This window comes from Camelimonas sp. ID_303_24, from assembly GCF_053543495.1.
In genome coordinates, this window is sequence record NZ_JBLLJM010000009.1 from 1 (window position 1) to 114,056 (window position 114,056).

103 protein-coding genes, 1 tRNA gene and 3 pseudogenes (1 of these 107 running past the window's edge) are annotated in these 114,056 nt (G+C 66.7%); 44 read left to right on the forward strand and 63 right to left on the reverse strand.

The annotated features are described in order from the left end of the window. Positions 1-14: 14 nt before the first annotated feature. Positions 15-935, reverse strand: a complete 921-nt coding sequence (locus tag ACERNI_RS10045) for an extensin-like domain-containing protein (RefSeq protein WP_448833159.1) — start codon at positions 933-935, stop codon at positions 15-17. A gap of 720 nt (positions 936-1,655) precedes the next feature. On the opposite strand from ACERNI_RS10045, the gene rpmH reads away from it, so the two are divergent. The 6 genes from rpmH (at position 1,656) to argB (ending at position 6,483) form a co-directional block, all read left to right on the forward strand. After that, complete coding sequence (gene rpmH, locus ACERNI_RS10050; protein WP_132008764.1) at positions 1,656-1,790, forward strand: 50S ribosomal protein L34; 135 nt, start codon at positions 1,656-1,658, stop codon at positions 1,788-1,790. Between the two features lie 25 nt (positions 1,791-1,815). Beyond that, positions 1,816-2,301, forward strand: coding sequence for a ribonuclease P protein component (gene rnpA, locus ACERNI_RS10055; protein WP_448833160.1), 486 nt, complete (start codon positions 1,816-1,818; stop codon positions 2,299-2,301). Next, a complete protein-coding gene (gene yidC / locus ACERNI_RS10060) occupies positions 2,298-4,121 on the forward strand; it encodes a membrane protein insertase YidC (protein WP_448833161.1) in 1,824 nt (607 codons plus the stop codon). The genes rnpA and yidC overlap by 4 nt, the downstream gene beginning before the upstream one ends. A gap of 216 nt (positions 4,122-4,337) precedes the next feature. Further along, positions 4,338-5,066: a ribosome biogenesis GTP-binding protein YihA/YsxC gene (yihA, locus tag ACERNI_RS10065; protein WP_448833162.1), complete on the forward strand. Its 729-nt coding sequence runs from the start codon at positions 4,338-4,340 to the stop codon at positions 5,064-5,066. A 31-nt stretch (positions 5,067-5,097) separates the two neighbouring features. Further along, entirely contained in the window at positions 5,098-5,481 is a 384-nt protein-coding gene (locus ACERNI_RS10070; protein ID WP_448833163.1) for a DUF423 domain-containing protein, read from the forward strand. A 114-nt stretch (positions 5,482-5,595) separates the two neighbouring features. Further along, positions 5,596-6,483 carry an acetylglutamate kinase gene (gene argB / locus ACERNI_RS10075; protein WP_191319782.1) on the forward strand — a complete coding sequence of 296 codons (888 nt, stop codon included), beginning with the start codon at positions 5,596-5,598 and terminating at the stop codon, positions 6,481-6,483. A 128-nt stretch (positions 6,484-6,611) separates the two neighbouring features. On the opposite strand, the gene ACERNI_RS10080 is transcribed toward argB, so the two are convergent. Continuing rightward, positions 6,612-10,388 carry a hydantoinase B/oxoprolinase family protein gene (locus tag ACERNI_RS10080; RefSeq protein ID WP_448833164.1) on the reverse strand — a complete coding sequence of 1,259 codons (3,777 nt, stop codon included), beginning with the start codon at positions 10,386-10,388 and terminating at the stop codon, positions 6,612-6,614. A gap of 253 nt (positions 10,389-10,641) precedes the next feature. On the opposite strand from ACERNI_RS10080, the gene ACERNI_RS10085 reads away from it, so the two are divergent. The 4 genes from ACERNI_RS10085 to ACERNI_RS10100 all read left to right on the forward strand — a co-directional run bounded on the left by ACERNI_RS10085 (position 10,642) and on the right by ACERNI_RS10100 (position 13,827). After that, the gene (locus ACERNI_RS10085; RefSeq protein ID WP_448833165.1) at positions 10,642-11,121 is read left to right on the forward strand and encodes a hypothetical protein; all 480 of its coding nucleotides are present in this window, start codon (positions 10,642-10,644) and stop codon (positions 11,119-11,121) included. A gap of 129 nt (positions 11,122-11,250) precedes the next feature. Then, positions 11,251-11,892 carry a ribonuclease T2 family protein gene (locus ACERNI_RS10090; RefSeq protein WP_448833166.1) on the forward strand — a complete coding sequence of 214 codons (642 nt, stop codon included), beginning with the start codon at positions 11,251-11,253 and terminating at the stop codon, positions 11,890-11,892. A 255-nt stretch (positions 11,893-12,147) separates the two neighbouring features. Beyond that, positions 12,148-12,999 carry a 23S rRNA (adenine(2030)-N(6))-methyltransferase RlmJ gene (locus ACERNI_RS10095; protein WP_448833167.1) on the forward strand — a complete coding sequence of 284 codons (852 nt, stop codon included), beginning with the start codon at positions 12,148-12,150 and terminating at the stop codon, positions 12,997-12,999. A 210-nt stretch (positions 13,000-13,209) separates the two neighbouring features. After that, positions 13,210-13,827: a glutathione S-transferase family protein gene (locus ACERNI_RS10100; RefSeq protein WP_448833168.1), complete on the forward strand. Its 618-nt coding sequence runs from the start codon at positions 13,210-13,212 to the stop codon at positions 13,825-13,827. A 354-nt stretch (positions 13,828-14,181) separates the two neighbouring features. Here ACERNI_RS10100 and ACERNI_RS10105 read toward each other — a convergent pair whose 3' ends face one another. Beyond that, positions 14,182-14,952 (reverse strand): porin family protein, encoded by a 771-nt coding sequence (locus tag ACERNI_RS10105; protein WP_448833169.1) that lies wholly within the window; start codon positions 14,950-14,952, stop codon positions 14,182-14,184. 604 nt (positions 14,953-15,556) lie between these two features. Between ACERNI_RS10105 and ACERNI_RS10110 the strand changes: the two genes are divergently transcribed. Together ACERNI_RS10110 and ACERNI_RS10115 are read left to right on the forward strand one after the other, a co-directional pair. Beyond that, positions 15,557-16,357 carry a glycosyltransferase family 2 protein gene (locus ACERNI_RS10110; RefSeq protein WP_448833170.1) on the forward strand — a complete coding sequence of 267 codons (801 nt, stop codon included), beginning with the start codon at positions 15,557-15,559 and terminating at the stop codon, positions 16,355-16,357. Positions 16,358-16,383: 26 nt separating this feature from the next. Beyond that, positions 16,384-17,178, forward strand: a complete 795-nt coding sequence (locus tag ACERNI_RS10115; protein WP_448833265.1) for an SDR family oxidoreductase — start codon at positions 16,384-16,386, stop codon at positions 17,176-17,178. A gap of 11 nt (positions 17,179-17,189) precedes the next feature. Here ACERNI_RS10115 and pgeF read toward each other — a convergent pair whose 3' ends face one another. From pgeF to lgt, 3 genes are read right to left on the reverse strand one after another with little or no spacing between them, the layout of a single operon-like run. Continuing rightward, complete coding sequence (pgeF, locus tag ACERNI_RS10120; protein WP_448833171.1) at positions 17,190-17,990, reverse strand: peptidoglycan editing factor PgeF; 801 nt, start codon at positions 17,988-17,990, stop codon at positions 17,190-17,192. Further along, the gene (locus ACERNI_RS10125) at positions 17,987-19,162 is read right to left on the reverse strand and encodes a class I SAM-dependent methyltransferase (protein WP_448833172.1); all 1,176 of its coding nucleotides are present in this window, start codon (positions 19,160-19,162) and stop codon (positions 17,987-17,989) included. Before ACERNI_RS10125 ends, pgeF begins: the two co-directional genes overlap by 4 nt. After that, on the reverse strand, positions 19,159-20,061 hold the full coding sequence (gene lgt / locus ACERNI_RS10130; RefSeq protein WP_448833173.1) for a prolipoprotein diacylglyceryl transferase: 903 nt from the start codon (positions 20,059-20,061) through the stop codon (positions 19,159-19,161). The genes ACERNI_RS10125 and lgt overlap by 4 nt, the downstream gene beginning before the upstream one ends. 354 nt (positions 20,062-20,415) lie before the next feature. Between lgt and ACERNI_RS10135 the strand changes: the two genes are divergently transcribed. The 5 genes from ACERNI_RS10135 (at position 20,416) to ACERNI_RS10155 (ending at position 24,423) form a co-directional block, all read left to right on the forward strand. Further along, positions 20,416-20,715: an accessory factor UbiK family protein gene (locus ACERNI_RS10135; RefSeq protein WP_448833174.1), complete on the forward strand. Its 300-nt coding sequence runs from the start codon at positions 20,416-20,418 to the stop codon at positions 20,713-20,715. A gap of 520 nt (positions 20,716-21,235) precedes the next feature. Then, positions 21,236-21,739: a YbjN domain-containing protein gene (locus tag ACERNI_RS10140; protein WP_448833175.1), complete on the forward strand. Its 504-nt coding sequence runs from the start codon at positions 21,236-21,238 to the stop codon at positions 21,737-21,739. A gap of 465 nt (positions 21,740-22,204) precedes the next feature. Beyond that, positions 22,205-23,026, forward strand: coding sequence for a pyrroline-5-carboxylate reductase (gene proC, locus ACERNI_RS10145; RefSeq protein ID WP_448833176.1), 822 nt, complete (start codon positions 22,205-22,207; stop codon positions 23,024-23,026). A gap of 171 nt (positions 23,027-23,197) precedes the next feature. Further along, entirely contained in the window at positions 23,198-23,962 is a 765-nt protein-coding gene (locus ACERNI_RS10150; RefSeq protein WP_448833177.1) for a TetR/AcrR family transcriptional regulator, read from the forward strand. Between the two features lie 95 nt (positions 23,963-24,057). Next, positions 24,058-24,423 carry a tRNA-binding protein gene (locus ACERNI_RS10155; RefSeq protein WP_448833178.1) on the forward strand — a complete coding sequence of 122 codons (366 nt, stop codon included), beginning with the start codon at positions 24,058-24,060 and terminating at the stop codon, positions 24,421-24,423. 359 nt (positions 24,424-24,782) lie between these two features. Here ACERNI_RS10155 and ACERNI_RS10160 read toward each other — a convergent pair whose 3' ends face one another. The 3 genes from ACERNI_RS10160 to ACERNI_RS10170 form a co-directional block, all read right to left on the reverse strand. Next, positions 24,783-26,198: an ATP-binding protein gene (locus ACERNI_RS10160; protein ID WP_448833266.1), complete on the reverse strand. Its 1,416-nt coding sequence runs from the start codon at positions 26,196-26,198 to the stop codon at positions 24,783-24,785. 235 nt (positions 26,199-26,433) lie between these two features. Beyond that, positions 26,434-27,159: a response regulator gene (locus ACERNI_RS10165; RefSeq protein WP_448833179.1), complete on the reverse strand. Its 726-nt coding sequence runs from the start codon at positions 27,157-27,159 to the stop codon at positions 26,434-26,436. Then, complete coding sequence (locus ACERNI_RS10170) at positions 27,159-27,680, reverse strand: MarR family winged helix-turn-helix transcriptional regulator (RefSeq protein WP_448833180.1); 522 nt, start codon at positions 27,678-27,680, stop codon at positions 27,159-27,161. The genes ACERNI_RS10165 and ACERNI_RS10170 overlap by 1 nt, the downstream gene beginning before the upstream one ends. Before the next feature lie 278 nt (positions 27,681-27,958). On the opposite strand from ACERNI_RS10170, the gene ACERNI_RS10175 reads away from it, so the two are divergent. After that, complete coding sequence (locus ACERNI_RS10175) at positions 27,959-28,846, forward strand: branched-chain amino acid aminotransferase (RefSeq protein WP_448833181.1); 888 nt, start codon at positions 27,959-27,961, stop codon at positions 28,844-28,846. A gap of 158 nt (positions 28,847-29,004) precedes the next feature. Here the strand turns inward: ACERNI_RS10175 and pgsA are convergent, their stop codons facing one another. Both pgsA and uvrC read right to left on the reverse strand, forming a co-directional pair. Beyond that, positions 29,005-29,628 carry a CDP-diacylglycerol--glycerol-3-phosphate 3-phosphatidyltransferase gene (gene pgsA, locus ACERNI_RS10180; RefSeq protein ID WP_448833182.1) on the reverse strand — a complete coding sequence of 208 codons (624 nt, stop codon included), beginning with the start codon at positions 29,626-29,628 and terminating at the stop codon, positions 29,005-29,007. A 230-nt stretch (positions 29,629-29,858) separates the two neighbouring features. After that, entirely contained in the window at positions 29,859-32,105 is a 2,247-nt protein-coding gene (uvrC, locus tag ACERNI_RS10185) for an excinuclease ABC subunit UvrC (protein ID WP_448833183.1), read from the reverse strand. A 510-nt stretch (positions 32,106-32,615) separates the two neighbouring features. Between uvrC and ACERNI_RS10190 the strand changes: the two genes are divergently transcribed. From ACERNI_RS10190 to pth, 6 genes are all read left to right on the forward strand, one after another. Next, positions 32,616-33,560 (forward strand): ribose-phosphate pyrophosphokinase, encoded by a 945-nt coding sequence (locus ACERNI_RS10190; protein ID WP_448833184.1) that lies wholly within the window; start codon positions 32,616-32,618, stop codon positions 33,558-33,560. A 97-nt stretch (positions 33,561-33,657) separates the two neighbouring features. Further along, complete coding sequence (queC, locus tag ACERNI_RS10195) at positions 33,658-34,368, forward strand: 7-cyano-7-deazaguanine synthase QueC (protein WP_448833185.1); 711 nt, start codon at positions 33,658-33,660, stop codon at positions 34,366-34,368. A 200-nt stretch (positions 34,369-34,568) separates the two neighbouring features. Beyond that, the gene (locus ACERNI_RS10200) at positions 34,569-35,147 is read left to right on the forward strand and encodes a superoxide dismutase family protein (protein ID WP_448833186.1); all 579 of its coding nucleotides are present in this window, start codon (positions 34,569-34,571) and stop codon (positions 35,145-35,147) included. Between the two features lie 274 nt (positions 35,148-35,421). Then, positions 35,422-36,297, forward strand: a complete 876-nt coding sequence (locus ACERNI_RS10205) for an enoyl-CoA hydratase-related protein (RefSeq protein WP_448833187.1) — start codon at positions 35,422-35,424, stop codon at positions 36,295-36,297. A gap of 249 nt (positions 36,298-36,546) precedes the next feature. Further along, a complete protein-coding gene (locus ACERNI_RS10210) occupies positions 36,547-37,155 on the forward strand; it encodes a 50S ribosomal protein L25/general stress protein Ctc (RefSeq protein ID WP_448833188.1) in 609 nt (202 codons plus the stop codon). Between the two features lie 192 nt (positions 37,156-37,347). Next, the gene (gene pth, locus ACERNI_RS10215) at positions 37,348-37,923 is read left to right on the forward strand and encodes an aminoacyl-tRNA hydrolase (protein WP_448833189.1); all 576 of its coding nucleotides are present in this window, start codon (positions 37,348-37,350) and stop codon (positions 37,921-37,923) included. 150 nt (positions 37,924-38,073) lie between these two features. Here pth and ACERNI_RS10220 read toward each other — a convergent pair whose 3' ends face one another. The 9 genes from ACERNI_RS10220 to ACERNI_RS10260 form a co-directional block, all read right to left on the reverse strand. Further along, positions 38,074-39,315 carry an ABC transporter substrate-binding protein gene (locus ACERNI_RS10220; RefSeq protein WP_448833190.1) on the reverse strand — a complete coding sequence of 414 codons (1,242 nt, stop codon included), beginning with the start codon at positions 39,313-39,315 and terminating at the stop codon, positions 38,074-38,076. 166 nt (positions 39,316-39,481) lie between these two features. Next, on the reverse strand, positions 39,482-40,729 hold the full coding sequence (locus tag ACERNI_RS10225; protein ID WP_448833191.1) for an ABC transporter substrate-binding protein: 1,248 nt from the start codon (positions 40,727-40,729) through the stop codon (positions 39,482-39,484). A 625-nt stretch (positions 40,730-41,354) separates the two neighbouring features. Next, positions 41,355-42,617 carry an ABC transporter substrate-binding protein gene (locus tag ACERNI_RS10230; RefSeq protein ID WP_448833192.1) on the reverse strand — a complete coding sequence of 421 codons (1,263 nt, stop codon included), beginning with the start codon at positions 42,615-42,617 and terminating at the stop codon, positions 41,355-41,357. A gap of 325 nt (positions 42,618-42,942) precedes the next feature. After that, complete coding sequence (locus ACERNI_RS10235; protein WP_448833193.1) at positions 42,943-43,971, reverse strand: branched-chain amino acid ABC transporter permease; 1,029 nt, start codon at positions 43,969-43,971, stop codon at positions 42,943-42,945. Between the two features lie 2 nt (positions 43,972-43,973). Beyond that, entirely contained in the window at positions 43,974-44,852 is an 879-nt protein-coding gene (locus ACERNI_RS10240) for a branched-chain amino acid ABC transporter permease (RefSeq protein ID WP_448833194.1), read from the reverse strand. 11 nt (positions 44,853-44,863) lie between these two features. Further along, a complete protein-coding gene (locus ACERNI_RS10245) occupies positions 44,864-45,577 on the reverse strand; it encodes an ABC transporter ATP-binding protein (RefSeq protein ID WP_448833195.1) in 714 nt (237 codons plus the stop codon). Next, positions 45,574-46,344, reverse strand: a complete 771-nt coding sequence (locus ACERNI_RS10250; RefSeq protein WP_448833196.1) for an ABC transporter ATP-binding protein — start codon at positions 46,342-46,344, stop codon at positions 45,574-45,576. The genes ACERNI_RS10245 and ACERNI_RS10250 overlap by 4 nt, the downstream gene beginning before the upstream one ends. A gap of 450 nt (positions 46,345-46,794) precedes the next feature. Further along, complete coding sequence (locus ACERNI_RS10255; protein WP_448833197.1) at positions 46,795-47,196, reverse strand: response regulator; 402 nt, start codon at positions 47,194-47,196, stop codon at positions 46,795-46,797. A gap of 326 nt (positions 47,197-47,522) precedes the next feature. Further along, entirely contained in the window at positions 47,523-49,592 is a 2,070-nt protein-coding gene (locus ACERNI_RS10260) for a 3-hydroxyacyl-CoA dehydrogenase NAD-binding domain-containing protein (RefSeq protein ID WP_448833267.1), read from the reverse strand. A 555-nt stretch (positions 49,593-50,147) separates the two neighbouring features. Between ACERNI_RS10260 and ACERNI_RS10265 the strand changes: the two genes are divergently transcribed. Further along, a complete protein-coding gene (locus ACERNI_RS10265) occupies positions 50,148-50,873 on the forward strand; it encodes a cold-shock protein (protein WP_448833198.1) in 726 nt (241 codons plus the stop codon). Positions 50,874-51,021: 148 nt separating this feature from the next. Here the strand turns inward: ACERNI_RS10265 and ACERNI_RS10270 are convergent, their stop codons facing one another. The 5 genes from ACERNI_RS10270 to ACERNI_RS10290 form a co-directional block, all read right to left on the reverse strand. Continuing rightward, a complete protein-coding gene (locus tag ACERNI_RS10270) occupies positions 51,022-51,855 on the reverse strand; it encodes a hypothetical protein (RefSeq protein ID WP_448833199.1) in 834 nt (277 codons plus the stop codon). Positions 51,856-52,230: 375 nt separating this feature from the next. After that, complete coding sequence (locus ACERNI_RS10275) at positions 52,231-54,333, reverse strand: hypothetical protein (RefSeq protein WP_448833268.1); 2,103 nt, start codon at positions 54,331-54,333, stop codon at positions 52,231-52,233. Between the two features lie 2 nt (positions 54,334-54,335). After that, positions 54,336-57,380 carry a DUF4159 domain-containing protein gene (locus ACERNI_RS10280; protein WP_448833200.1) on the reverse strand — a complete coding sequence of 1,015 codons (3,045 nt, stop codon included), beginning with the start codon at positions 57,378-57,380 and terminating at the stop codon, positions 54,336-54,338. Continuing rightward, entirely contained in the window at positions 57,377-58,363 is a 987-nt protein-coding gene (locus tag ACERNI_RS10285) for a DUF58 domain-containing protein (RefSeq protein WP_448833201.1), read from the reverse strand. The genes ACERNI_RS10280 and ACERNI_RS10285 overlap by 4 nt, the downstream gene beginning before the upstream one ends. A 4-nt stretch (positions 58,364-58,367) precedes the next feature. Beyond that, positions 58,368-59,423, reverse strand: coding sequence for an AAA family ATPase (locus ACERNI_RS10290; protein WP_448833202.1), 1,056 nt, complete (start codon positions 59,421-59,423; stop codon positions 58,368-58,370). 318 nt (positions 59,424-59,741) lie between these two features. On the opposite strand from ACERNI_RS10290, the gene ACERNI_RS10295 reads away from it, so the two are divergent. From ACERNI_RS10295 to ACERNI_RS10310, 4 genes are read left to right on the forward strand one after another with little or no spacing between them, the layout of a single operon-like run. Continuing rightward, on the forward strand, positions 59,742-60,407 hold the full coding sequence (locus tag ACERNI_RS10295; protein ID WP_448833203.1) for a DUF1285 domain-containing protein: 666 nt from the start codon (positions 59,742-59,744) through the stop codon (positions 60,405-60,407). A 19-nt stretch (positions 60,408-60,426) separates the two neighbouring features. Then, positions 60,427-61,119 carry a CoA pyrophosphatase gene (locus tag ACERNI_RS10300; protein ID WP_448833204.1) on the forward strand — a complete coding sequence of 231 codons (693 nt, stop codon included), beginning with the start codon at positions 60,427-60,429 and terminating at the stop codon, positions 61,117-61,119. After that, a complete protein-coding gene (locus tag ACERNI_RS10305) occupies positions 61,116-61,373 on the forward strand; it encodes a DUF6111 family protein (protein ID WP_448833205.1) in 258 nt (85 codons plus the stop codon). The genes ACERNI_RS10300 and ACERNI_RS10305 overlap by 4 nt, the downstream gene beginning before the upstream one ends. Further along, a complete protein-coding gene (locus ACERNI_RS10310) occupies positions 61,370-62,659 on the forward strand; it encodes a CCA tRNA nucleotidyltransferase (protein WP_448833206.1) in 1,290 nt (429 codons plus the stop codon). Before ACERNI_RS10305 ends, ACERNI_RS10310 begins: the two co-directional genes overlap by 4 nt. A gap of 26 nt (positions 62,660-62,685) precedes the next feature. Here the strand turns inward: ACERNI_RS10310 and bioB are convergent, their stop codons facing one another. Continuing rightward, positions 62,686-63,831: a biotin synthase BioB gene (bioB, locus tag ACERNI_RS10315; protein WP_448833269.1), complete on the reverse strand. Its 1,146-nt coding sequence runs from the start codon at positions 63,829-63,831 to the stop codon at positions 62,686-62,688. Positions 63,832-64,550: 719 nt separating this feature from the next. Here bioB and ACERNI_RS10320 point away from each other — a divergent pair. Then, the gene (locus tag ACERNI_RS10320) at positions 64,551-64,883 is read left to right on the forward strand and encodes a hypothetical protein (protein ID WP_448833207.1); all 333 of its coding nucleotides are present in this window, start codon (positions 64,551-64,553) and stop codon (positions 64,881-64,883) included. Between the two features lie 72 nt (positions 64,884-64,955). On the opposite strand, the gene ACERNI_RS10325 is transcribed toward ACERNI_RS10320, so the two are convergent. Together ACERNI_RS10325 and ychF are read right to left on the reverse strand one after the other, a co-directional pair. After that, on the reverse strand, positions 64,956-65,672 hold the full coding sequence (locus tag ACERNI_RS10325) for an endonuclease V (RefSeq protein ID WP_448833208.1): 717 nt from the start codon (positions 65,670-65,672) through the stop codon (positions 64,956-64,958). A gap of 408 nt (positions 65,673-66,080) precedes the next feature. After that, entirely contained in the window at positions 66,081-67,178 is a 1,098-nt protein-coding gene (gene ychF / locus ACERNI_RS10330; protein WP_448833209.1) for a redox-regulated ATPase YchF, read from the reverse strand. A 306-nt stretch (positions 67,179-67,484) separates the two neighbouring features. Here ychF and ACERNI_RS10335 point away from each other — a divergent pair, with 306 nt between their 5' ends. The 3 genes from ACERNI_RS10335 (at position 67,485) to ACERNI_RS10345 (ending at position 70,071) form a co-directional block, all read left to right on the forward strand. Further along, on the forward strand, positions 67,485-68,147 hold the full coding sequence (locus tag ACERNI_RS10335; RefSeq protein ID WP_448833210.1) for an MBL fold metallo-hydrolase: 663 nt from the start codon (positions 67,485-67,487) through the stop codon (positions 68,145-68,147). Positions 68,148-68,364: 217 nt separating this feature from the next. Beyond that, a complete protein-coding gene (locus ACERNI_RS10340; RefSeq protein ID WP_448833211.1) occupies positions 68,365-68,622 on the forward strand; it encodes a DUF3297 family protein in 258 nt (85 codons plus the stop codon). 201 nt (positions 68,623-68,823) lie between these two features. Further along, positions 68,824-70,071: a YbfB/YjiJ family MFS transporter gene (locus ACERNI_RS10345; RefSeq protein ID WP_448833212.1), complete on the forward strand. Its 1,248-nt coding sequence runs from the start codon at positions 68,824-68,826 to the stop codon at positions 70,069-70,071. Between the two features lie 7 nt (positions 70,072-70,078). On the opposite strand, the gene mutS is transcribed toward ACERNI_RS10345, so the two are convergent. Beyond that, positions 70,079-72,799, reverse strand: a complete 2,721-nt coding sequence (gene mutS, locus ACERNI_RS10350) for a DNA mismatch repair protein MutS (RefSeq protein WP_448833213.1) — start codon at positions 72,797-72,799, stop codon at positions 70,079-70,081. 421 nt (positions 72,800-73,220) lie between these two features. Between mutS and ACERNI_RS10355 the strand changes: the two genes are divergently transcribed. Further along, on the forward strand, positions 73,221-75,509 hold the full coding sequence (locus ACERNI_RS10355) for an NADP-dependent malic enzyme (protein ID WP_448833214.1): 2,289 nt from the start codon (positions 73,221-73,223) through the stop codon (positions 75,507-75,509). Between the two features lie 82 nt (positions 75,510-75,591). Here ACERNI_RS10355 and ACERNI_RS10360 read toward each other — a convergent pair whose 3' ends face one another. Continuing rightward, entirely contained in the window at positions 75,592-76,908 is a 1,317-nt protein-coding gene (locus ACERNI_RS10360) for an MFS transporter (protein ID WP_448833215.1), read from the reverse strand. A gap of 294 nt (positions 76,909-77,202) precedes the next feature. Here ACERNI_RS10360 and ACERNI_RS10365 point away from each other — a divergent pair, with 294 nt between their 5' ends. Beyond that, positions 77,203-77,841: a TetR/AcrR family transcriptional regulator gene (locus ACERNI_RS10365; protein WP_448833216.1), complete on the forward strand. Its 639-nt coding sequence runs from the start codon at positions 77,203-77,205 to the stop codon at positions 77,839-77,841. Between the two features lie 65 nt (positions 77,842-77,906). Beyond that, positions 77,907-78,464, forward strand: coding sequence for a hypothetical protein (locus tag ACERNI_RS10370; RefSeq protein ID WP_448833217.1), 558 nt, complete (start codon positions 77,907-77,909; stop codon positions 78,462-78,464). A gap of 49 nt (positions 78,465-78,513) precedes the next feature. Here the strand turns inward: ACERNI_RS10370 and ACERNI_RS10375 are convergent, their stop codons facing one another. Then, on the reverse strand, positions 78,514-79,605 hold the full coding sequence (locus tag ACERNI_RS10375) for an ATP-dependent DNA helicase (protein ID WP_448833218.1): 1,092 nt from the start codon (positions 79,603-79,605) through the stop codon (positions 78,514-78,516). 242 nt (positions 79,606-79,847) lie between these two features. Between ACERNI_RS10375 and ACERNI_RS10380 the strand changes: the two genes are divergently transcribed. Then, a complete protein-coding gene (locus tag ACERNI_RS10380) occupies positions 79,848-80,159 on the forward strand; it encodes a hypothetical protein (RefSeq protein ID WP_448833219.1) in 312 nt (103 codons plus the stop codon). Between the two features lie 60 nt (positions 80,160-80,219). On the opposite strand, the gene ACERNI_RS10385 is transcribed toward ACERNI_RS10380, so the two are convergent. Then, complete coding sequence (locus ACERNI_RS10385; protein WP_448833220.1) at positions 80,220-81,518, reverse strand: mechanosensitive ion channel family protein; 1,299 nt, start codon at positions 81,516-81,518, stop codon at positions 80,220-80,222. 469 nt (positions 81,519-81,987) lie between these two features. Between ACERNI_RS10385 and ACERNI_RS10390 the strand changes: the two genes are divergently transcribed. From ACERNI_RS10390 to ACERNI_RS10400, 3 genes are all read left to right on the forward strand, one after another. Beyond that, complete coding sequence (locus ACERNI_RS10390) at positions 81,988-83,961, forward strand: mechanosensitive ion channel family protein (RefSeq protein WP_448833221.1); 1,974 nt, start codon at positions 81,988-81,990, stop codon at positions 83,959-83,961. A gap of 809 nt (positions 83,962-84,770) precedes the next feature. Then, positions 84,771-84,860, forward strand: a tRNA-Ser gene (locus tag ACERNI_RS10395). A gap of 141 nt (positions 84,861-85,001) precedes the next feature. Then, positions 85,002-85,154 carry a hypothetical protein gene (locus ACERNI_RS10400; protein WP_448833222.1) on the forward strand — a complete coding sequence of 51 codons (153 nt, stop codon included), beginning with the start codon at positions 85,002-85,004 and terminating at the stop codon, positions 85,152-85,154. 282 nt (positions 85,155-85,436) lie between these two features. Here the strand turns inward: ACERNI_RS10400 and ACERNI_RS10405 are convergent. From ACERNI_RS10405 to ACERNI_RS10495, 19 genes and pseudogenes are all read right to left on the reverse strand, one after another. Next, positions 85,437-86,477: pseudogene (locus ACERNI_RS10405) on the reverse strand (recombinase family protein); the annotation flags it as partial. Continuing rightward, positions 86,474-86,863, reverse strand: a complete 390-nt coding sequence (locus ACERNI_RS10410) for an HVO_A0114 family putative DNA-binding protein (RefSeq protein WP_448833223.1) — start codon at positions 86,861-86,863, stop codon at positions 86,474-86,476. The pseudogene ACERNI_RS10405 and the gene ACERNI_RS10410, both read right to left, overlap by 4 nt. Next, positions 86,860-87,213 (reverse strand): toxin-antitoxin system TumE family protein, encoded by a 354-nt coding sequence (locus tag ACERNI_RS10415; protein WP_448833224.1) that lies wholly within the window; start codon positions 87,211-87,213, stop codon positions 86,860-86,862. Before ACERNI_RS10415 ends, ACERNI_RS10410 begins: the two co-directional genes overlap by 4 nt. Then, positions 87,210-87,521 carry a hypothetical protein gene (locus tag ACERNI_RS10420; protein WP_448833225.1) on the reverse strand — a complete coding sequence of 104 codons (312 nt, stop codon included), beginning with the start codon at positions 87,519-87,521 and terminating at the stop codon, positions 87,210-87,212. The genes ACERNI_RS10415 and ACERNI_RS10420 overlap by 4 nt, the downstream gene beginning before the upstream one ends. 136 nt (positions 87,522-87,657) lie before the next feature. Then, complete coding sequence (locus tag ACERNI_RS10425) at positions 87,658-87,879, reverse strand: DUF2274 domain-containing protein (protein ID WP_448833226.1); 222 nt, start codon at positions 87,877-87,879, stop codon at positions 87,658-87,660. A gap of 2 nt (positions 87,880-87,881) precedes the next feature. Next, positions 87,882-89,018, reverse strand: a complete 1,137-nt coding sequence (locus tag ACERNI_RS10430; protein WP_448833227.1) for a TrbI/VirB10 family protein — start codon at positions 89,016-89,018, stop codon at positions 87,882-87,884. Next, positions 89,015-90,013: a P-type conjugative transfer protein TrbG gene (gene trbG / locus ACERNI_RS10435; RefSeq protein WP_448833228.1), complete on the reverse strand. Its 999-nt coding sequence runs from the start codon at positions 90,011-90,013 to the stop codon at positions 89,015-89,017. Before trbG ends, ACERNI_RS10430 begins: the two co-directional genes overlap by 4 nt. Then, the gene (gene trbF, locus ACERNI_RS10440; RefSeq protein WP_448833229.1) at positions 90,010-90,699 is read right to left on the reverse strand and encodes a conjugal transfer protein TrbF; all 690 of its coding nucleotides are present in this window, start codon (positions 90,697-90,699) and stop codon (positions 90,010-90,012) included. Before trbF ends, trbG begins: the two co-directional genes overlap by 4 nt. Then, a pseudogene (trbL, locus tag ACERNI_RS10445) lies at positions 90,696-92,067 on the reverse strand (P-type conjugative transfer protein TrbL). Before trbL ends, trbF begins: the two are co-directional and overlap by 4 nt. Before the next feature lie 2 nt (positions 92,068-92,069). After that, a complete protein-coding gene (trbK-alt, locus tag ACERNI_RS10450; protein WP_448833230.1) occupies positions 92,070-92,357 on the reverse strand; it encodes a putative entry exclusion protein TrbK-alt in 288 nt (95 codons plus the stop codon). A 14-nt stretch (positions 92,358-92,371) separates the two neighbouring features. Next, positions 92,372-93,145: a P-type conjugative transfer protein TrbJ gene (gene trbJ / locus ACERNI_RS10455; protein ID WP_448833231.1), complete on the reverse strand. Its 774-nt coding sequence runs from the start codon at positions 93,143-93,145 to the stop codon at positions 92,372-92,374. After that, positions 93,142-95,634: a conjugal transfer protein TrbE gene (gene trbE, locus ACERNI_RS10460; RefSeq protein WP_448833232.1), complete on the reverse strand. Its 2,493-nt coding sequence runs from the start codon at positions 95,632-95,634 to the stop codon at positions 93,142-93,144. The genes trbJ and trbE overlap by 4 nt, the downstream gene beginning before the upstream one ends. 10 nt (positions 95,635-95,644) lie before the next feature. Beyond that, the gene (locus ACERNI_RS10465) at positions 95,645-95,926 is read right to left on the reverse strand and encodes a VirB3 family type IV secretion system protein (RefSeq protein ID WP_448833233.1); all 282 of its coding nucleotides are present in this window, start codon (positions 95,924-95,926) and stop codon (positions 95,645-95,647) included. Next, complete coding sequence (locus tag ACERNI_RS10470) at positions 95,926-96,258, reverse strand: TrbC/VirB2 family protein (RefSeq protein ID WP_448833234.1); 333 nt, start codon at positions 96,256-96,258, stop codon at positions 95,926-95,928. Before ACERNI_RS10470 ends, ACERNI_RS10465 begins: the two co-directional genes overlap by 1 nt. Next, the gene (trbB, locus tag ACERNI_RS10475; protein WP_448833235.1) at positions 96,255-97,250 is read right to left on the reverse strand and encodes a P-type conjugative transfer ATPase TrbB; all 996 of its coding nucleotides are present in this window, start codon (positions 97,248-97,250) and stop codon (positions 96,255-96,257) included. The genes ACERNI_RS10470 and trbB overlap by 4 nt, the downstream gene beginning before the upstream one ends. A 147-nt stretch (positions 97,251-97,397) precedes the next feature. Further along, positions 97,398-97,859, reverse strand: a complete 462-nt coding sequence (locus tag ACERNI_RS10480; protein ID WP_448833236.1) for a ribbon-helix-helix domain-containing protein — start codon at positions 97,857-97,859, stop codon at positions 97,398-97,400. Positions 97,860-97,869: 10 nt separating this feature from the next. Then, a complete protein-coding gene (locus tag ACERNI_RS10485) occupies positions 97,870-99,855 on the reverse strand; it encodes a conjugal transfer protein TraG (RefSeq protein WP_448833237.1) in 1,986 nt (661 codons plus the stop codon). A 147-nt stretch (positions 99,856-100,002) separates the two neighbouring features. After that, on the reverse strand, positions 100,003-100,929 hold the full coding sequence (locus tag ACERNI_RS10490; RefSeq protein ID WP_448833238.1) for a LysR family transcriptional regulator: 927 nt from the start codon (positions 100,927-100,929) through the stop codon (positions 100,003-100,005). 75 nt (positions 100,930-101,004) lie between these two features. After that, a complete protein-coding gene (locus tag ACERNI_RS10495; protein ID WP_448833239.1) occupies positions 101,005-101,595 on the reverse strand; it encodes an N-acetyltransferase family protein in 591 nt (196 codons plus the stop codon). Between the two features lie 105 nt (positions 101,596-101,700). Between ACERNI_RS10495 and ACERNI_RS10500 the strand changes: the two genes are divergently transcribed. Further along, positions 101,701-102,219: a MarR family winged helix-turn-helix transcriptional regulator gene (locus ACERNI_RS10500; RefSeq protein ID WP_448833240.1), complete on the forward strand. Its 519-nt coding sequence runs from the start codon at positions 101,701-101,703 to the stop codon at positions 102,217-102,219. After that, complete coding sequence (locus tag ACERNI_RS10505) at positions 102,216-103,139, forward strand: DMT family transporter (RefSeq protein WP_448833241.1); 924 nt, start codon at positions 102,216-102,218, stop codon at positions 103,137-103,139. The genes ACERNI_RS10500 and ACERNI_RS10505 overlap by 4 nt, the downstream gene beginning before the upstream one ends. 68 nt (positions 103,140-103,207) lie before the next feature. Here the strand turns inward: ACERNI_RS10505 and ACERNI_RS10510 are convergent, their stop codons facing one another. The 9 genes and pseudogenes from ACERNI_RS10510 to ACERNI_RS10550 all read right to left on the reverse strand — a co-directional run bounded on the left by ACERNI_RS10510 (position 103,208) and on the right by ACERNI_RS10550 (position 110,689). Beyond that, positions 103,208-104,605: a DUF3363 domain-containing protein gene (locus ACERNI_RS10510; RefSeq protein WP_448833270.1), complete on the reverse strand. Its 1,398-nt coding sequence runs from the start codon at positions 104,603-104,605 to the stop codon at positions 103,208-103,210. Positions 104,606-104,614: 9 nt separating this feature from the next. After that, positions 104,615-105,070, reverse strand: a pseudogene (locus tag ACERNI_RS10515) (relaxase/mobilization nuclease domain-containing protein); the annotation flags it as partial. 505 nt (positions 105,071-105,575) lie between these two features. Then, on the reverse strand, positions 105,576-106,457 hold the full coding sequence (locus ACERNI_RS10520; RefSeq protein WP_448833271.1) for a lytic transglycosylase domain-containing protein: 882 nt from the start codon (positions 106,455-106,457) through the stop codon (positions 105,576-105,578). Positions 106,458-106,481: 24 nt separating this feature from the next. Beyond that, a complete protein-coding gene (locus ACERNI_RS10525) occupies positions 106,482-106,814 on the reverse strand; it encodes a DUF736 domain-containing protein (protein WP_448833242.1) in 333 nt (110 codons plus the stop codon). 2 nt (positions 106,815-106,816) lie between these two features. Next, positions 106,817-107,386, reverse strand: a complete 570-nt coding sequence (locus ACERNI_RS10530; RefSeq protein WP_448833272.1) for a S26 family signal peptidase — start codon at positions 107,384-107,386, stop codon at positions 106,817-106,819. Beyond that, positions 107,383-107,901: a DUF2840 domain-containing protein gene (locus ACERNI_RS10535; RefSeq protein WP_448833243.1), complete on the reverse strand. Its 519-nt coding sequence runs from the start codon at positions 107,899-107,901 to the stop codon at positions 107,383-107,385. The genes ACERNI_RS10530 and ACERNI_RS10535 overlap by 4 nt, the downstream gene beginning before the upstream one ends. Then, positions 107,898-109,346 carry a DNA cytosine methyltransferase gene (locus ACERNI_RS10540; RefSeq protein ID WP_448833244.1) on the reverse strand — a complete coding sequence of 483 codons (1,449 nt, stop codon included), beginning with the start codon at positions 109,344-109,346 and terminating at the stop codon, positions 107,898-107,900. The genes ACERNI_RS10535 and ACERNI_RS10540 overlap by 4 nt, the downstream gene beginning before the upstream one ends. Beyond that, entirely contained in the window at positions 109,343-110,419 is a 1,077-nt protein-coding gene (locus ACERNI_RS10545) for a replication initiator protein A (protein ID WP_448833245.1), read from the reverse strand. The genes ACERNI_RS10540 and ACERNI_RS10545 overlap by 4 nt, the downstream gene beginning before the upstream one ends. Next, a complete protein-coding gene (locus tag ACERNI_RS10550; protein WP_448833246.1) occupies positions 110,420-110,689 on the reverse strand; it encodes a helix-turn-helix transcriptional regulator in 270 nt (89 codons plus the stop codon). 469 nt (positions 110,690-111,158) lie between these two features. Between ACERNI_RS10550 and ACERNI_RS10555 the strand changes: the two genes are divergently transcribed. After that, the gene (locus ACERNI_RS10555; protein WP_448833273.1) at positions 111,159-111,446 is read left to right on the forward strand and encodes a DNA -binding domain-containing protein; all 288 of its coding nucleotides are present in this window, start codon (positions 111,159-111,161) and stop codon (positions 111,444-111,446) included. A gap of 18 nt (positions 111,447-111,464) precedes the next feature. Here ACERNI_RS10555 and ACERNI_RS10560 read toward each other — a convergent pair whose 3' ends face one another. The 3 genes from ACERNI_RS10560 to ACERNI_RS10570 form a co-directional block, all read right to left on the reverse strand. Beyond that, positions 111,465-111,986 carry a DUF2285 domain-containing protein gene (locus ACERNI_RS10560; RefSeq protein WP_448833247.1) on the reverse strand — a complete coding sequence of 174 codons (522 nt, stop codon included), beginning with the start codon at positions 111,984-111,986 and terminating at the stop codon, positions 111,465-111,467. A 46-nt stretch (positions 111,987-112,032) separates the two neighbouring features. Continuing rightward, entirely contained in the window at positions 112,033-112,251 is a 219-nt protein-coding gene (locus ACERNI_RS10565) for a transcriptional regulator domain-containing protein (protein WP_448833248.1), read from the reverse strand. 201 nt (positions 112,252-112,452) lie between these two features. Beyond that, on the reverse strand, positions 112,453-112,983 hold the full coding sequence (locus ACERNI_RS10570) for an antirestriction protein ArdA (RefSeq protein ID WP_448833249.1): 531 nt from the start codon (positions 112,981-112,983) through the stop codon (positions 112,453-112,455). 308 nt (positions 112,984-113,291) lie between these two features. Here ACERNI_RS10570 and ACERNI_RS10575 point away from each other — a divergent pair, with 308 nt between their 5' ends. Next, positions 113,292-114,056, forward strand: the 5' portion of a protein-coding gene (locus tag ACERNI_RS10575) for a HamA C-terminal domain-containing protein (RefSeq protein WP_448833250.1). It continues 177 nt past the right edge of the window; the window shows 765 of its 942 coding nt (coding positions 1-765); the start codon lies at positions 113,292-113,294; its stop codon lies beyond the right edge, outside the window.

Sequence of the window (114,056 nt, forward strand, 5' to 3'; positions counted from 1 at the left end):
AATGTCGATCAGTCCTAGCGCAGCAGGTCGTTGATCGAGGCGGCCTGACCGCTTTGGCCGCTCGCCCCCTGATTGATGCCCTGGCGCGCGCCGTCATAATCGCTCGCGTCGTTCTCGCCGGCCGCGCCCTGCCCGGCCGCCTCATGATCGTGCGCGGCCTCCACGTCAGTCTCCGGCGCCGACGGCGCGCTCCGGTCATAGGGCGTGATGTTGTCCGCGCCGGACTGGGCGACCATGCCCGGCCCCGGCTCGAACGGCGGCGGCGACATGGGCGTCCATTTCAGCACCGGCTTGCAGATGGTGCGGCCGCGCCCGTGGCGGGCCAGATCCATGTGCAGGTGATTGTAATGATAGACGTCTGATCCAGGCGCCAGCACGGTGCTGAACTGGCCGCAGGCGCCGACGAAAATGGTGCGCAAGAACTCCTGATCGGCCAGCGAGCCGCGCCAGCCCTTGACCACCGACAGCTTGCGGCCGTCGGCCAGGGTCATGCCCATGAAGTCGGCGGCATTGCCGAAGGAATGCTCGGAGCGGCGCCCGCCAGCCCGGTTGTTCATGCCCCGGCAGGAATAGGAGCCGAAATGGATTTCGGCGACGGCGACTCCATAATACTGGCGCGCCGCCGGCTGGACGCTTTCCGCCACCCATTGCTCCAGCGCCGCGATCATCGGGCAGGCCAGCACCGCGCGGGACTTCAGCATCACGGTTCCATTGAGAATCGCCGTTACGCGGAAGGGCGAATCCATGCCGCAGGCGCCCGGCCCGTTGATCGCCTTCATCGGCTGCATGAATTCGGAGGGCTTCACCTGTTTGCGGGCAAGACACTGCGCCTCGGCCTCGCCGCGCCAGGGCGCGCGCTTTTCTCCTGGAAACATGCCGCAACCAGCCAGCAGTACAATCAGTGCCGCGGCCGCCAGGCCACCGAAACGGCGCATGCGCTGTCTCCCACCCGGCGGCGCCATGCGCCCCGGAACCCCTGAAACCAGTTGCCGCAGCCCGTGTCCGGCGCGGACCTGGCTCGCGGCTAACCTGCTGCGATACCGCGAGACGGCGACCGCAGAATCCGGGCGCCCGGCTGTCAGGAATGGCGCCGTATCCCCTAATGGCTGCTGAATCGGCGCGAAGGTCGCCGGGCGGCCCCCACGCGCCAGGCGTCAGATGACGTTACGTCAATCAATTGAATTTTCCGGCTTTCCGGGGGAAACGCCGCCCTCTGGCGGCATTTGTCGCCGTCGTCGGCGCCGGGGTGCGATTCGCATATGGTTAACCAGTGGTTGCCGCCGCCAGGAGGCGTCGCAGACGCGCCACAGGCGCGCCCATGGATGCCGGTCCCGCCGGAAAGCGCGGGCGCCGCAGATGCGCACCATGAATTTCCGGGCGCCGGGGCGGCGCGCGACCGGGAAAACGCCACAATGGGCTGCGCATCAAGGCCGCGTCCCGCTTACCCTTTCGCCGGCGTTGCGACCGCGGGAGTGCGTTGACTTTCAAAACGGCTTCATCCATAAGCCCGCCATGGGTTGGCGGGCGCCCCGCGTGGGCGCCGTTTGCTTTTTTAACCACTGATTTTAATCGGCGCCGCAGGCGGGCTCGCGTTGCTCACCGTGTGGCTGAGGGCGCGGAGCGAAACCGCAGCCGCTTACGACCGGAGATGAGCCGTGAAGAGGACCTATCAACCGAGCAAACTCGTGCGCAAGCGCCGTCACGGCTTCCGTGCGCGCATGGCGACTGTCGGCGGCCGCAAGGTCATCGCCGCCCGCCGCGCCCGTGGCCGCCAGCGCCTTTCGGCCTGATCCGCAGCCTGTGGAGGCTGTGCCCGTGACGAGCGTCCCGGTCCCAGCCCGCAGACTGACCAGGCGGTCCGAGTTTCTCGCGGCGGCGGCGGGACGCCGTTTTCACACGCCGCGAATGACGGTTCAGGGCATCATGCGCACTTCGGCTGCAGACAGCGGCGCAGGCATGCGCGTTGGCTTCACCGTTACGAAGCGCGTCGGCAACGCGCCTGAACGCAACAGAATTCGCCGTCGCCTCCGGGCGGCGGTTGATCTTGCCAGCGCATCCTGGCCTTCCGCTTCGCTTGACCTCGTGCTGATCGCGCGTCGCGAAGCCATCTCCGCCCCCTTTGAGCAGCTTGTCGACGATTTGCGCAACGCCGCGCCGGCCCTGGCCAGCGGCAAGGGCGCATCCGCGCCAAAATCTCCGCGCAACGGCGCTCGCCGCCGGGGCAAAAGCAGCGCGCCTCCGGACACCGCCTCGCGCGGCCCCGGAAACGACGTTCACGAAAAGACGGACAAAAGCCCATGAGCGATGACAATCGCAATCTGATCCTGGCGATCGGCCTGTCGATCGCCGTGCTGATTGGATGGACTTACTTCTTCGGTCAGCCGGGCCAGTCCGCCAAACCGCCGGCAACGCAGACCGCGCAGCAGGTTGCCGGCCAGCCCCAGACCGGCGCCGCGATCCAGCCTGGCGCGCCGGGCCAGGCGCCGCAGCCGCTGGACGCCGGCCTGACCGGGCAGACGCCCCCCCCCCTGACGCGCGAAGCCGCCCTGAAGGCGTCGCCGCGCGTGGTGATCGACACCCCCGCCATCGCCGGCTCCGTCAATCTGATGGGCGGCCGCATCGACGACGTGTCGCTGAAGCAGCACCGTGAAACCGTTAACCCCAACAGCCCGATCATCGTGCTGTTCGAGCCGGTTGGCGCGCCAGACCCGTATTTCGCTGACTTCGGCTGGATCGGCGAGGCCGGGGCCAAGGTCGCCCTGCCCCAGGCCAATACCCTGTGGACCGCCGACAGCGACCGCCTGACGCCTGGCAAGCCGCTGACGCTGACCTGGGACAATGGCCAGGGCCTCGTGTTCACGCGCCAGATCTCGGTGGACGACAACGCCATGTTCTCCGTCCGCCAGGGCGTGAAGAACACCGGCGCCGCGCCGGTAACGCTGTATCCGTTCTCGCTGATCTCACGCTGGGGCAAGCCGCACACCCAGGGCTATTTCGTGCTGCACGAAGGCCCGGTTGGCGTGCTCGGCAAGGCTGGCCTGCAGGAGCCGACCTACGACAACCTGGCCAAGAACGACGTCCTTTACGGCAATGTGCGCGGCCAGGTCTTCAAGGACACGGTTGGCGGCTGGATTGGCGTCACCGACAAATACTGGGCCTCGGCCCTGGCGCCCAACCAGAACAAGCCCTTCGAGGGCCGCTTCACCGTCACCGAAGCGCACAAGCCGATCTACCAGACCGACGTGCGCGGCGCGGCCATCACCATCGCCCCTGGCGCCTCGGCTGACGATACCGTGCAGCTGTTCGCCGGCGCCAAGGAAGTGGCCGCCATCGACGGCTATGAGCGCAAATACGGCATCAAGAGCTTTGACCTGCTGATCGACTGGGGCTGGTTCTATTTCATCACGAAGCCGATGTTCTTCGTGCTGGACTTCATCTTCAGGCTGGTCGGCAATTTCGGCATCGCCATCCTGCTGGTGACGGTGCTGGTGAAGCTGGTGTTCTTCCCGCTGGCCAACCGCTCCTACGCCTCCATGGCCAAGATGAAGGCCGTGCAGCCGGAAATGATGGCCATCCGCGAGCGCTACGCCGACGACAAGGTGAAGCAGCAGCAGGAGACGATGGAGCTTTACAAGCGGGAGAAGATCAACCCGATCTCGGGCTGCCTTCCGATGCTGATCCAGATCCCGGTGTTCTTTGCGCTGTACAAGGTGCTGCTGGTCACCATCGAGATGCGGCACGCGCCGTTCTTCGGCTGGATCCGCGACCTGGCCGCGCCGGACCCGACCAACCTGTTCACCCTGTTCGGCCTCATTCCGTGGAACCCGCCGACCCTGCTGCATCTTGGCATCTGGCCGATCATCATGGGCGTGACGATGTTCCTGCAGATGAAGATGAACCCGGAGCCGCCGGACCCGGTGCAGAAGGCGATGTTCAGCTGGATGCCGGTGATCTTCACCTTCACGCTCGGCTCGTTCCCGGCCGGCCTGGTGATCTACTGGAGCTGGAACAACCTCCTCTCCGTGCTGCAGCAGGGCTTCATCATGAGAAAGAACGGCGTGAAGATCGAGCTGTTCGACAATCTGAAGAAGATGTTCGACCGCAAGGCGAAAAACGCCTGAGGCCGCGCCAGCGCAATGACGGTCAGAACTCCCGGCGGCCCTGGTCGCCGGGAGTTTTTGTTGCCGTGGGGCTGGCCCGCGGCGCCCCGGGGCACAACGGTTTCCACTGAAGCAGCGTTGCGTCCTATCCCTTTGGTTTGACGCGTTTTCTCCAGGCAGGGAGTATCCTCCTGGCCGGAAAACGCTCTATAAGGACCCCGCAACGGGAGAACCAGCATGAGCGACGAACAGCCGGCCACGCCTGACACAGCTCCCGCCGGCGCGCCCGGAGGGGAAGAAGCCTTTGACGCCGACACCCTGGAGATCGGCCGGCGGCTGTTCGCCGGGCCGGCCGAGTTTTACTGGGCGACAGCCAAAATCGACGGCCTGCCGCCGATGCAGGGCATGGAAGTCGCCTTCGCCGGGCGCTCCAATGTGGGCAAGTCCAGCCTGGTGAACGCCCTCACCGGCCGCAACACCCTGGCCCGCACCTCCAACACGCCGGGACGCACCCAGCAGCTGAACTTCTTCCGGATTGGCCCGGAATGGGGCCAGTTCTCGCTGGTCGACATGCCCGGCTATGGCTTCGCCGCCGTGGGCAAGGACAAGGTCGCGGCGTGGACGCGGCTGATCCAGGATTATCTGCGCGGCCGCGCCAGCCTTGCCCGCGTCTACGTGCTGATCGATTCGCGTCACGGCGTGAAGCAGATCGACACCAACGTGCTTGATGGCCTGGATCGGGCCGCCGTGTCGTATCAGGTGATTCTGACCAAGGCCGACGCCCTGAAAAAATCGGAACTGGAGGCGCGCATCGCCACGATCCGCCAGAGCCTGCTCCGCCGCCCGGCCGCCTTTCCCCAGGTGCTGGCCACCTCCAGCCGCTCCGGCGCGGGCGTGGAGGAGGTGCGCGCCGCCGTGGTGCAACTGATGCGCGAGCGTGGTTTCGACCCGGTTCCGCCAACCTGATCCTTCAGCAACGCCAGATCTGGAGCCTGCGATGCCCGAGCGTTTCCTGCTGTTACTTGGCGCCCTTTGCGGCCTTGCCGGCGTGATGACAGCGGCGGCCGCCGCCCACGTCAGCGGCGACGACAACCTGAAGACCGCCGCGCAGTTCCTGCTGTTCCATGCGCCTTTGCTGGCGGCGGCGCCGGCGATCGTGCGCAGCGGCGCGGTGCATCGTCACATCGCCCTGCTGGCGCTGATGCTGGTGTTTGTGGGCGTGGCGCTGTTCAGCGGCCAACTGGCGATGCGGGCGTTGAAAAATGCGTCGCTGTTCAGCATGGCGGCTCCCACCGGCGGCACGCTGCTGATGCTCGGCTGGGCGTTGCTCGGCGTCTCTGCGCTGGTCCCGGCGCGCAAGCCCGCCGCGCCATCAGCCTGACGCATGCACGCCATAAGCACTGACATCGCGGCGCGCGTTGACCGCGCGCGCCAGAACGTGCTGAAAACGGCGCGACATTCGCTGTGTTTTGTATCCGGCTGACGGCAGGCGCATATGACCGAACTTCCCGACGTATTCACCCAGGCTGAAATTCTGGTTCAGGCGCTGCCGCACATGCAGCGCTACGACCAGGAAATCATTGTCATCAAATATGGCGGACACGCCATGGGCGATCCCGAAGCCGCCCAGGACTTCGCCCAGGACGTGGTGCTGCTGGAGCAGGCCGGCGTGAAGCCGATCGTCGTGCACGGCGGCGGACCGCAGATCGGCCGCATGCTCGACAAGCTGGGCATCAAGTCTGAGTTCGCCAACGGCCTGCGCATCACCGACAAGGCCACCGTCGAGGTGGTGGAGATGGTTCTGGCCGGCTCGATCAACAAACAGATCGTCGGCACCATCTCGGCCGAAGGCGGCAAGGCCATTGGCCTGTGCGGCAAGGACGCCAACATGGTGATCGCCCGCAAGGTCGGGCGCACCACGGCCACCGATTCCAACATCGAGAAGCACGTTGACCTCGGTTTCGTTGGCGAGCCGGAGCGCGTCAACCGCGCCGTGCTCGACGCGGTGCTGGCGGCGGAGCTGACGCCGGTGCTGGCGCCGGTGGCCAACGGCGCCGACGGCGCCACCTACAACGTCAACGCCGACACCTTCGCCGGCGCCATCGCCGGCGCCATGCGCGCCAAGCGTCTGCTGCTGCTCACCGACGTCCCCGGCGTGCTCGACAAGGACAAGAAGCTGATGCCGGAGCTGACGGTGGACCAGTGCCGGGCGCTGATCGCCGACGGCACCATCACCGGCGGCATGATCCCGAAGGTGGAGACCTGCATCTACGCCCTGGAGCAGGGGGTGGAGGGCGTCGTCATCCTCGACGGCAAGCAGCCGCACGCCTGCCTGCTGGAACTGCTGACCGACCACGGCGCCGGTACGCTGATCCGCAAGTAAGACGTCCCGAAGCAAGGCGACGTTATGTAAAGCGACATGACGTAGAGCGTCTTGCACATTACGACATGGGATGGCCGGCGTTTTGCCGGCCATTATTTTTGATCTGACGCCCCGCCGGCCGCGCCCCGTTATTTGCCCCGCAACGCCGGATCGCCGAAGCCGCCGCCGGTGGGGGTGATGATGGTGATGGCTTCCCCGGCCGCCAGCGCCACAGCGGCGCAACCGGGCAACTGCTCCACCTGACCATCGAGACGACGCACCAGGTTGCCACCAGTCTCTCCTGGCAGGCCGCCGGCCAGGCCGTGCGGCGGCAACCGGCGGTGGCCCGACAGCACCGCGCATTCCATGGCCTCGCGAAAACGGATGGTGCGGCTGACGCCATCGCCCGCATGCCAGCGTCCGCGCCCGCCTGAGCCGGCGCGGATATGGAAATCCTCCAGCACCACCGGGAAGCGGCTTTCCAGCACCTCCGGATCGGTGAGGCGCGAATTGGTCATGTGGGTGTGCACGGCGTCAGCCCCATCGAAGCCATCGGCGATGGTTGCTGTCGCCGGATCATAAGCCTGGCCGCGAATGCCGGCGGGCGCGCCGGAGCAGATGGTTTCGTAATATTGGTAGCGGTCGTTGCCGAAGGTGAGATTGTTCATGGTGCCCTGGGCCGCGGCCAGCACGCCCAGCGCGCCAAACAGGCAATCGGTCACCGCCTGGCTCACCTCGACATTGCCCGCCACCACCGCCGCCGGCCAGCGCGGCGCCAGCATGGAGCCAGGCGGCACGATGAGGCGCAGCGGGCGCAGGCAGCCGGCGTTCATGGGAATGTCGTCCGCCGCCATCACCCGGAAGGCATAGAGCACGGCGGCCCGGGTCACCGGCTCCGGCGCGTTGAAATTGTCTGGCTGCTGCGGCGAGGAGCCGGTGAAGTCCACCTCCGCCCCCTGGCGGTCTGCGTCGACGCGGATGCGGACGCGGATAACGCAGCCCTGGTCCATTTCGACGGCGAATTCGCTGTCCGCCAGCCGCGCCAGCACCCGCCGCACGCTGGCGGCGGCGTTGTCCTGCACATGGCCCATGTAGGCCTGCACCGCCGCCAGGCCGAAATGGGCCAGCATCTTGCGCAACTCCGCCACGCCCTTTTCGTTGGCGGCGATCTGCGCCTTCAGGTCATTGATGTTCTGGTCGAGGTTGCGCACCGGCCAGCGGGCCCCGGCGAGCAACGCCCGCAACTCCGCCTCGCGCAAATTGCCCTGATCGACCAGCAGGAAATTGTCGATATAGACGCCCTCCTCCTCGATCGTGACGGCGCGCGGCGACATGGAGCCAGGGGCGATGCCGCCGATGTCGGCGTGATGGCCGCGTGAGGCGACCCAGAACAGGATGACCTGCTGGCTGTCGTCGAAAACCGGGGTGCAAACGGTGATGTCGGGCAGATGGGTGCCGCCGTTATAGGGAGCGTTGAGGCAGAATACGTCGCCGGGGCGGATGCGCGGATTGCCGGCGATGACAGTGGCGACGGACGCGTCCATGGAGCCCAGATGCACCGGCATGTGCGGGGCGTTGGCCACCAGATTGCCGCCAGCGTCGAACACGGCGCAGGAGAAATCCAGCCGCTCCTTGATGTTCACCGAGCTGGCGGTGTTCTGCAGCGTCACGCCCATCTGTTCAGCGATCGACATGTAGAGATTGTTGAAGATCTCCAGCATCACCGGATCAACCGCCGATCCGGGGAGGTTGCGGCCAGGCAGCGGCCGCACGCGCGCCAGCACCAGATCGCCATTGGCCCTCATGTCGGCCCGCCAGCCGTCCTCGACGATCACCGTCTGGTTCGGCTCGACGATGACGGCGGGGCCGTCGGCGAAGGCCCCTGGAGCCATCGCCTCGCGCCGCGCCACGATGGCGTCGCGCCAGGCGCCCTGGCTGAAGAAGCGCGCGCGACGCAGCACGGGCGCGGCGTGGGCGAGCGCCTCCCCAATGACTTCCCCACTTGTCGCCAGCGCATCAGCCGCCACGCCGCCGCCAGCGCATTCCACCTCCACCGCCTCCACCGCCAGAGCGCGCGACGGCTCGATGAAGCCGTAGCGTTGACGGTGGGCGATGTTGAAGCGGGCGGCCACGACGGCGGCGTCATCGCCGGGGCGGAACGGAAGATGCAGGGCCGAATCCGAACCGGCGTAACGCACATGCACGCGGATGGCGGCGCGCAGGTGGCTGTGAATGCCCTGGGCCTCCAGTTCGGCCCGGCATTCCGCTTCGAGACGGTCCGCCAGCCCGGCGATGACGGCCGGCGCCGCATCGTCCAGGGCGATATCGAGGCCGGCGTTGCGGGAAGCGGCGATGTCGGCAAGGCCCATGCCATAGGCCGACAGCAGGCCGGAAAACGGATGAACCAGCACCCGCTCCATGCCCAGCGCGTCGGCCACCAGGCAGGCGTGCTGGCCGCCGGCGCCGCCGAAGCAGTTGAGGGCGTAAGCGGTAATGTCATGGCCGCGCTGCACGGAAATGCGCTTGATCGCCTCCGCCATATTGGCGACGGCGATGGCGATGAAGCCATCGGCCACCTCTTCAGGCGAACGGCCATCGCCAACCTCGCCAGCCATATTGGCGAAGGCGGCGCGCACCATGGCCACGTCCAGCGGCTGGTCGCGATCCGGGCCGAAAATCGCCGGGAACAGCTCCGGATCAAGCTTGCCGAGCATGACATTGGCGTCCGTCACCGCCAGCGGCCCGCCGTTGCGGTAGCACATGGGGCCAGGATCAGCGCCGGCCGACTCCGGGCCGACGCGAAACCGCGCGCCGTCGAAGCGCAGCAGCGAGCCGCCGCCGGCCGCCACGGTGTGGATCATCATCATCGGCGCGCGCATGCGCACGCCCGCCACCTCGGTTTCAAAGGCGCGCTCGAAATCGGCGACGCCTGCTTCCCCGGCTGAGGCCCCATCGAAATGCGCCACGTCGGTGGAGGTGCCGCCCATGTCAAAACCGATGACCCGGTCGAAACCGGCGGCAAGCCCGGTGCGGGCCATGCCAACGACGCCGCCGGCGGGGCCGGACAAAATGGCGTCGCGGCCCTGGAACAGGCTGGCGGCGGTGAGGCCGCCGGACGAGGTCATGAACATCAGCCGCACGCCATCAACGGAAGCGCCGTTCAGGACGTCGACGCCCAGTTCTGCCGCCACCTGGGCGACGTAGCGGTTGAGCACCGGCGACAGATAAGCGTCGACCACCGTGGTGTCGCCGCGCCCGACGAATTTGATCATCGGCGAGGCCTCGTGCGAGGCGGTGACCTGGTCGAAACCCATCTCGCGCGCCAGCCGCGCCGCAAGCTGCTCATGCGCCTGCCAGCGCCAGCCGTGCATGAAGACGATGGCCAGAGCCCGCCAGCCAGCGTCCAGCAACGCCTGCAAGGCGCGCCGCACCCCGGCTTCGTCCAGCGGCTGCTCAACGGTTCCGTCGGCCAGCACGCGCTCATCAACCTCCGTCACCACGCCATACAGCGCCTCCGGCTTGATGATCTGGCGGGCGAAAATCTCGCGCCGCGCCTGGTAGCCGATGCGCAGGGCGTCGCGAAAGCCGCGCGTGGTCAGCAGCGCCGTCGGCTCGCCCTTGCGCTCCAGCAGCGCATTGGTGGCGACGGTGGTGCCCATGCGGACATCGCCGATCAGCCCGGGCGGAATCGCCGCGCCAGCGGCCAGCCCCAGGTGCTCGCGCATGCCCTGCACCGCCGAATCGCGCCAGGCGGAACTTTGTGACAGCACCTTGCGGGCGTGCAGGCGCCCCGCCGGATCGCGGGCGATGACATCGGTGAAGGTGCCGCCGCGATCGATCCAGAAATCCCACCGGCCGGCGCGCGACGGTGCGGGGATTTCAGGAAGCTCCCGGGCAGGAAGCTCCCAGGGAAGGGTGGCCGACATCGCTGGTCTCCTGCGTGGCGCCAAAGCGACGCGCCGCAAAGCATGGCGCGCAAGGCATGGTCATGGCTGACAGCCCATGGCATAACCGATTCACGGGCGGGCGCGACCGGAACCTTGTGGTTTGGGGCGCGGCCTGCCTCTCCCATGGGTCGCGGCGTTTTGCGCGGGCCTTGTGCGGAAAGCCAATGTCGCCGGTTCCCCGCCAGCCTGGGTCCGGGGCGGTAATATTGACTGATTGCGACGGGTAACGACCATGTTCAAGCGGCTTTCGCCCCTGTTTTTCATGTGCGCCTCCGCTGTGGCGGCGGCCGCGTTCGCCGGTCCCGCCCTGGCGCGCGACCAGGTTCCGGCAGAAACCCGCACCCGACCGTGGAGCGCGGTGCTGCCGGGCTGCACCGACAACATGGTGCTGTACAAGGTTTCCGACAAATTCGCCCGCACCGAGTCGAATTTCTGGAATTCCAGCCTGACCATCACCGGCTATGACCGCATCACCACCCTGGCCGACCGGCCGGCGGGGCTTGACTACATTCCGCGCCGCTATTGCAGCGCCCGCGCCTGGATGTCGGATGGCTATCACCGCACGGTGTATTATTCGGTGGCCGAAGCGCTGGGAATGCCCGGACCGGGCATTTTCAATGTTGGCTATGAGCCCTATGGCGTGAACTATTGCGTCGTCGGCCTTGATCGCGGCTGGGCCTATCCGCCGGGCTGCCGCTCGGCCCGTCCCTGATCCGGCGGACCCGGTATCTTGACCCTGTCGCGATCCGTGGCCGCCAGGACCTTGTCTCGCCTGGTCTTGCCTCGGCTGGTCTTGCCTTGGCTGGCGCGTTGTGGCGCGGCCCTGGCTGGCGCCGTCGCATTGCTGGCCGCCAGCGCGCCCGCTGGCGCGCAATGGGGCGGCGGGCCGCGCGCCGATCGCGGCGCGGCGCCTGGCAATTTCGATCATTACGTGCTGGCCCTGTCGTGGTCGCCGTCCTTCTGCATCCGCGAGGGCCTGCGCAAGCAGCGCAGCCAGTGCGATGTGGGCCAGAAGCTTGGCTTCGTCGTGCACGGGCTGTGGCCGCAATACGCCAGCAATGGCTATCCATCCGAGTGCGCGCCCTCGCCGCGGTTTCCGTCGCGCATGGCGCTGCGCGCCGCCGAAGGGGTTTTCCCCGATGAGGGACTGGCGCGTCATGAGTGGCGGGTGCATGGCACGTGCTCCGGCAACACCGCCGCTGATTATTTTCGCGATGTGCGCCGCGCCCGCGACGCCGTGACCATTCCTGACGATTACCGGCAGGCCAATGGGCCGTTCCGGGGCAATGTGATGGAGCTGAAGCGGGCGCTTGTCGCCGCCAATCCGCGACTGCGCGCCGACATGATCGACGTTTCCTGCGCGCGCGGCGCGTTGCAGGAGATCTACATCTGCTTCAGCAAGGATCTGCGGAATTTCGTACCCTGTGGCGACATGGGGCCGCCGCGCTGTCGCGCCGGTTTCGAGGTGCCGCCGCCGCGCTAGAGCGCTTTTCGGTGATCCAAAAGCGGCTGATCGATCACAGGCCGTTCAAAACCGGGAAAGCTGGAGTATTTTCGGGAGAGGTGGAATCCACTTTTCGTGAGAACCGCAGCGCCCCCCCGACCCGCATTGCCGCGACAATGCGTCAGTCCTCCTGGTCCGGCGCGCGCGCCGCCCCGGTCGGCAAGACAAAGTCCGCTTTTTGTCTGAACAGGTTCGCCGCCGGTCAGGCGCCAACCAGCACTTACGGAACGCTGCGTGAACTACCGCCATGTCTATCACGCCGGCAATTTCGCCGACGTCATGAAGCACGCCCTGCTGACGCGCATCCTGACCCATCTGGGCCGCAAGGATGCGCCATTCTTCGTGCTGGACACCCATGGCGGCATCGGCCGCTATGACCTCAGCGCCGATGAAGCGACCCGCACTGGCGAATGGCTGCGCGGCGTCGGGCTGATGCAGACCCCGTTCAGCGATGATGTCGAGGCGCTGCTGGCGCCATGGCGCGCCGCGCTTGCCCAGACCCGGCGGCGGCATGGGGCGGACGCCCTTCCCGGCTCGCCGCTGATCGTCGGCGAGATGCTGCGCCCTGGCGACCGCGCCCTGGCGATTGAGCTGCACCCGGCGGATTACGAGCTGCTGAAGGAGGCGCTGGAGCCCGTTCCAGGCATCCGCGCCCTTCACCTCGACGGCTGGACCGCCCTCAACGCCAATATTCCCCCGAAGGAGCGGCGCGGTCTGGTTCTGATTGACCCGCCTTACGAGAAGCCTGGCGAACTGCTGTTCGCCGTGGACCAGCTGTCGCGCGCGCTGCGCAAATGGTCCACGGGAATCATGGCGCTATGGTATCCGGTCAAGGACCGCGCGGCGGTCGATGCGGCCGCCGCCCGCCTGCGGGCAAGCGGGCTGCGCAAACTGTTGCGGCTTGAACTGTATATTGACCGGCGCGGGCCGCCTGACCGGCTGAATGGCAGCGGCCTGATTATCGCCAACCCCCCCTGGCTGCTGCATGAAGAAGCCCAGGTTCTGCTGCCGGCGCTGGCCGCGCGTCTTGCGCCGGAGGGACGCGGAGGCGCCGTCTGCGCGTGGATCGCCGGCGAAGACGGCTGAACCTCAGCTCTTGCGGGCCTGCTTGCCGGGAGGTTCTTTCCACGAACATTCTGGCCAGCGTTCTCTGGCCAGCCCTTTTCTCGCGTGATCCCCGCCCTTTTTGCGCCAGGCGGGACCATTGTCCCATCGCGCGGCGGCGCGCCGCAACGTACGCTCATCCTGAACCTTGTGTCGCGATCATCGAATCGCCGTCTGTTCAGGACTGTTCCCATGCTGCTGCGCACATCGCCGTTTTCGCCCTTTGTCCGGATGACGCTGATCGCCATCGACGCGCTCGGCCTGACCGACCGCGTGCGCACGCAACCCGCCACGGTCATGCCGCCGGACCCGGAGCTGGCGCGGCAAAATCCACTCGGCAAGATCCCGGTGCTGGCGCTTGATGATGGGCGCACGCTCTACGATTCGCGGGTGATCATAGATTATCTCGATCATGTCGCGGGCGGCGGCCTGATTATTCCCGCCGGCGCCGAACGGTATGAGGCGCTGCGCGTGCAGGCGCTGGCCATCGGCATTCTCGAGGCCGCCGTGCTTCAGGTGTACGAGGCGCGTTACCGGCCGGAGGAGCGGCGCCACCAGGCCTGGGTCGACGCCCAGGCGGCCAAGGTAGCCGCCGGCCTGGCCGCGTTTGAGGCCTCGCCGCCGTCGCAACCTGGCGCCTCATGCCATGGCCGGCCAGATGTGGGGCAGATCGCCCTCGCCTGTGCGCTCGGCTATCTGGACCTGCGTTTTGACGGAGCCTGGCGCCAGTCCCATCCCCGGCTGGTGAACTGGCTCGACGCCTTTGGCAAAGCTGTCCCGGCTTTCGAAGCAACGCGCCCGACGGTCTGACCGCCCATCGTCATTGATGCTCCGGGGCCGTGCGCGCACATCCCGCCGGCTGCGCTCTGGAGCGCCTCCCAAAAGAACATGTCGCTGCGGCAGATTCACCGGCAACTTTTTGCCATGGCAGAGCTGCGCCTTTGCGCGGTCAAATCCATTGGCCCGGGCGGGAGTTCGCCAGGAGGAACCGGAAACAGGGGAGAAACCGGAAACAGGGCCTGCCCGTCCTGCACATGCTGGCTTGCGCGCAGAGGGCGCGGCGTATCTCACGCGCGGGCCGCCCCGTCCGGCCGCCAGACAAAAAAAAAAAGCCCGGCAGCAAAGCTGCCGGGCTCCAGATAAAGCGGGGAAATCCCCGGATTATCAGAACTTGTAGTTCAGGCCGACGCGAACAACGCCGAACTCGTTGTTCTTCTGACCGTCGGAGTAGTACATGCTGGCAAGAGCGGCGCCCGGCACGTAAACATTGCTGTTGCCGCGGTCGAGGCTGACATACAGGCCTTCGATCTTGGCAGTGATGTTGTCGGTGAAGGCGTACTCAAGACCACCGCCGACGACCCAACCGGTAGCGGTGCTGTCACCGTTGCCGGCGTAGTAGCCGTAGTTCACAGCGGTGTTGGCGAAGCCGTAGCTGTAGTAGTTGTTGTTGTTGCCGCCGCCGCCGTAGGCGAAACCACCGGTCACGTAGATCAGGGCGCGGTCGATAGCGACACCAGCGCGAGCGCGGACGGTGCCGAACCAGTCCATGCCCTGGTTGCCGTAACCGAAGTGGTTCTTGCCGCCCATGTCGGCGTACTGGATGTCGGCTTCAGCGCCGATCACGAACTGGCCGATCTGGTAGTTGTAGCCGATCTGGCCGCCGCCGACGAAACCGCCGTCGTTGTTCGAGCCGCCGCCGGTCCACAGGTACTGCGAAGCGACCGGAGCGTAGTAGTTCCAGGCGTTGTTGTTATTGTTGGTGTTCCAGCCGTAGCCAGCGTTCACGCCGACGTAGAAGCCGGTCCAGGTGAACACGGGAGCAACAACCACCGGAGCAACCGGAGCGTACTTACGCGAAGGCAGGTCAGCAGCGAAAGCGGAACCAGCGGCCAGCATGGTAGCGGCGGCAACGCCCGCGAGAAGAATCTTTTTCATCACTCACTCCGTTTTTTTGCTTGCGATGGAGGGCTTGCGCCGCTCACCGCGAGTTATAGGCTCCTACACCGAGCTGCGCCCCGCTGTCTGTAGCACTCCAGCAACAGCGCCATCCGGTATTGAGGCAAGATCGTGACGCAAGGATCTCCAGGGAGATTGGCGTTGCGCCCCAAATGCTCAAGGCAACGCGCCTTTGCCTGGTTGCCGACGCCCTCATATCGCCATCAGCGTGGAGATATGAGGACGTCGTTGACGTCAACCAGAAGCAAATGCGCCGTAGCCCGTCGCCTGTGGCAACAGTCATACCCAAAATGCGGCCAAAGTGGAGCGAAACGTGACGCCTTGGCTAAGGAGGCGTTAATCTGATACATTTTGATTGAAAATCAATATCTTATACTTGATTTTCAGCCACGGCTCCGCACGAACTCATCGCCCCGCCCGCCATAATCCAGGCAGGCGCCACAGACTGGCGACATTCTTGCAACACCAGGCGCGCCCGAAGAACGATCCAGCGCGGGGGCCAACGCAACCTGCGGATGTGGAGCCGGTGCTTGCGGGGGTCGCCACCCCCGTGGCACTAGCAGCGCGACCGCCAGGCAGGACAATGATGACGCCGGAACAAAATCACATTTCCGTGTTTGTGATAGCGCTGAACGAAGCCGATCGCATCGGCCCGACGCTGGACGCCGCCCGCAAGGTGACGAACGACCTGATCGTCATTGATTCGGGATCAACCGACGGCACCCAGGACGTGGCCCGCCGCCATGGCGCGCGCGTGATTCACCACGACTGGCCCGGCTATGGCGCGCAAAAACGCTTTGGCGAGGATCAGTGCCGGCATGACTGGGTGCTGAACCTCGACGCCGACGAAGTTATGCCAGAAGCGCTCGTTGATGAAATCAACGCCCTCTTTGCGCGCGGCGCGCCGCGGTTTGACGCCTGGCGCATCCCCATCGCCGAAATGTTTCCGGGCGAGAAGGCGCCGCATCCGCTGGGCTTCTCGCTGGCGCCGGTGCGGTTGTACCGGCGCAGCGTTGGCCGCTATTCCCCCTCTCCGGTTCACGACCGGGTCGATTTGCCCGAAGGAACGCGCACCGGAAAGCTGCGCGGGGTGATTCACCATTATTCCGTGCGCTCGATCGGCGACCAGATTGCCAAGCTCAACCGCTACACCGACATGCAGGCGGCGGATCTGGACGCGCGGGGCGCCCATGTGTCGACATGGCGGCTGCTGGCGGAGTTTCCCGCGAACTTTCTCAAGGCATACATTGGCAGGCGGCACGCCTTGCGCGGGGTATATGGCTTCATGACCGCCATGAACTTCGCGTTTTACCGTTATCTGCGGGTGGCGAAGCACGTTGAGCGGCGCATGGCGGACAAGGCGCGCAGGGAGGGCAGACTTTGACAGGGCAGGCTTTCGCAAAACAGGCTTTGGCAAAACAGGCCTGGACAGAAAAGGCCAGGCCCCGTGAACCCGCCAGGGCGGCGCTGGTAACCGGCGGAGCCAAGCGCATCGGCGCGGCGATTTCCATGGCCCTGGCCAGCCAGGGCTATGCCGTCGCCATTCACTGCAACCGCTCCGAGCAGGAGGCCGCCGATCTGGCGGCCCATATCCGCGCGGGGGGCGGCAAGGCGGCGGTGGTGCGGGCTGATCTGGAAAGCGCCGTGGACACCGGGCGGCTCATCCGGGAGGCCGTGGCGGCGATCGGTCCGCTGACGCTGCTGGTCAACAGCGCCTCGCTGTTCGAGGCCGACGATGTGCGCGATCTCGACATCGCCCTGTGGGAGCGGCAGTTCGCCGTCAATTTGCGGGCGCCGGCGATTCTGGCCAGCGCCTTCGCCCAGGCCCTGCCGCCGGACAGCCAGGGCGCGATCGTCAACATTCTCGACCAGCGCGTATGGAAGCCGACTCCGCGTAATTTCTCTTACACGCTAACCAAATCGGCGCTTTATACGGCGACGCGCACCATGGCGCAGGCGCTGGCGCCGGCAATCCGCGTCAATGCGGTGGGCCCTGGCCCCATCCTCGCCAGCGAGCGGCAGTCGCAGGAGGATTTCGCCAGCCAGATCGCCGCTTTGCCGCTGGCGCGCCAGATCAGTCCGGATGAAATCGCCGACGCCGTATTGTGGCTGGCGCAGGCGCGCAGCGTCACCGGCCAGATGATCGCGGTGGACGGCGGCCAGCATCTGGCCTGGCGCACGCCCGACGCGCTGGTGAGCGAATAGGGGCCGCAGCCTCAGGCAAGGACGATGGCCGAAATCAGCCGGCCATAGTCGGCTTCGCCCCGGTGGGTGGCGCGGCGATAGCTGAAGAAGCGCGCCTCGTCGCCATAGGTGCACAGGGCCAGATCATGAAACGCGCCGACGCCGGCCCGCGCCAGCCGCGCGCCAATATAGGCCGGCAGGTCGAACATGGCGTGGCCCTCGCGGGCGGACGGCCGGAAGAAACGGGCGTTGTCGGCGTCGCCCGCAGTGAAATTGCCAATGAATTCCGGCCCCACCTCATAGGCCGACTGGCTGATTGTCGGCCCCAGCACGGCGGTGACGCGGGCGCGTTCGGCGCCCAGCGCCTCCATGGCGGCGAGCGTCGCCTCGAGCACGCCGGAAAATGCGCCCTTCCAGCCGGCGTGGGCGGCGCCGACGACGCGGTTGTGGGCGTCAGCGAACAGCACCGGGCCGCAATCGGCGGTGGCGATGGCCAGCCCCAGGCCTGGGGTGGCGGTCACCATGGCGTCGGCGCGCGGCCGCAGCTCCGGCGTAGCCGGCCATGGCGCCGTCGCCGTCACCACATCGGCGGAGTGGATCTGGTAGAGACTTAGCAGGTTATCCGGCGCGACGCCCAGCTCCCCCGCCATGCGGCCGCGATTTTCCGTAACGGAGCGCGGATCATCGGCGGAGCCGAGGCCGCCATTGAGCGACGCATAAAGCCCCTGCGACAGGCCGCCCTCGCGGGTGAAGAAGCCGTGGCGGACGCCCGAGGCGGCCGTGAGCTCCTGCGCCGTGATTTTTTCCGCAAGTTGCCGCGCTGTATTGTTCATGGTCGCCTCAGGGTTCGCACGAGGGATGGCTGCGGCATATGGGGCGCCTCGCGGCGCGGCGCCAGCCCTGGCAACGGGCCAAGCTGCGAGGCGGCCACCGCCATGACCTTGAACAGCGCGCCCATGCCGCCGGCGTCGCTGGAGGTCAGGCGGCGCAGGCCATCGTCGATGGCGCGGCGCTGCGGCTCGCGGGCGTTGCGCTTCAGATGCTCGGCGCGGGAATTGGCGCCCAGCGCCCGCAGGAACGAGCCCTGCTCCACCGGCCCGTCCACCACGACGCCGCGCGACAGCGCCGTGCGCGCCAGCGCGGCGAAATCCACGTGGGTGGTCAGGTCAGCCTCGCCCGGGGTGGCGAACGGGTGCACGTACTGGTGCCGGCGCACCGCCTGCAGGGTGTCGCCCACGGCGCTGGCCACATGGCCATAGTCGATGATGAGGGCGGCACCGCCAAAGCGGCGCAGCCGGTCGGCCAGGCCGGTGAGCAGATTGAGGCCGGCGACGGCCAACTCCATCACCGCGCCCTCCTCGCCGGCCAGGCTCTCCAGCGACGGCTCGGTTTCAGGCGACAGGCCAAAGGTCAGGCCGCCATCCGCCGCCAGCCCCACCATGCGCTCGCGCCAGCCGTCCGGCGCGCGCACGTACTGGCGCACCGGCAACGCGTCGAAGAACTCATTGGCGATGAGGATCATCGGCCCCTCCGGCACGTCCTCGACGCGGTCGCGCCAGGCCACCGGGATCGACGACAGCTCGCCTTCGGCCGACAGCGCCTGACGCTGCAACTGGCGCAGCACCGGGCTGGTCTCGATGAGGTTCAGGCGCACGGCGTTGCGGAACGACGGGGCCACGCGGGCGGCGCGCAGGGCGTCGGCCATCAACGCGCCGCGCCCCGGCCCCAGCTCGACGAAATTGATCTCGCGCGGGCTGCCCATCATCCGCCAGACCTCGGCAGACCACAGGCCGATCAGTTCGCCGAAAATCTGCGAGATGTCCGGGGCGGTGATAAAGTCGCCATCCGCCCCGAAGGGATTGCGGGTGATGTAATAGCCCTGCGTGGGGTGGCCGAGGCAAAGACCCATATAGCGCTCGACAGGCATCGGCCCCTCGGCGGCGATGGCGCGGGCGATCTCGCGCCCCAGCGCGGTGGCGGGCGGCCCCCCAGGCCGGGAGGTCACGTCGCGCCTCCGGCTTTTTGCCGCGCCGCTTCATCAGTCGCCCGCGCCAGGCCCGTGGGGCGGGTGCGCCCGGAGAGCGCCAGCCAGAGCAGCAGGATGCCGGCGAGGAGCACGGGAATGCACAGCAGCATGCCCATGGTCAGCCCGCCTTCGAGAAAGCTGACGCTGCGGCCAAGCAGGAAGCCCAGTTGCGGATCGGGCTCGCGAAAGAACTCGCAGACCGTGCGGGCGATGGCGTAGCCGATGGCGAAGACGCCGCTGACCACGCCGGGACGGCGGAAACCGGCGAGGCGCACGGCGATCGACACGACAATGAACAGCAGCAGCCCTTCGCCAATCGCCTCATAAAGCTGGCTGGGGTGGCGCGGCAGCGGGCCGCCATAGGGGAACACCATGGCCCACGGCACATCCGGCGCTGGCCGCCCCCACAGCTCGCCGTTGATGAAATTGGCGATGCGGCCAAGAAACAGGCCGATGGGCGCGACGGCGCTGGCGACATCGCACATGGCCAGAGCGGAGAGCTTGCGCTGGCGCGCCAGCAGGCACACGCCCAGCAGCGCGCCGGCAAGGCCGCCGTGAAACGACATGCCGCCTTTCCACACGGCGAGGATCGACAGCGGATCGGCCAGGTATTCGTGAAAATTGTAGAACAGCACGTAGCCAATGCGGCCGCCCAGCACCACGCCCAGTGCGACATAGACGAGCATGTCATCGAGATCGGCGCGGGTTGGCCGGCGCACCTCGCCCCACAGGCCTGGCGCGGCGATCAGCCGGCGGGCGTAAAGCCAGCCGCCGACCAGCCCGACAATATAAGCCAGCGCATACCAGCGCACCGACAGCGGGCCGATGGAAAAGATGACCGGATCGATCACCGGAAACGGTATGGCCAGGACAGGCATGGGCGGACCAGCACTCTCGGATCAGGAAGGGCGCAAAACACGCGCGAAAACAGCCCGGTTTACGGAAGACCGGCGCGCGCCGCCACTGTGCCCGTGCGCGCCGTCAGGTCAAGCGTTGCGGACGCGGATTGCAAGGCGGCGGCCGCGCGGATTGCCAGGCGGCGGCGACGAAGAGTGCAAGGAGCCGCCGCGAACCGGCCAGGGCGGCGCATCGGCCTGGCGCATGGCCCCAGGCTCGCGACGCTTTGTTGGCGGGCGACGCTTTGTTGCCTGGTTGCCGGCGGCCGGTTGATGTGACCGCCGGCGCCGACTATCTAGTCAGCACACGCAAGCCCCCGCGCCGGAGGAACGACCATGTCGATTGGTTCGAACAGGCTGTTTGATGAATTGTCCCGTCTGGCGACCGACGCCATTGGCGCGGCGGAGGGCGTGCGTCGCGAGGCCGGCGCCGTGGCCCGCGGCCAGATTGACCGCCTGACCCAGACGCTTGACCTGGTTTCGCGCGAGGAATTCGAGGCCGTGCGCGACATGGCGATCGCCGCCCGTGAGGAGAATGACCGGCTCGCCGCCCGCCTCGCGGCGCTGGAGGCGCAACTGGGCGAAGCGCGCCCGGCAACGGCCACAACCGGCGCAACCGACGCGCCAACCGACTGAAGCGCCGCCAGGCGCTTCGCTGGCCTCCAGCGCAGGCTGCCGGCGCCAATGGTTCTCCGCTGATTCCATTCGGAAACTGTCCGCGCATTGCCGGGGCGGCCCGGAATGACGCGCGCGAAGGCAGCGTGATCGCGGCGGCGCATGCGTTCATGTGGACAACTGACCGCCCTGGCGTCCGCCTTGCGGCAAACACGGCCTGGTTTGTGGACAGTCCGGGCCGGGCGGTTGTGGGGGCAGCGGGAATCCCGGACTGTTTGCGCGATGTTCGCAGGAACAGCCCTGCGCGATATAGTGAAAATACAGGTGATTCGTCCGCTCCAGTCCTGTGGGCGGGGCAATTCCGGATGCGGGCAATGGCCGCCTCCGCCGGAACTGCTGCGCGGACGGCGCCTGTCCTGGCGAATACTCCGGCTCACCCGGCGTTTCACCGGTTGCCGGACGGTTTTTTGTGCGTCGCTGTGTTTGCGCGGGCGGTCGCCTGCGCGGGACACTCCCTGACCTCCAGGCCGAGGGCCCCGGCATGACCTACACCGATTTCGACGTTATCAGCCGCACCGAGCATCCGCTCGACGTGCTGGAGCGGCTCGCCGCCAGTCAGGACTGGGCATTCGACCGTGATGACGATGACGAACTGTCCGTCACCGTGGGCGGCAGCTGGGCCGAATACCATGTCGCCTTCACCTGGGTGCCGGAGGTCGAGGCGCTGCATATTGCCTGCGGCTTCGATCTGAAAGTTCCCGAACGGCGTCGCAATGAGATCATGACCCTGATCTCGCTGATCAACGAACAGCTCTGGCTGGGACATTTCGACCTGTGGGCGTCGGAAAGCGTGGTGATGTACCGGCACGGGCTGCTGCTGGCTGGCGGGGCCGAGCCAACCCAGGGCCAGTGCGAAGTGCTGATGACCACCGCGCTGGAGGCCTGCGAGCGCTACTATCAGGCCTTCCAGTTCGTGCTGTGGGCCGGGAAGCCGGCGCGCGAGGCGCTCGACGCGGTGCTGTTCGAAACCCAGGGCGAGGCCTGAGCTTCAGCGACCGGGGGACGCGCGATCCGCGAGGTCGCCCCGGCGCGGCGACGGCTTTCTACGCGCTCCTTCACGCCGCCCGCCGCGCTCCCCTGCCATGCGCCACCCGTCATGGCCGGACCTGTTCCGGCTATCCACGTCATGACGCGTCCGTGACGCGCCCGCGCCCGCGCCCGGCGACCGCTGCCGGTTTTGCGCCGCGCGCCGACTTTTCCCACCGCACAACGACATGGCTGCCCGCAACGGGCGCGCACATGGCGCGCAGGGATGGCTGGCGGGCATGGCTGGACGGGCATGACTGGACAGGCATGGCCGTGCATGAATGGCCAAACATGAACAGCATGGCATGGCGTTCGCGACCGGCCCGCTCCGTCAGGATTCACCATTCAGCCCGCGACGGTTTTGCTCTAGATGGAGACTGATCCGTTTTCGCACCGGACATCCGGAGCAGCAGCGAGGCATATCATGGAGCAGTTTCCCGCATCCCTCATTCTCGCCGGCGCCGGCCGCATGGGCGGCGCCATGCTGGAGGGCTGGCTTGAGGGCGGGCTTGCTCCGGCCAGCATCCAGGTGATCGAGCCGCACCCCTCCGGGGCGCTGACCGCCCTGGCGCAGCGGACCGGCTTGCAGCTCAATCCGCCGGCAGGCAACCTGCGCCCGGCGCGCGCCCTTGTGCTCGGCATCAAGCCACAGATGCTGGCCGAGGCGGCCCCGGCCCTCGCCCCGCTGGCGGGACCGGACAGCCTTGTGCTGTCAATCCTCGCCGGCAAGACCCTGGCCAATCTGGCGGCGGCGTTTCCGCAGGCCGGCGCCATTGTGCGGGTGATGCCCAACCTGCCCGCCTCCATCCGGCGCGGCGTCAGCGTCGCCGTGGCCGGCGACGGCATTGATGCGCCCCGCCAGGCGGAGGCCAATGCGTTGCTGCGCGCGGCCGGCGACGTGGAATGGGTCGCTGATGAGGCGCTCATTGACGCGGTGACGGCCGTCTCGGGCTCCGGCCCCGCTTACGTGTTCCACCTGGTCGAGGCCATGGCGCAGGCTGGCGTCGCCGCCGGCCTGCCGCGTGATCTGGCCGAGCGGCTGGCGCGCAAGACGGTGATCGGCTCCGGCGACCTGATGCGGGCTTCCGATGCCTCGGCGTCGGCGCTGCGCGAAGCCGTCACCTCTCCCGGCGGCACCACCTTCGCCGCCCTGCAGGTGCTGATGCGCGACGGCGACGGCATGCCGGCGCTGCTGACGGAAGCCATCGCCGCCGCCGCCGACCGCTCCCGCGAACTCTCCGGCTGAGGCCCCGCCATATTGCCGGCGCCGGCATGAGGTTGACTGGCCGCTTGCCCACGCCGGCTTGTGGGCGTTTACTTGCAGGCGGCGGCGCTCAGGCATTTGTTTGCCTCGCAAGGTTCGCCGGCCCGCGTCGCTTCGCTGACGCCCATCCGTGTTCTGAAAGGAGCCCGCGCCATGTCCGCCACCGACGCCAGAGCCGACGCCAAAAGCGGTCGCCCGGAGCAGCCGGCGCGCGAGCGCATCATCGAGGCCCTGCTGGCCATTGCCGGGGAGCGCGAGGCTGAGGGCGCCAGCGCCTGGTCGCGCATCAGCATCAACGATATCGCGGAGCGGGCTGGCGTCAGCCTCGCCGAATTCCTCGCGGCATTCCCCTCGAAGGGCGCGGTGCTGGGCGGCTTTGCCCGCATGATCGACATGAAGGTGCTGGCCAGCCACGCTGCCCGTGATGACGACATGGGCGGCGAACCGGCGCGCGAGCGGCTGTTCGACATCATCATGATGCGGCTCGATCACATGGCGGCGCATCGCGCCGGGCTGCGCGTCATCCACGCCGGCGTGCGGCGCGAACCGCTGACCATCGCCGCGCTCAACAAGGCGGCGCAAAACTCCTGGCGCTTCATGCTCTCCGCCGCCGGCATCGACACGGAAGGTCCGCTGGGCGCGCTCCGGGTTCAGGGCGCCGCCCTGCTGTTCGCCCACACGGTGGAAACCTGGCTGTATGACGATGATCCCGGCCAGGCGAAAACCCTGGCGCGCCTCGACCGTGAGCTGGATCGCGGCGGCCGGGCGCTGGCCCTCGCCAACGACGCCTGGCGGCTAACCTCGCCGCTGCGCCGGCTGGCCTGCGCCGTGCTGGACCGCGGCGGCCACAAGCCGCGACGGCCCGAGCCCGCCGCCCCGGCCGCGGATGCCGGCGAGGCCGCGCCTGAGGCGCGCTGACCCGCCAGGAGGAACCTCAAGGGGGACCTCGGATTTTGATATGAACAGCCCGAAAATACTCTATAGTCCGCGCCTTTGCAGCGGACTGACGTGAGATGAGCGACAAGCAACCGGGCCTGACGGGCGATCTGATTTCAATTGATGACTTTCTGAAGGTCGACGTGCGCGTCGGCACGGTGGTGGAGGCCGCGCCGTTTCCCGAGGCGCGCAAGCCGGCGATCCGGCTGGTGATCGACTTCGGCGGCGAGATCGGGCGCAAGAAATCTTCGGCGCAGATCACCGCCAACTACCAGCCGGAGGAACTGATCGGCCGTCAGGTGCTGGCGGTGGTCAACTTCCCGCCGCGCCAGATCGGCCCGATGATGAGCGAAGTGCTGACCCTGGGCGTGCCCGACGCCAACGGCCAGGTGATGCTGATCGGCCCCGACCGCGTCGTTCCCAACGGCGGAGCGCTGTACTGAGCTGCAGGGCGCGCGCCCGTTGCGATGATCGGCTGCGTGACCGGACAGGAACGGCCCACAAGGGCAACGCTGGCAGGGGCATGGAAGCCCGTCCTTCCAGGCCGTCGTGCCCAGACTGCTCCAGGCATCCACGCCTTTGCTGTCCGGCTGCAGTAAACCCACCTGCGGCAGCCGTATTCCGTGGATGGCCGGAACAGGTCCGGCCCTGACGACTGTGGACCGGATCATGACGGGCTGCGGACCTTGATGGACCATGGGCCGGCACCAGCGCGGGCAAAAGACCGGCGCAGGCAAAAGCAGGCAGCAGATCAGGCAAGGACGGCCCCGGCAGGAGGGCGATAACGCCGCCCTGCCAAAGCCTACACCGGCACGCGCACCAGGGCGCGCAGGCCGCCAAGGGGGCTGTCCTGCAGCACGACGTCGCCGCCGTGCGAGCGGGCGATGTCGCGGGCGATGGCGAGGCCGAGGCCGGAGCCGCCTTCGTCCTGGTTGCGGGCCTCGTCAAGGCGCACGAACGGCTTGAATACGTCCTCGCGCTGCTCGGACGGCACGCCAGGGCCATCGTCGTCCACCGTCACCACCAGCCAGCGCGCGTCGCGCGTCGCGCCGAGGGCGACATTGTCGCCGTGGCGGGCGGCGTTGGACGCCAGATTGACCACCAGGCGGCGGAAGGCGTCCTCCCGCACCTTGACGCGCAGGTCGCCGGAAGCGGCCAGCGTGACGTTGTGGCCGACGCGCTCCAGATCGAGCTGCACGTCCTCCAGAAGATCGCCAATATCGGTTTCGTCGGCCGTTTCCTCGGCGTCGCCGCGCGCAAAGGCCAGATAGGCCTCCAGCATGCGCGACATCTCATCGACATCGCGGTGCAGGTCCGCCACCTCCGGATCATCCTCCGGCATCATCGCCAGCGACAGCTTGAAGCGGGTCAGAATAGTGCGCAGGTCGTGGCTGACGCCATTGAGCATGGTGGTGCGCTGCTCCATGGCGCGCTCGATCCGGCGCTTCATCTCCAGGAATGCGACGCCGGCGCGGCGCACCTCCGCCGCCCCGCGCGGCCGGAAATTGGGCTCGCGGCCCTTGCCGAAATCCTCGGCGGCGTCGGCAAGGCGCAGCACCGGGCGGATCTGGTTGCGCAGGAACAGGATGGCGACGACCATCAGCACCAGCGCCGTGCCGAACATCCACATCAGGAAGATGTGCGAATTCGAAGCATAGGCGAGGCTGCGCCGCGCCAGGATGCGCATGACGGCGCGATCGAGCTGGACGCGGATCTCGATCAGGTTCGACTTGCCGACGGTGTCGATCCAGAACGGTCGCGCCACCTGCTTGCGGATTTCCTCCGACAATACCCCGTCGAGAATCGAGAAGAACGGCTTGGGTTGCGGTGGCGGCAGGCGTTCGTCGGGCAGGAAATCAATGTCCATGCCAAGCCGGTCAGCGGCAATGCGCGACAGGGTGGTGGCGTCGGCGTCCTGGGGATAGCTCTCGTAGACGTCGATCAGCGCCGAGATATCAGCCGAAACGGCGGCCGACATGCGCCGGGTCACGGTCTGGTAGTGCCGCTCCAGAAAGACGTAGGCGATAACCGACTGCAACAGCAGCATGGGGGCGATGATAATGATGAGCGAGCGGGCATAGAGCCCCTTCGGCATCACCGAGCCAAGCCAGCGCGCCGCGCGCCGCCAGATGCGCGCCGGGGTCGCCAGGGCGTCCGCAGCGCGCGCCAGCCCGGCGCTGAAGCCAGGCGGCGTCTGGCGCAAGGCGCGCGCGCCCATGGCGGCTGCGGCGCGCCACAGCGCCGCCGCCCCCTGCCCCGCCATGCGCCCGGCGCCCAGGGCTGCCCTGCCCAGGATGACGCCGGCGTCGCGCAGGCCCACATCCAGGCGCCGCAAGGCCGCGCCAGGCTTTGGCGTAACCGGATGGCCTGCGCCAGATCCCCCTGCGGCAGATCCCCCTGCGGCAGATCTACCTGTGGCAGGCCCCCCTGCGTCAGGTCCGCCCGCCTTCATGTCAGCCATCCACGAGCAGCCGGTAGCCAATGCCGCGCACGGTCTGCAGCCAGGCCGGATTGGCCGGGTCGTTCTCGATCTTGCGGCGCAGGCGATTGATCTGCACGTCCACCGTCCGCTCGTTGGCGACGCCCCCTGGCCCGCCCTGACCTGAAATGGTTTCGCGCGGAACATTGTCGCCGTTATGGCTGGCGAGAATGGTGAGGATTTCCCGCTCGCGGTCGGTGAGCCGCACCAGTTCCTCGCCGCGACGCAATTCGCCGCGATCCAGCCGGTAGGTGAAGGGGCCGAAGCTGACCTGTTCCGGCGCGCCGGCGTGGCCGTTGCTGGCCGTGCGACGCAGGATGGCGCCGATGCGCAGCAGCAGCTCGCGCGGCTCAAACGGCTTGCCGAGGTAGTCGTCGACGCCGATCTCGAGGCCGCGAATCCGGTCCTGCGGGTCGCCGCGCGCCGTCAGCATCAAGATCGGGGTGTTGAGGCTGCGGCGCAGGCGGGCGGCGAAATCGAAGCCGTTTTCACCCGGCATCATCACATCGAGCACCATGACGTCGAACTGGATCTGCGTCAGCCTGGCGCTGGCCTCGGCGGCGTCCGCGGCGGCGGTGACGCGATAGCCATTGTCGCCGAGAAACCGCGCCAGCAGAGCGCGCAGGCGGCGGTCGTCATCGACCACCAGAACATGGGGGGCATCGTCCCCCAGCGGCGCACGCGGTCTTGCCGCAGCCATCAGCCCTTCTCCCGCGTCACGGTCCGCCGCCCCTCCGGCGCCGGCCAGTCCACCATCGCCTCCAGGAAATCCACCACGTGGATGCGGGCGCCCGGGGCGCATCCGGCAAGGGCGCGGCTGATGCGCGCGCTTTGCAGCACCGCCAGCTCATGCACCAGCGCTGCTCCCGCATCGGTAACGTACAGCAGACGCTGGCGGCGGTCAGCCTCCCCCTCGCGCTGGGCGACGTAGTCCTTCTCCAGCAGCTCCTTGAGGACGCGGTTGAGGGATTGCTTGGTGATGCGCAGCAGGTCGAGCAGGCCGGCCACGGTCATGCCCGGATTGCGGCTGACGAAATGCAGCACCCGGTGGTGGGCCCGGCCAAAGCCGTCGGCGGCCAGGCGACGGTCGGCGTCGCCGACGAAATCGCGATAGGCGAAAAACAGCAGTTCAATCAGATCCAGCGCCGGCCGCTGGCCCTGGGCGTCAACCGCCCCGGCCCGATGATCGTCAGCGCGGCAGTCGGTCACATGAACCTCCATTACGTCAGTTCTATTGACATATCCCAATTTGGCGACGCACCGTCAAGCGCCAGAAACCGGAGGCGGGCGCGGGCGGCTTTCCCGCAAAGTCGGCTTGCGCCGGTTTTTGCCGGCCGCCGCCAGTTGCAAGCAACCGGGAACGGGACTACGGCCTCTGTGCGCAAACCGCCCGGATCGCGCCGCTGGCTGGCGAGGGCTTGCCAGCATCGCGCCTGGTGGATGACATTAATTCTGAATGCGGCGACACAGCCGCCCGATCAAGACTGGAGGAAATTGTCATGTCCGCGATTCCCATGGACAGCCGTGAAGGCGTCATCTGGTTTGACGGGCAGCTGGTCCCCTGGGCCGACGCCAGGATTCACGTGCTGACCCACGGCCTGCACTACGCCTCCTGCGTGTTCGAGGGCGAGCGGGCCTATGGCGGACAGATCTTCAAGTCGAAGCAGCATTCGGAGCGGCTGAAACAGTCCGGAGAACTGCTCGACTTCACCATTCCTTACGCGGTGGACGACATTTGCGCCGCCAAGAAGCTGGTGATCGAGAAGAACAACCTGCCCGACTCCTACGTGCGGGCCTTTGCCTGGCGCGGCTCCGAAGCCCTGGGCGTCTCCGGTCTCGCCAACAAGATTCACATGGCGATCGCCGCCTGGGAGTGGCCGAGCTATTTCGCGCCGGAAGAGCGGCTGAAGGGCATCCGCATCACCATGGCGGACTTCCACCGCCCGGACCCGATGACGATCCCGTCGCGCGCCAAGGCCTCGGGCCTGTACATGATCTGCACCATCTCCAAGCACAAGGCCGAGCGCGCCGGCTATGCCGACGCCCTGATGCTGGACTGGCGCGGCCGCGTCGCCGAATGCACCGGCGCCAACATCTTCTTCACGAAGAACGGCGTGCTGCACACGCCGCTGGCCGACGCTTTCCTCAACGGCATTACCCGGCAGACGGTGATCGAACTGGCGAAGCGCCGGGGCATTGAGGTGCAGGAACGGATCATCATGCCGGAGGAGCTGGGCAGCTTCGAGGAATGCTTCATCACCGGCACGGCCGCTGAAGTGACGCCGGTGGCCGAGATCGCCGACTGGCGCTTCACGCCTGGCGCGATCACCAAGGCGCTGATGGACGACTACACCGCCGAGGTGCAGCCGAAGGCCGCCGCCGCCTGAGCGGATGACGATGTCCCGACATGGCAATGCCCGCGCAAGTCGCGGGCATTTCTGTTTTGGCGGATGCGGCCGAAGGGGGCCCAACTTGAGACGGCCGGCGGGCGGCGCGGCCGTGATTTACCGGCGCCAGCTTGATGCCAGGCGTCCGGCCCCGCGACTTATGGCTTCTCGCCAGACACGGCCTTCCGGTCCGCCTCGATCAGATGCCGCACGCCGGCGCGCATGTAGTCCCACCCGGTATAGAGGGTGAGCAGCGCCGCCGCCCACAGCAGCACAATGCCGATGCGGCTTGCGTAGGGCAGCACCGCATCGCCGGCCGGGCCGACGATCAGGAACCCCAGCGCCAGCAATTGCGCGGCGGTCTTCCATTTGGCCACGGTGGAAACCGGCACGCTGACGCGCAGGCTGGCGAGAAACTCGCGCAGGCCCGAGACAAGGATTTCACGCGACAGGATGGTGATCGCCGCCCACAGCGACCAGCTGCGGATATCACCGCTGGCGGCCAGCATCAGCAGGCTTGCCGACACCAGCACCTTGTCGGCGATGGGGTCCAGCATGCGGCCGATGGCCGACTGCTGGGACCAGGCGCGCGCCAGATAGCCATCGAGATAGTCGGTGATCGCCGCCAGGGCGTAGATGCCCAGCGCCAGCCAGCGCATGGTGAATTCATGCGGCCAGAACAGACAGGCGGCGACGGCCGGCGCAGCCAGCAACCGGGCATAGGTCAGGATGTTCGGCAGGCTCAGGGCAGTGGAGCGTCTGGTCACGGATATCTGGCTCATATTCTGACATTTCATGGGCCAGGAAAGTCGGCCCCGTCTGGCGATGGCGCCGTCGCGCCAGGCGACGGCGTCATGTTCACGTGCAGCGCCTGCGCCCGAAACCGAACGCGGAGGCGCCGCAGCCTGCGCTGACGTGAAACGGCGTCAGGCGAAATCATCTGCGTCAACGCCATTGGTCCCGTCAACCGTCAGCGCCCCGCCATGCCGCGCAGGGCCCGACGATACCCCCATCAACCGGCGCCATCATGAAAAAAAGCGTAAACCGTCCGCGCCGTGGCGGCGTTGACGCCAGGCGTGCGCGCCAGATCGTCCAGCGAGGCCGCCGCCACTGCCTTCGCCGTGCCAAAATGCAGCAACAGGGCGCGCTTGCGGGCCGGGCCGACGCCTGGAATTTCATCAAGCGGGCTGCGCACCAGGTCCTTCTTGCGCCGCGCCCTGTGTGCGCCGATGGCGAAACGGTGCGCCTCGTCGCGCATGCGCTGGACGAAATACAGCGCCGGATCGCGCGGCGGCAGGCGGAAGGGCGCCCGGCCTTCCATGAAGAACGTCTCGCGACCAGCCTCCCGGTCCATGCCCTTGGCGATGGCCGCCAGCGCCACGTCGGTCACGCCCAGCTCGGCGAACACCGCCTTCGCCGCCTCGTGCTGGCCGCGTCCACCGTCGACCAGCACCAGATCGGGCCAGGCCGGCATGACGGCGGCGTCCGCGTCCTCTGTCGCCCCATCCTCCGCCGCCCCGTCCGCCATCGCATCCAGCGAATCAGGCGGCGGGCTGTCGGCCGGCCCGGCGGCGGGAGCTGCCTCGTGACGCGGCTCATCCTTCAGCAGGCGGGCGAAGCGGCGGCGCAGCATCTCCTTCATCATGCCGTAGTCGTCGCCCGGCTTCAGATCTTCCGAGCGCATGTTGAAGGTGCGGTAATGGGTTTTGGCAAAGCCGCCGACGCCCGCGACGATCATGCCGCCAACGGCGTTGGTCCCCATGATGTGCGAATTGTCATAGACCTCGATGCGGCGCGGCGGGCGCGACAGGCCGAAGGCCGCGGCCAGCGCTTCCATCAGCTTCTGCTGCGAGGCGGTTTCGGCAAGTCGCCGTGACAGCGCCTCATGGGCGTTGCGGGCGGCGTGCTCGGCCAGATCGCGCTTTTCGCCGCGCCGGGGCGTCGCCAGCTCCACCGCCCGGCCGGTTTTGGCGCCGAGCGCCTCGGCCAGCAGGGCGCGCTCGTCGGGCTCGACCGAGGTCAGGATCAGCCGGGGGCACGGGCGGTCATCGTAGAACTGGGCGATGAACGCCTCCAGCACCTCGCCGGGGCTGGTGGAGCGGTCGGCGCGGGGAAAATAGGCGACGTTGCCCCAGTTCTGGCCATTGCGGAAAAAGAACGCCTGGATGCAGAACTGCCCGGCCTGCTCGGCAAAGCCAAAGACGTCGGCCTCCTCCACCGAACGCGGATTGACCTCCTGGGATGACTGGATCGCCGACAGGGCGGCGAGGCGGTCGCGGTAGCGCGCAGCCTTCTCGAATTCCAGATTGTCGGACGCCGCCTGCATGTCGCTGGCCATGCGCGCGCGCACCATGGTGCTACGGCCTGAGAGAAAGGCCCGCGCCTCCTCCACCAGGGCGTCATAGTCCTGCTGCGGAATTTCGTTGGTGCACGGGCCGGAGCAGCGCTTGATCTGGAACAGCAGGCAGGGCCGCGTGCGGTTCTCGAAATAGCTGTCCGAGCACGAGCGCAGCAAAAAGGCGCGCTCCAGCGCATCGAGGGTGCGGGTGACGGCGCCGGCGTTGGCGAACGGCCCGTAATAGTCGCCGGGCCGGTTGCGGGCGCCGCGATGCTTGAGAATCTGCGGGGCCCGGTGGTCGCGGGTCACCAGGATATAGGGAAAAGATTTGTCGTCCCGCAGCAGCACATTGTAGCGCGGGCGCAACTGCTTGATGAGGTTGGCCTCCAGCAGCAGCGCCTCGGTCTCGGTGCGGGTGGTGACGAACTCCATGGTCGCGGTGGCGGCGATCATCCGCGCCGTGCGGGCGCCGCCATGGCCGACGCCGCGGGTATAATTGGCCACGCGGTTCTTCAGGTTGCGGGCCTTGCCGACGTAGAGCACCTCGCCATTGGCGTCGATCATCCGGTAGACGCCCGGGGAGCCTGGCAGGGTCCGCCAGAACTTGCGGATGACTTCCGCGCCCGCCGCAAGATTGCCGCCATGGCCGGCGCTGGACGCCAGGTCGGCGGCGTCGGCGGCAAAATCCAGCTCAACGCCAGAACCGCCCTCGGCGAAACCCGCCGCTTCATCAGTGGGGACGGAATCATCCGGCGCGCCAGAAAGAGATGGATAGCCGTCATCCGGCAACCCATCTCTTTCTGACGCATCCCCTGCTGACGCATCCCCGGCAACGGCCCGCCCGTCCGCCGGCTCCCCGGCGGCTGGCGGCTGGCCAGCGCTGACAGGCGTGACACGGGGGGTTTTGGGGCGCGAAATCATGCTCCATGATCTAATCGCCCGGCGGCGATTTCGCAAAGGTTGCAAAGCGTGGCGCCCGTGTGACAGCAGCCGGACATGGCGGACGCGGCCTGCGCCCGCCGGCCAAAGCGCCATGAAACAGGACGCCCGATCAATCATTTTATTTTCAATCAGTTAGCAGGAAATTTCGCGCGTTTTTCCGATGCAGACGCCTTGCCGCGCGGCGCGGTGGCGGCGGCCGGATACGCCGCCAGACGCCGGTTGCAGGGCGTTCCGGAGCCAGTCAGCCCCCTTTTCGGGGGCGTTCTGCGCCTCACGCAGCCCGGCGCGGCGAAAATCACAACAGGAATCGTATTGTTCCCACGCGGCAGCGCTGCTAATAGCCCGGCCATCAAGAACAGCGTCCGTTTCCGTCACGGCTGCGCGCAACCGCGCGGGGCTGGCGCCGTTCATATCCGGCCTGCCATGGGCCTTCCGGTCGCCCGCCGCCGCCAGCGCAGGCCCGATCACACGAACAGAATGGCCGTCAGGATGAAATCCTCCATCAAGCTCGTCTCCGGCAACTCCAACCGTCAGCTCGCCGAAGCCATCGCCAGCTATCTGGAGACGCCGCTGGCGGTTTGCCAGGTCAAGCGCTTCGCCGACATGGAAGTGTTCGTGGAAATCCAGGAGAACGTGCGCGGCGAGGACGTGTTCGTCATCCAGTCCACCTCCTATCCGGCCAACGACCACCTGATGGAGCTGCTGATCATCATTGACGCCCTGCGCCGCTCCTCGGCGCGCCGCGTCACGGCGGTTCTCCCCTACTTCGGCTACGCCCGCCAGGATCGCAAACCCGGTCCGCGCACGCCGATTTCCTCCAAGCTGGTGGCCAACCTCATCACCCGCGCCGGCGCCGACCGCGTGCTGACGCTGGACCTGCACGCCGGCCAGATCCAGGGCTTCTTCGACATTCCCACCGACAACCTCTACGCCGCCCCGGTGATGGTGCGCGACATCAAGGAGCGGTTCGCCGGCGAGGAAGTCATGGTGGTGTCGCCGGACGTCGGCGGCGTGGTGCGCGCCCGCGCCCTGGCCAAGCGCATCGACGCCCAGCTCGCCATCGTCGACAAGCGCCGCGAGCGTCCCGGCGAGAGCGAGGTGATGAACATCATCGGCGACGTCAAGGGCCGCTCCTGCATCCTGATCGACGACATCGTCGATTCGGGCGGCACCCTGTGCAACGCCGCCGAGGCGCTGCTGAAGCAGGGCGCCAAGGAAGTCACCGCCTATTGCACCCACGGCGTGCTCTCCGGCGGCGCTGTCGCCCGCATCGCCTCGTCGCGCCTGAAGGAAATGGTCATCACCGATTCCATCCAGCCGACGGAAGCCGTGCGCGTGGCCCAGAATTTCCGCGTGCTGTCGATCGCGCCGCTGATCGGCGAGGCCATCGGCCGCACCGCTTCCGAGTCGAGCGTTTCCAGCCTGTTCGACTGAGCAGCCGCATTTTCATCGTCAAAGGCCCGGAACTGGCGCGCCAGCTCCGGGCCTTTGACGTTATAAGGGCGCCATCCGGTTTTTCGGGAGAAACAGCATGCTGAACAATGACCGCGCGCTGGTGCTGCTGTCCGGCGGCCAGGACTCCTCCACCTGCCTCGCCTGGGCGCTGGCGCGCTTCGCTGAAGTGGAGACCATCGGTTTCGACTACGGCCAGCGCCATGCGGTGGAGCTGACCTGCCGCGACGCCATCCGCGCCGGCATGGCCGCGCCCTCCGGCGCGCTGACCGGACGCCTCGGCGACGACCACATGCTGAAACTGGAGGCGCTGGGCGCGATTTCGGACACGGCGATGACCCGCGACATCGCCATCGTCGCCAGCGAAAACGGCCTGCCCAACACCTTCGTGCCTGGCCGCAACCTGCTGTTCGTCACCTTCGCCGCCGCGCTCGCCTACCGGCGCGGCTGCCGCCACATCGTGCTGGGCGTCTGCGAAACCGATTATTCCGGCTATCCGGACTGCCGCGATGACGCCATCAAGGCCATGCAGGTGGCGCTGAACATCGGCATGGAGGCGCGCTTCGTGCTGCACACGCCGCTGATGTGGCGCGACAAGGCCGCCACCTTCGCCCTGGCGGAGGATTTGGGCGGCCCGGCGCTCCGCGACCTGATCGTTGAGCACAGCCACACCTGCTATGTGGGCGACCGCAGCCAGCGCCACGACTGGGGCTATGGCTGCGGCGAATGCCCGGCCTGCCAGCTGCGGGCCGATGGCTGGCGCCGGTTCATGAGCGCCCGCCAGGCCTGAGACGGCGCGCCCCCGTCCCGCCCTGCCCGCTCCCGGACTTGTGACCCGCGGCGGCGCCGCATCACCGGGTCGTGTCGCCGCCACAGGCGTTGTTCCCCCATGCGGCATGGACGCAGGAACGCCGGCGATCCATGCTGGAGTTCATTCCGCTGGCCGGCGCGGTCTGGCCCGGAACATCAACCGATCATGGGAGAAGACGCATGCACGGCCTGACATTCTTCGCCACCGCGATGGGCGCGACCCTGGTCGCGGCCGCGCTTCCAGCCATGGCGCTGGCGGCAGGGACGACCGACCGCAAGCCGGAGGCCACGGCTGCCTTCGTGAACGGCAAGGGCGCCGCGACTGGCGAGGCGCAATTGTTCGAAACCCCGGCCGGCGTATTGATCCGCGTGGAGATCAGGGACCTGCCGCCAGGCCAATGGGTGGCGTTCCACGCCCATGAGCACGGCGGCTGCAGCCCCGCCGACGGCCACAAGGCCGCTGGCGGACACTTCAATCCGACCGGGGCCAAACATGGCTATTTCGCAGAGGGCGGGCCGCACGCCGGCGACATGCCGAACCAGCGCGTCGGCGCCGATGGCGTGCTGCGGGCCGAGGTCTTCGCTCCCATGCTCTCGCTGGGCGGCGCGGGCCGGGCGTCGTCCGACGTGAGCGGCCGCACCCTGATGATTCACGCCAAACCGGATGACTACGCCAGCCAGCCGGCAGGCGACGCCGGCGAACGTCTCGCCTGCGCCCCGGTTGCGCGCGCCGGGGCCGCTGGCAAAAGCAGCCACTGACAGGCCGCGCCGGCAGCCGCCGGACGTCGCGTGGCGGCGGTTGTCGCCGCCACCGCCCTGCCTTTCCCCTAACCCTTTATCCCCTGCCCCCTGCCGCCTTGCTCCCTGGCCGCCTTGCTCCCTGGCCGCCTGGCCGCCCTGGTGTCCTGTCTCCCTGGTGTCTTGCCGCCCTCTTGTCTTGCCGCCCGGCCAGACAAGACTGGCCGTTTGCCTTGTCGCGCCCGCCAATGGGACCGATAGTGTGCGCAAACAAATACAGGCAGGAGGAAGCCCGATGACCGACGCCGCGCGTCCGGACGAGATTTTGCTGATCGATACGCCGGCGCCGAAGGTGCGGCGCCTGACCCTGAACCGTCCCCACAAACGCAACGCCCTGAGCAATCCGTTGCGCGCCGCCATACTCGCTGCGCTGGAGGCGGCGGATCACGACCCGGACGTGCACGTCTCCATCGTGCGCGGCGCCGGACCATGCTTCAGTTCAGGCTACGATCTCTCCGCTGAAAATGCGGCCGGTCAACCGTTCCACACCGCCGGGGGGCCCGGCCAGTGGCCGCGCCATGTGGTTGAGGGCTGGACGCGCATCTGGGATCTGCAAAAGCCGGTGATCGCCCAGGTGCACGGCTATTGCCTGGCGGGCGGCAGCGAACTCGCCGCCTGCTGCGACCTGGTTTACGTGGCGGAAGACGCCCAGATCGGCTACCCGCCGACGCGGCTGATGAGCCCGCCCGACAACCAGTTCCATCCCTGGCTGGTCGGCATGCGCCGCGCTATGGAAATGTACCTCACCGGCGATTCCATTTCCGGCGTCGAAGCGGCGCGCGAAGGCCTCGCCAACCGGGCCTGGCCGGCGGCGGAACTGGACGCGCGCGTGCTGGAGATGGCGCAGCGGGTGGCCCTGACGCCGCCGGAGTTGCAACAGATCAACAAGCGGGCGGTGCACCGCGCCATGGAACACATGGGGTTGCGCGCCGGCATTCGCGCCGGGACCGAGCTGCAGGCGCTGGCCATGACCACCGAAGCCAGCCGCGCCTATTTCAGCCGCTTCCGCCGCGACGGCTCCAGCGTGGCGCAACTGCTGAGCGAACGCGACGCCGCCTTTGGCGACTACCGCACGAAGGCGGATGGGGAAGCGCCCGAACAGTCGTCGTAATGCCATAGCTGGCCGGCCGCGCCTGCCTGGAGAAGGGCATGCCATCGATATGTCCGGGCCTGGCGACCTGAGCAAAATGAAGGCCATGGCGTTGCCTGGCCCAATGCAGGCGGCGGCGAACGCCCGCCCCATTCTTGCCAGAGCGCCGGTCCGCCGCTATAAGGCCCCTGCCCGTCAGACACCCTTGGAGGCGCGGGCAAGCGCAAGCCGCCGCGAGGCGGCTATTTGCATTACTGTAAGGATACCACAATGACCGCCGTCAAGCAGATCAATGCCGAGGCGCGGACCCGGGTCGGCAAGGGGGCCGCTCGTGAACTGCGTCGTCAGGGCCGTTCGCCCGCCGTCATCTATGGCGCTGGCCAGGAGCCGCTGCCGATCTCCATCGAATACGCGCCGCTGCGCCTGGCGATCTTCGCCGGCGGCTTCATGACCACCATCTTCGAGATCACCGTTGGCTCGAAGACGGAACGCGTGATTCCGCGCGACTACCAGCTCGACCCGGTGCGCGACACCCCGCTGCACGTCGACTTCCTGCGCGTGACCCGCGACGCCACCATTGACGTCGAAGTTCCCGTCCACTTCATCAACCAGGAAGCTTCGCCTGGCCTGAAGGCCGGCGGCACGCTGAACATCGTGCGCCACCACGTCAGCCTGACCGTCCGCGCTGACGCCATTCCGGACGCCATCGAGATCGACGTGGCTGGCCTGAATGTCGGCGACACGGTGCATATCTCCGCCGTCAAGCTGCCGGCCGGCGCCGAGCCCAGCATCCATGATCGCGATTTCACCATCGCCAGCATCGTGGCTCCGACCGTGAGCCAGGAGCCGGCCGCTGGAGAAGCTGCTCCGGAAGCCTGATCGGGCAACGCGCCCGCAGCGGCGGGCGACATGGAAGCATCCGGCGGGAGCGGCGACGCCCCCGCCTTTTTCATGACCGGAGCCAGCCAGGCGCAGGCGGCAGCATGGGGCCGCCCCATGCCCCGTTCCCTGGCCGGGCGGCGGCGCGCTCCGCCACATCCGGTCCAGTCCGGACAATGAAAGGCGCCGCGCATGCTGTTGTTCGTCGGTCTTGGCAACCCCGGCCCGAAATACGCCGGCAACCGCCACAACATTGGCTTCATGGCCGTGGACGCCATCGCCCGCCGGCATCGGGCCGCGCCGTGGCGCAGCAAGTTCCAGGCCCAGGCCTCGGAGGCGACCATCGGCGGCGAGCGGGTCGTGCTGCTGAAGCCGCAGACCTACATGAACGAATCCGGCCGCTCCGTGGCCGAGGCGGCGCGATTCTACAAGATCGCCATTGGCGATATCGTGGTGTTCCATGACGAACTGGATCTGGCGCCTGGCAAGCTGCGGGTGAAGACCGGCGGCGGCAACGCCGGGCACAACGGCCTGCGCTCGATCACCGCGCTGGCCGGCAATGACTACCGCCGCGTGCGCCTCGGCATCGGTCATCCGGGCCACAAGGACGCGGTGCATGCCTTCGTGCTCAACGATTTTGCCAAATCCGAGCACGAATGGGTGTCGCAACTGTGCGACGCGGTCGCCGACGCCGCGCCGCTGCTGGCCAGCGGCGAGGACGCCACCTTCGCCAGCAAGGTGCATCTGGCCTGCCAGACGTCTGCCTGACAGGCCTTCGCCCGCGCGGGGCTCAATGCCGGCATCGCGCCGCCGGAGCATTCCCGGAAAAGTGGGGCCCACTTTTCCTGAAGAAAATGCCCGAACTCAGAACCGGCAAAGCATTTCCGGCGAGCCTGATGTCACCGTGAATGCCCTGGCTTACTTCATGGCGCCGCTCAGCACGGGACCAAAATTCTCCCAGCGGTCGCCAGTGAATTTCATCATCCGCTCCTGCTCGATCGGGTAGAAGTCCGTCGGGCTGGTATTGATGGTGATGCCGTCCTGCAGCATGCCGGGATCGAAGTTCTTCAGATTGGCGGCCTGCTTCATGATGTTTTCACGCGTCAGGTCGTCGCCAGCCTGTTTCAGCGTCTGCACCAAGGTGCGGGCAACATTGTAGCCATAGACGTAGTTGGACTGGGTCTTGTCGACGCCCGGCAGGTATTTGTCGATGAAGGCGTTCCATTCCTTCACGCCCGGGTCGTCCTTCAGGCCGGGATCTGTCGGATCCTTGACGTAGTTGACGCTCATGATGCCCTGGGCGTTCTGGAAACCGGCCGGCTTGATAACCGCGCCCACGGAGCTGGATACGTTCACCAGCAGGTGCGCCGGCTTCCAGCCGATCTCGCTCACCTTGCGGATCGCCTGGGCGGCGAATTTCGGCGTGGTGATATTGACGAGCAGGTCGGCGCCGCTGGAGCGCAGCTTCAGGATCTCCGCGTCCACGGTCGGCGCCGCCAGTTCGTAGGAGACCTCCGAGACGATCATCGACTTCGCCTTGTCGCCAAGGCCATCCTTGAGACCCTGCAGATAGTCGCGGCCAAAGTCATCGTGCTGGTACAGCACGCCGATTTTCGCGTTGGGATATTTGTCGAGGATATAGCGGGCGTAGATGCGCCCCTCGCCCTGGTAGGTGGGCTGCCAGCCGATGGTCCAGGGATTGTTCTGGTAGTCGCCCCATTTGGTGGCGCCCGTGGCCAGGAACAGGTGCGGCACGCCCTTCTGGTTCAGGTATTTCTGGACCGCCGTATTCGACGGGGTGCCGAGCGGGTTGAACACCAGCAGCACGTTGTCCTGCTCCACCAGCTTGCGCACCTGCTCCACCGCCTTCGGCGGGCTGTAGGCGTCGTCATAGGAGATGAAGGTGATCTTGCGGCCGTTAATGCCGCCCTCGTCATTGATCTTGCGGAAATACGCCGCCTCTGTTGTCCCGATACTGCCGTAGGCCGAGGCAGGCCCACTATAAGGCATGATGTTGCCGATCCTGATTTCGGTATCAGTCACGCCGGGCCCATATTTCTTTTGCGCGGCGGCCGGCGACGCCTGCAACGCAAATCCCGACAGCCCCGTCGCAGCCGCGAGAACGGCTACGCCAGCGCCCCTCAAGGTCGCTCTGATCATCACGTGCTCCACATCCGGAAAGAAAAATGCGCGCTCTCATTGGTTCCGGCGCGTCCTGTTTCATTCTGTTGCAGATGTGACTATTTGCAATACCTTCACCTGGGCGGGGCGATTATCACAATGGTGATAATACTTTCGTCGGATCGCCCGCCGCGCCCGGGCTGCTTCACAGGCGCGCCTCGCCAGTGATCACCGCGCCGAGCGGACGCCAGCGGGCTCCATCGAACTGCAGTGGCTGCAACTGCCGGAAGGGGAAGTAATTGTCTGGCGCCGTATTGATGGCAACGCCTGGCAGCAGCATGTCCAGCCGCAGATCGCTGATGCTGGTCGCCTGGCGCAGCAGGTTCTCGCGCGTCAGATCATCGCCGCAGCGTTCCAGCACGCGCGTCAGCAACTGCGCCAGCACATAGCCGTAGACGTTGAGAATATTGTTGCGATCCACGTCCGGCAGATACTGGTCAAGGAAAGCATTCATCGCCTTCATGCCGGCGTCGTCGCTCCAGGCCGGGTCGGCGGGGTCCTTGAGGTAATAGCTGCTGATGACGCCCTTGCCGTTCTCCAGGCCAGCGGGGCGCATGGTTCCGGCCACGGTCTGCGAGACGCTGACCAGATACTGCTCCGGCTTCCAGCCCATCTCCGCGATGCGGCGGATGGCCTGGGCGGCGAACTTCGAGGTGGCGACATTGACGAACACCGTGGCCCCGGCGGCGCGCAGTTTCACCAACTGGGCGTCGACAGTCGCATCCGTCAGTTCATAGGGCGCCGTGGCGACGATCATGGCGTCGGCGCGGGCGCCAAGGCCGTCGCGCAGCCCCGCCAGATAGTCCTTGCCAAAATCATCGTTCTGGAAAAGCACGCCGATGCGGGCCTCCGGCGTGCGCTCCAGGATCATGCGGGCATAGACCATGGCTTCGGCCTGGTACGGCGGCTGGCCGCTGATGGTCCAGGGGAAATGGCGGTGGTCGCCCCATTTGGTCGTGCCGGTGGCGACGAAAAGCTGCGGGATGCGCCGGTCGTTGAGATATTTCTGGATGGCGGTGTTGGACGGATTGCCGAGCGGATTGAAGATGGCCAGCACGTCATCGCTCTCGACCAGCCGCCGCACCTGCTCAACCGCCTTTGCCGGATTGTAGGCATCGTCGTAGGAGATGAAGCTGACCTTGCGGCCATTGATGCCGCCAGCGTCATTGACCTTGCGGAACCAGGCCGCCTCCACCTTGCCGATCACGCCATAGGCCGATGCGGGGCCGCTATATGGAAAGATCGAGCCGATGCGGATTTCCGTATCGGAAGCGCCCGCATCGTAACGCCCTTTGCCCGCCCGCGCCGGCCAGGAGCCCAACATGGCGCCCGACATACCGCCCGCCGCGCCAGCGCCAGCGGCCACTAGCAGGCCGCGCCGTGTCCACTCCATCCCGAAACCCCGTTTATCTATTAAGCCGCCGCATACGCACTTTCTTGGTAGCGAGCGCATCGCGGCTTGCCAAGCGGGGAACCAAGATTAATATATATTATTATATTTCAATAAGTTAATTCTATTCCGTCCGGCTGCGGAGCAACCAGATCTGGCCTCATCCCGCTGTCGCCCTACAATGATCGACATGGATGCCATCAAAATAATAGATAAATCATCGGTGCGACCGACGCGACGGCCTCCGCGCGGGAGTATACCCTTCCGCCTCGTTCGGCCGTCCGCTTCCCCACCATGGCTGGACCTGTTCCGGCCATCGGCGAACAATCAGGACGCCTGATTGCCGGCGGGAAGAACGGGAAGCATTTTGTAGCTGATCGCGCGCTGCTTCCGGCGCAAAGCCAGGCCCCTTGTCGGGAAGGCGCGCCCCGGTGAAAGGGGGCGTTTCCCTGGCGCGACGCGGTGATCGCAACGCGGGACAACGCGCCAACGCCGGGCAACGCGCCATGAGTGCATGATGCTGCAAGCGGGCGCCTCTTGGGTGCGAATAACCGGCAAAGCAAACAGTCAGACCGTGATGCGGCCATTCCGGACGCATCACGATCCAATGGGTCAGTGGTTCGTGGTGTCAGTGGTTCGTGGATGCGTCGATCAGGTCGCCGAACGGAACCCAGCGTTCGCCGTCAAAGCGCGCCATGCGCATCTGCTCGATCACCAGATAGTCGGTCGGGCTGGTGTTGACCGACATGCCGGGCAGGAACAGGTCCAGCGTCACGTTCTTCATGGACGCGGCCTGTTTCATGATGTTCTCGCGCGTCAGGTCGTCGCCCGCGGCCTTCAGCACCTGCTCCAGCAACTGGGCGGCCGTGTAGGCGTAGAGGTAAACGGCGTTGTCCTTGTCCGCCCCGGGCATGTACTTGTCCATGAAGTCCGACCATTTGTTCAGGCCGGCGTCGCCTTTCCAGGCCGGATCGGTCCAGTCCTTCAGATAGCCGATGCTGAGAAGTCCCTTGGCGTTCTCAAGACCGGCAGGCTTGAGCACCTGGGTGATGGAAACCGAATTGACCGTCAGAACGTGCATGGGCTTCCACTGCAGTTCCGCCGCCTTGCGAATGGCCTGGGCGGCGAACTTCGGCGTCGTCAGGTTGACAAAAATATCCGCGCCGGTGTTCTTCAGACGGACCATCTGGGAATCGACCGTGGGATCCGTCACCTCGTAGGAAACCTCGGCGACGATCATTTTGTCAGCGCCAGCGCCAAGACCCTGGCGCAGGCCGGTGATCACCTCACGGCCAAAATCGTCGTTCTGATAGAGAATCGCAATTTTGCCATCGGGCTTGTTGGCGCGGATATAGCGCCCGTAGATCCGCCCTTCCGTGAGATAGGTCGGGTTGAAACCCATCGTCCACGGATACTCCTTCGGCTCCGAGAACCGGCTGGCCCCGGTGGAGACGAACAGTTGCGGAACCTTCTTCTGGTTCATGTATTTCTGGATCGCCGCGTTGGGGGGCGTCCCCAGCGTCTGGAAGGTGAACAGCACGTTGTCCTGTTCCACCAGCTTGCGAATCTGCTCAACCGTCTTGGGCGGGCTGTAGCCATCGTCATAGCTGAGCATGCGCAGCTTGCGGCCATTGATGCCGCCCTGCTCGTTCAGCATGCGGAAGTAGGCTTCCTGCGCCTTGCCGATCACGCCGTAGGACGACGCCGGTCCGCTATAGGGCATGGTCTGCCCGAACAGGATTTCCGTATCGGAAGCGCCCGGACCGTACTTCTTTTGGGCCGCCGCGCCCGACGCGGACAGGGCGAGCATGGTCGCCGCGGCCGTCGCCGCCACGGCGAACCCGGCCGCCGTGCGCGCAGCCCGCGCAACGTGTTTTGCCAAAACCTGCATGGTCTTCCTTCCCCAGTTCTGGCGCACCGTGACCTGGAGCGCCGTTTTTTCGGACCCACCCCCCTTGGGCCGGTCTCGACCCGGGCCTGCGCCCGGGCTCAGGGAGACAACGCACAAGCGTTACCAGGCGGCCGAACCGGCGGCGCCGGCCGCGCCAGCGCAACATGTCCAGCCTTCCCGGCATTTCCCGCCGACGCTCCCTCCCTGGGTCACAAAAGAAAACGCGGCGGCCCCTGGGGGACCGCCGCGCTCTATTTCCATGCGCCGAAGCGCGAACCGCAGGCTCCTGACCGACCATCCGGCATCAGGAGCACCGCCATCGGCCTCAGGCCCCCCGCCGCAAGACTTTGTGGCGGATGAGGGCGATGAAGCCCGCGACGCCCGTCGGCATGATGAACACCAGGAACATCAGGATCAGGCCGTAGAAGGCGCCCGACAGGCCCTTGGAGATGCTCTCGGCAATGTTCGGCACGAACAGGACGAACAGACCGCCGAAGAAGGCGCCCGGGATCCAGCCCACCCCGCCAACGACCAGGCCAACCAGCAGCGCGATCGACAGGACGACCGTGAAGCTGTCCGGCGCCACGAACTGGACAACGATGGCGCCGAGGGCGCCGGCGATGCCGGTGTAGGTGGCGCTGATGCCGAAGGTGGTCGCCTTGTAGAGCGAGTTGTTGACGCCCATCGAACGCGAGGCGATCGGGTTGTCGCGGATAGCCATCATGGCGCGGCCGGTGCGGCTGCGGAGCATGTTGCTCGCCATCCAGAACATGATGGCCGTCACGATCAGCGTGAAGAAATACAGCCACTGGTCCTGGTTGAGCGGCAGGCCAAACGGGGCGTCCGGCTTCATGATGACAATGCCCTGCACGCCGCCAGTCCAGTGCTCAAGCGGCGACAGCTTGAGAATCTGTGGCGTCGCGACCGACAGGGCGAACGTGGCGAGGGCAAGGTAGATGCCTTCGAGACGCAGCGCTGGCAGACCGAACAGGAAGCCAAACACGAAGCAGACGATGCCGGCGACGGGCAGCGTCCAGACGTAGGAGATCCCCGCCTTGTCCATCAGGATCGCCGCCGTGTAGGCGCCGATGGCGTAGAAGGCGGCGTGGCCCAGCGAGAACTGGCCGTTGAAGCCCGTGAGCAGGTTCAGGCCGAGAATGGCGATGGCGTAGATCATCACCATCGTCATCTGGAACACGAAGAAGCTCTTCGTGACGAATGGCAGGGCGATCGCCACGACGAAAATGAGGATGCCAAAGAGGACCTTCAGCGTCCGGTCCCGACCCAGAGGCCGGGTTTCGATGTCGACGGCGACGGCGGGATGCTCGGCCGCTTCCTCAAGATTGACAGACATGATTACACCCGCTGGACGGTTGCGCGGCCAAACAGACCACCAGGCTTCAGGACGAGCACCAGGACGATGATGCACAGGGCGATGGTGAGCTTCAGCTCGCCGCCGATGACGGGAATGAAGGTGCCGGCCAGGTTCTCAACCACGCCCACCATGAAGCCGCCAAGCACGGCGCCGCCCGGGCTGCTGAGACCGCCGAGAACGGCGCCAGCGAAGCCATAGGTCAGGATGCCGAGCATCATGTTCGGCTCAAGGAACACCACCGGAGCCACCATCATGCCGGCGACGGCGCCGATGGCGGTGGCGAGGCCCCAGCCGAGTGCGATCATCCAGGAGACGCGGATGCCAACGAGCCGCGCCGAAACCGGATTGTCAGCGGAAGCGCGCAGCGCCAGACCGACGCGCGTGTAACGAAAGAAGAAGAACAGCGCCAGAAGCAGGATCAGCGTAACGACCATCATGCCGGCCTGGTGGGCGCTGATCAGGCTGGAGCCAAACAGCGGAGCCGAACCGAACGGCGACGGGAACGTCTTGATCGAGAAGTCCCAGATGAAGCCGGCGGCGCTGGTGATGATGGTCAGCAGGGCGATGAACATCACCACGTGGCTGAGGATCGGCGCATTGTCGAGCGGCTTGAAAATAACGCGCTCGATGACCACGCCACCCACGAACGATATGGCGATGGTGAGGAAGAACGCAGCCCAGTAGGGCACGCCCCAGGTGATCAGCTGCCAGGCGATGAAGGTGGAGAACATCGCCATTTCGCCCTGGGCGAAGTTCAGGTGGCCGATGGCGACATAAATCATGACGACGGCGAGCGCGACGCAGGCATAGATAGAGCCGGTCGATATGCCCGCAATGACTTGCTGAACAAAGAGTTCCATCAGTCGGCTCCTCAGTAGCCCAGATAGGCTTTACGAAGGTTCTCGTCGTCACGGATGTCATCCGCGCGCCCCGAGAACACAATACGGCCGGTTTCGAGCAGGTAAGCCTGTTCGGCGAGATCAAGAGCGATCTGGGCGTTCTGCTCGACGACGAGCATGCTGACCTTTTCCTTGCGGTTCAGCTCGCGGAAGATCTCAAAAATCTCGCGGGTGATCATCGGAGCAAGGCCGAAGGACGGCTCGTCCAGCAGCATCAGCTTGGGACGCAGCATGAGCGCGCGGCCCACCGCCAGCATCTGCTGCTCGCCGCCCGACAGAAGGCCCGCCTGCTGGGTGCGGCGCTCCTTCAGGATCGGGAAATAGCTGAACACCAGCTCGAGATCCTGGGCGATGCCCGCCTTGTCCGAGCGGGCCATGGCGCCCAACTGCAGGTTTTCCTCGACCGTCTGGCGGGTAAAGGTGCCGCGACCGTCAGGAACGTGGGCGACGCCAACGCGAACGATGTCCTCGGTTTGCTTGCGATTGATCTGCTCGCCATTGAGCAGGATGTCGCCAGAGCGCCGGATCATGCCGCACAGGGCGCGCAGCGTGGTGGTCTTGCCGGCGCCGTTGGCGCCCAGCAGCGTGGTGACGCTGCCCTGCTCGATGGAAAAGTCGATGCCGTGCAGCACCTTGGTCTGCCCATAGCTGGCGTGCAGACCCTTGACTTCAAGAAGTTTCGTCATTGGTCCGTCCCGAGATAAGCAGCGATGACGTCAGGGTTGTTTTGCACTTCCGCAGGCGTGCCCTCAGCGATCTTGCGACCGAAGTTGAGCGCAACCACCGTATCGGAGATCGACATGACCAGGCTCATGTGATGCTCAACGAGCAACACCGTGAGCTTGCGGTCGTCGCGCACGTGCTTGATCAGGTCGCCAAGCTCTTCCACTTCGCCGTGGTTCAGACCGGCTGCGGGCTCGTCGAGCAGCAACAGCTTGGGGTCGGCGGCAAGGGCGCGGGCCATTTCGACGCGCTTCTGGGTGCCGAACGGCAGATCGCCGACGCGCCGGTGCATGACCGACTGCAGGTCCAGATAACGAATGATCTGCCGGGCCTTGTGGTCGATTTCCTTCTCGGTGGAGCGGCTCCACGGCAACGCCAGAGCGTCGCTGATGTAGTCGCCGCGCGTCCGGCAATGGCTGCCGATGCGGACGTTGTCCAACACCGACAGATTCTGGAACAGCGCCAGATTCTGGAAGGTGCGGCCAATGCCGATCTCGGCGATGCGGTGCGCCGGACGCGAGAGAATGGATTGCCCTTCAAACAGGATGTCGCCGCTGGTGGGCGTGTAAAGCCTGCTGAGGCAGTTGAAGAGCGTGGTCTTGCCGGCGCCGTTCGGCCCGATCAGCGCATTGATCTGCTGGGACGGAAGATCGAACGAGACGCCGCTCAGCGCGACGATGCCGCCAAAACGGACGGCGACATCACGCACGGACAGTATGGGTCCTGACATGCTGGACTACCCGGCGCTATGAAATGTGGAAATGATGGCCGGAATAATCCGGACCGGATGAATTACGGCGCAGTGCGACCGTCCATTGCGTCTTGTCACGCACAATCCCCTCCCTGAGCCGAGCTGATCTTGTTATTTCGGCTAGCTATTCTCACCACAACCGCAGACGTTTGCAACCTGCCGGCCCGACAAACGCCCCTCACTTCCCCCAATCTTCTACAGGGCGACGCGCCATGGCAACCCTTGAACAAGCGCTCGTTCGGTAAATTCGTTGACAAATCCACACCGACATCACGGTTTTGTATCGGCCAGCGGGAGACGCCGGGGACAGCACAATCTTTCGCGCCCGTAAACCATGACGGCACAAAATTTCCGAATACTGGACAGAAATGACAATTCCTGTGGGCGACGGCTCCAGGGCGGGGGCCGGCGCCACAACCATGCCGCCTGTCAGAGGCGCGTGAGGAGACCCACCGGGCGCGGCGCCGGCGTCGCCCCGATGATGTGACTGCGCGCCCAGTCAATGGCGGCGGCGAACCCCGCGCTGGTGAAGGGCTTGGGCAAGGCCCCCAGCACGCGCTCCGCGCCGAGGTCGACGTGGTTGGCCTCGCTGGTCACGAACAGCACCGGAACGCCAGGGTCCGCGGCGATGGCCACGCCGAGGTCGGCGCCGGTCATGCCGTCCTGCAGGTTGACGTCGACGACGGCGAGATCCGGAGCCAGCTCCCGCGCCATGGCCAGGGCCGAGACCGAATCTCCGGCCACGCCGACCGGATCGCAGCCAAGCTCTTCCAGCAGCAGCTCGTATTCCAGCGCCAGCAGCGCCTCATCCTCGATGATCAGGACACGCAAGCGGGCCTCATTGCATGGGGCATGTCCAGGCGCGGCGCGGGGCCGCCTGGAACAGATGCATCTAATCGGGACCGGGAGCACAACCGGCCCCACCCATCCAGTTCACGCCAGGTTTCACGCTCCGGTCAAGTGAGCGTCGCGGCTATCCAACGGCGAAATCCGGAAGCGATATCTACTGGCGAAACTCACCAGCCCCTGGGCGCCGCCGGCCTGGCCGGTCCGCAACGTCGCTCCAGCTCCCGCCACAAAAAAGCCCGGCGCGGACGCCGGGCTGGTGGCTGGCGCGACGGCCGGCGCATGGCCGGTTCGCCGCGCGAATGCGCAGATCAGAGCTGGTGCAGCTTCTTGCCGTCCGCCGCGACCTTCTCCAGCAGGGCGGCGGGCCTGAAGTCATCGCCATGCTTCTGCTGGAATTCCTTCATCTTGGCCAGCACCTTGTCGGCGCCGATCAGATCGCCGTAGAACATCGGGCCGCCGCGGTAGACCGGCCAGCCGTAGCCGTTGATCCAGACGATATCGACGTCCGAACCGCGGATGGCCTTGCCTTCCTCGAGAATCTTCGCGCCTTCGTTGATCATCGGGTAGATGCAGCGCTCCAGAATCTCCTCATCGGAGATCTTGCGGCGCTCGATGCCCTGCTTTTTGGAGAAGTCGAGAATGATCTTCTCAACCTCTGCCGACGGCGTCGCGTTGCGCTTCTCGTCGTAGTCGTAAAAGCCCCGGCCGTTCTTCTGGCCGCGACGGTCCATCTCGCACAGCACTTCGCGCAGGGTGGACGAGGACGACTTGTCCTTCGACCAGCCAATGTCGAGGCCGGCCAGATCGGACATGGCGAACGGGCCCATGGGGAAGCCGAAGTCGTACAGCACGCGGTCGACGTCCCACGGCATGGCGCCTTCCAGCACCAGCTTGTTGGCCTCGCGCTGGCGCTGGGCCAGCATGCGGTTGCCGACGAAGCCGTGGCAGACGCCAACGAGCACCGGAACCTTGCCGATCTTCTTCGACAGCTTCATCACCGTGGCGATAACGTCCTTCGCCGTCTTGTCGCCGCGAACGATCTCCAGCAGCTTCATGACGTTGGCCGGTGAGAAGAAATGGGTGCCGATGACCCATTCCGGACGCTTCGTGGCCGAAGCGATCTCGTTGACGTCAAGATAAGACGTGTTGGAAGCGAGAATGGCGCCCTGCTTGACGATGGCGTCGAGCTTGGCGAACACCTCTTTCTTGATGTCCATGTTCTCGTAGACGGCCTCGATGACCATGTCGCAATCGGCGAGGTCATTGAGATCGAGGCTGGGGGTGAGCAGCCCCATGCGCTTTTCGACGTCCGCCTGGGTCAGGCGACCCTTCTTCGCGGTGTTTTCGTAGTTCTTGCGCATGATGCCGACGCCGCGATCAAGCGCGTCTTTCTGCATCTCGACGATGGTCACCGGAATGCCGGCGCTGAGGAAGTTCATCGAGATGCCGCCGCCCATGGTGCCGGCGCCGATGACGCCCACCTTGCGGACCGGCAGAACCGGGGTGTCTTCCGGCACATCCGGAATCTTCGCGGCCTGGCGCTCGGCGAAGAAAATGTAGCGCTGGGCGGCCGACTGGGAGCCGGTCATCAGGCCTTCGAACAGGCGGCGCTCTTCCTTCATGCCCTCGTCGAACGGCAGGTTCACAGCCGCCTCAACGCACTTGATATTGGCTTCCGGCGCATCGAAACCACGGAAGCGGCGGGCGTTGGCCTTGCGGAAAGCGGCGAAGATTTCCGGCTTGCCGCGGGCGGCCTCGACCTTGTCCTGCAGATCGCGGACCTTCTTCAGCGGGCGGTTCTCGGCGACCAGCTTGCGGGCGAACGCGATGGCGCCGTCACGCAGCTTGCCTTCCTCGACCAGCTCGTCGACCAGGCCGCTCTTCAGGGCCACGTCGGAATTGATGAAATCGCCGCTGGTCAGGTACTCCAGGGCGACTTCCGGGCCAACGAGGCGCGGCAGGCGCTGGGTGCCGCCGGCGCCAGGCAGCAGGCCGAGCTTGACCTCCGGCAGACCCACCTTGGCGGACGGAACCGCGACGCGGTAGTGCGCGGTGAGCGCAACCTCAAAGCCGCCGCCCAGCGCCGTGCCGTGGATGGCCGCGACCACCGGCTTCGGCGAATTTTCCATCAGCGCCTGGACGTCGAGCAGCGATGCGCCGCTCGGACCCTTGCCGAACTCGCTGATGTCGGCGCCGGCGATGAAGGTGCGGCCGTCACACAGCAGCACGATGGCCTTCGCGGCCGGATCGTTGACGGCGGCGGTGAAGGCATCGAACAGGCCGTCGCGCACCGGCGCGGACAGGGCGTTCACCGGCGGGGAATTCAGGGTGATGACGGCGACGTCGCCATCCAGGGTCAGGTCGGTAACTTTGTTGATGGCTGCCATCGCCATTGTCTCCCTTGCAGCTCCGGTTCGGTTGCCGCGAACAGGTCTCGCGGCGGCCGGAGCCAGTTGGTTGGATGCGCGCGATCAGAGCGGACACAATCGCTTTAGGCAACGACGTCGCAGAAGTCGAGATGACGCAGCAGGACAGCATGGAGAACGGGCGGAGAACTGACTGCAGACCTGGGGCGCCGGCAACGCGGGCCATGCAAACGGCGCGCATTGCATCCCAGTCTCGCGAAATCGGGTGATCTGCGGTGAAATGGCCCGCTACAGCGCGAAAGCCTCATCAGCAGCCATCGCTCAACCAGACAAAACCAGGGATCTTCTGCTGACGGTGACCGGAACAACGCAACTATACGCGCCACTGCCGCGCCTCAAAAGCATTCTGCCTCGCCGACCGTCGCGCGATCACTTTCGGGCAAGCGCCAAAAGTTTATGCGCCTGAGGGCATTTGCCCCCTTTCAACCGACGTTAAGTAGGGTTACTAATACGTTGGCCGCTCAAGTACCGACCGCGCCTTTGAACTTTTACAAGCTGAGTATCCGGATGAGCCGAGACAACGATTTTCGCGACCGCCGCCGTTCCCGTGACCACGCCCCTGATCCGTGGGCGCACGAGATGGCGCCTTCCATGCCATCCCGGCCATCCTTCTCCCGCCAGAATGACTTCGGCGGTCCTGAGGTTGGCGCTACGGTGAAGTGGTTCAACGCCCAGAAGGGCTTTGGCTTTGTCCAGCTGACCGACGGCTCGGGCGAGGCGTTCCTCCACATCCGTCCCGTGGAAGCCGCTGGCCACTCCACGCTGGAGCCCGGCACCACGCTGACCGTGCGCGTCGGCCAGGGCCAGAAGGGCGCCCAGGTCACGCAGGTTCTGGACGTTGACACCAGCACGGCGGAAGCTCCCCGTCCGCGCAGCGGCGGCTTCGGCGGCGGCGATCGCGGCGGCTTCGGCGACCGCGGCCCGCGCAGCGGCGGCTTCGGCGGCGGCGATCGCGGTGGCTTCGGCGACCGTGGCCCGCGTCGTCCCGGCGGCCGCTTCTTCGACCCGTCCGTTCTGGATGGCGTGCCGGAGGAAGCTGGCATCGTCAAGTGGTTCAACCCTGAGCGCGGCTTCGGCTTCATCGCTCTGGAGCGCGGCGGCAAGGACGTTTTCGTCCACCAGTCCGCACTCTCGCGCTCCGGCATTGATGAGCTGCAGGAAGGCCAGCAGGTCATCGTCAAGCTCGTCGAAGGCCCGAAGGGTCCAGAGGCTGGCTCGATCCAGCTCGGCTGATAGCGACTGGCTCCGCCCTTCCCCGGGGAAGCGCGAAGGCAATCCGGATCTGCAGAAAGGCGCGACATGGTCGCGCCTTTCTTGCGTCTGGCGATGCCTGCCTGTGGAGATGGCTGACAGCGCCGCCGCCAGCGGAAACTGCGACGGTTCAGCCGCCGAACCGCCGCCAGACGCCAACAACGATTCCCCGCTCCCGCCAGGACGCGCCGCCGGCCCAGGTTCCCAGCACGCCGGCCTGCAGCGTCCAGACCGGCGACAGCTTCCACGCCAGCGACGCCTGGGCCTTGTGCGATGATCCGCTGCGGCCGCCCGGCGCGCCGGAGCCGCCGACGGGAAATGTGCTGAAATTCTGCAGCATCAGCATCAGGCGCGGCGTGAGGTGGACGCCCAGGGTGGCGTCGAACACCGCCTCCCCGTCGCTCCGCCCCGCCTCCCACCGTGTTGCAGCCTCAAAGAAATGACGGTAGCCGGCCTGCACATCGATGAACCACGGCTTCCCCACCAGATGAAACTGCCGCAGCCACAGCAGGCGCGCCTCAACCTCCGCCGCCCGCCGCATGACCGGGCTGGCGATATCGCTGGCCAGGGCGCCGCCGCGTCCCGAAAGCTCCAGTGAAACCACATCGCGCGCGCCCTGCAACAGACGGGCGCGAAAGCCAAGGCGCGCCGAACCGCCAGCCTCGACCCTCCGCCCCGCCGCAAGCGTTACGTCATCACCCGCCGCAACGCTCGCGAACCGGCTGACGGACTGGACTGCAAGGCGGGGCGAAAACAGGATGGTCAGACCATCCAGCAGACCGTACTCGGCCAGACCCTCGATCTCATCCTTGCGGAATGAGCCGTTGCCTTGTCCGCCCCTGCGCGCGCCCTGGGTGAATGTTCCAGTGGCAATGATCTGCGCCGCGCCAGGCATGAGCGTCGGCGCAGCGGCTCCCGCCGGCCAGCCTGACGCCAGCAGGACAGGCGCCGCCAGGGCGGCCATCCCATATCGCCGAACGCGCTCCCCCATCACGCCACCATTGCGCCAGCCCGAACCAGACCTGATTCATCGCGCATACACCATGTAAATACAAGAATATTTGAATATTTTTGTTGTATTTTTCAATAAATTTATAATTTAAGATGATTCAGTAAATCAAAATAACATCAAGTTGCTTAATCAGTATTTTGCGATTCAAATATTATTTAAGCGCGATTAATCAGATTTATTGAACGACAATTACAGCCACTGTTGCCACCTGCACGATCTGTCATGGCAATTGCGTTGATCTGACGCCACGGCTGGGACTCCCGCCAGGACGCCAGGTCGCGCCGGGGGCGGCTGCGGCGCGCCGGCGCGACCTGGCGTCTGACCTGGTCAGGAGCGGACGCGGCTGCGCCGGCCTTCACCCACCCACACCAGCAACAGCGCGCCAAGGGCGAGGCCAAGGGCGGCGAAGCCAACGCCAAGGGGGGTGCTGGAGACGCCGCGCACCACATGGCCATCGCGGGGCCTCAGACCAATCCAGTCCGGTCCGGACAGCGTCCCGCTGCGCGCCATGATGATGCGCGGCGTCGCCAGGGGCTGGTCGCCCTGCTGCAGGCGCCGCACATCGCCGCCGCTGGCCTGCGCCAGCGGCCGCAGCCGGCCTTCATCACTGAACACGTCCGCCAGTTCACGCGGGTTTTGCGGTCCTGTGGCCACGAACGCCAGCAGATCGCCGGAGCGCAGCCTGTACAGCCCCTGGCGGCCAACCGGCATGGCGCCCACATATTCGCCGGGCTTGCGCAGCGTCAGGGCGACGCGACTTTCAACCCCATCCGGCGCGGTGACCAGAACGGGCTCCGGCGCATCGCCCATGGTCTGGCGGGTGATGCGGATCTCACCGCCGCGCGCCTCGGCCCGCAACGCTTCTTCTTCAAGTTGCGGCTCGCGCATCAGCCAGTGGCTGACGCGGCGCAACAGGTCGAGATAGGGGCCGCCGCCCTGGAAATTGCGCGCCCACAGCCAGGCGTGATCGGACAGCAGCAACGCCACGCGGCCGCGCTGCTCGCGTTGCAGCACCAGCAGCGGCTTCTTCTCCGGGCCATCCAGCACCACGGCGCCGCGATCGACCTCCGCCCCCACCAGGCGGGCCCAGGAGCCCCAGTCCGGCGCGGCGGCGTCGGCGCCTGGCAGATCGCGCGTCACCGGATGACGCTTGCCCGGTCCGCTCAGCGCCGGCCGGTAAGGCGTCTCGCTCACCTGCCCGTCCGGCATGGCGGGCAAAACCTCGGCCAGCGGCGTGCGGGCAAGGCTGGTGGGGCCGGCGAATTCGGGCCCCGCTGACACCAGCAGCGCCCCGCCGTTGCGAACATAGTTGACGATGTTCTGGTAGTAGGCGGACGGCAGCACGCTCTGGTTGGCGTAACGGTCGAAGATGATCAGGTCGAAATCGCGAATCTTCTGCTGGAACAGCTCGCGGGTCGGGAATGGAATCAGCGACAGCTCGTTGATCGGCACGCCGTCCTGCTTCTCCGGCGGGCGCAGGATGGTGAAGTGCACCAGATCGACGCTGGCGTCGGATTTGAGCAGGTTGCGCCAGGTGCGCTCGCCCGGATGTGGCTCGCCGGAGACCAGCAGCACGCGCAATTTCTCGCGCACGCCCTCCACCGCCAGCACGGCCCGGTTGTTGGCCAGGGTCAGTTCGCCGGCCAGCGGCTCAACCTCGATCTCGATGACGTTCGGGCCAGCGTGATCGACCCGCACGGGAATGTCCACGGGCCGGTTGGTGGCCAGCGTCGCGGCGCCAAGGGCAAGGCCATCGCGGCGCAAGGTGACGCGCGCCGTTCCGGGGCCGCCGCGCTCAACGATCTCCGCGCGGATTATCATGTCCTTGCCGACGATGCCGAAACGCGGCGCCTGGGTCAGGGCGACGCGGCGGTCGATCTCCCGCCGGCTGCCGGTGACCAGCGCGTGAAACGGCGCGCCGGCGAAGCTGGCGGCGACTTCTGCCGCCGCCGCTGCGTTGGCCGGGGCGTCGTGAGCGACGCCGTCAGTGATGGCGATCACGCCGGCAACGCGGCCGGCGGGCGCATCGGCGAGCAGGCCGCCAAGGGCGCCGACAAGCTGTGTGCCCTCGTCGCCGGCGCCGTCCTTCACCTCGACCACGCGGCTTTCAATATTGGGCAGCGCGTCCAGCTGCCGCATCACGGCGGCGCTGGCGGCGTCGGTCTGCGTCCGGCGGTCGGCAAGGGTTTGTGAGCCGGAGCGGTCGACGACAACGGCGACGATGTCCTTCAGCTTCTCGCGGTTCTCGGTCACCAGCGACGGGTTGGCGAGGCCGAGCAGCAGCAGGCCGAGCGCCAGGGCGCGCAACAGCGCGACGGGGCCGCGCGCCCGCCAGCCGGCGAGGCACAGCGCCAGGCCAATGACGCCAAGGGCAGCCAGCGCCTGCCAGGGCAGGAACGGCGAAAAATCGATGCCGGAGGCGGCGACCATGTTCACTGGCCGAGCCTCCGCAGCAGCGCGGGAAGGTGCACCTGGTCCGCCTTGTAATTGCCGGTGAGCGCGTGGATGACGACGTTGACGCCAACGCGCAGGGCCAGTTCGCGCTGGCGCTCCTCACTGTCGTGACCGTCGGTGGTCAGCGGCGCCATGGGCAGGCCGCTGGCGTCCACCGCCCAGGCCGCCGCCCAGTCGTTGGAGGTGATGATGACTGGCGTGACGCCGTCGCCGCCGCGCGCTGGCGCCCGCACGCCGTCGGCCCGTTTGGGCAGCGCCTCCACCCAGGTCTGGCCACGCGTGTAACGGCCGGGGAAATTATCCAGCAGGTAGAAAGCCTTGCCGAGAACGTGATCTGGCGCCGCCGGCTCCAGCGCCGGCAGGTCCAGGGTGCGCAGCATCCGTTGCAATTGCGCGCCTTCCGGCGTGGTGACGCCGGGGCGCGCGGTCATGGCGTCGCGGGTGTCAAAAATGACGAGGCCGCCGCCCTTCATATAGGAATCGAGCTTGCGCAGGGCGGCGGCGTCCGGCAGCGGCCGCCCGGCCACCACCGGCCAGTACAGCACCGGATAAAACGCCAGCTCGTCGGTGGACGGATTGACGCCGGCCGGCGCGGCTGGCTCGAAGGAGGTGCGCAGCGCCAGCGCCTCGCCCAGGCCAATGAGGCCGGCGCGGCTGATGGCGTCGACCTGGGCGTCGCCGGTGATGACATAGGCCAGCCGGGTTGCCATGGCGGCGTCGAGATCACGCGCCGTGAAGCCGCTGGCGGCCGCGCGCGGCGGCGACGGCGGCTTTGCCGCAGGCTGCCGGGCGCGCGGCGACGGCATCTGGCCGGGCGCGCGCCAGCTGTCGGGAAGCTGGTATTGCGGCGTGTTCAGCATGCCCTGGGCGCGCGCCGGTTCCGGCGTGGCGGCAAGCCACAGCCCCGCCAGGGCGGCCAGGGCCGTCAGCGCGGCGGTCCGGGCCGGACGGCGGCGCATCAGGCCGCCGCCGAGCAGCAGCGTGGCGAGGCAGTCGGCCAGGAACAGGCCCAGCGCCAGCAGCAGCAGCGGATCGCGCAGGTCACGGGCGGTGCGGGCGGTCAATGAACGGGCGTCAAAGCCGCTGAAATCGATCGCCGCCAGCGCATCGCCCGCCTCCAGCACATTGACGGCGCGACCAGCGGCGACCGGGCCGTAAAAACCGGCCGGATGGGAGAGGCTGGCGCGACCGGCGAAATCCGCCGCCACGCCGCGCGCTGTCGCCGGCGGATCACGCCACAGGCCGAAACCGTCCAGAATGCGCCGGGGCGGCAGCGCCGCGGGCTGGGTCGGCGCCTGGACGACGCCCTGTTCACCGGCTTCCTCACCCGCGTTCTGACCGGCGGGCGGCTCACGCTCCAGGGCGGCGGCATCGGGCGCCATGGCGACGATGCGCTGCAGCATCTGCACGAAGGCGCCGGACATGGGCAGACTGGACCAGGACGGGTCGGCTGTGACGTGGAACAGCACCAGCAGCCCCTCGCCATCGCGCCGCGCCGTCACCACCGGCGTGCCATCGGCCAGCGAGGCCCAGGTGCGGCCAGGCAGATCGCCATCCGGCTCCGCCAGCAGCTGGCGCCGCACGGTGATCTCCTCCGGCGCGTCGATGCCGGCGAACGGCCCCTCGCGGTTGAAGGGCGCCAGGGTTTTCGGCGTCTCCCACGACAGGGCGCCGCCAAGATTACGGCCATCGCCGCGCAGGCGCACCGGCAGCAGGCGATCGACCAGATTATAGGCGCCGGCGTCGCCCGGCGCCCCGACGTCCGGGCCGCCGGTCGCGGCGAGCCGGGGGCCGGCAAAGCGCACCAGCACGCCGCCAGTGCGTACCCACGCCTCCAGCCGCTGGCGCATCGCCGGTTCGAGGCCGCCTACGTCCGCAAGGATGATCACCGAGGCCTGCTCGTCAATCAGCGCGCCAATCGCCGCCGAGGCGCCCATGCGCGGCTCGCGAATTTCCGCGGTGGGGGCCAGCGCCCGGTCGACATACCAGGTGGGCGACAGCAGCGGTTGCGCCAGATCCGACGTGACGCCGGTGACAAGGCCAACGCGGCGACGCTGGTTGCGCCGGTCGAGCAGCGCCACGGCCTGGGCGGTCTGCTGGCCAACGATATCGAGGCGGGCGGCGCGATTGCGCATCTCGATGGGCAGATTGATGCGCGCCTGGGTTTCAGCCGCGCCGGACGCCAGGGCAAATGCGCCCTCACCCAGCGGCAGGCCGCGCATGTCAAAGGCGCGCACATTCCCCTGGATCGCACCGGGCGCGGCGGCTGGACGGATGACCCGCGCCTCCAGGCCCTCGGCGCCATTGACAACGCCGGCGAGCGCCAGTGCGGCGGCGGGCGCATCGCCATGGACGATCAGCCGGCCGCCTGAGGCGTCGGTGAGATCGCTGGCGAACTGGCGCGCGGCGGCGGCCTGGCCGCCGGCCACCGCGACGCCATCGCTGATCCAGACCACGCGGGCTCCGGGTTGGGATTGCAGCCAGGCGCGGATGTGGTCGCGCCAGGCCAGACGGTCGGGGGCGAAGGCCTGGGGGGCGAGCGCGCCAAGCCGGCGCAGAACAGCGGCGGCGGTTTCCGGCGCCTGGGGAGCCGGGGCTTCGGCCGTGGCGAACAAAGCGATGGGCGCGCCAGCGCGACCGGCTGCTTCCACGAGCCGGCTGGCCAGATCGACCCGCGTCGCCCAGTCGTGGGCGCTCGCGGCGCCGCTGTCGATCACCAGCGCCAGCGGCGCGCTGGCCTGGCCGGCGGCGTCATCGCCGGCGCGCGGGTTCCACACCGGCCCGGCCACCGCCAGAATCACGCAGGCGGCGAGCAGCAGGCGCAGCGCCGTCAGCCACCAGGGCGTGCGGGCCGGCGTTTCGCGCCGCGCTTGCAGGTGTGCGAACAGTTTCAGCGGCGGAAACACCAGATGGCGCGGGGCCGGCGGCGTGACGCGCAGCAGCAGCCAGATGGCCGGCAGCGCGGCCAGCGCCAGCAACGCCAGCGGCGCGGCGAACGACAGGCTGGCCAGCCACCCGATCATGCGCCGCTCCCGCCAGAACGCGGGGCGTCCGGGTGCTGCGCCAGCGGCGCCCCCATCAGCGTCAGCAGCCGCAGGGCCGCCTCACTGGCCGGCCGGTCGGTGCGGTGCAGGGTCAGCGACCACCCCCAGCGCGCCGCGATCGCCGCCAGCTCCGCCCGGTGGCGGGCCAGAGCGGCGCGGTAGCCATCGCCCCAGCCGCTGGCGTCGCCAATGCGCAGCCGTTCGGCGCCGTCGGCGGTTTCCAGCATGATCTGGCCAGAGAACGGGAAGCTCTCTTCGACGGGATCAGCGATCAGCACCAGATGCCCCCGCGCGCCCTGGTGGGCCAGCGCGCCGATGCGCGCCGCAAGCGCTTCCGGCGGGTTGAGAAAATCGCTGACCATCACGATGGCGGCGGCGCGGGCGACGCTGACCCCGGGGGGGAGATCGGGTTGATCCGCCCCGGTTTCGCGCAATTGCAAGGCGCAGGCGCCAGCCAACCGCTCCAGCGCTGTGGGTCCGCCGCACGTCTGGCCGGTTCCCAGAAGGCCGACGCGCTCGCCAGCCTGGGCCAGGGCGCCGGCGAGACCAAGGCCGAGCGTCAGGGCGCGACCCGCCTTGCTCTCCATGGCGAGGCTGGAGCGAAAGCCCATGGAGGACGACAGGTTGGCCCACAGCCACACGGTCTGGGCCGCCTCCCATTCGCGCTGGCGCACGTGCAGCCGGTCGTCGCGACCGGAGCGGCGCCAGTCAATCCGCGCTGCGGATTCACCCGGCGCATAGGGGCGGAACTGCCAGAAATTCTCGCCAACTCCGGCGCGGCGGCGGCCGTGGACGCCGGAGACGGAAGCCGCGACCCGCCTCGCCTCCAGAACGATGCGCGGCAGGCGGTCCGCCAGGGCGCGCGCCCGTTCGACGGCGCCCGGCGCGGCCGCAGCCTCGCCCTGACGCCCTGACGCCAGCAAGCCGGCGACGGAAACGGCCTGCGCCCTGACGCGCGCCATCGGCTCAGCCCAGCCGCGCCACGAGGCGGTCGATCAGGCTGGCGATGGAGACGCCATCGGCCCGCGCGGAAAAGGTCAGCGCCATGCGGTGGCGCAGCACCGGCCCGGCCAGCGCGGCCAGATCGTCGAGGGAAGGCGCGAGGCGGCCATCAAGCAACGCCCTGGCGCGGGCCGCCAGCATCAGCGCCTGGCTGGCGCGGGGACCTGGCCCCCAGGACAGATGGCTGGCGATTCCGGCGTCGCCGCCGTCGGTGCGGGCGGCGCGCACCATGTCGAGGATAGCCTCAACCACCTGCTCGCCCACCGGCAATTGCCGCACCAGGCGCTGCGCCTGCAACAGTTCGCCGGCGGTGAGCGCCTGTTGGGGGCGCGCCTCGTCGTTGCCGGTGGTTTCCAGCAGGATGCGGCGCTCCGCATCCCGGTCCGGATAGGGCACGTCGATCTGCAGCAGGAAGCGGTCGAGCTGGGCTTCCGGCAGCGGATAGGCGCCCTCCTGCTCGATGGGGTTTTGCGTCGCCAGCACATGGAACGGCGCCGGCAGGTCGTGACGCTCGCCGGCCACGGTGACGTGGCGCTCCTGCATGGCCTGCAACAGGGCCGATTGGGTGCGGGGACTGGCGCGGTTGATTTCGTCAGCCATCAGCAATTGGGCGAACACCGGGCCGCGCACGAAGCGGAACGAGCGACGGCCGTGCTCGTCCTCATCGAGGATTTCGCTGCCGAGAATATCCGAGGGCATCAGGTCGGGCGTGAACTGCACGCGCCGCGTCTCCATACCGAGCACCACCCCCAACGCATCGACGAGGCGGGTTTTCGCCAGGCCCGGCAGGCCGACAAACAGGCCATGACCACCGGCGAGAATCGTCACCAGCGCCTGGTCGATCACCGCCTGCTGGCCGAAGATGACCCCGCCGATGGCCGCGCGCGCCCGCGCCAGCGCCGCCAGCGTCTGGTCAACCGCCTCGCCGGACGTCGCCGGGGCTTCAACCACCCGCGCGCCGGCGAACGTCTGTGTGTCGCCGGGGCCATATCCCGCATGCCCGGTGGGCTGGATCGTCATGCGCGCTGCTCTCCTGGGATTCCTGCCTGGGAATCCTGCCTGAAACTTTGCCAGAAACCTGTCGCCGCGGGGCCGGCGTTTCACGGACCCGCGCTGTTCCTGCATACGATGCTTTGCCGGCGCGCGCATCCTGCTTTGGCCAGCGCCGGCTGCAAAATCCGGATGCGAAACCTGGACGACCGGCTCCAGACGGCAAATACCGCCGGCCGCATCAATTCACGCCAAAGAGCCCGCAATAGGGCAAGCCGGTTTTTCCTTACGGCGCGTCGTGGTCTATGATGCGCGCCGGGCATCAGACAGACGGGCCGGGAGAAGCATGTGAACCAGGTCGCCGGAAAACCGGGAAACGCCAACAGTCCTGCAACCAGCGGCCAGGCGAATGGCCCGCAGGCCAGCCGGCCTGCCGGGCTGGAGAGCCTGTTCGCGGCGCTTGGCCCCGTGGGCGATGCTGACGGCCCGGCGCCGCCGCGGCCGGTTGAAAAGTGGAACCCGGCGTTCTGCGGCGACATCAACATGCGCATCGCCGCTGACGGAACCTGGTTCTACATGGGCACGCCGATCGGCCGGCATGCGCTGGTCAAGCTGTTCGCCTCGATCCTGCGCAAGGATCCGGAGCGTTACGTGCTGGTGACGCCGGTGGAGCGCGTTGGCATTCAGGTGGAGGACGCGCCGTTCATCGCCGTGGAAATGGCGGTGCAGGGCGCTGGCGACAGCCAGGCCATCAGCTTCCGCACCAATGTGGACGATGTGGTGAGCGTGGGGCCCGACCACCCGCTGCGCTTCGAGCGTGACGCGGAAGGCGGGCTGAAGCCTTATGTGCGGGTGCGCGGCGATCTGTGGGCGCTGGTGAAGCGGGCGCTGATGTATGATCTGGCGGAGCTGGGCGTGGAGCAGCCGGCGACGGACGGCGGCGAGCCGCTGTTCGGCGTGCGCAGCAATGGCGGCTTCTTCCCCATGGCGCGCATCAGTGAACTGGCCGTCTGATACAACAACGATAACAACAATGGTGATCGGGATGCTGGCGGAGCAGAAGGCGGCGGGAAACGGAGACCGGGACAGCGCCGCGCCATACAGTCTGGACAGCTTCATGGCGCGCGGCCGCGCCCACCTTTACGCCGCGCCGCCAGCCATCGGCGGGCCGCTGTCCAACCCCGGCGGCGACCATGCGCTCAACAGCGATTTCACCCCGCCGTTTGATGAAAAGGCCGCCCGGCCCGCCGCCGTGCTGATTCCGGTGGTGCGCCGGCCCGATCCGACGGTGCTGCTGACCCAGCGCCCTTCCGCCATGCGCAGCCACGCCGGCCAGGTGGCGTTTCCCGGCGGCAAGGTCGACCCGGAAGACGGCACGCCGCTCAACGCCGCCCTGCGCGAGGCCGAGGAAGAGGTCGGCCTTGGCCGGCGCTTCGTGACGCCACTCGGCTATCTTGACCCTTATCTGACAGGGTCCGGCTTCCGCATCATTCCGGTGGTCAGCGTGGTCGAGCCCGGCTTCCGCCTGACGCTCAACCCCGATGAGGTGGAAGCGGCGTTCGAGGTGCCCCTCGCCTTCCTGATGAACCCGATCAACCATGAGCTGCGCTCGGCCGAGTGGCAGGGCCAGTTGCGCCGCTATTACGCCATGCCCTATGGCGAACGCTTCATCTGGGGCGCCACCGCCGGCATCATTCACAACATGTACCAGAAGTTTTACGGGTGAGCCGGATCGTGCTCGAACAGCTGGCGCTGTTCCTTGCCCCCTTTGCGGTTTTCGCCATTTACCTGCTGCTGCGCCGGCGCAATCCGCTGACCCGCGCGCCGTGGGACGGGCGGACGCTGTGGCTCGCCGTCGCCGGCCTTGGCCTCGTCGTCGCGGTGATGGTGTTCACCGGCCTGACGCAGAACCGCGCGCCCGGCGGCTACGCGCCGCCACGCATGGAAAACGGACAGCTCAAACCAGGCGGTTTCCAGTGACATCAGCCACCCTGACGCCGAACCAGCGCGAAGCCCTGCAGGCGCTGCTGCAACGCCCCCGGGTGGCGCGGCTGTTCGCGGCGCTGGACGGGAACGGCGAAGATCTGCGCATCATCGGGGGAGCGGTGCGCGACGCCCTGCTGGGCCTGCCGGTGACGGAAATTGACCTGACCGGCGCCGCCCTGCCGGAAGAGACCATGGCGCGGGCGCGGCGCGCCGGCCTGAAAACCGTTCCCACCGGCATCGACCATGGCACGGTCACCGTCATCGTCGATCATGAACCGTTCGAAATCACCACCCTGCGCGAGGATGTGGAAACCGACGGCCGCCGGGCCCAGGTGCGCTTCGGCAAGGATTTCAACGCCGACGCCCTGCGTCGCGACTTCACCATCAACGCCATGTCGCTGGACGGCCAGGGGCGGTTGCATGATCCGGCCGGCGGGCTGGCGGACCTTGGCGAGCCGGCCGGCGGGCGTGGGCCGAGGGTGCGCTTCATCGGCGATGCGGCGACGCGAATTCGTGAGGATTACCTGCGGACCTTGCGGTTCTTCCGCTTTCACGCCCGCTTCAGCCAGGGCGCGCCGGACGCAGACGGCTTTGCCGCCGCCATCGCCTGCCGCGACGGGCTCGACCAACTGTCGCGCGAACGGGTGCGGGCTGAATTGCTGAAGCTGCTGGCGGCCCCTGGCGCGGCGGAGGCGATCACGCTGATGTCCGGCGCCGGATTGTTGCATCGCGTTTCCGGCATTGTCGCGGAGCCCGGACGGCTGGCGCGGCTTGTCGCCAGCGAAACCCGGCGCGGCGCGCCGGCCGATGCGCTGCTGCGGCTGGCGGCGTGCGCCGTGCGGGTGGCGGAAGACGCGCGGGCATTGCAGGAGCGGCTGCGGCTCTCTGGCGCCGAAGCCGGGCGCCTCGGCAATCTGGCCCGGGCCCAGGAGCGCCTGCATGACGCCAGGCGCCTGACCCTGACCGCAGCACGGGCCATGGCGGCCGGGATGGGCGGCCAGGCGCTGACCGACGCCGCCGCCCTTGCCGATGGCGAGCCCTGGTTCGAGCCTCAGGACGACGCCCGGGAGTATGTGACGGCGCTGGCCTCCGGCGTTGCGTCCGCGCCGGCGTTTCCCCTGCGTGGGGCTGATCTGCTGGCGCTGGGCGTCGCGCCCGGCCCCGCCGTCGGCGCCATGATGGCGGCGCTCAGGGCACACTGGCTGGAAGCCGGTTGCCCCGAGGGCAAGGCGGCGCGCGCCGGTCTGCTGGCGCGCGCGACGGACATGGCGGCGGGCTGAAGCGCTTCCGGCTTCAGGCGGCGGCTTCAGGCAGAAGCGCCGCAGCCACAGCTACCACAACCACAACCGCCGTTTTCCGCCGGCAACGGCGCCGGGCCGAGGTCCAGCACGTCGCGCTGCGGGGCGGCGCGCTCATGGGCGTGATCTTGGGCGTGCGCCGGCTCTTCCAGCGTCAGCCGGGCGGCGCGGACGCCGAGGCGGCGGAACAGGGCCATGTCGGAATCCTGCTCCGGATTGTCGGCGGTGAGCAGGGTGTCGCCGGCGAAGATGGAATTCGCCCCGGCAAAGAAGCACAGGGCCTGCATTTCGTCGCTCATGGCGGTGCGGCCGGCTGACAGGCGCACCACCGATTCGGGCATCATGATGCGGGCCGTGGCGACGGTGCGGACGAAGGAGACAGGATCGAGCGGCGGGGCGTTTTCCAGCGGCGTGCCGGCGATCGGAATCAGCATGTTCACCGGCACGCTCTCGGGGTGGGCCGGCAGATTGGCCAGGGTCAGCAGCATGCCGACGCGGTCTTCCGCCTCCTCGCCCATGCCGACAATGCCGCCGCAGCACACCTTGATGCCGGCGTTGCGCACGTTTTCCAGCGTCTGCAGGCGGTCGGAAAAGGCGCGGGTGGTGATGACCTTGCTGTAATAGGCCGGCGAGGTATCGATGTTGTGGTTGTAGTAGTCGAGCCCGGCGTCGGCGAGGCGCGATGCGTCATCCGGCGTCAGCATGCCCAGGGTCATGCAGGTTTCCATGCCCATGGCGCGCACGCCCTGCACCATGGCCACCACCGCGTCCATGTCGCGGGTTTTGGGGTTGCGCCAGGCGGCGCCCATGCAATAGCGGGTGGCGCCGGCGTCGCGCGCCTTGCGCGCCTCGGCCAGCACCCGCTCCACCTCCATCAGCTTCGAGGCTTTCAGACCCGATTCGTGGTGGGCAGACTGGCTGCAATAACCGCAATCTTCAGGGCAGCCGCCGGTCTTGATGCTGAGCAGGCGGGCCAGCTCGACCTGATTGGGGTCGAAATGACGGCGATGGACGGTCTGCGCCGCGAACAGCAGGTCGTTGAACGGCGCGTCGTAGATTGCCTGCGCCTCCTCCCGGGTCCAGTCATGGCGCAGGCCGGCGTCAATGAAACCAGCGACCGACAGCGTGACGGGCGCGGCGGAAGACGGCGGCATTGCAAGGCCTTCAACCTGATTGGCGGGGGTCTGGTCCAGGCGCGCCATCCGCGTCTCCTTTTATCTATTAAAATGATGATCTGCTGCCTCCAGTTTCCAGAAGCGCCGGACGCGCGCAAGAGGCCGGATGGCGGGCGCGCGGCGGCGGACGGTTTGCGAGGGTTGAGTATGGCAATAATTTATTAAAATCATCAAGATAACTGACATTCACCGCGCCAGCGCGACGCTGCCTGAATGCGTATAATTATAGATTTATCCGTGTGGCGCCGGTTTTCGCCTGCGGGGCCGTCCCTGAAATAATATATAAAATACGCCCGCAGCAGTTGCAGAGAACCTGCCGCGGCGCCCCGGCCGGGCGTTGCGCCTGGCAGCCGCGCCGCCACCCGTCATCAATCCCGCCATGCATCACGGGCGTCGACGCTTTCGTGCGCCGGGCGGGCGTTGGGTTTGGGAATGCGGGGGTTGTGAATGCGGATATCGCCATCATGGCCGGGACAACCCCGGCATGATGGCGAAGGGCGCGATGCTGGCGCCCGGGCGGTTTGTTGGGGCCGTTTCCCGCTTCTGCCTGGCAAAATGGTGGCGCCGCCTGCAAAAGCGCCAGCCGGCGCCGACCGAATGCGCAACACGGGCGCCGGGGCTGTCGCTTTCATCCGCCCGTCACGCTAACCTGTCATGGCGTGAACAGTGGACTCCATGTCTCTTGCAGGGAGGCAGCCATGGCGGACAGCAGATCCAACCCCGCAATGATCGCACGGCGCTTCGCGGCGCGCCGGGACCAGACCAGCCCGCAAGGCCCCGGCGAAGGGCTACCCGCGGCGACGGCTCCCCCCTTCTCCCATGAGGCCAGTCATGATGCGGCCCCTGTGGTCAATCTGAGCCTGTGGCGACGTGAGTGCTTTACCCTGCCGCCAGCGGAAGCGCGGGAAACGGCGCGCGACTGGCTCGCCCGCTACCCACGGGCGCGCTGGCGTTCGGAAATCGAGAACTGGCGCATCGTCGGCGACAATCTGGTGCAGTTCACCATGCGCCGCCTGCCTCAGGCCGAGTAAGCAAACGTCGCCTCGGGTTTTGCAGGAAATGCTGTGGCGCCGCCTGCCTCAGGCCGGGTGGCGCGGGCCCCGTTACGAGCCGGAAAGCGCCGGCTGGCTGGCTGCCGTCAGCGCGGCTGCCCGGTGGGCGGCGCGCACCGGCTCGGGCAGGCGGAAGCGCCCAAGACATGCCCGGACCAGCGCCACGGCGCCGGCCTGATCGATCAGATGGCCAGGCGAGACATAGACCGGCGCCACATTGGCGCGGGTGCGCAGCACCACGCCAATGGACGGCGGCGCCGGCTCCTTTGCCGTCGGCGGTCGCGCCAGCAAGGCTGCCGCCTCGCCTTGCAATGGTCCGGGACCGGCGCTCCAGCCGGTCAGCCGGGTCTTGGCGCAGCCAACGCTGGGGCGCCCCAGCCACAGCCCCATATGGCTGGCGACGCCGATGCCGCGCGGATGGGCGCAGCCGGCGCCATCGAAAATGAAGGCATCCGGTTCCGTTTCCAGCCGGGCGAACGCCGCTTCCAGCACCGGCCCTTCACGAAACGTCAGCAGGCCGGGCACATAGGGAAACGGCGTTGGCGCATCGGCCAGAACGGTTTCCACCACCTGCAGGTCAGGAAAAGACAGTACGACCACGGCGGCGCGCGACAGCCCCTCCCGCACGCTGACGTCAACGCCAGCGACATGACGGACAGCGGCAAGATCCAGCGGCGCATCCAGCACGAGCCTTTCGGCAAGCTGCTTTTGCAGGGCGATGGCCTGGCGCGGGGTTACAGTCCAGTCGTGGAGGTGGGGAATTTGCATGGCGCAAACATGCGCCGCGACCGCGGGCTTTTCCAGATGCTGCAACGATCACTGGCCTTGGCGGCCGGTGGGCGCGGACATGCGGAATGTACGGCCGGCTGCCCGCGCCCAGCAACTCGCCCGATGGCATGTTGGCATTTTTTCCCGCGCCATGCCGCGCCTGTTGCGGCCAGCCACGGAAAGCCGGATGGAGAGGCGTTGTTCCGCTGCGCCTGTACGCGCTGCGTGGATGGCCAGGCCCGGCCATGACGGGTTGGGCGGGCTGAAGCCAGGAGGCGCCTTCCGGCGCCCAGCCGCTCGCCAGCTGTCAGCAGCCCTGACCCATGGCGAGATGGCGTATGGAGATGACGACGCATGGAGAAACGGCGGCGGCGGGTGAATTGCAGCCCGCGCCGCAGTTCCGGCTACTCAGTTGTTGAAACGGAAGTGCAGCACGTCGCCGTCAGCGACGACATATTCCTTGCCCTCAAGCCGCAGTTTGCCGGCGTCGCGGGCGCCGGCCTCGCCCTTCAACGTCACGTAGTCGTTGTAAGCGATGGTTTCGGCGCGAATGAAGCCCTTCTCGAAATCCGTATGGATGACGCCGGCGGCCTTCGGGGCCTTCGTGCCGGTGGTGATCGTCCAGGCGCGGGCTTCCTTGGGGCCAACGGTGAAATAGGTGATGAGGCCGAGCAGATCGTAGCCGGTGCGGATGACGCGGTTGAGGCCAGGCTCGGTCAGGCCGATCGCCTCCAGATAGTCCTTCTGCTCCTCCTCCGGCAGCACGGCGATCTCGCTCTCGATGGCGGCGGAAACGACAACGGCGCGCGCGCCCTCTTCCTTTGCCCGGGCGAACACCTTGGCGGAATGGTCATTGCCGTTTTCGGCCGAGGCTTCCTCGACGTTGCAGACGTAGAGCACCGGCTTGGAGGTGAGCAGGCCGAGCTGGCGGAAGGCGAACTCCTCTTCCGGCCTCACCTCAAGCATGCGGGCCGGCTTGCCGTCGCGCAGCAGCACCAGGGCGCTGTTGACCAGCTCGATCTGCTCCTTCGCCTCCTTGTCGCCGCCGCGGGCGCGCTTTTCCAGGCCTGGAATGCGCTTCTCGAGGCTCTCCAGATCAGCGAGCATCAGCTCGGTCTCGATGGTCTCGATGTCGGCCAGCGGATCGACCTTGCCGTCGACGTGGGTGACGTCGCCGTCCTCAAAGCAGCGCACCACATGGGCGATGGCGTCGCACTCGCGGATATTGCCGAGGAACTGGTTGCCGAGCCCCTCGCCCTTCGAGGCGCCGCGCACCAGGCCGGCAATGTCGACGAAGGTCAGGCGGGTCGGGATGATCTGCTGCGAACCGGCGATGGCCGAGAGGGCGTCAAGGCGCGCATCCGGCACGGCCACGTCGCCGACGTTCGGCTCGATGGTGCAGAACGGGTAATTGGCCGCCTGGGCCGCCGCAGTCTGCGTCAGCGCGTTGAACAGGGTCGACTTGCCGACATTTGGCAAACCAACGATTCCGCATTTGAAGCCCATGACCACTCCACCGCGCCAGTTTCCGGGTCAGACGCCACCGGCCCCGGAAAATGCGCCAAAGAAAAAAGGGGGCGCGGCGAACCACAACCCCTCAACCATCCAGATTTTGCGCATCCATAGAACAAGTTCCCGCCGGAGGGAAACGGCTTCAGCATCGAAAGCCGCCGCCGCGCCTATGAGCCGCGATTTCCCGGCTGGCCCGCGGCTGGTCACGGCCGCCGAATGCCGTTACCCATATCGCCAGCAAGATCGCCACCGAGGAAGATCACCACGCGGGGCCCCCCGCCGCATTTTCAGGAAGCGCCCATGAGCGACGAGAACAACCGGCCGGAATTCCCCCTGCGCGCCGCCATCGTGCCGGTGACGCCGTTCCAGCAGAACTGCACCATCATCTGGAACGAGGACACCATGGCCGGCGCCGTGGTCGACCCCGGCGGCGACCCGCACCTGATCCGCAAGGCGCTGGAACAGACTGGCGTGAAGGTCGAGAAGATCATCATCACCCACGGCCACATCGACCACGTGGGCGCCGCCGCCGAGCTGGCGGAAGAACTGGGCGTCAAGATTGAGGGGCCGCACAGGGCCGACGCCGAGATGATGCGGAATGTCGAGTTGCAGGCCCAGAAGTGGGGCATCGGCGGCGTGCGCAACCTCGCCAGCGACCGCTGGCTGGAGGAAGGCGACAAGGTGACGATTGGCGGCGCGACGTTTGACATCTACCACTGCCCTGGCCATTCGCCCGGTTCGGTGGTGCTGGTGAATGACGACCAGCGCATCGCCCTGGTGGGCGACGTGGTGTTTCAGGGCTCCGTTGGCCGCACCGATCTGCCCGGCGGCGACCACAACGCGCTGATCCGCTCCATCAAGGAAAAGCTGCTGCCGCTCGGCGACGATATCGCCTTCATCTGCGGCCACGGCCCGATGAGCACCTTTGGCCAGGAGCGGCAGTTTAACCCGTTCCTGAACTGACGCGCATTGCGCCGGCCGCCCGGATCGGGGTATGAGCCGGCCCCGCATGACATGGGGCGGGACCTGGGGCAGGATCTGGAGCAGGAATGGAACGCGTTCCGTTCATCCAGGCCAGTGACCGCCCTGCCCCGCTGACCTGATGTGTTGCCTGGCGCAAAGCGGCGTCCGCTTCGCCAGGGAGCGCTGTTTGCGCGAACGCCGCGTAATGGAAGAGAAGATGAGCGAACAGACCGCCACCCCGCCCGACCGTCTCAGCGTCGATCCCGACAGCCCGTTCCATGACGAAGCCGCGCTGGCGCGCGGCGTTGGCGTGCGCTTCAAGGGCGTCGAGAAGACCAATGTGGAAGAATATTGCGTCAGCGAGGGCTGGGTGCGGCTCAGCGTTGGCAACACGGTCGATCGCCGGGGCCGGCCCATGGCGGTGAAGCTGAAGGGCGCCGTCGAGCCGTACTTCCAGGACGTCGCCCAAAGCTGACGCGCGAACAAGGCTGAGGCGCGAGGCAGCCCCTCAGGACTGCCCCACAAGACCTGCCCTCAAGACCTGCCCTCAAGACCTGCCCGCATTCGCCGGCGCCCATCGCCGGCAAATGCGGGCATGCGTTTTTCGCCTGGGGGGAACGCCCCCCAGGCCCGGCGGCCCGCTCGTCACCTGGCCTGGTCCGTGTATGGTTGCGGCATGCGCCAGACAACGTCCCAGCCCGCACCGTCCCCCGCCGCCACTGGAGCCCCCGTTGTTCCGCCGCCCTGGCGACTGACGGCCTCGGCCATGTGCGCCATGTTCATTGGCATTGGCCTGGCGCGCTTTGCCTATACCCCGCTGATGCCGGCGCTGGTCGGGCAGAACTGGTTCAACCAGTCCGAGGCCGCCTACATCGGCGCGGCCAATCTTGCCGGCTATTTCATTGGCGCCCTGTTGTCGCGCAAGCTCGCCGCGGACAACCCGAGGCTGGCGCTGCGGGCCGCCATGGTCGCGTGCGCCATCAGCTTCTTCGCCTGCGCCTGGCCGTCATCCTTTCTGTGGTTCTCGTTCTGGCGTTTTCTCGCGGGTTTCGCGGGGGCGGTGGCGCTGGTCACGGCGGCGCCGTTCGTGCTGCCATTCGTGCCAGAGAAGCGGCGCGGCGTTGCCTCCGGCATGATCTTCGTCGGGCCGGCGATCGGCGTGACGCTCGGGGCGCTGCTTGTGCCATGGCTGGTGACACAGGGGCTCACCTTCACCTGGATCGCGCTCGGCGTTGCTTGCCTGATCGTCACGGCCATGGGCTGGAGCGGCTGGCCGCCGGCGCCGGCAAAACAGCCCGCCGGGGCCGCCGCCGTCCACGCGCCGCCGCCGCATGGCCGCTCGCCCGCCGCCGTGGCGACGCTGCTGGCCGGCGTCTACGCCGTTTACGCGCTCTCCGCCTTTGGCCTGGTGCCGCACATGATTTTCCTGGCCGACTATGTGGCGCGCGGGCTGAACTGGGGGTTGACCAGCGGCGCCATGTACTGGGCGCTGTTTGGCGTGGGCGCCATGCTCGGGCCGGTGATCACGGGCGCCTGCGGCGATCATTTCGGCTTCCGCGCCACGCTGCGCGTTGGCCTTGTGCTGCAGATGCTCGGCGTCGGCGTGCTCGCCGTCTCGGCGAACCCCGTCCTGCTGGCGGCATCCAGCATCCTGATCGGCGCCTTTGTGCCGGGGGTTGCCGTGCTGACCATGGGCCGGCTGCGGGAAGTTGCGCGGGCTGACCGGATTCCCGACGGCTGGCGCATCGCCACGGTTGGCTTTGCCGTTGGCCAGGCCGCCGCCGGCTATATTTTCTCATGGGTATTCGCCCGCACCCATGATTATCCGCTGCTGTTCGGCGTCGGCGCGGGCATCATCGTGCTGGCCCTGGCGGTGGAGCTGACCACCAGCGCCCTTGCCGCGCGGCGCGACCGCCCGGCCTGAAACCGCCTCAGTCGCGCAGCAGGGTCTTGAGGTTGTAGAGCGCGTCAAGCGCCGCCCGTGGCGACAGGTCATCGACATCGATGGCCGCCAGGGCCTGGCGCAGCGGATCCGGCCTTGCCGGCTCTTCAACGACAGCAGGACGCGCGGCCAGGCGCGGCGCGGCGGCAAACAGCGGCAGATCGTCGATCAGGGCCGACACCGGCTTTTCCCGGTCGCCCTTTTCCAGCTCGGCGAGAATCTGCTTCGCCCGCTCCACCACCGACATCGGCAGGCCGGCGAGACGCGCCACCTGGATGCCGTAGCTGCGGTCTGCGGCGCCGGACGTCACCTCGTGCAGGAACACCACCTCGCCCTGGAATTCGGTGACGCGCATGGTGGCGTTGGCCACCCGGTCGAGCCGCTCCGACAGCGCCGTCAGCTCGTGATAATGGGTGGCGAACAGCGAGCGGCAACGGTTGACCGCATGCAGGTGCTCGATCGCCGCCCAGGCGATGGACAGGCCATCGAAAGTGGCGGTGCCGCGGCCGATCTCGTCGAGGATCACCAGAGCGCGCGGGCCGGCCTGGTTGAGAATGGCGGCCGTCTCGATCATCTCGACCATGAAGGTGGAGCGGCCGCGCGCCAGATCGTCAGCGGCGCCGACACGGCTGAACAGGCGGTCGACGACGCCGATATGGGCGCGGCGGGCCGGCACGAAGGCGCCCATCTGCGCCAGCACCACCGCAAGGGCGTTCTGGCGCAGCCAGGTGGATTTACCGGCCATGTTGGGACCAGTGACCACGACAATGCGCCCGGCGGCGGCGTCCGGCGCCGCCAGATCGCTGTCATTACCGACGAAGGGCTGCCCCTGGCGCTTCAGCGCCGCCTCCACCACCGGATGGCGCGCGTCTTCCAGAGAGAACGCGAGGCTGCCGTCCACCACCGGGCGCACCCAGCGGCGCTCGACGGCCAGCTCGGCCAGAGCGGCGGTGACGTCGAGCGCGTCGAGGGCGGCGGCGGCGGCGACGATTTGCCCGGCATGGTCGATGAGCAGGGCGCGCAGGCGATCGAACACCGCCAGCTCGACGCCGCGGGCCCGGTCGGCGGCCGAGGCGATTTTCGCCTCCAGCTCGCCCAGTTCCACGGTGGAGAAGCGCATGGCCCCGGCCATGGTCTGGCGGTGGACAAACAGGCTGTTCAGCGGCGGCTGCAGGAACGTCTCGCCCGCCGCCTGGGGCGTTTCGACGTAATAGCCGATCATGTTGTTGTGCTTGATCTTCAGGGTGCGCACGCCAGTCTCGGCGGCATAGCGGGACTGGAGCGCGGCGATGTAGCGGCGGCTGTCGGCCTGCAGCAGGCGCGCCTCGTCGAGCGCCGCGTCATAGCCTTCCCGCACGAAGCCGCCATCGCGCTTCAGCAGCGGCAGTTCGTCTGCCAGGGCGGCGGACAACGCGTCAGCGACGCCGGTGTCCAGCGCCCGCAATTGCGCGCCGGCTCCCGCAATTTCCTCCGGCAGCCCGCCATTGCCGCCAAGCAGCAGGCCAAGGCCGTGCGCGGCCTGCAGACCGGCGCACAGGGCGGCCAGATCACGCGGGCCGCCGCGATCCAGGGTGAGGCGCGACAGGGCGCGGGCCATGTCCGGCGCCGCCTTCAGCCGCTCGCGCAGGGCGCCGCGCAACAGGCTGTCGCCGGCCAGCGCCTCCACCGCGTCATGGCGGGCGCGGATGCGGGCGAGGTCTGTCAGCGGCCCGGCCAGGCGCTCGGCCAGCAGGCGGCCGCCGCCGGGCGTCAGGGTCATGTCGATGGTGGCCAGCAGGCTGCCGGCGCGCTCGCCGCCAAGGGTGCGGACCAGCTCCAGATTGGCGCGGGTGGCGGCGTCAACCGAGAGAATGCCGCCCGTGGCGCCGCGCGAGGGCGGCGACAGCGCCGGGCGGGCGCCATATTGCGTGCGCTCCACATACGCCAGCGCGGCGGCGGCGGCGGCGGTTTCGGCGCGGGAGAAACTGCCGAAGGCGTCCAGCGAGGCGACGCCATAATATTCCTGCAACCGGCGCGCCGCGGAAGCCGGGTCAAGACCGTCGCGCGGGATTGGCGTTACCAGCACGCGGCTTTCCCGCCAGAAAGGCGCGAGGTCCTGATCATCATAGATGGCGTCCGGTACGACGATCTCGCGCGGGTCGAGCCGGGCAAGTTCGGCGGCCAGTCCGCCCGCCTCCGTTTCCGTGACGCTGAAGCGGCCGGTGGTGATGTCGGTGGCGGCGACGGCGTAGGTCCAGCCATCGTCGGCGCGCTGGCGGGCCACGGCGGCGAACAGGCTGGAGCGGGCGGGGTCGAGCAGCCGCTCCTCGGTGACGGTGCCGGGGGTGACAAGGCGCACGACGTCGCGCTTCACTACGGATTTGCCGCCGCGCTTGCGGGCTTCCGCCGGATCTTCCGTCTGTTCGCAGACGGCGACCCGGTGTCCGGCGGCGATCAGGCGCTCCAGATACTCGTCGGAGCGCTCAACCGGCACGCCGCACATGGGAATGTCCTCGCCCTGGTGCTTGCCGCGCTTGGTCAGGACGATGCCCAGGGTGCGCGAGGCTTCTTCAGCATCGGTGAAGAACAGTTCGTAAAAATCGCCCATCCGGTAGAACAGCAGCGCTTCCGGGTGCGCCGCCTTGATCTCCAGATACTGGGCCATCATCGGCGTCACGCGGCTGGCGGACGCATCGGTTTCCTGGCGGGCGGATGTTTGGGCGTCAGCCATGGGCTTGCGGCTTGCCTTCCTGCTCGGGCCGGACGTCCGCGCCGCGCAACGGCGGGAGTCCGGAAAAGAATCCACTATGACAGCGGCAAGCTACTGCACTTCTGGGAAGAATGGCGCCGTCGCCGCATCGCCGACTGTGCACAAGCGTCGCCAAACGCCCGCTCTCCCGAAAACCGGAAAGACGGCCCCCGCCCGCTGGCCGCGAAGCTTTGACCGGCATTGGACGAAAGAAACTTTGCCCTTTCCAGTCTTATGGGCCAATAGACAGCCAGAACGCGCGAAATTGTCGTCGCGCGCGCTTGAGGAAACGTCACCGCGCGCCTACTCTCCGGCGCCTCGTCTTTGAGCGGGGCGCGGAGCCGGACAAGGTTTCACGACCTCACCCGCGCCGACACCAGAACAAAGAGCACAGAATTCCGCCATGACCGACAAGCCCACGCGCCGCCAGGCGCGCCCGACCTTCACCGACCAGGAAGCGCTCGATTTCCACTCCAACGGCCGCCCCGGCAAGCTGGAGATCGTTCCGACCAAGCCGATGGCGACCCAGCGCGACCTGTCGCTGGCCTATTCGCCGGGCGTGGCTGTGCCGGTGCTGGCGATCGCGGACGATCCGTCGCGCGCCTTCGACTACACCGCGCGCGGCAACATCGTGGCGGTGATTTCGAACGGCACGGCGATCCTCGGGCTCGGCGATCTCGGCGCGCTGGCCTCCAAGCCGGTGATGGAAGGCAAGTCGGTGCTGTTCAAGCGCTTCGCCGACGTGGACTCCATTGACCTGGAAGTCGACACCAAGGATCCGGACGCCTTCATCAACGCCGTGCGTTATCTCGGCCCTTCGTTCGGCGGCATCAACCTCGAAGACATCAAGGCGCCCGAGTGCTTCGTCATCGAGGAGCGCCTGAGCGAGCTCATGGACATTCCGGTGTTCCATGACGACCAGCACGGCACGGCGATCATCGCCGCCGCCGGCATGCTCAACGCCATGCACCTGACCGGCCGCGATCCGAAGACGACGAAGCTGGTGGTCAACGGCGCCGGCGCGGCGGGCATCGCCTGCGTCGAGCTGATCAAGGCCATGGGCTTTGCCCCGGAGAACGTCATCCTCTGCGACACCAAGGGGGTGATCTACCAGGGCCGCCAGGAAGGCATGAACCAGTGGAAGTCAGCGCATGCGGCCAGGACCGACGCGCGCACCCTGGAAGAGGCTTTCGTCGGCGCCGACGCGGTGATGGGTCTTTCGGTCAAGGGCGCCTTCACGGCGGAGATGATCCGCTCGATGGCGCCCAACCCGATCATTTTCGCCATGGCCAACCCTGATCCGGAAGTGACGCCGGAAGAGGTGCACGCCATCCGCGACGACGCCATCGTCGCCACCGGCCGTTCGGACTACCCGAACCAGGTGAACAACGTGCTCGGCTTCCCCTACATCTTCCGCGGAGCGCTCGACGCGCGCGCCACCCGCATCAACATGGAGATGAAGGTCGCCGCCGTGGAGGCGCTCGCCGCCCTCGCCCGCGAGGACGTGCCGGACGCGGTCGCCGCCGCCTATCAGGGCACGCGCCCGCGCTTTGGCCGCGAATACATCATTCCGGTGCCGTTCGATCCGCGCCTGATCCACACGGTGCCGCCGGCTGTGGCCAAGGCCGCCATGGACACCGGCGTGGCGCGCCGCCCGATCGTTGACATGCAGCGTTACCGCAATGAGCTCTCCGCCCGCCGCGATCCGGTGGCCGGCGTGCTGCAGGGCGTGTTCGAGCGCGTGCGGCGCCAGCCGAAGCGCGTCGTCTTCGCCGAGGGCGAAGAGGAGCAGGTGATCCGCGCCGCCGTCTCGTTCGTCAACCAGGGCCTGGGCACAGCCGTTCTGGTGGGCCGCGAGGAGCTGGTGCGCGCCGCCGCCGCCAACGCCGGCATCGAGCTGGACGGCCGCGATGGCATCGAGATCCACAACTCGCGCCTGTCGGACCGCAACCCCGCCTACGCGCAGTACCTCTACAACAAGCTGCAGCGCCAGGGTTACCTGCTGCGCGACTGCCAGCGGCTGGTCAACAACGACCGCAACTACTTTGGCGCCGCCATGGTCGCCATGGGCGACGCCGACGCCATCGTCACCGGCGTGACGCGCAACTACGCCCAGGCGCTCAACGACGTGCGCAAGGTGCTGGACACCAAGCCCGGCCATCGGGTGATGGGCCTCTCCATGGTGCTGTCGCGCGGGCACATGACGCTGGTGGCCGACACCGCCATCGCCGAAATGCCGACCGCCACGGAACTGGCCGACATCGCCGTGCAGGCGGCCAACGCCGCCCGCCGTCTCGGCCATGAGCCGCGCGTCGCCATGCTGTCGTTCTCCACCTTCGGCCAGCCCGAGGGCGAGCGTTCGGGGCAGATGCGCGAAGCCGTGCGCATTCTCGACCAGCGCCATGTCGACTTCGAGTACGAAGGCGAAATGGCCGCTGACGTTGCGCTCGATCCAGACCTGATGAAGCAGTTCCCGTTCTCGCGTCTCAAGGGCCCGGCCAATGTGCTGGTGATGCCGGCGATCCATTCCGCCGCCATCTCCACCAAGTTGCTGGAGCAGCTCGGCGGCGCCACGGTGATCGGCCCGCTGATCGTCGGCCTTGACCGCGCCGTGCAGATCGCGCCGCTTGGCGCGCGCGACAGCGAGATCGTCAACATGGCGGCGCTGGCGGCCCTGAACGTCGGCGGCTGATCCCCACGCGCCATGGCGCTGGCAAACAAACGAACGGCCCGGAGCGGATGCTCCGGGCCGTTTTTGTTATCGGGGAAATGGCTCAGGCAGGCGCCGGAGCTTCCCGCGCCGGCGCCCGCCTGTCCCGCAACAGGAACACCGAGGCGGCCGCGACAAGGCACATGACGCCGGCGATGTAGAAGGCCGGCAGATAGCTGGCGAGCAGGGTGCGCGATAGCCCCCCGCCCCAGGCCGCGACCGCGGAGCCGATCTGGTGGCCGGCGAAAATCCAGCCAAACACCAGCGGAGCCTTCTCGGCGCCGAAATAGCGGCCGGCCAGCTTGACCGTTGGCGGCACCGTCGCCACCCAGTCAAGACCATAGAACATGGCGAACAGCGACAGGCCGTAGAAGGTGAAGGCGCTCTGCGGCAGCCACAGCAACGACAGGCCGCGCAGACCGTAGTACCAGAACAGCAGGTTGCGGTTGTTGTAACGGTCGGACAACCAGCCGGAGAGAATGGTGCCAACGAAATCGAAGGCGCCCATCATCGCCAGGGTCGAGGCGGCGTCGACCTGGGGCATGCCGAAGTCGCCGCACAGGGAAATGAAGTGGGTCTGCACCAGGCCGGCGGTGCTGAGGCCACAGATGAAGAAGGTGCCAAACAGCACCCAGAATGGCAGGCTGCGGGCGCTCTCGTTCAAAATGCTGAATGCCCGCGCCACCGCCGCCCCGACATTGCCCGTGCGGGCGGGCGGCGGGGCCGGCGTCTCGCCTGGACGCAGCGGCGCCGCGCCAAAGGCGCGCTGGCCAACATCGGCCGGCCTGTCCTGCATGAACAGCAGCACCAGCACGGCGGCCAGCCCCAGCGAAATCATGGTGGGGGCCAGGGCCATGCGCCAGCCAAAATGCTCGGTCAGCCAGGCGGCGAGCGGCAGGAAGGCAAGCTGGCCGGTGGCCACCGCCGCCGTCAGCAGGCCGAGCACCAGGCCGCGACGCTCCTCGAACCAGCGACTGGCCACCGTGGCGCCCAGCACCATCGCGGTGAGCCCGGTGCCGAAACCAACCACCACGCCCCACAGCAGCACGAACTGCCACAGGCTGGTCGCCACGACGCCGGCGGCCATGCCGCCGATCACCAGCGCCAGCGCCAGCACGATGATGTTGCGGACGCCATAGCGTTCCATGAAGGCGGCGGCGAAGGGCGCCATCAGACCGAACAGCAACAGACGGATGGCGAAGACGCTCGACAGATCGGCGGCGTTCCAGCCAAATTCCCGCGCCATGGGCGTGATGAACACGCCGCCAAGCCCAACGGTTCCGGCGATGCTGAGGCTGGTGAGGAAGGTAACCGTCACCACGACCCAGCCGTAGTGAAGCCCGCGTCGCGCCAGTGCGGCCGCCATTGTCTGCGCCAGCATGATATTTCACTCCAGAGTGCGGCCACGGGCCGGTAAAGCTGCGATCCGCTCGACACAGGTGGCGGCGGCCGCTATGATGATAATCGTCATCAATCAATGATGACAAGCATCATCATTCGTCAAGAGGCCCGACAGGCTTCCTGGCGTCGATGGCGGCAGGCAATTCCGTCCGGGCGCCCCGGACATGATCCGGGGCAGGCTCCGCTGGCGGAGACCGCGCCATGGTTTGATCTGACCCGTCTGCGGCGGCCATTCTGGCCCGCCCTGGCAGGGCAAGGAGGGCAGGCTTTCGTCATGCGCATCAGCCGGAAGAAAGCGGAGGCGAACAAGGCGGAAGTAGTGGCCCAGGCCTCGCGGCTGTTTCGCGAGCGGGGCCTCGACGGCCCCAGCGTCGCCGAACTCATGCGCGCCGCCGGCATGACCCACGGCGGCTTCTACAATCACTTCTCATCCAAAACCGATCTGCAGGCCTGCGCACTCGCGCACAATTTTGACCTCGCCGTCGCGCGGCTGGCGCGGATCGGCGAAGGCCCAGATGCGGCGGCGAGACGCGCGGCGCTGGACGATTATATTGCCCACTACCTCTCGCCCAGGGCGCGCGACGCCAGCGGCGCCTCCTGCCCGATGGTCGCCTTCGGCGCCGACGTTTCGCGCGAGGACGCCGAAGTGCGCCGCGCCTACGCCGATGGGCTGGAGCGCTATCTGACCGACCTTGCCCTGGCCTTCGCGACGCCAGATGCGCACAGCGACGGCAGCGTCCGGTCGGCCCGCGCCCAGGCGATCGCCCTGCTGGCGACGCTGGTCGGCGGCCTGTCGCTGGCCCGCAGCGTCGCGGGGGTTAATCCGGAACTGTCGGACGAACTGCTGGCGACGGCGCGCAGCCACGCGCTTGCCCTGGCGAAACTATCGCCAGAGACGGCGCAAGTCATATGACCGAATAATAAGCCCATATCCCAGACGGATTAGCATAGTATTCACCCAGAAACTGGAGAATGCACATGCCACCCGTCACCAGTCAAAGCGACTCGCAACAACTGTACCTTCAGACATCCAGCCTCATCACGCTTCAAATCGCGCCAGGCTCCATACAACAATCCTCTGGCGCAAGCGAACCAAGCCTTGACGGGCCTCATGCCGGAGATGACCCAAGCATTGTATCGTGGTTCATTAACCAGAACGCCGACGGAGGCGCGAGCAGCGATATCCAGTCGTCCTTCATCAATGCCTGCGGCGGCTGGGATCATATCTTCGCGCCATACACATCGACCCGACCTGGGGGCATGTATTTCTTCTTTGGCGTCAATGTCATCGTCACCACACCCGGCATGGCGCCCTGCAGCAGCACCATCTACATAGGCCAGGGCAAGGATGGAACCCGGTATCCATGGTGGGCGGGCGGCGCCGACTTCACCGTAACGGGCAGCAATACGATCGGAACCTTGACGGTCAACAATTTCACGCCATGCACCAACATTCAGGCGACAGTGTTCGAATCCCAACACCGGAATGACGTCCACGAGATCGACCTGCTGTTCAAAAACTACGTCATGATCTGAACAGGCTGCTGGCCAGCCCGCCGCGCCATACAGCCCATCGCCGAAAACATCACACCACCACCGTCAGCTTGCGCGCCGCGCGGGTGATGGCGGTGTAAAGCCAGCGGTGGCGGTGCTCGCGAAACGCGTAGCTTTCATCGAACAGCACCACATTGTCCCATTGCGAGCCCTGGGATTTGTGCACCGTCAGGGCATAGCCATAGTCGAATTCATCCGAGCGGCGGCGGATCTCCCAGGGCAGCGCTTCCTCCCCGCCCTCGAAGAATTCGCGCAGCACCTTCACCTTGGCCGAGCGGCCGCCAATGTCTTCATCCGGCTGCACGGTGAGCTGCACCAGGCCCTTCGACTCGCCGCGATTGCTGCGCACCCTGAAAACGCCGCCGTTCAGCAGGCCCTTGGCGCGGTCGTTACGCAGGCAAACCAGCTTCTCCCCAACGCCTGGCATGGGGTCGCGGTAGCCGAGCAGCTCGCGGATCCGGCCGTTATAAAGCCTGCGGGTGCGGTTCATGCCCACCAGCACCTGGTCCGCCGCCAGAATGGCCCCGGCGTCGATGTCGCGCCGGGAGATGACGCGGGTTTCGCCGTAGTCGCCCAAAGCGATGTCGCCGCCCTCGCGGGCGATCATCGACAGGTGGACGATGGGATCATCCTTGGCCTGACGGTGCACTTCGGTCAGCATCACATCCGGCGCGTCGGCGGTGAAATAGCCGCCGCCTTTCACGGGCGGCAACTGCGCCGGGTCGCCCAGCACCAGAATCGGCGTGTTGAACGATTCGAGATCGCGGCCCAGCTCCTCATCAACCATCGAGCATTCATCGATGATGATCAGGCTGGCCTTCGAGGCGTTGCCGCTGTGGTTGATGACGAAGGTCGGCGCCTCCTCCTCCACCCCGCGCGAACGGTAGATCATGGAGTGGATGGTGGCCGCGTCGGTGCAGCCCTTGGAGCGCATGACCAGGGCGGCCTTGCCGGTGAACGCGCCGAACGCCACTTCGCCGTCAACGCCTTCCGCGATGTGGCGGGCCAGGGTGGTCTTGCCCGTGCCGGCGTAACCGAACAGGCGGAATACCTGGGGGGAGCCCTTCTTCAGCCAGCGCGCGACGGCGTTGAGAGCGTCTTCCTGCTGCGGCGACCAGGCCATGCCCTACCTTAACCCTTGCTTGACGCGGAATCGGCCCGCCTGTTTACCCTGTGCGCCAGAGGGTGTAGCGCTCCGGGCCTGATAACGCCATCCTTGTCACGGCGGCGCTGTCGCCCGAATGGCGGCGGCAAACCTGCTCCGGCGACGCCGGACATTTGCCCCATCTCCTTGAACTGAAGTATTTTCCCGTAGCGAAGCAGTGCTTCGCGGGGACACAATCCGCTCGGCAACGGTTGGGGAACATGCGCGCGATCCTGAGATTTCTGGGCTTCCTCTCGGTTGTCGGCGGGTTCGTTGCGCTGGTCATTGACGTGACGCGCTACCTGGCCAATGACGCCTGGTCCCCGGTGACGCTGCACGGCGCGCTCGACGCCATCGTCACCGCTGGCGGCGACCGCCTCACCGCCAGCGTTTCGGGAATCGCCGGCGCCCTGGCCGGCGGCGCGGTGACCACGGCCCTGGCGGCGCCAGCCTCCATCACGGGCCTGGTCGGCGGCTTTGTCATGATGCTGGCGTTCCGCAAGCGCGACAGGGACGAAACCTCCCCGTTCTGAATGCGGCGGCCGCAACGACTGCCAGCGCCGCAAGCGCGCGCAGGTCCGGCAACAGCCGGATCACTCCGCGTCGGCTCCAGCCCCAGCCATCGCGCGGGCGTGGCCGCCCATGCGCTCCGCCGGCCGTCGTCGCCCGGTCCCGGCCGACATGGCCCGCAGGTCAGCGCCCGCCGGGCTCTGGAACACCCGCAGGTCGAACTCCGGCAGGATGGCGTACAGGTGGTCGAAGATGTCGGCCTGAATGCCTTCATATTCCGTCCAGACCACCGTATCGGTGAAGCAATACACCTCCATGGGCAGCCCCTCCGGCCCGGGCGGCAACTGCCGCGCCATGATTGTCAGATCCTGGCGCAATTGCGCATGCGTGCGCAGATAAGCCTCCACATAGGCGCGAAACGCGCCGATATTGGTGAGGCGACGACAGTTGGCCGGCGCCGCGTCATTCGCGCCAAGCTGTTCGTTCCATTGCAGGATATCCACCTGCTTGCGGGCCAGATGGTCCCTCAGCAGGCGCAATGCGCCGAGGCGGCGCACATCCTCCGCATCGAGAAAGCGGATGCTGGTCTGGTCAAGGTTCAGGGCGCGCTTGATGCGGCGGCCACCGGCCTCGCGCATGCCGCGCCAGTTCCTGAAACTGCCGGTGACCAGTTTCCGGATCGGCACGGTGGTGATGGTCTTGTCCCAGTTCTGCACCTTCACCGTGTGCAGGGCGATCTCGATCACATCCCCATCGGCGCCCTCCGCCGGCGCCTCGATCCAGTCGCCAACCCGCACCATGTCCGTGGATGAAATCTGGATGCCGGCCACCAGCGACAGCAGGGTGTCCTGAAACACCAGGATCAGCACCGCCGCCATGGCGCCCAGACCTGACAGCAGGATGATCGGCGAGCGGTCGATGATCGTCGCGATCATCAGCAGCGCCATGATGACATAGAGCGCGATCTTCAGGATCTGGAAATAGCCCTTCATCGGCCGCTTCCGCGCCTCGGGACGCCGGTGATAGACAACGTCCACAAGATCGAGGGCCGCGCCGGCGGCCAGCCCCAGGGCCAGCACAATCACCGCATTGGCGACATTGCGGGCTACGGTGACAAACGCTTCAGGCGCGTGCGGCGTCAGGCCGACCCCGGCCGAGATCACCAGCGCCGGCGCAGCCAGCGCCAGCCGCTCCAGCACGCGGTGGCGCCGGAGTTCCGGATCCCGCCCCAGGGCGGTGCGCGCCATCACCCGGTTGTAGCCCCGCAGCAGCAGGCTCTTCATGGCAAAATTCACCACCAGGGCCAGCAGCAGCAACCCACCGACGAAGATGACCGTATCCAGCCACGGCCATTCCGTCCTGACGCTCAGAAAATCCAGCATGTAAAATTCAACAACCTCTTTCAAATTTTGGCATTTTATTGAAAAATACCCAAAAACGCCGCCAGCATACGCAAGGAAGGGGTGCATTGGCCAGCCGGCAGGACGTTGCCTCCCCGCCAGCATCATGTTCCGGCGCGCTGTACGGACGCCGCCCCGCATCCGCCGGCGCGCAACACCGCCCGCGCGCAAGTTACCGCGCCCGGCAATGGCGGGCCGCCCGTAAACCGTCCTGCCAGAAGACCGCGCGCCCTGCTTGATAATCACTTGCGCGCGCTTCACAACGACATCGGGGAGCCAGTCAGGTTGCGATGCGCGACTGAACTGGAGCTGGGGAGACGCCGGCGGCTTTCACGCAAGGCCGGCGCCGTCTTGCCCCAAAAGGCTCCATGCAAGGAACACGAGACGTTTTCACGGTGCGCGGCTACGGTGAAAACGCCATCAGAATATCGGCGATACAGGAGCGACCGGCGTGGCGCAGGGACAGTCCCCAGACGAGATCGAAACCGACGCAAATGCAGTCGCCGAAGGCGTCAACCAGATCGCCACGGTGCTGCACGAGGGCATCCTGCGCCGCATCGGCAACACCTACCGGATCGGCTCCGACTGGGCCGATCTGCTGGTCTCCATGCACGCTGACGGACGCAATCCGCTCCTGACCGTGCTGGTCGCCGCCCTCTCGGCCGCCGGCGGCGTGGTGGCGCTGCTGATCGCCCGCGAGATCATGGTTCGGCGCGGCGCGCGCTTCGGCAGGCTGCTGAGGGCGACCGGCGCCATCCTGCTCGCCGTCGTCGCGGTCATCATCGCCAGCCGGATCGTCACCCGCGATGTGCCGACGCGGCAGCTCATCATCCTGTGGAGCGGCGCCGCCATCGTCGGCCTTGCCGGGCGACACGCCTTCACCACCATTCTTTCCGCCAGCTGGGCCCCGACGCTGGCGCGCCGGCGGCTTCGCAGGTTCAGCGAACTGGTGAGCGCCGCGTTCATCTGGGGCGTCCTTGGCCTTGCCACCATATCGACCTTGCGGGGCCTGCGCGCCAGCCCTGGCCTGATTGACATCGCCACGTCAGTTCTCGTCAGCATACCTGTCCTTGTCATCAGCGTGTTCGCCTACTGGTGGTTTCGCCAGCCCGTCACTGCGGCGGTCGCCGGGCCGCCGCCGAGGACGGTGGGCCGGCTCCGCTTCGCCATCGCCTGGCCATTCATTGCGATGATCGCGGCCGTTGGCACATTTACCGCCCTGCAAATCTCCATCACCGTGGCGCACCCCCTGCCTGGCCTGCCGCTGCTGCTGACACTGCTGCTGTTGCTGCTGACCCCACATATCGACGCCATGCTGGCGGAGTGGGCCAGGGAGCGGGAGCGCACCACCACCGACAGCGTGCCCCTCACGGCGCTTTACCGCACCAGCCGGTTCGCCTTTGTGCTGCTGGCGCTGATTGCCATTGGCTTCCAGTGGGCCCTGCCGGCGCTGGTGGCGCTGGGGGTTCACTCCGGTGAGGCTGAATGGCGTTCCATTTCGCTGGCCGTCATCGCCGTTGCCGCCGCCTGGGGCTGGAACGCCACGGGCATCGGCTTTGAACGTCTGACCAGACGGGGACACCAGAGCGCCGCCCACAACGATGAGCTTCATGCGCCCAGCACGCGGCTGGAGACGCTGTTCCCCCTGTTGGGGGGCACCGCCCGGGCGCTGATTGTCCTGCTGGCCGGCCTCACCATCCTGCTTCTGCTGGGCATGAACATCTGGCCAATCGTCACCGGCCTCAGCGTCTTCGGCCTCGCGATCAGCTTCGGCTCACAGACCCTGGTGAAGGACATCGTGTCGGGCCTGTTCTTCCTCATCGACGACGCATTCCGGATGGGCGAATACATCGAGACGTCCGGCTCCAAGGGCACGGTCGAGCGCATTTCCATCCGCTCGGTCAGCCTGCGTCATCCGCGCGGGGCCATCGCCACCGTGCCCTATGGGCAGATCGGCAAGATCCAGAACTTCAGCCGCGACTGGGTCATCGAAAAGCTGGTGTTCCGGGTGGCCTTCGACACCGACGTCGAACAGGTCCGGAAACTTTTCAAGCAGATCGGCGCCAAGCTGGCGACCGACCCGGAGTTCGCGGACGACCTGCTGGAAACCTTCAAGAGCCAGGGCATCGCCAATGTGGAGGACGGTACGCTGCTTGTGCGCGGCAAGTTCAAGGCGCGCGCCGGCAAGCAGTTCATCATTCGCAGAAAGGTTTACCTCGCCGTGCAACAGGCGTTTCGCGACAATGGCATTGTCGCCGCGCCCAAGCCGGTGATGATGGCGTCCCCGTCGCAGGCTGCGACGCAGGAAACCACCCCGGCGCAGCCTGCGACGCAGCCAGCGGCAACCACGGCGCCAGCGCAACAGCCGCCCCCCCAGGCGGAAACCGCGCCGCCCCCAACGCAGCCGGCCCCGCCGGCCGCCTGACCCTCGGGCCCGGCGGTCGCGCACGGCAGTCACCCGCATGACAGGCACCCGCATGGCGTCTGCCGCCAGGGCATACGTCCCCGATGAAATCTGCCCATGACGCAGGTCGGGGCGGCGCCCGCAAGCAAATGGAACTCGCCGGCAAGCTCCTCCACAGGCAAGCTGCTTCACCGGCAAGCGCCATTGATCCTGCGGGCCTGTTCCCCCAGGGCGCGCTGGCGCGCACGGGCGCCAGCCATGGCCAGCAGCGCCCCAGGATTTCCCAGGGGAGCACCGCCGCCAGGCCCCTCCGGCGTTTCGGATCCGCCCCCCCGGGAATCCGCTCCCCCCGGGGAAACGCCACAGCACGGCTCCGTGCATCAGGCCCGATCAGTCCAGATCACTTGGACATGGAGTCGCCTGGACGGAGCGCCGTATATCCTGCAAGTCCCGGCGTCCCGCTCACTGGCGATGTGCAGGTCGCCCGTGAGCCGGCGCCTTCACGCCCTGGCACGACGCCCGGTCATGGCGTCCCAGGCCCCCGCCAGGACTGGGCGCGCATCGCTCCGGTGAAATCCGGCAAGGTCAGGCGCGCCGGTAACCGCGTACTGGCTACCGGAGGGCGTCATGACGGACAGCCGCCACCGCGCCTTCAGGGCGCACGACAGGCTAGCGGGCGGCAATCGCTGGTGGACAGCCCCTCAACGTCGACCGCCGCCCCTTGCGCTTGGCGCATCTTGCGGTATACATCGCCGCCAGAACCGGACGCTGCCCGAAAGGGACATGGCTTTGGCCAGACCGGTTCCTACAGCCGGGCCAGCCCCGGCTCCGGAGGGGTGGCCGAGTGGTTGAAGGCGCACGCCTGGAAAGTGTGTATACGGGCAACCGTATCGCGGGTTCGAATCCCGCTCCCTCCGCCACTTCGGTATAAAACCGGGAACGCCGATTCCCGCCGATTTCCCTCCCTTTGTTGCTACCAGCGTTCGCAACAGGACGTTTTTGTTCCCTTTGAGATAGATCGCGTCGTCCGCGACCTCGACGCGCTGCGCGAAGGCCCGGACGTGATCCCGCCGATAGCCGCCCTTATCGAGCCGGAGCCGGGTGCGCGCTTCGCTCGCCAGTTCCCGCACGGCCGCCCCTGTGAGGCGCTGGTGGGTGGAGCTGGCGAGCATGGCTTCTATCCGCGTGGCATCGGCCCGCGCCTGATCCCGTAGCGCCGTGAGGCCCGCGATGCGCTCGCCAAGGGAAGACTCGGCCGGGTCGAGCGAACCGGCTTCTATGGCGTCATAGAGGCGCTTGAGGCGGTTGTCGGCCTCGGCCGCGCGCTGGTTCAACTCGGCGATGTGCTGGCTGCGCCGCTCGACGCCCTCCTGGCGGCGATCCAGAAGCGAGGCAAGAATGTCTTCGATCCGCTCGGGGTCGAGCAGCCTTTCCTCGATGTGGCTGACCACGATGCGGTCCAGCTTGTCCATCGGGATCGCGCGACCCTTGCAGCCCGTTTCGCCCTGCCGCGCCCGGATCGAGCAGGCATAATAGCGATAGCGGCCGTTCTTGCCGGTGCGCAGCGTCATGGCCCCGCCGCAGTTGCCGCAATGGCAAATGCCGGTCAGCAGGTTCGGGCCGCTGACGACACGCGGCGGCGTCACCTTCGGATTGTTGACCTGCAAGCGCCTCTGCACCGCCTCGAATACCTCAAGCTCGATCAGCGGCGGCACGGCAACGGTGACGACTTCTTCCTCGGGCTTCACCTCGCCCTTCTTGGAACGACGATTGAAGCGATGCTCACCGATATAGGTGCGCCGGGTCAGGACGCGGTGAAGCTGGCCGATACCCCAACGTCCGCCGTTGCGGGTGAGCATGCGGTGCTTGTTCAGGTGGCTGACGATGTTCTTGACACCCATGGGGCCGGACGTGCCATCGCCCTCCGATGCGAGGCGGAAGATCAGCCGCACGGTGTCGGCGTGGAGCGGGTCGATCTCCAGCTTCTTCTTCATCTTCGCGCCGCGCTGCTCGGCATCGACGACGCGGTAGCCGATAGGCGGCAGCGAGCCGTTCCAGAAGCCTTGCCGGGCGTTCTCCTTCAAGGCGCGCAGGACGTGCTTGGCGTTCTCCTTCGACTGGTATTCGTCGAACAGCGACATGATCCGGCGCATCATGTCATGGATCGGATCGTCGCCAAGCTCCTGCGTGATCGAAACCAGCTTCACGCCGTTCTTCGCCAGCTTGCGGTAATAGAACTCCATTTCAAATTCGTCGCGGAAGAAGCGCGAGAAGCTGTGAACCACGACGACATCGAACGATGCCGGCTTGGCGGTCGCAGCCTCTATCATCCGCTGGAACTCGGGGCGGCGGTCGTTCGTGGCGCTGTTGCCCGGCTCCACGAATGTCTCGACAAGCTGGTAGCCGCGCGTCTCGCAATAGGTTTCGCCCTGGCGCTTCTGGTCGGGGATCGACACGTCATGCTCGGCCTGCCGGGCCGTCGAGACGCGCAGGTAGAGCGCGGCGCGCAGCGCGACATGGGGACTTTGCATATTCATAGCGCACCTCCCTTCGCGGCCTGACGCTCGATCAGCGGCAGCTCCAGCGCCACGCGGTCGTGCAGCACCTTCGGCATGAGCTTCCGGCCCTCGCCGGGTTCCATGCGGACAAGGCCGTAACCCGCCATCGTCTTGAGGGTCCGGGACAGGCTCGGCTTGGTCCGGCCCGTGATCCGCGACAGTTCTTCCAGTGAGCCGGGCGACTGCTCATGGATGACGCGCAGCAGCTCGCGGTTCCCGCTGGAGAGGATTTGCGCGAAGGATTCCGTAGACGTGAACCACACCTTCGGATCGTCGGGCGCGGGCTTTTCCTCGCCCCTTGCAACCCGCATGGTGCGGGCCTTCATTTCTTCGTAGTCGGCAATCCCGACTTTCAATGTGGTCATATCACGCCTCGCTCCTTCAACACCGCGTCAACCGCCTGCCAGAAATCGGCCAGCAGCGTGGCCGCATCCTCCCAGGCGTAGGGCTTCACGGTCTGGAGGCGGTGCCGATGGTCCATCGGCTCGCCCCGCCTGCCTCGGCCGACCGGGTGGGCATTGTCGAAGCCGACCAGCCGTTCGCCCGAAGGCCCGTGAAGCGTGAGCGAATAATCGAGGCCGTGCGGCCTTGAAGGCGATGCCGGAACGCGGGTGACGACGAACTTCACCCAATGGCCGCCCTCGGGATCGACAACAAGCACCTGGCCGTCGAGGTCCAGAAGCGTGTCGAGGCTCGGGTCACGATCCTCGCTCATGGCTTATTGTTACCATCTGTTGATAACAAAGGCAAGCCCTGATCGTCGATTGGGCCGAACAGCCGGTCGAGAACATCACCGAAATACCGCTCGAAGATTTCAAGCTCTGCCTCGGTGATCGGCACCTTCTCCGGCCAGTCGTCGAAGACGGGCAGCGATTCCACATCCACGATGCGAAGCGGCGACCTGCGACGCTCCCGGCCGTCCGGCGTGGGTTCGTCGGCATAGTCGAAAAGATCGTCGGGAAGTGTTTCGGGAACCGGCTGTCGTGGCCGCCCTTTGCGGGCGCGGCGGCGCTCTGCGCACATGGAATCCTCCTTGGTTCTGGTGGATTCCGGGGCGATGAAGGCCCCGGAATTAGTCGAACCATGGAGGGCGGTCGGCGGCCTGTAGCGTGCCGCATTTGCGTTGATGCGCTGGCGGCACCCCTGCCGCCGGGCGGTCCTAGCTTGCGGTTCGCCGTGCCTTGGCGAAGCCGCGATCCGTGGCGATGAACCGCTCCAGCATCGGCACGATGAGCCTGACGGGATCGGCGGCGGGCTGGCCCGGCTCGCGGGCCAGCACCTCGGCATAGGCGATCAGATCGCGATGAAGCGGCGCGGGCAGCTCCACCGTCACCTTCACCGGCTTGTCGTCGGGCAGCGGGCCGAGTTTCAGCTTGGTCATGGTCAGCCTCCTGCCGGCTCGAACACAAGGTCGCGCGTCACGATGATCCTGACCGGGAAGCCCGGCCGGATGGTCAGCGTCGGCGCAACCTGCAACTGGCGCTGCACGATCTGCTGGCCCGCCTGATTGACGGTATCCTGCGCCCCGTCACGGATAGCTCGAACAAGCCGGTCCTCGTCGCTGGTGGCAAGTTCGGTTCCGACCGCGAGCAGCATGGACAGCCCTGCGGCCTTCATCAGATCCCACCAGTGGTAGTCGATCCCGTCTTCAAGGCCGGCGTAGCCGCTGGCGTCCGCGCCCGGCAGGCGCTCCAGAACGATGGAACGGCCGCCCGGCAGGATCAGGCGATTCCACACCAGCAACACCCTGCGCTGGCCGAAGGTCACGCCATCATCGTATTGACCAATGATCCGCGTTCCCTGCGGGATCAGGAGCAGGCTGCCGGTCGGGCTGTCATAGACGTTCTCCGTCACCTGCGCCGTGATCTGCCCCGGCAGGTCCGAGCGGATGCCGGTGATGAGCGCGGCCGGGATCACCGCCCCGGCCTGTAGTATCCAGGGCGAGGCCGGCGGCGTGACGCGATCCGGGGCAACGGTCTGCCGGTCCACCGGACCATTGAGGAAAGCGGTATGGCGGTTCTGCCTGTCCGGCTGGCCGCCAAGGCCAAGACCGGCAAGGCCGGACATGGCCGTTCCGGCCGGCGATCCCGTGCGTGGGCCGGACTGGAAAAAGACGTTGCTCAAGCGCGCGGCTTCTTCCTCGGCGAGACGGCGCTGTTCGTCGGGATCGACGGCGGGCGTCGTCATGACGGGCGGCGCGACCGGCTGGCCCCGGTTCTGCGCATCGAGGATCGGACGGCCGAGGTCGCCCGGCAATGCCGGCCCCAGGACCGGGCCGCTGTAGTCGCTCGGCAGGCCCGCCAGCCCATCGGCGGTTTGCCGGTTGTTGGTCGAGTAGAGTTCGCCGCCGTCCGGCCCTCCGTCGCGGGTCTGGAGCGCATAGATCAGCGCCCCACCGATACCGAGCAAAGCAATCGCGCCGACGCCCGCCAGCATCTTGCGGGACAGGCGGGTGACGCGCGGCGTTTCGGCGCGCAGGCGCATGGGCGCGGCGGTTTCGGTGATGGTGTTGTCGGTCATGACGGGGAGCCTCCGGTCGCGCTGGCGGGCTGCGCGTCGGCGGCCTGCGTCGGGTTGGTGCGGACGATCCTGACGACCTGCTGGCGGTTGCCGCTGCCAAGGCGCAGCTCGGCCGCGCCGAACAGGCGGTCCACGATCAGGACGTTTTGATGGATTCGGGAATTGACGATCTGCGGCTTGCCGTTCGCGCCAAGCACGAAGATGGGCGGCATCTCGCCCTGCACGATCCCGGCCGGGAAGACGACATAGACGCGCCGGCCATCGTCGAAGACGGAAACCGGCCGCCATGGCGGGCTGTCGCCCTGCACCTGCAAGGCGTAGCGATAGTTCCGCGCCGCCTCGGTGGGGATGATCGGCGCGGCCGGAACGGTTCGGTGCTGGCCGGGCGTCGCGGGATAGGCCCAGGCGACGGCGGGCATGTAGAGCGATTCCCGTGCGCGCAGCTCGATCATGTAAGTGCGCCGGTCGGTGGTCACGACAAGGTTGGTGGCGATGTCGGGTCGCGTCGGCTTCACGAGGATATGGACGCGGCGGTTCGCGCCCGAACCGGATTCCGTGTCGCCGATAATCCAGCGGGCGGTGTCTCCCGCCGCAATCGGTCCCGCGCCGGTCAGCGACTCGCCGGGTTCAAGCGCGATGCTGGTGATCTGACCGGGTGCCGCATAGACCTGATAGAGCGCGCCTTCGCTCCACGGGAAAATCTGGACAGCGTTGTAATAGCCTTCCCGGCGCGGCTCGACGCGGGCGGCGGCATTGGCGTTCTCGACACGGCCCGCCGGCGTTCCCGCTGCTTCGCCACCCCGCGCCACGGTCCAGGCCGGTGGCGTATGCAGAGGCCGGGGCGTGTCATCCGTCGCGGCGGCCTGCACGGTCGGCAACGGCGGAACGCTGGCGTCATAGCTGAATTGCGGCGTCCGGTTGGTGGCGCAGCCCGCCAGCATGGTCGCGGACAGGAGCAACGCGGAGACAGTCGATTTGCTGATGGCGCGGGTCATTGGCCCATCTCCCTCGACCAGTTGATTGCATTGACATAGATGCCCAACGGATTGGAGCGCAGCCGTTCGGCGTCGCGCGGCGGCTGGATGGCGATGGTGAGGATGGCCGTCCATCGTTCGGTCGTGGAAAGCTGGCCGTTCTCGTAGTGGCGTTCGGTCCAGGCGACACGGAAACTGTTCGGAGATGCCCGGATGACGCTCGACACCTCGACGGCGACCTGTTGCCGCCCGACCTTGGCGAAGGGGTCATTCGCCCTTGCGTAATCGTTCAACGCCGCCGCGCCCCGGTCGGTCGTCCACTCATAGGCGCGAAGCCAGTTCTGGCGGACAATGATCGCGTCGGACGGGATCGCGCGGACCTGCTCGATGAAGCGGCCGAGGTGGAACGCGATCTGCGGATCGGTCGGCCGATAATCGGCGGTCGCAGGCGCGACGGTCTGCGCCTGCCCGAGATTATCGACCTGCACCACCCACGGCACCACGGTCCCGCGCGCCGATTGCCACACGAGCGCGGATGCGAATCCGGCCGACAGGATCAGGGAGCCGAAGGCCATGTAGCGCCAGTTCTTCGCCTGAACGCGGGCCGAGCCGATACGCTCGTCCCATGCCTGCGCGGCCTTTTGATAGGGCGTCTCGGGTTCCGGCGTCTTGCCGTAATGGGTCGATGGTCGTTTGAAGATGCTCATGAGCGGTCGCTTTCGGAAAGGTTGATGGAGGAACCGCCGCCGTGGCCGTCGCCGGAGCGGACAGCGTGTGCGGCCATGGTCGTGCCGTGGTTCACGGCCTGCGAGCGGCGCATCCGCTGCGCCCAGGCCGGGGGACTGCCTGCCGGGCCGGATGCTGCGGCGGCTGCATCGGTGCTTGCGCCGCCGACCGTTCCCATGGTGGAGCCGCCGCCCGTCGCGCCGAAGCCGGCCTTCGCGCCAGCGGAGAAGCTGGATTTGACGGACTCGGAAGCGCGGGCAGCGGCGCGTTTGAGGGGCGAGATGGCGGCGGAACCTGCGGCGCGGGCGACGCCTCCGAGGCCAGACGCGACGCCTGCCGCGCCGGACTGGCCGAGCGAGCCGACGCTATAGGCTGCGGTTGCCGCGCCCGCAGTGGCGGCACCGCCGCGAACGGCCGCGGCCCCGCCGGACAGGGCAGCGGCACCGCCCTTCGCGGCAAGCATCGCCCCGCCACCGGCGGCCGCGCCGCCCGCAAGCACCATGCCGCCGGCAGCGAGGCCGGTGCCCACGGCCGCGCCCGCGCCGAGCTGCGGCCCACCACTCACGATGCCGGGCGATGCCCGGCCCGAATATGCCGAGGCCGAGCAGCGCCAAGGCCGCCAGCACGATTGCCATGGCGTCGTCGATGGTCGGCGTGGCACCGCCGAAGCCGGCCGTGAATTGCGAAAACAGCGTCGAGCCGATGCCGATGATGACTGCAAGGACCAAGACCTTGATGCCGGACGACACCACGTTGCCCAAGACCTTCTCAGCCATGAAGGCGGTCTTGCCGAACAGGCCGAAGGGGATCAGCACGAAGCCGGCGAGCGTCACCAATTTGAACTCGATCAGGGTGACAAAAAGCTGGATGCTCAAAATGAAGAAGGCCAGCACCACCAGCGCCCATGCGAACAGCAGGCAAGCGATCTGGATGAAGTTCTCGAAGAAGGCGATCCAGCCCATCAGGTCGGAAATGGATTCGAGCAGCGGGCGGCCCGCGTCGAGGCCGGTCTGTGCGACGCGGCCCGGCCGCATCAGGTCGGTGACGGAAAAGCTGGTGCCGGACGCCATGAGGCCGAGGCCGGCGAAGCTCTCGAAGACGATGCGCGCGAGGTTGTTCCAGTTGCCGATGATGTAGGCGAAGACGCCGACGAACAGGGTCTTTTTGACCAGCCGGGCGATGATGTCGTCATCCGCGCCCCAGGCCCAAAACAGCGCGGCGAGCGTCACGTCGATGACGATCAACGTGGTGGCGATGAAGGCGACTTCGCCGGACAACAGGCCAAACCCGCTGTCGATGTAGCTGGTGAAGACCCCTAGAAACGAGTCGATGACGCCGGTGTTCCCCATGGTCAGCGTCCTTCGCCGGATTGCGGCGTGGCGGGTGCTGACGGGCGGCCGAGGAAGCGGTCACGGGATTGCGCCCACGCGGCGAGGCAGTCGGCGTCACTCGTCGCCGCCTCGCCGAGCTGCTGGCAGCGGCGCAGGGTTTCGCGCAGGGGATCGGCTGGCGACTGGAAGGCCGAGGCGGGGGGCGGCGCGGAAGGTTCGTCCTTCCGCGCCATGTCTATTGCGGTCGCCGTGACGGCGATGGCGATGAACACCACGGCCCCGAGGCGGGCCAGCATCTTGCCGTCCATGGCGAGCCTCCCGGTCAGTTGTTGCCGTTGAACATCTGCGCATTGCCCGGCTGGTATCCGCTGCCCGGCGTGAGGAAGCGGCGGCGCTGTTCGCGGCCCTGCTCGGCGGCGGCGGCGCGTTCCGCCTCCGTCAGCGCGTCGGCACGGCCATTTGCGGAAATGACCGCGATCAGGTCGGAAAGCTGTTGCGACTGGAGGGCGAGAAGCTGGTTGCCCGCCTGCGTGGCTTGCAGCGCGCCGGTTGCGCCCTGACTCTGGCCGACCAGCTCGGCCATCTCGGCGCGGTTGGTGTCGATATTACCGACCGCGCCCGCCTGAACGCGCATGGCGTCCTGCAAGCCGCCGACCGTGTTTTCCCACCGGCTGCGCGCATCGGCGACAAGCTGGGCGTCGGTCGTTGAAAGCGAGACGTTGCCGTATTGCTGCTGGAACGCCTGGTCGATCTGGCCGACCTCGAAGGCGATATTCTGCGCCTGCCCGAGAAGCTGCTGGGTGCGGCTGACGTTCTGCTGGAGTTGCTGGAGCGACGAATACGGCAGGCTCGCCAGATTGCGGGCCTGATTGATGAGCATCTGCGCTTCGTTCTGAAGGCTGGTGATCTGGTTATTGATCTGCTCCAGCGTCCGAGCGGCGGTGAGCAGGTTTTGCGCATAGTTGCTCGGGTCATAAACAATCCGGCCGAAACCGAATTGCGCATGGGCCGGGCTTGCCAGCATGGGCGAAAGCGCGACAGGCATGGCGAGCGCCAGCGCGAGGGCAGAGGCCCCGACATTCTTGGAATAGGTCATGGAAGAATCTCCTGTGTGGGGTGGGTATCGAGCCGGGCCGGCGCGGCGGATTCCGTCCGGTCGGCAAGATTGGTGAGGTTCGGGATCAGGTCGGCCGCCCAATCGACGCCGCGCTCGCGCAGCCATGCGGCGAGGAAGCCGTCGCGGCCGTGTTCGGCGACGATCTGCGCAATGAGCGTCTGGTCGGATTTGGCGGATGCGGCGCAGAGCGCGAGGCCGACTTCGGACAGGCCAAGCTCGAACAGACGATTGCCGCGCCGCGACTGGCAGTAGTATTCCCGCTTCGGCGTCGCGCGGGCGACAAGCTCGATCTGGCGGTCATTCAATCCGAACCGCCTGTAGATCGCGGTAATCTGCGGCTCGATGGCGCGCTCGTTCGGAAGCAGGAGCCGCGTCGGGCAGCTTTCAATGATGGCGGGCGCGATGTTGCTGCCGTCGATGTCGGATAGCGACTGCGTGGCGAAGACGACCGAGGCGTTCTTTTTTCTCAACGTCTTGAGCCATTCGCGGAGCTGGCCGGCGAACCCCTCGTCGTCCAGCGCAAGCCAGCCCTCGTCGATGATGAGCAGCGTGGGCCGCCCGTCGAGCCGGTCGCCGATGCGATGAAAGAGATAGGCCAGCACCGCCGGGGCCGCGCCGGTTCCGACAAGGCCCTCGATCTCGAAGGCTTGCACATCCGCCGCGCCAAGATGTTCCGTCTCCGCGTCGAGCAACCGGCCATAGGCGCCGCCGACGCAATAAGGCCGAAGGGCTTGTTTGAGGTCGTTGCTTTGCAACAGGACCGCGAGGCCGGTGATGGTGCGCTCGCCAACCGGCGCGGACGCCAGCGATGTCAGGGCCGTCCAGATATGCTCCTTCACCTCCGGCGTGATCGTCATGCCCTCGCGCATGAGGATGGCGGCGATCCAGTCGCCGGCCCATGCGCGCTCATAGGTGTCATGGACGCGGGCGAGCGGCTGGAGCGAAACGGAAGCGTCCGAACCTTCGGTCAGCCCGCCGCCAAGATCGTGCCAGTCTCCTGCCATGGCGAGCGCGGCGGAGCGGATGCTGCCTCCGAAGTCGAAGGCGAAGACTTGGCTGGCCGCATAGCGCCGGAACTGCAAGGCCATGAGGGCGAGCAACACGGATTTGCCCGCGCCCGTGGGGCCGACGACAAGGGTGTGGCCTACGTCGCCGACATGCAGACTTAGCCGGAACGGGGTTGAGCCTTCGGTCTTTCCAAAGAGCAAAGGGGGTGCACCGAAATGCTCGTCCCGTTCCGGCCCCGCCCACACCGCCGATAGCGGGATCATGTGGGCGAGATTCAAAGTGCTGATGGGCGGCTGGCGCACGTTGGCGTAGGCATGTCCCGGCAGGCTGCCGAGCCATGCGTCAACGGCGTTGACCGTCTCGGCCATGGCGGTGAAGTCGCGGCCCTGAACGATCTTCTCGACCAGGCGCAATTTCTCATCGGCCAGGCGGGGATCATCGTCCCAAACCGTCACCGTGGCGGTGACATAGGCCATACCCGCCACGTCCGCCCCGAGTTCCTGCAAGGCCATGTCGGCGTCGAGCGCCTTGTTGGCTGCGTCGGTGTCCACCAGAGCGGACGCCTCGTTCGTCATCACTTCCTTGAGGATCGCGGCGACAGACTTCCGCTTGGCGAACCATTGCCGCCTGATCCTGGTGAGCAGGCGCGTGGCATCGGTCTTGTCGAGCAGGATCGCCCGCGTGCTCCACCTGTAGGGGAACGGCAGCCGGTTCATTTCGTCGAGCAGGCCCGGCGTCGTCGCGGTCGGGAATCCCACGATGGTCAGGACGCGCAGATGCGCACCGCCAAGGCGCGGCTCCAGCCCGCCGGTCAGCGGCTGGTCGGCCAGCAGCGCGTCGAGATACATCGGCACTTCCGGCACGCGCACGCGATGCCGGTTCGTGGAAACCGTCGAATGGAGATAGGTCAGCGTGCCGGCGTCATCGAGCCATCGGCACTCCGGCATGAAGCCGTCGAGCAGCGCCAGAACGCGGTCGGTGCGGTCCACGAAACCGCGCAGCAATTCGTGCGGGTTTACCCCGGATTGCTCGCGGCCCTCATAGAGCCAGCTTTCCGCCCTTGCCGCTTCCTCGGCGGGCGGCAACCAGAGAAAGGTCAGGAAATACCCCGACACATAATGCGCGCCTGCTTCCTCGAAACCGGCTTTGCGCTCGGCATCGACCAGCGCGGATGCCGCGTCGGGAAACATGCTGTCGGGATAGGTCGCGGCCTCGCTGCGCTGCGCCTCGACGAAGATGCTCCAGCCCGATCCGAGGCGGCGCACGGCGTTGTTGATGCGGCCGGCGACCGCGACCAGCTCGGCCGCGACGGCGGAATCCAGATCGGGACCGCGAAACTTCGCGGTGCGCTGGAATGAGCCGTCCTTGTTCAAGACGACGCCGGAGCCGACCAATGCCGCCCAGGGCAGATAGTCGGCGAGACGGGATGCGGTGCGGCGGTATTCTGCAAGGTTCATCATGGCCCCGCCCTCACACCGCCAGATGGCCGGGGATGCGCAGATGCCTGCGCCCGACCTCGACGAATTGGGGATCGCGCTTGGCCGCCCACACGGCCGCGAAATGCCCGATGGCCCAAATGGCGATGCCGACCAGCCAGAGGCGCAGGCCGAGGCCCACGGCCCCGGCCAGCGTTCCGTTCATGATGGCGATGGCGCGCGGTGCGCCGCCGAGCAGGATATGCTCGGTCAGCGCCCGGTGGACCAGGACCGTGAAGCCCGGCACCGCGTCCAGTTGTTCGAGGCCGCCCGCCATCAAACGAGCGCCCCGCCGCCGAAGCTAAAGAACGACAGGAAAAAGCTCGACGCCGCGAAGGCGATGGACAGGCCGAAAACGATCTGAATCAATCGCCTGAACCCGCCGCTGGTATCGCCGAAAGCCAACGTGAGGCCGGTGGCGATGATGATGATGACGGCGACGATCTTGGCGACCGGCCCCTCGATGGACTGAAGGATTTGCTGAAGCGGCTGCTCCCACGGCATCGACGATCCCGACGCATGGGCGGCCGGGGCGAGCATGAGGCTGATGGCAAGGGTGGATGCGGCGGTCGCGGCGAAGCGATAGCCGCGCGAAAACGTGCGGATCATGAAGATTCTCCTGTGTTGGTGGGGATTGCCGAAGGGATGGGATGCGTGATGCGGTAATCGCCGTCCGGCCCCAGCCCTTCGACGCGGGCGAGTTCAGCCAGCCGGCGCGCGGAACCGCGCCCGGAAAGGACGGCAACAAGGTCGATGGTTTCCGCGATCAGGGCGCGCGGGACCGTGACGACAGCCTCCTGGATGAGCTGTTCAAGGCGGCGCAGCGCGCCGATGCCGGAACCGGCATGGATGGTGCCGATGCCGCCGGGGTGTCCCGTTCCCCAGGCTTTGAGCAGGTCGAGGGCTTCAGGACCGCGCACCTCGCCGATGGGGATGCGGTCGGGCCGCAGGCGCAGCGAGGACCGCACAAGGTCCGACAGGCTGACGACGCCATCCTTCGTTCGCATCGCCACAAGGTTCGGCGCGGCGCATTGCAGCTCGCGGGTGTCCTCGATGATGACGACGCGATCCGCGCCCTTCGCCACCTCGGCGAGCAGCGCGTTGGTCAGTGTGGTCTTCCCGGTGGACGTGCCGCCCGCCACCAAGATATTGGCGCGGGACTGGACGGCGGCGCGCAGCGTTTCCGCCTGCTCGGCGGACATGACGCCGGCCGCCACATAATCGGCCAAACTGAACACCGCGACGGCAGGCTTGCGGATGGCGAAGGCGGGCGCGGCAACGACTGGCGGAAGCAGGCCCTCGAACCGCTCCCCGGTTTCGGGAAGCTCGGCCGAGACGCGCGGGCTGCGGGCATGGACTTCCGCGCCGACATGATGCGCGACCAGGCGCACGATGCGTTCGCCATCGGCGGCGGACAGGCGCTCGCCCGTATCGGCCAGCCCTTCGGAAAGCCGGTCCGCCCAAAGCCGGCCATCGGGATTCAGCATCACCTCGACCACGGCCGGGTCTTCGAGCAGGCGCGCGATTGCCGGCCCGAGCGCGGTGCGCAACATGCGCGCGCCGCGCTGGATCGCTTCCGGTCTGTGGTGGTTGGCACTCATGTCGGCCCCGGCTTTCGGCAGGGACGCGACAGGCGATCCCCGGATCGGGGTCGATTAAGAGAGGCCGAAATCCGGCCGCTTCAACAAGTATCTAGGTGCAGGCGGGCATCGGCGGCGACCGGCGGCAAACAGGATGGGCTTGAATACTCAAGCCGGATCGCCGTTAGCCTCCGGCTCATCTGTTGACTGGCTTTCGCGGGGTGAGTCGATGTCACGCGACAGCTCCTTGAGAAACCTGTCTCCGGTGGCAAGGCGCTTGCCGAGGGTCTGCATGAAGCCCTCGAACCGTTCCGCGCCCTTTGCGCGGGCGGCGGACTGCGCACTCCCCGAAAGCGGCGGTGTGAAGGTCAACCAGAACAGGATGAACAGTGAAACCGTCTCGCCGAGAGCGGCAAGGTCCAGGTCGAGTGCGTCGATCTGGCGGCCGAGTTTGTCCAGGCGGCGCGACATGGCGGCTTCGAGCTGGTCGGTGGCATCGCCGGACAGGTAGGACATGACCGCCGCCTCCACGATGGCGGATTTCGACACCTTGCGGCGCATCGCCAGCGTCTCGATCTGCGGCATGAGCGCGGGGTCGAAATAGAGATTCAGGCGGGTTCGTGTGGTCATGGGCGTGTCCTCAAAGCTCGATTCCATCATCGGGGTTCATGGCGACCTGCCGCGCGACCATCCTCATGCGCTGGCGCATGGCGCGGGCCTTGGCGGCGTCCACGTCCGGCTCATCGTCCAGAATGTCGAACTCCTGCGCGGGCGACGGCGGCGGCGCGACGATTTCCTCATGCTCGGGCAATTCCGGCTCGCGGCGGATGCCGGCATTGGCTGGATCGCCTTCGGCCCTGTCGGTGGCGCCCGTCGCGGGATGGCCAGCCGCCGCGACCACGCGGCTCGACCAATCATCCGATGACGGATTCGTGGCGGGACCGGCCGCCGGATCGGGCGGGATCAGGACGCGCTCCATGAACCGCGCATCCTCGAAATAGCGCGCCTTCGTCGCGCGGATCGGCGGCGTTCCGGCGACCATGACGATTTCGTCGGATGGCGGAAGCTGCATCACCTCGCCCGGCGTAAGCAGCGGCCGGGCCGTCTCCTGCCGCGATACCATCAAATGCCCGAGCCACGGGGCCAGCCTATGCCCGGCGTAGTTGGTGGAGTCGCGCATCTCCGTCGCGGTGCCGAGGGCTTCGCTGATCCTCTTGGCCGTCCTCTCGTCGTTCGTGGCGAAGGCAACGCGGACATGGCAGTTGTCCAGGACGCTGTTGTTCGCGCCGTATGCCTTTTCGATCTGGTTGAGGCTCTGCGCGATCAGGAAGGATTTCATCCCGTAGCCGGCCATGAACGCCAAGGCCGATTCAAAGAAGTCCAGCCTGCCGAGCGCCGGAAACTCGTCCAGCATCAACAGCAGGCGATGGCGCTTGCCGGACGTGTTCAAATCCTCGGTCAACCGCCTGCCGATCTGGTTGAGGATCAGGCGAATGAGCGGCTTGGTGCGGTTGATGTCGGACGGCGGCACCACAAGGTAGAGGCTTACGGGCTGGCGGCTGCTGACCAGATCGGCAATGCGCCAGTCGCAGCGGGCCGTCACCCGCGCCACCACGGGATCGCGGTAAAGGCCGAGATAGGACATGGCGGTGGACAGCACCCCCGACCGCTCGTTCTCGCTCTTGTTCAGCAGTTCGCGCGCCGAGGACGCAATGACCGGATGAACGCCCGCTTCGCCCAGGTGCGGCGTGTCCATCATGGCGCGCAAGGTCGCCTCGACCGGGCGGCGGGGATCGGACAGGAAATTGGCGACGCCTGCCAAGGTCTTGTCCGGCTCGGCGTAGAGGACATGCAGGATCGCGCCGACCAGAAGCGAATGGCTGGTCTTTTCCCAATGGTTGCGCTTGTCGAGCGAACCTTCGGGATCGACCAGGATGTCAGCTATGTTTTGAACATCCCTGACCTCCCACTCCCCTTGCCGGACCTCAAGCAACGGGTTGTAGGCGGACGATCTGGCGTTGGTCGGATCGAACAACAGGACGCGGCCATGCTTCGCCCGGAAGCCCGCTGTCAGCGTCCAGTTCTCGCCCTTGATGTCGTGAACGATGCAGCTTCCCGGCCAGGTCAGTAAGGTGGGAACCACCAGACCGATCCCTTTGCCGCTGCGCGTCGGGGCGAAGCATAGGACATGCTCGGGGCCGTCATGGCGCAGATAGTCCTGGGGATGCCGGCCAAGCACGACGCCATCGGGGCCGAGCAATCCGGCCGCGCGGATTTCCCGATCTTCCGCCCATCGCGCCGAACCGTAGGTGGCGACGTTGCGCGCCTCCCGCGCCCGGATGATCGACATGAGGATAGCGGCGGCGATGGCGAGGAAGCCGCCCGACACGGCGATGATGCCGCCCTCCACGAAGATCGCGGGCGCATAGGCGTCGAAGGAAAACCACCACCAGAAGAAGGCCGGGGGATGGTAGATCGGCAGGCCCGCCAGCTCGAACCATGGATTGCCGAGCTGGGGCTGAAAGCCGAGACGGAAGGCAACCCATTGCGTCGCCGCCCAGGTCATAACCAGAACGATGGCGAAAACCACCGCGATCTGGCCCCATAAGATTCGGCCACCACGCATCCAGGCTCCAGTCTGCAAAAGGGACGGAGCCGATCAGAGAGTAGGCAAAAACCGGGCAGGCAACAGGAATGAGGATGCGGGCGGGTTACCGGATACGGACGGCGGCAAATAGGACGGTCTTGGCAGCGCCGCCGCCCGCGCTGGCGTCTATGCTGGCTGGCCGGGCCGAATCGCCGGGGAAATCAGTCTGCCCGAACCCGGCCGCCCCATGTCGCTTGCGAGTGTCAGCAAGTTGTGAAGCGCGGCGCTGCGATTGTAAGGCGACCATACGGCCGAGAACGGGACCGGCTCCGGCTCGTCGGCGAAGGGCAGGAAGACCACGCCTGACGTTGACAGCAATGCCGTGGCCGCCCCGGCGATGGTGACGCCGAAGCCCTGTCCGACCATGGATAGCAAGGTGCTGCGCTCAACGTCGAAGCGCAGGATCGAGGATGCGGGCCAGCGTCCGGCGAGGCGCAGAACGATATGGTCGTAAGCCTGCGGGCCGGTTCCCCCGGATCGGACAAGGAATGTCTCCCCTGCAAGGTCGGCCCAGGTGACGGCGGGCTGATCGGCCAGCCGATGCCGATCTGGCAGCGCCGCGACCAGCGGTTCGGCCCATATATGCCGGGAATGGCAGTCGGGCAGTTCCGGCGCTCCTGCTACGAACACCACGTCCAGCCGGTCGGAACGAAGCTGCGTGACGGTATCGCGGGCCGTGCCTTCGGTAATCTCGATGTCGATGCCGGGATGGTCTTCCCGGTATCCGGCAAGCAGGTCTGCAAGGAAGCTGCGCGGGATCAGGGCATGGACGCCGATGCGCAGGCGGCCACATTCTCCTAACGCGGCCATGCCGGCGGTCTTCACGGCATGGTCGAGCTGGTCGATGCCCGCCGCTATCCGCTCGACGAATTGGCGTCCGGCTTCGGTCAACCGGACGCCTCGCGCATGGCGCTCGAACAGGAGGATGCCGAGGTCTTCTTCCAGCGTTTTCACGCGGGCGCTGACGCTGGATTGCGCCACGCCGAGCGCATTGGCGGCGTGGCGAAAGTTGAGATATTCGGCGACGGCGAGCGTCTGGATCAGTGATGTCATAGGGATACGCGACCCTAGAGAGGTCGGCACTCCCCGTTGACGATCAATCGTAGGTGCCGAACGCCGCCGCATAGCTTATGCTCGGTCGATGTGCGGCGCAGTCTTGCGCACCAGCGGTCGGTTCGGAGAACGGCGAGCAATCTCCGTGAAGCCGCAAGCCTGAAAGGTGGCGGCTGTTCCGACAAAGCGATCAGCATCCGCTCCTCTTGCCTTTGTCGGGCAAGCCTCCACGCACGAGGCACCTTGCTCAAACGCATATTCAACGGCGGCTTCTATCAGTTGCTTCGTCAATCCGCCTCGCCGGAAGCCAACGCGCACATAGAGGCAGGAAATGAACCAGATGCCCTCCCGAGACGCATCAATCGGACGGGCTACACGCGACCGTTGCAGAACCGGATAAGAGCTGCGTGGAGCAACGGCGCACCAGCCGAGAGCTTTGTCGTTGCTAACAGCAAGAATCCCCGGCTCATCCCCACCGTTGCATAACTCGCGCAATGCAGCTTTTCGCTGCGCCTTGCCCATGGCGTCAAAGACGCTGCGGCTTACGCGCCACCACATGCACCAGCAACCGCTGTCCGCACCACGATTCGGCCCGAAAAGGTCTTCGAGCAACGGCCAGGTCGAGGCGGTGGCAGGCAAAAAGCTGCATTGCGGTAGGTCGGGCATATGGTCCTGCTTGAATGTTCTCCGAGCGCATTATATGAGTCAGTCATATAAAATCAAAGGCGTTTGGGTCACATCGTCGTCAGCATCTTGCGAAGGAGAACCACCATGGCCGGCAACAAGACTGCGAACATGCTTGGGGCGCTAGCCATCGTCCTCGCCGACGATCTACGCGAGGCCGTCAATGTCGCACTTGCAACGACAGGCGAAACCGCCGCCGCAATCATCATGCTCGGCGCACATCCCGGCCTGACCATTAGAGAAATCGCGGAAGCACTTGGCATCAGCCATAGCGGTGCGGTCCGGCTGATCGACCGTTTGGAACGCGACGGCCTGGTGCGGAAAAAAGCCGGCACGGATGCCCGCACCATGCTTGTCGAGCTTTCGTCGGAGGGATTGGCGCAGCGGAAGATGGCGCTTCGGGAAAGGGGCGAGGTGCTGGATCGAGCCGTGAGCCTCCTTGATGCCCATGAGGCCGAGTTTCTGGGGCGAACCCTCGACAAGCTGCTGCGCGGCCTGCTGACGCGGCCCGAGCACGGATACCGCTATTGTCGAATGTGCGATGAGGACAAATGCGTCCCGAACTGCTGCCCCGTCGAAGATCAGTGGGAAAGGCTATACGCATGAGCGTGGAGGCGGCGGCCGAGCGCGATGGCGAGAAGCCTCGACTGCAATGGGTGGCGATCCCCGCGATGATCGGCTCGGCTGCCTGCTGGGGTTTCGCCACGGTCATGTCGCGCGATCTGCTTGCCGTCATGCCTTCGACGACGTTGCTAGTCATCCAACTGGTCGCCAGCGTTGCGGCCCTGTTGGCGCTATCAATTCCACATTTTCCATGGCGGTATCGAACTGCTGCCATGGGCAAGGCGGCTTCGATAGGTGTTCTGGAGCCGGGGCTGACCTATACGATTGGACTCATCGGCCTGTCGCTTACCACGGCCGGAAGCGCGTCGGTCATCAGCGCGACGGAGCCTGTGCTGATCGTCCTTGTTGCTTGGGTGCTGTTGCGTGAGAGGCCGAGCGGCCATTTGATGCTGTGTATCGCAATCGCGGTCTTCGGGCTTTTGCTCGTCTCGGGCGAAGGCTTTTTCGATAAAGAGCGTAACAATGGTTGGGGTGACCTGCTTATCATCCTGTCCACTCTGTTCGCCGCTAGCTATGTGGTGTTGTCGTCTCGCGTGGCACAAAATTTTCCAGCGGCCACGCTCGCCTCCGCGCAACAGATCGTCGGCCTCGCCGTCGCCTTGGTGGTATTCCTTATCGTCACGCTGATGGGACTTGGCCCCGCATCGTTCGAGGGGCTTTCTCTGCCTATCGTCGCCTATGCGGCCTTCTCGGGCGTCATCCAATATGCGCTGGCGTTCTGGCTTTATCTTATTGGACTCAAATACTTGTCAGCGGGGGCGGCAGGTCTTTGGTTGACGCTGGTTCCGGTCTTCGGCTTGGCTGGTGCCTATGTCTGGCTGGCCGAGGTTCCGACTATCCTGATGATCGTCGGCGCGGCGCTCATCATCTGCGCCGTGATCCTCGGCAACAAAACACGATAGAGGGCTGAAAACATGGCAAGGATCGTGCCGAGCTATCTCGCCGAAGTATGAGGTAAGAAGCGCGGCGCTTAAATACCTAGTCCCCTCTGCCGCCCCAACTGCCACGACACCGAACCGCCCTGCACGACGCCCATAACTTCGCGGCCAAGCTGGCGGTCGATGACGGGCCGCCATGGGACAAGCGTGAACTCGTGGCTCTTTTCCACGATGGCGAACTTGCCGCTCGTTAGCTGCACGGTGCCGGTGAACTTGCCGCTGACGCTCTCGCCGTCCTTGGCGGCGCGGAACGGCAGCGCCTTGCCCTCGGCCATCTCCGCACCGGCGCGAGCAACTTCCCGCTCGCGCAGCGTGGCGAGAAGGTTGCGCCGGTAGAAGATGCGGCCGTCCCGGCTGCGCGTGGCGTCGGCCTGTTCGATATGATGTTCGCGGCGCTGGTCCATGGCTTCGCGGACCTGTTGCCCGAAGCCGGTTGGCGCAAGGTCGGCTGCCTCGTCGTGGACCAATCGGCGGTCCAGCCAGGTTGCGCCGTCCGAACCTATCTGCCGGTCCAGATTGACGGGCGACAGGACGCGAACGCTGGCCTGCCGGTCGCGGCCAGCGTCGTAGGCGGCGGCGCGGCTCTCGAAGTCTTCGGGGATGCGCCATTGGTCGGCGTCGATCCGCTCGACAATGCCGGCACGGCGCAGCGCCTCCAGCCGGCGCACATGAGCATCGACATAGCCCTCATAGTCGCCGCCCGGAACGCGGCCCTCGAACTTCGCCTGTTCCAGATGGCGGCTCGGCCGATAGACGCCATCCTCGGCGATGGTCGCAATGCTGCGGTCGGACGGTCGGGCCGTCACCTCGGCCGGGCCGATCTGGACGACGCTGCCGATGCGGGCGTCCTCCAGCCGCTCGGGCGCGATGCCGGCGATGTGATGGGTGCGGCCGTCGATGCCGTCCACCACAACGGTCAGGTTCTCCCCCAGCTCGTCGGACAGGTGCTTGTCCACGACGCGGCCGACGATGGGCGTCTCGGGCGCACCGTCATGGATTTGGAAGCTCATGGGATCGCGTTCGCCGGCATCCGCTCCAAGCGCCTTCTGCATGGTGCGGATAATGTCGCCGCGTTCGCCAAGCTCGCGCAGGGTCGGTTCCATGTCCTTGCTCAATTCCCAAACGCCGGGCGCATGTTCGGTCGCCAGCCCCATCTTCTCCAGCTTGCTCAAGCGACGCAGGCGCAATGTCCGCTCGAACTGGCGACGCGGTGCGACCGGCTCATGGCGCAGGTCGAGGAAACGATCATCGGCTTCCCCGGCCATCGCCTCGTCGATCCGGGTGAAACGGTCCCGGTCGATCTCGGCCGATAGTTTGCGGGTCTGCTCGATCTCGGTGACGGGGCCGAGTTCCAGGCTGGCAAGCTCGCTGGCGCGCTCGCGCAGGCCGGCGGAAAGATAGTCACCGTTGATGACTAGATCCCCGCCCATATCGTCGCGGCCGTTGACGATCACATGCACATGGGGATGGCCGGTGTTGTAGTGGTTGACGGCGACCCAATCGAGTTTCGTGCCGAGGTCGGCTTCCACCTGCTTCATGAAATCGCGGGTGTAGGCCGTGAGGTCCGACAGCTCCGCGCCGTCCTCTGGCGAGACGATGAAACGAAATTGATGGCGGTCGTCCTTGCCGCGATCAAGGAAGTCGTCGGCGTCGGCGCGGTCCTCGGTCGCCGAATAGAGCTGGCCGCGCTCGCCATCGCGCGAGGTTCCGTCGCGCTGGACATAGCGAAGATGCGCACGGGCGCGGCCGTCCTTCCATGCGGCCCGAACGCTGCGCTGCTTGACGATGACGCGGCGGCTGCCCGGCTGGCGATGATGCCAATGGCCGGAGATGTTGCGGGCGCGCACGAAGCTCGCGCCCCGGCCGCGCTTCACGCCCTTGCCGCTGGCGACCATGGCGCGGGACCGCCCCGGCGATGACGGGCGGGCGGATGATGGCGCGGAAGGGTCGCGGGCGGCTGCCGCCTGATGCTGGCGGGTGATCTTCTTGACCTGGGTGAAAAAGCTCCTGGTCTTGCCAGCCTTCGGCGTGTCGGATCGGATGCGGCCGGGCTTCGGACGGAAGCGGTTTTCGTCGTCGGCGCTCAAGGGCGCGTCTCCAGCCAAAACCGCCGAAAACAGGCCGATATGGGCCTATGGTGCCGCTCGAAACCCTGCAAAGCCAAGGCTTTGCGCAACATCGCGGCACGCGGGGTCAAAAATCGTGGTGCCGCTTGCGGCTCCCCTAACCAGTGTGCAGACAACAATAATTTCAGGAAGCGGCCCGACATGGTGCCGTCTTCTTTAATCTTGCCCTCCTTTCTTTCGGCCCTTTCTGCCTTTCCGACCCCGAATCCAGCCGGACGCAAACCCGCCCGACTGGATGACGAAGCCTGCGCCGCCGAGCGCGGGAACGCCGCCCTCATGGCGTTCCTCCGTCACTCGCGGTCGCCACGAAAATACTGCCGTCCTGCGGCTCCGTAGCGACGGGATCGAGCGCCGGAACGGCAGCGCGGCCGTCACCTGATTGCGCGTCGGACGGCAGCGTGACGGTTGCCCGGCTGTCGTCCGGGCGCTGGACGAACAACGGGGCTTCGCGCCAATCGGGCGGCGGCGCCGGTTGCGGGGATGGCGCATCCGATGGAGCCGCGCCGCCAAGGACCGGGGCGAGCGCGGCGACATAGGCGCGTGTCTCGGCGGGAAGCGGTCGGCCTGTCGCACGGTGTTCGTCGTAGCGGCCGGGACCGGCATTGTAGGCCGCAAGCATCGCGCCGACATTGCCGTAGCGGTTCCACATCTCGCGCAGATAGGCCGTCCCTGCCATGATGTTGTCGCGCGGGTCGTAGGGATCGCGGCCGAGGCCATGGCGGACGCGCAGGCCCGCCCAGGTATCGGGCATGACTTGCATCAATCCCATCGCCCCGGCTGAGGAAACCGCGCGCACGTCGCCCGCGCTTTCGGCGCGCAGCACGGCGACAATCCAATGCTCGGGGATGCCGACCCGCTGCGACGCCTCGGCGATGTGAGCGGCATAGGGATGGGCGGCTGCCGGGCGTTCGACCGGCGCGGACTGCGCGACCGCGACGCCCGATCCGATGCAGACGGAAAGCGCCCCGGCGAGCAACAGGACGGCAAAACGCCATACCGCCCTGTCTCCGCAATGGCTCCAGCCTGCCAGCGTCCTCGCTGCGGTCAAGGGCAAGGCGCAAGCGCCGGCCGGGGACCGCCCCTGACCTTCGCTGCGGGCGCTGGCCGTCCTGCGCCCGAGCGGGACGAAGGGATGAGACGGATTTCCCGCGAACAAAGGGATGACGGGAACGCGCACCGATCAGCCCCGATCCTCGCGCGCCCGTGGCCGCTTCCATGCGAGCCGGAAGGTGCGTTCCTCGTCGTCGGCCTGGAACAGCGCCGGGCGAAACAGCGCGGGGAAAAGCGGGCTGTCGATCTCAAGCGCGATGTAGTCGCCGGCGCGTTCGCCGACACGTTTCCACGCCCCGCCGATCTCGGGGCCGTCCTCGTCGTCGAGCTGGATGCGATAGGCCGGCGTGTTCTCGCCGTCGCCCGGTTCGATGGCGACAAGAACGATTGCCTCGTCGATGCCGAACAGCCGGACGCGACCGGCGTAGCCGTTGGCGGTGGGTTCAAAGATATTGGCGGGCATGGTCAGTCTCCTTCTGGTTGGGGGAAATCAGTGGTCGGCGCGCGCCATTCAAAGCGGCCGACGCCTTCCTCATCGGTCCAGAGCGGGACCGCTCGGCCGATGACGGAAGCTGCGGGGATGGGTCCGAAATACCTGCCGTCCAGGCTGTCGCGGACATCCCAATTCATGAGGAAGATTTCGCCGGGGGCGATGATGCGGCAGCCCTGCCAGATGGGCAGTTCCCGCCCTAGGCTGTCGCGGTCGAGCGCGTCGCCCATCTCGATCCCGTCAACCGTGATCGTGCGCCCGGTGCGGCAAACCCGCTGTCCCGGCAGGCCGACGACGCGCTTCAACAGCGGAACGCCACGCCCGACATAGCCGCGCCCGACCATGAAGGCGGCGAGCGGTTCGGGCGGCTGGACTGCGACCAACTCCGGCACGTCGAGCGCATCGGCCGGCTCGACCTTATAGAAGCCGACCGGCGCGCTGGCGGTGGCGTTCCAGATGAGCCTCAATGGCGTCTCGACGGCGCTTGCGGCGGCGATGCCCATTACGACCAGCGCCGTGACCGCGAGGTAACGGCGGCGCGTTATGGGTCGATCCTCCGGCGTCCGATCCATGCCGCATGTCGTTCCGGCGTGTAGGCGCTCGGCTCCAGATTGGCGGTCAGGCGGTTGTGCGCGTGACGCCAGTAGTCCGGCGACACGTCTGACGGATCGAGGCCGAGCGATTCCACGGCGTCGATGATGGCAAGCGCGCGCTGCACCTTTGGCCAGCCGTCGAGCCGCAACAGGATTTCTCCACCCGGCCGCACGAAGGGCAACGTCTGGAACGGTTCCCCACGCCCGATGGCCCGCACGATGTCGATGCGCGAAACGACAGTGCCATGCTCGCCAGTTGCCCATCGCACGAAGGCGAAGATGCTCTCGGGTGCGAAACCGACGACGCTGCGGCGGCGGTCGATGATCTGTTCATAGCTCTTGCGGCCGAACCTGATCCAATGCTCGACCTTGCGTTTCTCGAAGGTCAGTTCGACCAGGGTGGTGAAGGGCGCGGGTCCGTCCGGCAGCGGACGGCCGTGCGCGCTGCGATGGGCGCGGCGGGTCATTGTTCGTCTCCGGGAATGTCGGGGGTGGTCCGCGCAAGCACGGCATCGAGCGCGGCTTCGGTGCGCAGGATGGCGCGTCCGATGGCTTCGGGGATTTGCGGAAGAACGGCGTCGCCGAAGGCTTCGACGATCAGGCTGGCCGCAGCCGTCCCTTTGCGACTGCCGAGCGCAATGCGCGTGTCAGCCACCCAGGCGGAAAGCCCATCATCCAGCCGTAGGTGATGGGCAAGGCCGCCGTTCCAGTCAGCCCATGGCTCCGCAACATCACCGCCAACGCCTGCGCTCCCGCCCATTTCTGGATGGATGACGGGGCCAGTTGGTTCGCCGTTGCTGTCGGCGTCGAGGCCATCATTGCCCTGCTTATCACCGCGTCCATCGTCGGCGACTTCCGCCGCTCGTAGGCCGGACTCCAGCCGTCCATGCGGCTGTCGCGCTTCGTCGGAGTCGGCAGGGTTTCCGCCGCATGGCGCAACAGGTTCGGCGTGTCGATCTGCGCCTTCGCTCCGTTCGCCCGGCGTCCCGTCTCTATCTCCTGCGCGCTCAACCTGCGCCCGCCGTTCGGCTTCACCGGCGTCGGCATCATGCCATGGGGCATGTCCGGCCTGTCGAAATGCAGCACCTCGCTCATGGTCGGCGTCCGGTCGAAATCGTCCTGGTCCGATGTCATCCGGCCCTTGAGCTTGCGCAGGACGCTCCCCCGCGGCGCTGCGTTCGCTGTCGGCGTTCCCATCATCCCGGCATGGCGGCTGGCATGGCCCTGCAACTGGCTCAGCACGTCGCCCCGGCCGCCGCGATCCGCATCCGATTTCCTCGGCGTCGCCAAGGTCTGACTGCGGAACAGGTCGTAGAGGCCCGATTCCTTCATCGCCCGGCGCGCGCCAGAACCACCCTCCAGACGGATGCCACCCTGCTGGGATTGCGAGACGGGTGTCGGCAAGCTGGCCGGGGTCGTAGCCGATGAGCCATGACCGCTTGCGGACATGGTTGGCCCCAACGCTGTCAGCACCCACCACGCACGGTTCAACGGCGTAGCCGAGCGTTTCCAGTTCATCGAGCAGCCGGTCAGCGCCGCGAGTTCGCAGATTAGGGCTGTTCTCAAAAGCGAACCAGCGAGGGCGGCAATCTCCGACCAGGCGGACGGCTTCGAGATAGAGGCCCGACCGCTCGCCCTCGATGCCTTTGCCCTTGGTGTTGGCGCTGCTGATGTCCTGGCAGGGCGGGCTGCCGACGATGATGTCGGGCAGGATTCCAAGGTCGGAAACAAGGCGAGCTGCCGTGAGTCCGCACACGTCCTCGTAGAGTCTGACATGGGGATTGTTCTCTGCGTAAAGGATGCGCCGCCATTCGACGATTTCGCAGGCGGCGATGGTGACGAAGCCGGCGCGGTGCAGGCCGAGCGACCAGCCGCCGGCGGCGGCGCTGAACAGGTCGAGCGCGCGCATCATGGCTCGCCGCTCCCGGCGGAACCGGCACCACGCCTCGCGTGTGTGCGCGTCAAAGAAAAAGAGTTAGATTCTCTGTTAGATAAGTTAGCGGTCGGATTCCGCGTTTCAGGCCAAAGCGTTAGCTGGGGTTCATGCGCCTGATGTGCCGATAATGCTGCGCCTGATGTGCCGATACCCCGTGCGCCTGATGTGCCGATGGCTTTAACAGGGTTATCAACAGTGCCTGTTGATAAGTTTTCGGGGCGGATGCGCAGCAGCTCGCGGCCATCCTCCCGCTCGATCTGGAGCAGGTAGCCGGGAAGCGGTTGGCGGGCCGCGATCCGGCGCAGGTCGAGCGCGAAGTCGGACGGCCGCGCGATGCTGCCGGACTTCTGATGAAGGTGCGCGACCTCGAAAATCCAGCCATGGCGCTGGCGGCCGGCGTGTTTGCGGGCGACGCGGTAAAGCCAACGCTCGATGCCGCCAGTCAGCCGGAAATAGTCCGGGTCGATGGTCAGGACCAGCGAGCGGTCTATGACGCTGTTATAGAACCATTCGGGCAGGACGAACTCCATGCCCTCGACACGGCCGGCGCGCGTCGTCAATTCCTCCCATTCGTTGATCCATGAAAATTGCCGGCGGCGCCAATGCGGGCCGTTGCGGATCGTGGTGGCGATGACAGTGGATTGCAGCCGTGCGAGCGCGGTCTTGAGCAATAGATATTGCCGGTTGCCGGTCGGCCGTCCGATGGCGCGCAACAGATGATAGGGCGTGAAGCGAAAGAAGCGCGACGTGGTGAGGCCGTTGTTCTCGGCCGCGACAATCTGCGAGGCGGCCCATATCAGAACATCGGCGTCCCATATGGTCGCCATGCCGTGTTCGGGCATGGCGAAGACCTGCACCTCTATATCGGCGGCCTTGTAGAGAATCGGCTTGGTGCGCGGGGTTTTCGCCAGCGAAAAAAACGGCCGTTCCATCAAGTCGCGCTGATCGCGCGGCGGCGTGTCGCCCGTCGCGACCACGAAGGGGTCGAGGCGGCTGCGCTCGCTAACCTCGGACGGCTGCGCGGGGTCGTGATCGTCCTCGCGCAGCATCTAGCGGCTGCCCCGTTCTTCGGGCGTGAGCGGACGGGCGGGAAAGACGGTGCCGGCGGTCTTGTCGCTGGTGGACTTGCGCGCACCTATCGCGGTCCAGGCTTGCAAGTCCTCGACCGCGTAGAGGACGCGCCCGCCGATCTTGCGATAGGTCGGGCCGGTTCCGTAGGTGCGATGCTTCTCAAGGGTTCGGATGGAAATGCCGAGGAAGCGCGCGGCTTCCTTGGTGCGCAACATGCGCGGCGGCAGGCCCGCGAGCGGGTTGGACATGGATCACCTCCGGTTCATTAGGATTCGGCTGTCGGGGGCGACAGCGGACTGTGGCGAACCATGGAGAGGGACCGGCGGCGCGTAGCGTGCCGCATTTGCGCCTATGCGCTGGCGGCACCCCCTGACCGGGGGCGTTGCGCGGCAAATATGCGAGGGATTTCAGCGCCGGGCTGCCAGCCGGGACGAATAGACAAAGACATTCGGGCGCAGCTCGGCTAAGACTGCGGACGGAGCAGACGCGCTGCTCTGGGGCTTAGTAACCCCTGACTAGCGGTTGGTGTCGGCCGTGACGGCACCACTATCCTCGAACCTTATGGTCGGGGAGCCTATGGCGTATGTCCAGGGCTTCTCGCCTAAAGGTCATGGGGCCGTCTAGTCACGGTTACTAACTCCCCGATCACCAGGGTCAGAGGGGCCATTTGCGGGGGCGCACCGCAAGCAAGGCCCTCCAGGATCAAGGGGAATGGCTATGCGGGTTCCCGTCGAACTCGATCCCGATGTGGACGACGAAGCGCCCACGGGAAACGACATTACACCTTACGATGAACAGCATCACGTCACCTATTGGCGTCTGCTCGATGCAAAGGCCGATGGCGCGGACTGGAAGGAAGTCGCGCGGATCGTGCTGCACCGCGATCCGGTGGCCGAGGAACTGCGCACCTATCGCTGCTGGCAAAGCCATCTCGAACGCGCGCAATGGCTTTCGCGTGAGGGCTATCGGAAGATTCTGGAACAGGCGGCGGCGAACAAGGCGTGAGGCGATCCCCGCGCGGGATCAATGCTTGCCGGGTTTGATCGGGTAGTGGAGCAACAGGCGATAGCCGCCGCGCATCATCCTGACGCCATGCGCCACCAGGCGGCGGGCCTTGTTCTTGCGCGGATCGTTCTCGAAATCCTCCTTGGTGCCGCGAAAGCCGAGCAGGACTTCGGCGATGGTGCGGTAGCTTTCCCCGCGCAACCGCGCGTCGAGTGCGCGCAGGGACAGGATGTGCCATTGCCGAAGCTGGGCCGGGATCGCCCGGAAATCGGGACCGGGCGGACGACCGTTCAAGGATCGCCAGAAGCGCCGGGCGGCGTGGGTGCGAAGCTCCAGAAAGGAGTCCATCGGCAGCGTGACGGCGTAGAACGCTGCGGCGTCCGGCACCGCCTCGGGCAACCAGAATTGATGCGCGACGCCATCGGCCTGCCAAATGCCGTGCCAGCCATCGGCGGCACGGCGCAGGTCGAGGCCGGCAAGATGCGCAAGCGCAACTATCGGTTCCGTGTCACCGTCCCTATGCTCGACGGGCGACAGCATCACCGCTTGGGGTTGAAGGCTCGGACTCCAGATTGGCGGCGGCCGGTCATGCGGCGCATCGGGATCGCATGGGAAATCGCAAACCCCAACGATGCGCGAACGCTTCAAGTTCGGGGCTGCCCGGTTGTCCGGTCAGTGCGATAGTCTGGAAGTCATGACGATACTCGTCATTCCGGCGCAGATATTCCCAGGCGAAACCGGCGGCAGGAATGTGCTTCGCGTGTCGGTATGCCGCCGGCGAGCGCCAGTCGATGCTTAAAAGCATGGCGTCACCTCCCAAAACCGGGGCGCGCAGAACAACGCCCGGACTGGAGAGGGTCAAAGATTTTATGAAGTAATAGGAGCTACTAAATACAGAAACCTTGAGCGGCGCAGCCGATCATTATTGGTTATTTTCTTATTAACACTATTACCGCGATTCTGCGATATACCTTGCCCGCAATATGCGGGCAAGGTGATCGGGCTTTCACCGGCTGGAAAACACATGCACCTCGTCATGTGCGGTTTCGACCGTGAAGAACTCGCCGCCCATTTCAGCATCGCGGGCCATTGCTTCCCAATCAATATAGTAACGCAGCGCGTCGGGGATGATGACGCCGCTTTCGGTGGTCACTTCCTCCATGAAGTCGGCGAGGCTGGCGAACTGGCCGTGATAGCAGTCCCGCAAGGCAGCCTCGGCCTGATCCATGTCATCGTCGCAATGGTCCAGCAGGCCAGCGCCTAGCGCGCCATGCTCGGCGATGAAAGCGGCCATGCGGGCAACCTTGTCGATACCGGCATATTCGTGAACGGCGACGCCCTCGAAGCCCTCATAAGCATGGATAGCGTATTCCTCCGCGCCCTTGATCGGAGAACGCGCAAGCATCACGGAAATCTCGTCCCTGATGTCGTCGGCGTCCTGATCCGCGTCGATCCAAGCACCATGCAGATAGCCGTTGTTATAGGCGGCAAGGCAAGCAACATAGATGCGGGGATTGGTGTCGGTTGCGCTGGTCATGTCTCTGTTCCTCGGGTCTGAAGGTCAGCGAAGCGGAACGCCGCGCCTGACCTTCTGGCCGTCGCCGAGACCGGGTGTGCAAACGGAGGAAGGCTGCGCGGGGAACCGGCTGCACGGAGCGCGTCAAGCGCGGAGGAAGCTGGGCGGAAGCCTTTCGAAGTGCGCTGAGGGCGGAGCCCTAAGGCCTGTGTTAACGAGCCAATCAGAGAGCGTCAGTGACAGGGCAATGATCTGCGCTGAGGTCATCGACAAAATACCTAGTCATGCATCCTCCCAAGTTGTAGCGTCATCTGACGGGGACAGTCTCGATGGGGGAGTCTATTTTTATGTCTAGGCTGGCATTTGAAGTTTTGATAGATGACTCTCTTTCTTCAGTAACATCGACAGCGCAGCTCACAGAAATAGTCAATAATCGTATAATAAGTTTGATAAATGACTTTGAAGACGCGGAATGGCGTTATCCAAAATTTCAAAATTACTTGTGGGATAACATCGCTCAAACGGCCCTATCTGAGAAAGAGCGATCTTCCCTTGTCGATCAAAGCCACAGCAGCCTGATCGCGGCGGCTCAGAATCTGAGGCTTACAGACAATGATGAGATCGGACAGGGCAGTGAAATTGCTGAAGTATTTTTGTATGGCCTGATGCGTCATCGCTTTGGCGCGCTGCCCGTAGTCCCGAAAATTTTTTATAAGCAAAATGTTCAGGATAACGCCAAGGGGGCGGACAGTGTTCATATCGTCGTTGATGGAGACGATTTTACGCTTTGGTTTGGAGAGGCAAAATTCTACAATTCCATTGCCGATGCTCGCTTGGATTCCGTCGTAACCTCGGTCATGAATTCACTTTCGACGGACAAGTTAAAAAAAGAAAATGCCATTATAACCAGCGTATCTGATCTTGACGGCCTACCAATCGCGCCAGATCTACGAGCCAAAATAAAAGCCGCTTTGGACAACAGAGAGTCCATCGACAACTTGAAGGCAAAAATTCATATTCCAATCCTGCTTTTGCACGAATGCTCGATTACCTCAGGCGCAAAAGACCTCAGCGACGCCTATAAGGCGGAAATT

Coding starts and splice junctions, on each gene's coding strand:
- ACERNI_RS10045 (WP_448833159.1), bottom strand. CDS start 935: ATGCGCCGTTTCGGTGGCCTGGCGGCCGCGGCACTGATTGTACTGCTG.
- yidC (WP_448833161.1), top strand. CDS start 2,298: ATGAGCGATGACAATCGCAATCTGATCCTGGCGATCGGCCTGTCGATC.
- yihA (WP_448833162.1), top strand. CDS start 4,338: ATGAGCGACGAACAGCCGGCCACGCCTGACACAGCTCCCGCCGGCGCG.
- ACERNI_RS10070 (WP_448833163.1), top strand. CDS start 5,098: ATGCCCGAGCGTTTCCTGCTGTTACTTGGCGCCCTTTGCGGCCTTGCC.
- argB (WP_191319782.1), top strand. CDS start 5,596: ATGACCGAACTTCCCGACGTATTCACCCAGGCTGAAATTCTGGTTCAG.
- ACERNI_RS10080 (WP_448833164.1), bottom strand. CDS start 10,388: ATGTCGGCCACCCTTCCCTGGGAGCTTCCTGCCCGGGAGCTTCCTGAA.
- ACERNI_RS10085 (WP_448833165.1), top strand. CDS start 10,642: ATGTTCAAGCGGCTTTCGCCCCTGTTTTTCATGTGCGCCTCCGCTGTG.
- ACERNI_RS10100 (WP_448833168.1), top strand. CDS start 13,210: ATGCTGCTGCGCACATCGCCGTTTTCGCCCTTTGTCCGGATGACGCTG.
- ACERNI_RS10105 (WP_448833169.1), bottom strand. CDS start 14,952: ATGAAAAAGATTCTTCTCGCGGGCGTTGCCGCCGCTACCATGCTGGCC.
- ACERNI_RS10110 (WP_448833170.1), top strand. CDS start 15,557: ATGATGACGCCGGAACAAAATCACATTTCCGTGTTTGTGATAGCGCTG.
- pgeF (WP_448833171.1), bottom strand. CDS start 17,990: ATGAACAATACAGCGCGGCAACTTGCGGAAAAAATCACGGCGCAGGAG.
- lgt (WP_448833173.1), bottom strand. CDS start 20,061: ATGCCTGTCCTGGCCATACCGTTTCCGGTGATCGATCCGGTCATCTTT.
- ACERNI_RS10135 (WP_448833174.1), top strand. CDS start 20,416: ATGTCGATTGGTTCGAACAGGCTGTTTGATGAATTGTCCCGTCTGGCG.
- ACERNI_RS10140 (WP_448833175.1), top strand. CDS start 21,236: ATGACCTACACCGATTTCGACGTTATCAGCCGCACCGAGCATCCGCTC.
- proC (WP_448833176.1), top strand. CDS start 22,205: ATGGAGCAGTTTCCCGCATCCCTCATTCTCGCCGGCGCCGGCCGCATG.
- ACERNI_RS10150 (WP_448833177.1), top strand. CDS start 23,198: ATGTCCGCCACCGACGCCAGAGCCGACGCCAAAAGCGGTCGCCCGGAG.
- ACERNI_RS10155 (WP_448833178.1), top strand. CDS start 24,058: ATGAGCGACAAGCAACCGGGCCTGACGGGCGATCTGATTTCAATTGAT.
- ACERNI_RS10160 (WP_448833266.1), bottom strand. CDS start 26,198: ATGGGCGCGCGCGCCTTGCGCCAGACGCCGCCTGGCTTCAGCGCCGGG.
- ACERNI_RS10165 (WP_448833179.1), bottom strand. CDS start 27,159: ATGGCTGCGGCAAGACCGCGTGCGCCGCTGGGGGACGATGCCCCCCAT.
- ACERNI_RS10170 (WP_448833180.1), bottom strand. CDS start 27,680: ATGGAGGTTCATGTGACCGACTGCCGCGCTGACGATCATCGGGCCGGG.
- ACERNI_RS10175 (WP_448833181.1), top strand. CDS start 27,959: ATGTCCGCGATTCCCATGGACAGCCGTGAAGGCGTCATCTGGTTTGAC.
- pgsA (WP_448833182.1), bottom strand. CDS start 29,628: ATGAGCCAGATATCCGTGACCAGACGCTCCACTGCCCTGAGCCTGCCG.
- uvrC (WP_448833183.1), bottom strand. CDS start 32,105: ATGATTTCGCGCCCCAAAACCCCCCGTGTCACGCCTGTCAGCGCTGGC.
- ACERNI_RS10190 (WP_448833184.1), top strand. CDS start 32,616: ATGAAATCCTCCATCAAGCTCGTCTCCGGCAACTCCAACCGTCAGCTC.
- queC (WP_448833185.1), top strand. CDS start 33,658: ATGCTGAACAATGACCGCGCGCTGGTGCTGCTGTCCGGCGGCCAGGAC.
- ACERNI_RS10200 (WP_448833186.1), top strand. CDS start 34,569: ATGCACGGCCTGACATTCTTCGCCACCGCGATGGGCGCGACCCTGGTC.
- ACERNI_RS10205 (WP_448833187.1), top strand. CDS start 35,422: ATGACCGACGCCGCGCGTCCGGACGAGATTTTGCTGATCGATACGCCG.
- ACERNI_RS10210 (WP_448833188.1), top strand. CDS start 36,547: ATGACCGCCGTCAAGCAGATCAATGCCGAGGCGCGGACCCGGGTCGGC.
- pth (WP_448833189.1), top strand. CDS start 37,348: ATGCTGTTGTTCGTCGGTCTTGGCAACCCCGGCCCGAAATACGCCGGC.
- ACERNI_RS10220 (WP_448833190.1), bottom strand. CDS start 39,315: ATGATCAGAGCGACCTTGAGGGGCGCTGGCGTAGCCGTTCTCGCGGCT.
- ACERNI_RS10225 (WP_448833191.1), bottom strand. CDS start 40,729: ATGGAGTGGACACGGCGCGGCCTGCTAGTGGCCGCTGGCGCTGGCGCG.
- ACERNI_RS10230 (WP_448833192.1), bottom strand. CDS start 42,617: ATGCAGGTTTTGGCAAAACACGTTGCGCGGGCTGCGCGCACGGCGGCC.
- ACERNI_RS10235 (WP_448833193.1), bottom strand. CDS start 43,971: ATGTCTGTCAATCTTGAGGAAGCGGCCGAGCATCCCGCCGTCGCCGTC.
- ACERNI_RS10240 (WP_448833194.1), bottom strand. CDS start 44,852: ATGGAACTCTTTGTTCAGCAAGTCATTGCGGGCATATCGACCGGCTCT.
- ACERNI_RS10245 (WP_448833195.1), bottom strand. CDS start 45,577: ATGACGAAACTTCTTGAAGTCAAGGGTCTGCACGCCAGCTATGGGCAG.
- ACERNI_RS10250 (WP_448833196.1), bottom strand. CDS start 46,344: ATGTCAGGACCCATACTGTCCGTGCGTGATGTCGCCGTCCGTTTTGGC.
- ACERNI_RS10265 (WP_448833198.1), top strand. CDS start 50,148: ATGAGCCGAGACAACGATTTTCGCGACCGCCGCCGTTCCCGTGACCAC.
- ACERNI_RS10270 (WP_448833199.1), bottom strand. CDS start 51,855: ATGGCCGCCCTGGCGGCGCCTGTCCTGCTGGCGTCAGGCTGGCCGGCG.
- ACERNI_RS10275 (WP_448833268.1), bottom strand. CDS start 54,333: ATGGTCGCCGCCTCCGGCATCGATTTTTCGCCGTTCCTGCCCTGGCAG.
- ACERNI_RS10280 (WP_448833200.1), bottom strand. CDS start 57,380: ATGATCGGGTGGCTGGCCAGCCTGTCGTTCGCCGCGCCGCTGGCGTTG.
- ACERNI_RS10285 (WP_448833201.1), bottom strand. CDS start 58,363: ATGGCGCGCGTCAGGGCGCAGGCCGTTTCCGTCGCCGGCTTGCTGGCG.
- ACERNI_RS10290 (WP_448833202.1), bottom strand. CDS start 59,423: ATGACGATCCAGCCCACCGGGCATGCGGGATATGGCCCCGGCGACACA.
- ACERNI_RS10300 (WP_448833204.1), top strand. CDS start 60,427: ATGGTGATCGGGATGCTGGCGGAGCAGAAGGCGGCGGGAAACGGAGAC.
- bioB (WP_448833269.1), bottom strand. CDS start 63,831: ATGCCGCCGTCTTCCGCCGCGCCCGTCACGCTGTCGGTCGCTGGTTTC.
- ACERNI_RS10320 (WP_448833207.1), top strand. CDS start 64,551: ATGGCGGACAGCAGATCCAACCCCGCAATGATCGCACGGCGCTTCGCG.
- ACERNI_RS10325 (WP_448833208.1), bottom strand. CDS start 65,672: ATGCAAATTCCCCACCTCCACGACTGGACTGTAACCCCGCGCCAGGCC.
- ychF (WP_448833209.1), bottom strand. CDS start 67,178: ATGGGCTTCAAATGCGGAATCGTTGGTTTGCCAAATGTCGGCAAGTCG.
- ACERNI_RS10335 (WP_448833210.1), top strand. CDS start 67,485: ATGAGCGACGAGAACAACCGGCCGGAATTCCCCCTGCGCGCCGCCATC.
- ACERNI_RS10340 (WP_448833211.1), top strand. CDS start 68,365: ATGAGCGAACAGACCGCCACCCCGCCCGACCGTCTCAGCGTCGATCCC.
- ACERNI_RS10345 (WP_448833212.1), top strand. CDS start 68,824: ATGCGCCAGACAACGTCCCAGCCCGCACCGTCCCCCGCCGCCACTGGA.
- mutS (WP_448833213.1), bottom strand. CDS start 72,799: ATGGCTGACGCCCAAACATCCGCCCGCCAGGAAACCGATGCGTCCGCC.
- ACERNI_RS10355 (WP_448833214.1), top strand. CDS start 73,221: ATGACCGACAAGCCCACGCGCCGCCAGGCGCGCCCGACCTTCACCGAC.
- ACERNI_RS10360 (WP_448833215.1), bottom strand. CDS start 76,908: ATGCTGGCGCAGACAATGGCGGCCGCACTGGCGCGACGCGGGCTTCAC.
- ACERNI_RS10365 (WP_448833216.1), top strand. CDS start 77,203: ATGCGCATCAGCCGGAAGAAAGCGGAGGCGAACAAGGCGGAAGTAGTG.
- ACERNI_RS10370 (WP_448833217.1), top strand. CDS start 77,907: ATGCCACCCGTCACCAGTCAAAGCGACTCGCAACAACTGTACCTTCAG.
- ACERNI_RS10375 (WP_448833218.1), bottom strand. CDS start 79,605: ATGGCCTGGTCGCCGCAGCAGGAAGACGCTCTCAACGCCGTCGCGCGC.
- ACERNI_RS10380 (WP_448833219.1), top strand. CDS start 79,848: ATGCGCGCGATCCTGAGATTTCTGGGCTTCCTCTCGGTTGTCGGCGGG.
- ACERNI_RS10385 (WP_448833220.1), bottom strand. CDS start 81,518: ATGCTGGATTTTCTGAGCGTCAGGACGGAATGGCCGTGGCTGGATACG.
- ACERNI_RS10410 (WP_448833223.1), bottom strand. CDS start 86,863: ATGACCACATTGAAAGTCGGGATTGCCGACTACGAAGAAATGAAGGCC.
- ACERNI_RS10415 (WP_448833224.1), bottom strand. CDS start 87,213: ATGAGCGAGGATCGTGACCCGAGCCTCGACACGCTTCTGGACCTCGAC.
- ACERNI_RS10420 (WP_448833225.1), bottom strand. CDS start 87,521: ATGTGCGCAGAGCGCCGCCGCGCCCGCAAAGGGCGGCCACGACAGCCG.
- ACERNI_RS10425 (WP_448833226.1), bottom strand. CDS start 87,879: ATGACCAAGCTGAAACTCGGCCCGCTGCCCGACGACAAGCCGGTGAAG.
- ACERNI_RS10430 (WP_448833227.1), bottom strand. CDS start 89,018: ATGACCGACAACACCATCACCGAAACCGCCGCGCCCATGCGCCTGCGC.
- trbG (WP_448833228.1), bottom strand. CDS start 90,013: ATGACCCGCGCCATCAGCAAATCGACTGTCTCCGCGTTGCTCCTGTCC.
- trbF (WP_448833229.1), bottom strand. CDS start 90,699: ATGAGCATCTTCAAACGACCATCGACCCATTACGGCAAGACGCCGGAA.
- trbK-alt (WP_448833230.1), bottom strand. CDS start 92,357: ATGGACGGCAAGATGCTGGCCCGCCTCGGGGCCGTGGTGTTCATCGCC.
- trbJ (WP_448833231.1), bottom strand. CDS start 93,145: ATGACCTATTCCAAGAATGTCGGGGCCTCTGCCCTCGCGCTGGCGCTC.
- trbE (WP_448833232.1), bottom strand. CDS start 95,634: ATGATGAACCTTGCAGAATACCGCCGCACCGCATCCCGTCTCGCCGAC.
- ACERNI_RS10465 (WP_448833233.1), bottom strand. CDS start 95,926: ATGGCGGGCGGCCTCGAACAACTGGACGCGGTGCCGGGCTTCACGGTC.
- ACERNI_RS10470 (WP_448833234.1), bottom strand. CDS start 96,258: ATGATCCGCACGTTTTCGCGCGGCTATCGCTTCGCCGCGACCGCCGCA.
- trbB (WP_448833235.1), bottom strand. CDS start 97,250: ATGAGTGCCAACCACCACAGACCGGAAGCGATCCAGCGCGGCGCGCGC.
- ACERNI_RS10480 (WP_448833236.1), bottom strand. CDS start 97,859: ATGACCACACGAACCCGCCTGAATCTCTATTTCGACCCCGCGCTCATG.
- ACERNI_RS10485 (WP_448833237.1), bottom strand. CDS start 99,855: ATGCGTGGTGGCCGAATCTTATGGGGCCAGATCGCGGTGGTTTTCGCC.
- ACERNI_RS10490 (WP_448833238.1), bottom strand. CDS start 100,929: ATGACATCACTGATCCAGACGCTCGCCGTCGCCGAATATCTCAACTTT.
- ACERNI_RS10495 (WP_448833239.1), bottom strand. CDS start 101,595: ATGCCCGACCTACCGCAATGCAGCTTTTTGCCTGCCACCGCCTCGACC.
- ACERNI_RS10500 (WP_448833240.1), top strand. CDS start 101,701: ATGGCCGGCAACAAGACTGCGAACATGCTTGGGGCGCTAGCCATCGTC.
- ACERNI_RS10505 (WP_448833241.1), top strand. CDS start 102,216: ATGAGCGTGGAGGCGGCGGCCGAGCGCGATGGCGAGAAGCCTCGACTG.
- ACERNI_RS10510 (WP_448833270.1), bottom strand. CDS start 104,605: ATGGGCGGGGATCTAGTCATCAACGGTGACTATCTTTCCGCCGGCCTG.
- ACERNI_RS10525 (WP_448833242.1), bottom strand. CDS start 106,814: ATGCCCGCCAATATCTTTGAACCCACCGCCAACGGCTACGCCGGTCGC.
- ACERNI_RS10535 (WP_448833243.1), bottom strand. CDS start 107,901: ATGACCCGCCGCGCCCATCGCAGCGCGCACGGCCGTCCGCTGCCGGAC.
- ACERNI_RS10540 (WP_448833244.1), bottom strand. CDS start 109,346: ATGATGCGCGCGCTCGACCTGTTCAGCGCCGCCGCCGGCGGCTGGTCG.
- ACERNI_RS10545 (WP_448833245.1), bottom strand. CDS start 110,419: ATGCTGCGCGAGGACGATCACGACCCCGCGCAGCCGTCCGAGGTTAGC.
- ACERNI_RS10550 (WP_448833246.1), bottom strand. CDS start 110,689: ATGTCCAACCCGCTCGCGGGCCTGCCGCCGCGCATGTTGCGCACCAAG.
- ACERNI_RS10555 (WP_448833273.1), top strand. CDS start 111,159: ATGCGGGTTCCCGTCGAACTCGATCCCGATGTGGACGACGAAGCGCCC.
- ACERNI_RS10560 (WP_448833247.1), bottom strand. CDS start 111,986: ATGCTGTCGCCCGTCGAGCATAGGGACGGTGACACGGAACCGATAGTT.
- ACERNI_RS10565 (WP_448833248.1), bottom strand. CDS start 112,251: ATGCTTTTAAGCATCGACTGGCGCTCGCCGGCGGCATACCGACACGCG.
- ACERNI_RS10570 (WP_448833249.1), bottom strand. CDS start 112,983: ATGACCAGCGCAACCGACACCAATCCCCGCATCTATGTTGCTTGCCTT.